Annotated in this window: 95 protein-coding genes and 1 tRNA gene (1 of these 96 only partly in view); 38 read left to right on the top strand and 58 right to left on the bottom strand. The window is 46.4% G+C overall.

Annotated elements, in window-relative coordinates; translation table 11 throughout:
- Positions 1-106: 106 nt before the first annotated feature.
- The 9 genes from QUA43_RS06215 to QUA43_RS06175 form a co-directional block, all read right to left on the bottom strand.
- Positions 107-901: a sulfite exporter TauE/SafE family protein gene (locus tag QUA43_RS06215; protein ID WP_333371962.1), complete on the bottom strand. Its 795-nt coding sequence runs from the start codon at positions 899-901 to the stop codon at positions 107-109.
- 304 nt (positions 902-1,205) lie between these two features.
- Positions 1,206-1,709 (bottom strand): hypothetical protein, encoded by a 504-nt coding sequence (locus QUA43_RS06210; RefSeq protein ID WP_333371960.1) that lies wholly within the window; start codon positions 1,707-1,709, stop codon positions 1,206-1,208.
- Positions 1,710-1,881: 172 nt separating this feature from the next.
- A complete protein-coding gene (locus QUA43_RS06205) occupies positions 1,882-2,118 on the bottom strand; it encodes a hypothetical protein (RefSeq protein ID WP_333371958.1) in 237 nt (78 codons plus the stop codon).
- Positions 2,119-2,137: 19 nt separating this feature from the next.
- Positions 2,138-2,584 carry a DUF202 domain-containing protein gene (locus QUA43_RS06200; RefSeq protein WP_333371956.1) on the bottom strand — a complete coding sequence of 149 codons (447 nt, stop codon included), beginning with the start codon at positions 2,582-2,584 and terminating at the stop codon, positions 2,138-2,140.
- 15 nt (positions 2,585-2,599) lie between these two features.
- Complete coding sequence (locus QUA43_RS06195; RefSeq protein ID WP_333371955.1) at positions 2,600-3,022, bottom strand: DUF202 domain-containing protein; 423 nt, start codon at positions 3,020-3,022, stop codon at positions 2,600-2,602.
- Between the two features lie 148 nt (positions 3,023-3,170).
- A complete protein-coding gene (locus tag QUA43_RS06190; RefSeq protein ID WP_333371953.1) occupies positions 3,171-3,836 on the bottom strand; it encodes a hypothetical protein in 666 nt (221 codons plus the stop codon).
- Between the two features lie 539 nt (positions 3,837-4,375).
- Positions 4,376-5,035 (bottom strand): cadmium resistance transporter, encoded by a 660-nt coding sequence (locus tag QUA43_RS06185; protein ID WP_333371951.1) that lies wholly within the window; start codon positions 5,033-5,035, stop codon positions 4,376-4,378.
- Positions 5,036-5,055: 20 nt separating this feature from the next.
- Complete coding sequence (locus tag QUA43_RS06180) at positions 5,056-5,760, bottom strand: cadmium resistance transporter (RefSeq protein ID WP_333371949.1); 705 nt, start codon at positions 5,758-5,760, stop codon at positions 5,056-5,058.
- Positions 5,761-5,972: 212 nt separating this feature from the next.
- Entirely contained in the window at positions 5,973-7,475 is a 1,503-nt protein-coding gene (locus QUA43_RS06175; RefSeq protein WP_333371947.1) for an APC family permease, read from the bottom strand.
- Between the two features lie 387 nt (positions 7,476-7,862).
- Here QUA43_RS06175 and QUA43_RS06170 point away from each other — a divergent pair, with 387 nt between their 5' ends.
- The gene (locus QUA43_RS06170; protein ID WP_333371945.1) at positions 7,863-8,795 is read left to right on the top strand and encodes a LysR family transcriptional regulator; all 933 of its coding nucleotides are present in this window, start codon (positions 7,863-7,865) and stop codon (positions 8,793-8,795) included.
- Positions 8,796-8,913: 118 nt separating this feature from the next.
- Here the strand turns inward: QUA43_RS06170 and QUA43_RS06165 are convergent, their stop codons facing one another.
- Together QUA43_RS06165 and QUA43_RS06160 are read right to left on the bottom strand one after the other, a co-directional pair.
- On the bottom strand, positions 8,914-9,759 hold the full coding sequence (locus QUA43_RS06165) for a prohibitin family protein (protein ID WP_333371943.1): 846 nt from the start codon (positions 9,757-9,759) through the stop codon (positions 8,914-8,916).
- Between the two features lie 53 nt (positions 9,760-9,812).
- A complete protein-coding gene (locus QUA43_RS06160; RefSeq protein WP_333371941.1) occupies positions 9,813-11,015 on the bottom strand; it encodes an EAL domain-containing response regulator in 1,203 nt (400 codons plus the stop codon).
- A 419-nt stretch (positions 11,016-11,434) separates the two neighbouring features.
- Between QUA43_RS06160 and QUA43_RS06155 the strand changes: the two genes are divergently transcribed.
- The gene (locus QUA43_RS06155; RefSeq protein WP_333371939.1) at positions 11,435-11,950 is read left to right on the top strand and encodes a heme-binding protein; all 516 of its coding nucleotides are present in this window, start codon (positions 11,435-11,437) and stop codon (positions 11,948-11,950) included.
- On the opposite strand, the gene QUA43_RS06150 is transcribed toward QUA43_RS06155, so the two are convergent.
- The 3 genes from QUA43_RS06150 to QUA43_RS06140 all read right to left on the bottom strand — a co-directional run bounded on the left by QUA43_RS06150 (position 11,937) and on the right by QUA43_RS06140 (position 14,714).
- Entirely contained in the window at positions 11,937-12,353 is a 417-nt protein-coding gene (locus QUA43_RS06150; RefSeq protein WP_333165987.1) for a secondary thiamine-phosphate synthase enzyme YjbQ, read from the bottom strand. The genes QUA43_RS06155 and QUA43_RS06150 overlap by 14 nt on opposite strands.
- A 96-nt stretch (positions 12,354-12,449) precedes the next feature.
- Positions 12,450-13,550, bottom strand: coding sequence for a glycosyl transferase (locus QUA43_RS06145; protein ID WP_333371937.1), 1,101 nt, complete (start codon positions 13,548-13,550; stop codon positions 12,450-12,452).
- A 150-nt stretch (positions 13,551-13,700) separates the two neighbouring features.
- Positions 13,701-14,714, bottom strand: coding sequence for a hypothetical protein (locus tag QUA43_RS06140; RefSeq protein WP_333371935.1), 1,014 nt, complete (start codon positions 14,712-14,714; stop codon positions 13,701-13,703).
- Positions 14,715-14,836: 122 nt separating this feature from the next.
- On the opposite strand from QUA43_RS06140, the gene QUA43_RS06135 reads away from it, so the two are divergent.
- Entirely contained in the window at positions 14,837-15,403 is a 567-nt protein-coding gene (locus QUA43_RS06135; protein WP_333371933.1) for a hypothetical protein, read from the top strand.
- Positions 15,404-16,177: 774 nt separating this feature from the next.
- Positions 16,178-18,646: an ATP-dependent Clp protease ATP-binding subunit gene (locus QUA43_RS06130; protein ID WP_333371931.1), complete on the top strand. Its 2,469-nt coding sequence runs from the start codon at positions 16,178-16,180 to the stop codon at positions 18,644-18,646.
- Positions 18,647-18,754: 108 nt separating this feature from the next.
- On the opposite strand, the gene QUA43_RS06125 is transcribed toward QUA43_RS06130, so the two are convergent.
- From QUA43_RS06125 to gshA, 7 genes are all read right to left on the bottom strand, one after another.
- Positions 18,755-22,804, bottom strand: coding sequence for a hypothetical protein (locus QUA43_RS06125; RefSeq protein ID WP_333371929.1), 4,050 nt, complete (start codon positions 22,802-22,804; stop codon positions 18,755-18,757).
- 214 nt (positions 22,805-23,018) lie between these two features.
- Positions 23,019-23,558: a redoxin domain-containing protein gene (locus tag QUA43_RS06120; RefSeq protein ID WP_333371927.1), complete on the bottom strand. Its 540-nt coding sequence runs from the start codon at positions 23,556-23,558 to the stop codon at positions 23,019-23,021.
- A 105-nt stretch (positions 23,559-23,663) separates the two neighbouring features.
- The gene (locus QUA43_RS06115; protein ID WP_333122030.1) at positions 23,664-24,263 is read right to left on the bottom strand and encodes a peroxiredoxin; all 600 of its coding nucleotides are present in this window, start codon (positions 24,261-24,263) and stop codon (positions 23,664-23,666) included.
- A 126-nt stretch (positions 24,264-24,389) separates the two neighbouring features.
- A tRNA-Met gene (locus tag QUA43_RS06110) sits at positions 24,390-24,462 on the bottom strand.
- A gap of 138 nt (positions 24,463-24,600) precedes the next feature.
- The gene (locus QUA43_RS06105) at positions 24,601-27,078 is read right to left on the bottom strand and encodes a peptidoglycan DD-metalloendopeptidase family protein (protein WP_333371925.1); all 2,478 of its coding nucleotides are present in this window, start codon (positions 27,076-27,078) and stop codon (positions 24,601-24,603) included.
- Between the two features lie 582 nt (positions 27,079-27,660).
- Positions 27,661-28,122: a tRNA (cytidine(34)-2'-O)-methyltransferase gene (locus QUA43_RS06100; protein WP_333371923.1), complete on the bottom strand. Its 462-nt coding sequence runs from the start codon at positions 28,120-28,122 to the stop codon at positions 27,661-27,663.
- A gap of 237 nt (positions 28,123-28,359) precedes the next feature.
- The gene (gene gshA / locus QUA43_RS06095; RefSeq protein WP_333371921.1) at positions 28,360-29,511 is read right to left on the bottom strand and encodes a glutamate--cysteine ligase; all 1,152 of its coding nucleotides are present in this window, start codon (positions 29,509-29,511) and stop codon (positions 28,360-28,362) included.
- 421 nt (positions 29,512-29,932) lie between these two features.
- Here gshA and QUA43_RS06090 point away from each other — a divergent pair, with 421 nt between their 5' ends.
- Entirely contained in the window at positions 29,933-30,976 is a 1,044-nt protein-coding gene (locus tag QUA43_RS06090; RefSeq protein ID WP_333371919.1) for an AI-2E family transporter, read from the top strand.
- Between the two features lie 154 nt (positions 30,977-31,130).
- On the opposite strand, the gene QUA43_RS06085 is transcribed toward QUA43_RS06090, so the two are convergent.
- The gene (locus QUA43_RS06085; RefSeq protein WP_333371916.1) at positions 31,131-31,946 is read right to left on the bottom strand and encodes a cobyrinic acid a,c-diamide synthase; all 816 of its coding nucleotides are present in this window, start codon (positions 31,944-31,946) and stop codon (positions 31,131-31,133) included.
- A 324-nt stretch (positions 31,947-32,270) separates the two neighbouring features.
- Between QUA43_RS06085 and QUA43_RS06080 the strand changes: the two genes are divergently transcribed.
- From QUA43_RS06080 to QUA43_RS06065, 4 genes are all read left to right on the top strand, one after another.
- Positions 32,271-32,585, top strand: a complete 315-nt coding sequence (locus tag QUA43_RS06080) for a Mo-dependent nitrogenase C-terminal domain-containing protein (RefSeq protein WP_333371914.1) — start codon at positions 32,271-32,273, stop codon at positions 32,583-32,585.
- Positions 32,586-32,821: 236 nt separating this feature from the next.
- Positions 32,822-33,685, top strand: a complete 864-nt coding sequence (locus tag QUA43_RS06075; protein WP_333371913.1) for an Npun_R2479 family HD domain-containing metalloprotein — start codon at positions 32,822-32,824, stop codon at positions 33,683-33,685.
- 11 nt (positions 33,686-33,696) lie between these two features.
- Positions 33,697-34,335, top strand: a complete 639-nt coding sequence (locus QUA43_RS06070) for an Rpn family recombination-promoting nuclease/putative transposase (protein ID WP_333371911.1) — start codon at positions 33,697-33,699, stop codon at positions 34,333-34,335.
- A 288-nt stretch (positions 34,336-34,623) separates the two neighbouring features.
- A complete protein-coding gene (locus QUA43_RS06065; protein ID WP_333371909.1) occupies positions 34,624-36,549 on the top strand; it encodes an alpha-amylase family glycosyl hydrolase in 1,926 nt (641 codons plus the stop codon).
- A gap of 287 nt (positions 36,550-36,836) precedes the next feature.
- Here the strand turns inward: QUA43_RS06065 and QUA43_RS06060 are convergent, their stop codons facing one another.
- Positions 36,837-36,992, bottom strand: a complete 156-nt coding sequence (locus QUA43_RS06060) for a hypothetical protein (RefSeq protein ID WP_333371907.1) — start codon at positions 36,990-36,992, stop codon at positions 36,837-36,839.
- 397 nt (positions 36,993-37,389) lie between these two features.
- On the opposite strand from QUA43_RS06060, the gene QUA43_RS06055 reads away from it, so the two are divergent.
- The 4 genes from QUA43_RS06055 (at position 37,390) to QUA43_RS06040 (ending at position 41,657) form a co-directional block, all read left to right on the top strand.
- Complete coding sequence (locus tag QUA43_RS06055; protein WP_333371905.1) at positions 37,390-38,274, top strand: inositol monophosphatase family protein; 885 nt, start codon at positions 37,390-37,392, stop codon at positions 38,272-38,274.
- A gap of 160 nt (positions 38,275-38,434) precedes the next feature.
- Complete coding sequence (locus QUA43_RS06050; protein ID WP_333371903.1) at positions 38,435-39,115, top strand: Crp/Fnr family transcriptional regulator; 681 nt, start codon at positions 38,435-38,437, stop codon at positions 39,113-39,115.
- A complete protein-coding gene (locus tag QUA43_RS06045; protein ID WP_333371901.1) occupies positions 39,112-41,016 on the top strand; it encodes a M61 family metallopeptidase in 1,905 nt (634 codons plus the stop codon). The genes QUA43_RS06050 and QUA43_RS06045 overlap by 4 nt, the downstream gene beginning before the upstream one ends.
- A 167-nt stretch (positions 41,017-41,183) precedes the next feature.
- Positions 41,184-41,657: a TerB family tellurite resistance protein gene (locus QUA43_RS06040; RefSeq protein ID WP_333371899.1), complete on the top strand. Its 474-nt coding sequence runs from the start codon at positions 41,184-41,186 to the stop codon at positions 41,655-41,657.
- 497 nt (positions 41,658-42,154) lie between these two features.
- Here QUA43_RS06040 and QUA43_RS06035 read toward each other — a convergent pair whose 3' ends face one another.
- Together QUA43_RS06035 and QUA43_RS06030 are read right to left on the bottom strand one after the other, a co-directional pair.
- Positions 42,155-42,685, bottom strand: coding sequence for a peptidoglycan-binding protein (locus QUA43_RS06035; protein WP_333371897.1), 531 nt, complete (start codon positions 42,683-42,685; stop codon positions 42,155-42,157).
- Between the two features lie 268 nt (positions 42,686-42,953).
- Positions 42,954-44,603, bottom strand: a complete 1,650-nt coding sequence (locus QUA43_RS06030) for an NAD(P)H-hydrate dehydratase (protein ID WP_333371895.1) — start codon at positions 44,601-44,603, stop codon at positions 42,954-42,956.
- Between the two features lie 115 nt (positions 44,604-44,718).
- Here QUA43_RS06030 and mnmA point away from each other — a divergent pair, with 115 nt between their 5' ends.
- A complete protein-coding gene (gene mnmA, locus QUA43_RS06025) occupies positions 44,719-45,810 on the top strand; it encodes a tRNA 2-thiouridine(34) synthase MnmA (protein WP_333371893.1) in 1,092 nt (363 codons plus the stop codon).
- A gap of 225 nt (positions 45,811-46,035) precedes the next feature.
- On the opposite strand, the gene QUA43_RS06020 is transcribed toward mnmA, so the two are convergent.
- Positions 46,036-46,620 carry a hypothetical protein gene (locus QUA43_RS06020; protein ID WP_333371891.1) on the bottom strand — a complete coding sequence of 195 codons (585 nt, stop codon included), beginning with the start codon at positions 46,618-46,620 and terminating at the stop codon, positions 46,036-46,038.
- Between the two features lie 535 nt (positions 46,621-47,155).
- Here QUA43_RS06020 and QUA43_RS06015 point away from each other — a divergent pair.
- From QUA43_RS06015 to QUA43_RS05985, 7 genes are all read left to right on the top strand, one after another.
- Complete coding sequence (locus tag QUA43_RS06015; protein ID WP_333371889.1) at positions 47,156-49,129, top strand: PP2C family protein-serine/threonine phosphatase; 1,974 nt, start codon at positions 47,156-47,158, stop codon at positions 49,127-49,129.
- Between the two features lie 178 nt (positions 49,130-49,307).
- Positions 49,308-49,886, top strand: coding sequence for a DUF6272 family protein (locus QUA43_RS06010; protein ID WP_333371887.1), 579 nt, complete (start codon positions 49,308-49,310; stop codon positions 49,884-49,886).
- A gap of 46 nt (positions 49,887-49,932) precedes the next feature.
- A complete protein-coding gene (locus QUA43_RS06005; RefSeq protein ID WP_333371885.1) occupies positions 49,933-50,277 on the top strand; it encodes a slr1659 superfamily regulator in 345 nt (114 codons plus the stop codon).
- Between the two features lie 70 nt (positions 50,278-50,347).
- On the top strand, positions 50,348-51,823 hold the full coding sequence (locus QUA43_RS06000) for an adenylate/guanylate cyclase domain-containing protein (RefSeq protein WP_333371883.1): 1,476 nt from the start codon (positions 50,348-50,350) through the stop codon (positions 51,821-51,823).
- A gap of 509 nt (positions 51,824-52,332) precedes the next feature.
- A complete protein-coding gene (locus QUA43_RS05995; protein ID WP_333371881.1) occupies positions 52,333-57,168 on the top strand; it encodes a PAS domain S-box protein in 4,836 nt (1,611 codons plus the stop codon).
- A 166-nt stretch (positions 57,169-57,334) separates the two neighbouring features.
- Entirely contained in the window at positions 57,335-58,984 is a 1,650-nt protein-coding gene (locus QUA43_RS05990) for an ABC transporter substrate-binding protein (RefSeq protein WP_333371879.1), read from the top strand.
- A 161-nt stretch (positions 58,985-59,145) separates the two neighbouring features.
- Complete coding sequence (locus tag QUA43_RS05985; protein WP_333371877.1) at positions 59,146-59,805, top strand: pentapeptide repeat-containing protein; 660 nt, start codon at positions 59,146-59,148, stop codon at positions 59,803-59,805.
- Between the two features lie 196 nt (positions 59,806-60,001).
- Here QUA43_RS05985 and QUA43_RS05980 read toward each other — a convergent pair whose 3' ends face one another.
- The 4 genes from QUA43_RS05980 to acnB all read right to left on the bottom strand — a co-directional run bounded on the left by QUA43_RS05980 (position 60,002) and on the right by acnB (position 64,019).
- Complete coding sequence (locus QUA43_RS05980; protein ID WP_445242800.1) at positions 60,002-60,382, bottom strand: cupin domain-containing protein; 381 nt, start codon at positions 60,380-60,382, stop codon at positions 60,002-60,004.
- An 85-nt stretch (positions 60,383-60,467) separates the two neighbouring features.
- On the bottom strand, positions 60,468-60,923 hold the full coding sequence (locus QUA43_RS05975) for a nucleic acid-binding protein (RefSeq protein ID WP_333371875.1): 456 nt from the start codon (positions 60,921-60,923) through the stop codon (positions 60,468-60,470).
- The gene (locus QUA43_RS05970; protein WP_333371873.1) at positions 60,920-61,333 is read right to left on the bottom strand and encodes a hypothetical protein; all 414 of its coding nucleotides are present in this window, start codon (positions 61,331-61,333) and stop codon (positions 60,920-60,922) included. Before QUA43_RS05970 ends, QUA43_RS05975 begins: the two co-directional genes overlap by 4 nt.
- 70 nt (positions 61,334-61,403) lie before the next feature.
- Positions 61,404-64,019: a bifunctional aconitate hydratase 2/2-methylisocitrate dehydratase gene (gene acnB, locus QUA43_RS05965; protein ID WP_333371871.1), complete on the bottom strand. Its 2,616-nt coding sequence runs from the start codon at positions 64,017-64,019 to the stop codon at positions 61,404-61,406.
- 573 nt (positions 64,020-64,592) lie between these two features.
- Between acnB and QUA43_RS05960 the strand changes: the two genes are divergently transcribed.
- Positions 64,593-68,723, top strand: a complete 4,131-nt coding sequence (locus tag QUA43_RS05960) for an EAL domain-containing protein (RefSeq protein ID WP_333371869.1) — start codon at positions 64,593-64,595, stop codon at positions 68,721-68,723.
- 431 nt (positions 68,724-69,154) lie between these two features.
- Here the strand turns inward: QUA43_RS05960 and QUA43_RS05955 are convergent, their stop codons facing one another.
- From QUA43_RS05955 to QUA43_RS05935, 5 genes are all read right to left on the bottom strand, one after another.
- Positions 69,155-73,714 carry a PAS domain S-box protein gene (locus tag QUA43_RS05955; protein WP_333371867.1) on the bottom strand — a complete coding sequence of 1,520 codons (4,560 nt, stop codon included), beginning with the start codon at positions 73,712-73,714 and terminating at the stop codon, positions 69,155-69,157.
- Positions 73,715-74,734: 1,020 nt separating this feature from the next.
- On the bottom strand, positions 74,735-75,688 hold the full coding sequence (gene mdh / locus QUA43_RS05950) for a malate dehydrogenase (protein ID WP_333371865.1): 954 nt from the start codon (positions 75,686-75,688) through the stop codon (positions 74,735-74,737).
- Between the two features lie 116 nt (positions 75,689-75,804).
- Positions 75,805-76,020, bottom strand: a complete 216-nt coding sequence (locus QUA43_RS05945) for an NAD(P)H-quinone oxidoreductase subunit O (protein WP_015178120.1) — start codon at positions 76,018-76,020, stop codon at positions 75,805-75,807.
- A gap of 188 nt (positions 76,021-76,208) precedes the next feature.
- On the bottom strand, positions 76,209-77,162 hold the full coding sequence (locus QUA43_RS05940) for a DNA-formamidopyrimidine glycosylase (protein WP_333371863.1): 954 nt from the start codon (positions 77,160-77,162) through the stop codon (positions 76,209-76,211).
- Positions 77,163-77,164: 2 nt separating this feature from the next.
- Positions 77,165-77,545, bottom strand: a complete 381-nt coding sequence (locus tag QUA43_RS05935) for a photosystem I reaction center subunit IV (protein ID WP_333242176.1) — start codon at positions 77,543-77,545, stop codon at positions 77,165-77,167.
- 287 nt (positions 77,546-77,832) lie between these two features.
- On the opposite strand from QUA43_RS05935, the gene QUA43_RS05930 reads away from it, so the two are divergent.
- Together QUA43_RS05930 and QUA43_RS05925 are read left to right on the top strand one after the other, a co-directional pair.
- Positions 77,833-78,561, top strand: coding sequence for a RibD family protein (locus tag QUA43_RS05930; protein ID WP_333371860.1), 729 nt, complete (start codon positions 77,833-77,835; stop codon positions 78,559-78,561).
- Between the two features lie 191 nt (positions 78,562-78,752).
- A complete protein-coding gene (locus QUA43_RS05925; RefSeq protein ID WP_333371858.1) occupies positions 78,753-79,949 on the top strand; it encodes a GNAT family N-acetyltransferase in 1,197 nt (398 codons plus the stop codon).
- A 425-nt stretch (positions 79,950-80,374) separates the two neighbouring features.
- Here QUA43_RS05925 and QUA43_RS05920 read toward each other — a convergent pair whose 3' ends face one another.
- Positions 80,375-80,941 carry a hypothetical protein gene (locus QUA43_RS05920; RefSeq protein WP_333371856.1) on the bottom strand — a complete coding sequence of 189 codons (567 nt, stop codon included), beginning with the start codon at positions 80,939-80,941 and terminating at the stop codon, positions 80,375-80,377.
- 182 nt (positions 80,942-81,123) lie between these two features.
- Positions 81,124-82,488, bottom strand: a complete 1,365-nt coding sequence (locus QUA43_RS05915) for an ATP-binding protein (protein ID WP_333371854.1) — start codon at positions 82,486-82,488, stop codon at positions 81,124-81,126.
- Positions 82,489-82,777: 289 nt separating this feature from the next.
- Here QUA43_RS05915 and QUA43_RS05910 point away from each other — a divergent pair, with 289 nt between their 5' ends.
- The 5 genes from QUA43_RS05910 (at position 82,778) to QUA43_RS05890 (ending at position 87,610) form a co-directional block, all read left to right on the top strand.
- Positions 82,778-83,623, top strand: coding sequence for a M48 family metalloprotease (locus QUA43_RS05910; RefSeq protein WP_333371853.1), 846 nt, complete (start codon positions 82,778-82,780; stop codon positions 83,621-83,623).
- Positions 83,624-83,702: 79 nt separating this feature from the next.
- Entirely contained in the window at positions 83,703-84,209 is a 507-nt protein-coding gene (locus QUA43_RS05905) for a TspO/MBR family protein (protein ID WP_333371851.1), read from the top strand.
- A 225-nt stretch (positions 84,210-84,434) separates the two neighbouring features.
- Positions 84,435-86,309 (top strand): ATP-dependent zinc metalloprotease FtsH4, encoded by a 1,875-nt coding sequence (gene ftsH4, locus QUA43_RS05900; protein WP_333371849.1) that lies wholly within the window; start codon positions 84,435-84,437, stop codon positions 86,307-86,309.
- Positions 86,310-86,611: 302 nt separating this feature from the next.
- Positions 86,612-87,055 (top strand): Tse2 family ADP-ribosyltransferase toxin, encoded by a 444-nt coding sequence (locus tag QUA43_RS05895; protein ID WP_333371847.1) that lies wholly within the window; start codon positions 86,612-86,614, stop codon positions 87,053-87,055.
- Positions 87,056-87,085: 30 nt separating this feature from the next.
- On the top strand, positions 87,086-87,610 hold the full coding sequence (locus QUA43_RS05890; RefSeq protein ID WP_333371845.1) for a hypothetical protein: 525 nt from the start codon (positions 87,086-87,088) through the stop codon (positions 87,608-87,610).
- Between the two features lie 93 nt (positions 87,611-87,703).
- Here the strand turns inward: QUA43_RS05890 and QUA43_RS05885 are convergent, their stop codons facing one another.
- From QUA43_RS05885 to QUA43_RS05875, 3 genes are all read right to left on the bottom strand, one after another.
- Positions 87,704-88,222: a DNA-binding protein gene (locus tag QUA43_RS05885; protein WP_333371844.1), complete on the bottom strand. Its 519-nt coding sequence runs from the start codon at positions 88,220-88,222 to the stop codon at positions 87,704-87,706.
- Positions 88,219-88,665: a DUF6932 family protein gene (locus tag QUA43_RS05880; protein ID WP_333371842.1), complete on the bottom strand. Its 447-nt coding sequence runs from the start codon at positions 88,663-88,665 to the stop codon at positions 88,219-88,221. The genes QUA43_RS05885 and QUA43_RS05880 overlap by 4 nt, the downstream gene beginning before the upstream one ends.
- 128 nt (positions 88,666-88,793) lie before the next feature.
- Complete coding sequence (locus QUA43_RS05875; RefSeq protein WP_333371840.1) at positions 88,794-89,690, bottom strand: M48 family metalloprotease; 897 nt, start codon at positions 89,688-89,690, stop codon at positions 88,794-88,796.
- 313 nt (positions 89,691-90,003) lie between these two features.
- On the opposite strand from QUA43_RS05875, the gene vapB reads away from it, so the two are divergent.
- Both vapB and QUA43_RS05865 read left to right on the top strand, forming a co-directional pair.
- Entirely contained in the window at positions 90,004-90,225 is a 222-nt protein-coding gene (gene vapB, locus QUA43_RS05870) for a type II toxin-antitoxin system VapB family antitoxin (protein WP_333371838.1), read from the top strand.
- Position 90,226: 1 nt separating this feature from the next.
- The gene (locus QUA43_RS05865) at positions 90,227-90,607 is read left to right on the top strand and encodes a type II toxin-antitoxin system VapC family toxin (protein WP_333371836.1); all 381 of its coding nucleotides are present in this window, start codon (positions 90,227-90,229) and stop codon (positions 90,605-90,607) included.
- A gap of 110 nt (positions 90,608-90,717) precedes the next feature.
- Here the strand turns inward: QUA43_RS05865 and QUA43_RS05860 are convergent, their stop codons facing one another.
- From QUA43_RS05860 to QUA43_RS05805, 12 genes are all read right to left on the bottom strand, one after another.
- On the bottom strand, positions 90,718-92,310 hold the full coding sequence (locus QUA43_RS05860) for a B12-binding domain-containing radical SAM protein (protein ID WP_333371834.1): 1,593 nt from the start codon (positions 92,308-92,310) through the stop codon (positions 90,718-90,720).
- 383 nt (positions 92,311-92,693) lie between these two features.
- Entirely contained in the window at positions 92,694-93,659 is a 966-nt protein-coding gene (locus QUA43_RS05855; RefSeq protein WP_333371832.1) for an NAD(P)-dependent oxidoreductase, read from the bottom strand.
- Between the two features lie 295 nt (positions 93,660-93,954).
- Positions 93,955-95,019, bottom strand: coding sequence for a uroporphyrinogen decarboxylase (hemE, locus tag QUA43_RS05850; RefSeq protein ID WP_015178097.1), 1,065 nt, complete (start codon positions 95,017-95,019; stop codon positions 93,955-93,957).
- A 336-nt stretch (positions 95,020-95,355) separates the two neighbouring features.
- Positions 95,356-95,625, bottom strand: a complete 270-nt coding sequence (locus tag QUA43_RS05845; protein ID WP_333371830.1) for a ParE family toxin-like protein — start codon at positions 95,623-95,625, stop codon at positions 95,356-95,358.
- Positions 95,622-95,819 (bottom strand): hypothetical protein, encoded by a 198-nt coding sequence (locus QUA43_RS05840; RefSeq protein ID WP_333371827.1) that lies wholly within the window; start codon positions 95,817-95,819, stop codon positions 95,622-95,624. The genes QUA43_RS05845 and QUA43_RS05840 overlap by 4 nt, the downstream gene beginning before the upstream one ends.
- A 320-nt stretch (positions 95,820-96,139) precedes the next feature.
- Entirely contained in the window at positions 96,140-96,922 is a 783-nt protein-coding gene (locus tag QUA43_RS05835; RefSeq protein ID WP_333371826.1) for a hypothetical protein, read from the bottom strand.
- Between the two features lie 165 nt (positions 96,923-97,087).
- Positions 97,088-98,017, bottom strand: a complete 930-nt coding sequence (locus QUA43_RS05830) for an LD-carboxypeptidase (RefSeq protein ID WP_333371824.1) — start codon at positions 98,015-98,017, stop codon at positions 97,088-97,090.
- Positions 98,018-98,238: 221 nt separating this feature from the next.
- Entirely contained in the window at positions 98,239-99,000 is a 762-nt protein-coding gene (gene map, locus QUA43_RS05825; protein WP_333371822.1) for a type I methionyl aminopeptidase, read from the bottom strand.
- A 43-nt stretch (positions 99,001-99,043) separates the two neighbouring features.
- Positions 99,044-100,120 carry a glycosyltransferase family 4 protein gene (locus QUA43_RS05820; protein WP_333371820.1) on the bottom strand — a complete coding sequence of 359 codons (1,077 nt, stop codon included), beginning with the start codon at positions 100,118-100,120 and terminating at the stop codon, positions 99,044-99,046.
- Between the two features lie 91 nt (positions 100,121-100,211).
- On the bottom strand, positions 100,212-101,183 hold the full coding sequence (locus tag QUA43_RS05815) for an IS110 family transposase (protein WP_333371818.1): 972 nt from the start codon (positions 101,181-101,183) through the stop codon (positions 100,212-100,214).
- 145 nt (positions 101,184-101,328) lie between these two features.
- On the bottom strand, positions 101,329-101,631 hold the full coding sequence (locus QUA43_RS05810) for a hypothetical protein (RefSeq protein WP_333371816.1): 303 nt from the start codon (positions 101,629-101,631) through the stop codon (positions 101,329-101,331).
- Positions 101,632-101,893: 262 nt separating this feature from the next.
- Positions 101,894-103,081 (bottom strand): HEAT repeat domain-containing protein, encoded by a 1,188-nt coding sequence (locus tag QUA43_RS05805; RefSeq protein WP_333371814.1) that lies wholly within the window; start codon positions 103,079-103,081, stop codon positions 101,894-101,896.
- Positions 103,082-103,993: 912 nt separating this feature from the next.
- On the opposite strand from QUA43_RS05805, the gene QUA43_RS05800 reads away from it, so the two are divergent.
- Complete coding sequence (locus QUA43_RS05800) at positions 103,994-105,736, top strand: CapA family protein (RefSeq protein ID WP_333371812.1); 1,743 nt, start codon at positions 103,994-103,996, stop codon at positions 105,734-105,736.
- A 202-nt stretch (positions 105,737-105,938) separates the two neighbouring features.
- Here the strand turns inward: QUA43_RS05800 and QUA43_RS05795 are convergent, their stop codons facing one another.
- Positions 105,939-107,030, bottom strand: a complete 1,092-nt coding sequence (locus QUA43_RS05795) for a PfkB family carbohydrate kinase (protein ID WP_333371810.1) — start codon at positions 107,028-107,030, stop codon at positions 105,939-105,941.
- A 286-nt stretch (positions 107,031-107,316) separates the two neighbouring features.
- Entirely contained in the window at positions 107,317-107,868 is a 552-nt protein-coding gene (locus QUA43_RS05790; protein WP_333225019.1) for a response regulator, read from the bottom strand.
- 198 nt (positions 107,869-108,066) lie between these two features.
- Here QUA43_RS05790 and QUA43_RS05785 point away from each other — a divergent pair, with 198 nt between their 5' ends.
- Positions 108,067-109,041, top strand: a complete 975-nt coding sequence (locus tag QUA43_RS05785; protein ID WP_333371808.1) for a lipoyl synthase — start codon at positions 108,067-108,069, stop codon at positions 109,039-109,041.
- A gap of 126 nt (positions 109,042-109,167) precedes the next feature.
- Positions 109,168-109,314 carry a photosystem I protein PsaX gene (locus QUA43_RS05780; protein WP_172190106.1) on the top strand — a complete coding sequence of 49 codons (147 nt, stop codon included), beginning with the start codon at positions 109,168-109,170 and terminating at the stop codon, positions 109,312-109,314.
- 225 nt (positions 109,315-109,539) lie between these two features.
- Here QUA43_RS05780 and QUA43_RS05775 read toward each other — a convergent pair whose 3' ends face one another.
- Positions 109,540-109,905, bottom strand: coding sequence for a hypothetical protein (locus tag QUA43_RS05775; RefSeq protein ID WP_333371806.1), 366 nt, complete (start codon positions 109,903-109,905; stop codon positions 109,540-109,542).
- A gap of 78 nt (positions 109,906-109,983) precedes the next feature.
- On the opposite strand from QUA43_RS05775, the gene QUA43_RS05770 reads away from it, so the two are divergent.
- Positions 109,984-110,184 carry a hypothetical protein gene (locus tag QUA43_RS05770; RefSeq protein WP_333371803.1) on the top strand — a complete coding sequence of 67 codons (201 nt, stop codon included), beginning with the start codon at positions 109,984-109,986 and terminating at the stop codon, positions 110,182-110,184.
- A gap of 42 nt (positions 110,185-110,226) precedes the next feature.
- On the opposite strand, the gene QUA43_RS05765 is transcribed toward QUA43_RS05770, so the two are convergent.
- Positions 110,227-111,117 (bottom strand): sugar ABC transporter permease, encoded by an 891-nt coding sequence (locus QUA43_RS05765; RefSeq protein WP_333371801.1) that lies wholly within the window; start codon positions 111,115-111,117, stop codon positions 110,227-110,229.
- A 59-nt stretch (positions 111,118-111,176) separates the two neighbouring features.
- Here QUA43_RS05765 and QUA43_RS05760 point away from each other — a divergent pair, with 59 nt between their 5' ends.
- The 3 genes from QUA43_RS05760 (at position 111,177) to QUA43_RS05750 (ending at position 113,795) form a co-directional block, all read left to right on the top strand.
- A complete protein-coding gene (locus QUA43_RS05760; RefSeq protein WP_333371799.1) occupies positions 111,177-111,752 on the top strand; it encodes a GNAT family protein in 576 nt (191 codons plus the stop codon).
- Between the two features lie 269 nt (positions 111,753-112,021).
- Positions 112,022-112,693 carry a phosphoribosylglycinamide formyltransferase gene (purN, locus tag QUA43_RS05755; protein ID WP_333371797.1) on the top strand — a complete coding sequence of 224 codons (672 nt, stop codon included), beginning with the start codon at positions 112,022-112,024 and terminating at the stop codon, positions 112,691-112,693.
- Positions 112,686-113,795 (top strand): class I SAM-dependent methyltransferase, encoded by a 1,110-nt coding sequence (locus tag QUA43_RS05750; RefSeq protein ID WP_333371796.1) that lies wholly within the window; start codon positions 112,686-112,688, stop codon positions 113,793-113,795. The genes purN and QUA43_RS05750 overlap by 8 nt, the downstream gene beginning before the upstream one ends.
- A gap of 325 nt (positions 113,796-114,120) precedes the next feature.
- Here the strand turns inward: QUA43_RS05750 and rlmN are convergent, their stop codons facing one another.
- Complete coding sequence (gene rlmN, locus QUA43_RS05745) at positions 114,121-115,236, bottom strand: 23S rRNA (adenine(2503)-C(2))-methyltransferase RlmN (RefSeq protein ID WP_333371794.1); 1,116 nt, start codon at positions 115,234-115,236, stop codon at positions 114,121-114,123.
- Between the two features lie 78 nt (positions 115,237-115,314).
- Positions 115,315-115,343: the 3' end of a hypothetical protein gene (locus QUA43_RS05740; protein WP_333371792.1), read on the bottom strand. Its footprint extends 178 nt past the window's final position; only the last 29 of its 207 coding nucleotides appear in the window; the start codon falls outside the window, past its right edge; it ends in the stop codon at positions 115,315-115,317.

The raw sequence follows: 115,343 nt of genomic DNA, 5'->3' as shown, positions 1-115,343 counted from the left end.
CCTTCTTAAGGGGGATTTAGGGGGATATAGCCTCGGCTAGAAACAAGATATACAAAGGTTTTTAGGGGATTGTTGACACCAAGGGGCGGCGTACTACCCCTATTTTTCAGACTTGATACAACTTCCAACTAGCCATCGCCAACATTCCGTAAATCACAAACTTTAGCGGGCGTTGAGGCATAATTTGACAGAATTTAGCCCCTACCAAAACTCCCGGCACCGAACCCAACCAAATTGGCAATACTAAACTCCAGTCTACTGTTCCGAGGCTGAGATGTCCCAGAGATGTAAACATCAATAAAATTGCCGCCTGCGAAATATCTGTACCTACCAATTTAGAAGTATCCAGGCGGAAAAAAGCAATCAGCAACAGTGCAAACATCGAACCGGAAGACACGCTAGTGATTCCCACTATGCAGCCTAAAATTGCTGCCGCACTCACAGTACAAATACGGCCATAATTAGTATTTAAGTCCCATTTAGGGGGCGCAGGCAATTTAAACTTAGGGAAAAATGTTTTGACCACTAATTGGGTCAGGGATAAAGCGACAATTAGGGCGAGCGCTACTCCGAGAAAGCGCAGCAATATGCTGTCTAAGTCTTGACTTCCGCTGGATTTGATGCAGTGTAAAATCCACACGCCAGTCAGCGAACCGGGCACGCTGCCCAAAGCCAGCCACTTAACTATTTGCAAGTCGAGGGTCTTTTGCTGCCAGTGTTTGAAGCCGCCAACAACTTTCATCAGTGTAGCTGCTACGACATCCGAACTAATAGCAACTGATGCTGGAATTTGGAAAACAAAAATTAACATTGGGGTGATGAGCGAGGCTCCGCCAACTCCGGTCAAACCAACGATAATGCCCACAAAAAAGCTGAGAAAGGATAGTAATAAGTAGTTCACGGTTATGCCCAAAAACTGTGTATTTAAGCGCTGCCAACCAACAAATAGATAACTTGGGTGGCTCCTGCAACACAGCTACACACGCTAAATCTCATTTGCATTTCAATATTTTTCACCAAAAAAATGTTTCTTCAACGCTTGAGAAGGGTCGCGTTTTCAGTCACAATATTATTGGTAAAAGTAAGTAAATGCAAATAAACAATCCTACAAAAATTGTAGTGTAAAAGCTCCCTGATTTTCTTAAATGTACCTGTGCAACTGCTCGAAAACCCTCGATTTATTCATGGGGTTTATATTCTGCATTCTACCTTGAAGTGACGAGCGTCACAGGTAAAACAGAGCTGAGGTTAACCGACTCCTTGCCGGCAAAGAAATCGGGAGTATCGAGAACATTAAAATGAATCAATGCCACAATGACAACAGTGAAGGCGGTTGAGGAAACTAAACCCGTCAATAACTCTTTTTTGAGGTTTTTTTCCTTGGGTTTGTCTGTAAAAACATCTAATGTTCCTAGCTGCATCAACAGAATTCCAGCAATATTGGAAAGCCAGTAGCCGACAATTGTGCAAGGAAACAGTAAATCTGGGGAAAGCCAACTAAAGATATACCCAAAGGCGTAGGCAATTGGCAGATTGAAAAATATGTCGTTCCACCAACACAGGGGTGATAGCAAATATCCAATTGCCAGAAGCAACCCGCCTCGGATTTTTTTAAACCAGACTTCCTTCCACCCCTTAGCTTCTGGCAACTGTTGGGTCAGTTGTCCTGCAAGCTGGTACTCTTCAATGACTTTTTTAGCGTTTTCCACGTTAATAGCTCATAACTCGATCGACTTACCGTAGTTTAGCAGCAAAACTGAGCTATGTCTAGTAAGTCAATCAAGTTACCGTATTTTATTGTTGATCCCCTAAATCTACTTTCTTTCCGAGACAAAAATATCTATCCGGGAGAGGTTGTTGAGAATGCTGGCTGGTGTATGTTTAGGCTGCGATCGAGAAATTGAAAGCTTCAGGCAAATGCTTGACAGTTTGCCAAAGATATGCAGTATCGATCCCCCAGTAAAATTGCAGGTAAACGAGCAAAATCCCGATCGCGACTGTCACGCCCAGCAATTTAGGGACTATTTTCGCGACAATCTCCAGCACTACGAATGCTGCCCAGATAGCAGCACCTAAGATGAGAATGGAAGCGATCGTGGCAACTGTATCGCTGTTCATGATTAACTCCTGTTGACAATCAATCGGGTATTACAAAACTACTTGGGCCCAGGGCGGCTGCCAAAATCGAATAAATTACTCCAATCCCCAATAAGCCCACAGCAAAACTGAAAAATAAGACCATGGCGTCTGGGGGATTGTAGGTATCGTGGTCAATTTGGTGGCGAACGGTGAAGTAGTGCTTAGTTGAGATTAAGACTGTCGCCCAACCTATTAGAGAGAAGATTAAACCCAACTTCCACCCCATCGCCTCGCGGTAATGTACGGGCATTTGCACGACGCGAAGTCGGATGATGATGACGCCAAAACCCATGAGTGCGATCGCGGCCCGCATCCATGCTAAGAAGGTGCGCTCATTTGCCGATCGATCGATCGCCCGCGACAGATTGTGCTGCTTTGGTTTCTCATCATCTACTTGCATCGGTTGGAACGATAATTGCACGCGATCGAACTCTTTAATATTCATATTAAACCGCCACCATTATTCAGGTGCCATCAAACCAAATGAGCTAGAAGGAACGGTAAACATATAATAAATTACCCCAGCCCCTAGGATGGCGATCGCGAGGCTAAAAAGAATTACCCAGCGATCGGTAGGTTCATAAGTATCGTAATCGATATCGTGACGGACGCCAAAGTAGTGCTTAGTTGAGAATAACACCGTCAGCAAACCCACCGCTGAAAAAAGCAAACCCAACTTCCAGCCATTGCCGGGAGTTGGGAGTAGAGGGGGATGAAAGGTGCGAAGGCGCACGATAACTACGCCAAAACCCATCAGCGATATTGCTGTCCGCATCCATGCTAAATAAGTGCGCTCGTTTGCCAAGTGATCCCGCACCCGTGACGGATTTGGTCGCCTAGTCTTTTCAGTATTTACTTTCGTGGATGTCCAATTTAATAGCATAGAGAAACCTTTTAATTTTAACGCCAAATTAAGAAGGGAAACCGATATATTTTCGCTGGGACGATTATCCGCCGGGATCGAACCCGGCGGGATTGTGTGTTGCACGATCTTTACACAGGCGATCGCATTACAACTTCATTCACCAAACCTAATCATTTTCCTCAGTAGGTGCGTTGGGAACTTGCGTATCTATATACGCTTGAGTCACATCAGGAACAAACCAATTAGCATCCCCAGGTTGGAAAACTTTAGCAGTAGGAACGTTGAATTCTACAGCCCCCGTATCGGGATTAGCTCTCGCTACAACTTGAGTTCCGTCAACTATCTTAACAGCTAGACCGCCAGTCAATTCTTCTGAAGGTTGATCGGTCGTTCTTAAATCGGTTGCTTTGACATCGCTGGGTAGATAAATTCCATCGCAATCCCATTTATGTTCAGTTGTTTGACCGTCAGCTAGAAAATAAAGGGCATTCTCGTAAGTAGAAGAAGCTGCTTTTTTGCCTTTCGGGCCGTAGACAGCCAGGGTTTTTCCTGTCTCGTTGCGGCACTGACCCCAAGGTTTTCCCGTTTCTAAAGTGTATTTTTGAAACTCCAATTGAGAGATTTTTTGCTGAAGTTGCTCAGGGGTATAATTCTGGGCGGTATCGGGTGCATCTTTCGCTGTCCTGAGAGTGTTCAGAGCTTGAGTCACCTCTATGTAGTCGGGATTGCTTGCATATTTCGGCGTTTTTGGAGCATCGGCCCAGGATGGGGGAACGAATACTAAATTGGCGATCATTACCAAGAGCACTAAAACAAATTTGAAGATTTTCACAATTTTTCTCCTTTTCTAGATTGTCAGGTTTGTTGGAACTTTCTGTTTGCTTGCTATTTTAGGACTTAGGCAAAAACGATATCTCTTTAACTGGTTGGCCTGAGAAACCAAATTTTGCAGAATCAAAAAATCTGGTTTTTTAGGATTAGAGCTATTGTCAAAGTCGATCGGCGTGGGGTAGTGGCGAAGCGATCTGGCGAGCTTTTAGGGATTCATCCTCAAGTTTTTAGCTCGGTTTGATTCACCACTACAGGATTTCTTGAGACCAGAGGTATGTTGTTGCCTAAGTCTGGCAATTGGCTAGCTCAAAAGATGGTTTCAATTTTCGTGAATACTTGAGGCTAAATTAGTTTGAAGCTGCTTTTAGCTTAATCAATCACTTGATTATTAACTTAGCATACTTGTTGATAAATTTCAAGCAATTTAGCGCAACTTTTAAGCAAACAATTGTTAAGGCAAAAGTGATGAGTTAGGACTTATGACTTATGGCAAATTATCTACCTATAGAGGGATGGAAGTAGCGGAACATTGGCTAATCATTAGTTAGATTGAAATGGCGGGAGCAGCCGATAACTACCACTTTCAATCAGGATGAATATTCCCAAACCAATCAAGACAAAAGGGACAACAGCCTTGGTATAGCGAGTCAAAACATGGGCGATCGCCCTTTGGCGAGTTAACCGGTAAGCGGCATAAGACCAAACACCTACCATCACCGAGAAAACCGCCAAAATCACCATCAAGCTCGGCAAATCGCTGCTAGCAAACAGCGGCAAATAAATGCCGATGTTGTCACCCCCGTTAGCCACTGTTACCGCAGCCACATTCAAAGTTTGGGGATTGAAAAGATTTGCTAGTTTTGACACAGGTGAATTAGATTTCCGGTTAAATTCGCCCGATACCCCTTGTACGTCATTTTCCTCATTTTCTCTCTTGACTAAGTGACTGATGCCGATCGCGATCGGAACCAAACCCAGGAAGCCAATCCAAGCTTTCGGCACAATTAAACCGCCAAAAAAACCGGGCAAACTAGCAGCGATGAGTGCTGCAAATCCGAGGTACTTACCGACAAAGATATGCCGGGGGCGGAAAGTATCATTTACCTGGGCAAAGAACAGCATCGAAATCACCATATCGTCGATATTGGTTGCGGCAAAAGATGTAATCCCGGCAATAATCGCTGCTGCAATCCAATTCATGTGCTGTCCCTGCAATTTTTCTAAACTTCAGTTTCGCTGGCGTTACTTCTGCTCATAGTTATCAAACAGAAACCGCAACCAACTAAAGATATTATACTTAAAGTTGGGCTTGCCAGAGTGCCGCTTTTTACCAGAATCGCCATTCCCAATCCGATCAAAACAAAAGGTACTAATTGATTGCCGTAGCGAGTCAAAGTATCCGCGATCGCCCGCATCTGAATTAACCGATAAGCAGCGTAGCACCAAACGCCCACCATCGCGAAGAATACAGCGAGAATCACCGCCAAACTTTCTAAAGTATTGCTAGCAAACAGCGGCACATATATCCCGATATTGTCTCCCCCATTTGCCACCGTCACCGCTGCTACGCTGTAAGTTTGAGGAGACAAAAAACTTCTAAAAAAAGATTTCTCAGATTGCTCTAATTCTGCCTCTACTTCCGAATCGTCAGTTTCTGGATTCAGCAAGCGACTAAGCCCGATCGCAATTGGCAGCAAACCCAGCATTCCGATCCAATCTGGTGGAAATATTAAGCTGCCAAAAAAGCCGGGAAGGCTAGCCAAAACCAGTGCAGTAAAGCCCAGAAACTGACCGAAGACGATATGCCTGTGCCGAAATACTGCATTCACCTGCGAGAAAAACAGCAGCAGAATCAGAATATCGTCAAGATTCGTAGCTGTAAAAGCCGCCATACCTGTAGAAATTGCTGTTAGTAATTCATTCATTTCTGTGTCTCCTCATGTTTTTTATTTGGTTGTACTCGCTGGGATCGTATCTTCGGAACGGGCAAGATGCCCGTTCCACAAAAATTAAATTTTCTTGTGGGCTGTTGATCTGATCCCGCCCTTGAAATGCCGATCGACAATGCTGCAATATCTCAGTAAAAACCCAGTTGCTTAAAAACTCTTTCTCCGAACAGCGAACTGGTAACTGCTAATCAAAAACGATCGCTGTCAAAGGGAACGGCTTTCAATCGAACACCGCCGTAAATTGTATTTTCTTCCTCGAACTTGGCATGAATTGCGTCAATACCCTGCTGCATCGATCCCGTCAGTTCAGGAGAACGCAGCCGCTGCCAGAAAAACCATCCGCAAGTAACCACCAAGTACATCAAGAACAAGTAAGGAAAGGCATCGTAAGGAGCTTCGGGAGGTGGGAACATAGTGCTGCCGGGAATGCCCACGCTGCCCGCAATCGGAATCATCATAAATGCGATCGCCACAGCCGAAAATGCTACATCCCGCACGCGCAATTTACCAATTTTGTGCAGGTAAACCGGAGCCGCGATCGAAATTAAGACGTACACGGTTAAAAATCCGTAGCTGCAAATTGCCCCCAAATAACCCATACAATCGAACAGTTTGATGTTAAACATAGACATCACAGCCGGCACCAGAAATGTCAGAAATGTACACATCGTTACTGCAACGTGGGGAGTTTTATTAGACGAATGCGCTACACCTAATGAAGAATGAAACAAACCGTGGCGCGCCATCATAAAAAACACTCTCGCCGCTGGATTGATGCTGCCGAGCACGCAAGCAAAAAAGCTAAATAAAGCGCCGAAAGCCACTAACTCTCCCAGCCAACCCATGCCCACTTGTTGCGCTAGAAAACTCAGAGGTTCTTCAGTATTAGTAATAGAAACTCCCGTACCGCTAAAACCCAAAACCTCAATATAGGTCATTAAAATGAAGAATAAGCCTGCCATGACAGCACTGCCCATGACAGCCCTGGGGATATTTTTTAAGGGTTTTTTCGCTTCGTCGCCCAGAGATGTCGCACTTTCAAAGCCAGAGAAACCAAACATTACTAAGACAAGTCCCGTCGCTATGTTCCCCGGAGTTACGCCTTCCAAAGTTAATTGCGACATATCCAGGGCAAAACCTTTGTGCGCCCAGATGATCATTCCCAAGATAAAAATCGCGGCCACTGATGCTCCCTCCAGCCACAGCATCGCCATAGCTGAGAGTTGGATATCTTTGTAACCTGCATACCAAGCAATGCCAGCCCCGATCGCTAACAGCGTAATCGGTGACGGATGGATGCCTAAATGACCGATGAAAGTACCCGTAAAGTTGGCAAAACCACACAAAACGGCCATCGCAGTAAATAGATAAGCAAGTACCAAACTCCAGCCGCAAATTACGCCTGCAGTCGGGCCAAGTCCTTTAACAATATAAGAATAAAGAGAACCGGCAGAAGCCGATCGACTCGCAAATTGGTTGATATTGATGCTGACAAATACTAGGCCGATCAAGCCGATCGCAAAACTCAGCCAAGCCCCGTTACCCGAAAGAGCGACAATTAAACCTATATTAGATGCGGGTATAGTTGTAGGTGCAATAACGGCAAAGGATTGAGCTAAAACCTCCCCGAAGGAGAGGCAGTCCGGCTTTAAGCCGTGGGGACTGTGATTTTTGTGCGTTTTCTTGGTCATTTATCTTCTCTCTTTTTGTCGATCGACTTTTGGCGATCGGCTTAAACTTGTCGGTGCTGCTTCAGCATCTGGCTCTGCGTTAGAAGCTTAAGTATCACCTTAAGGCTCTTGACGGGTAGAATCAAATGTTGTTTTTTATCGAATTAATAAATACAAGTGATGCAGTGCCGTGGCAAAATAACTGTTGGAAGACGACACCTATCTGTCGCCACAAGCTCAAACCATTGCCGTTAAAAGGAAACTTTAAATAGCGGCTAGCAACCGTGCTTTTTTGGCAATTCCAACCTGTACAATATAGTCGAAAAGTTCAGGTCAAAGTTAAGCCGCAAAAGATTTTTATTTCAAAAAATAACTGTATTTAGTAAAGGGACACTCAGAATGGCCGGAATGACGCTTGACCAACTGCGAGTTTTTATAGCTGTAGCGGAACACCTACACTTCAGCCGCGCAGCGGAGGAACTTTACATCACCCAACCCGCTGTCAGCGCGACAATCCAAAGCTTAGAGGTGCAATATGGAGTAAAACTATTTCACCGCATTGGCCGCCACATCGAAATCACTGAAGCCGGGAAGTTGCTGCAAGTTGAAACGCAGAAAATTCTCGATCAAGTTGCTTTGACAGAGAGAGGTTTGCGGGAGTTGAACGACTTGCAGCGAGGCGATTTAAAATTGGGTTGCAGTCTGACCATTGGCAATTATTGGTTGCCAGATAAACTTAGCAAGTTCAAACAGAAATATCCTGGTATTTGCGTGAATTGTACTCTTGCAAATGCCGAAGAAATTTGTGCGGGGACGGCGACGGGAACATTTGATTTGGGTTTAGTGACGGGAGACATCAAAGCTTCACTTAAGAACACCCTGGAGGAAGAAGTTGTAGGCAGCGAACGCTTGCTGATTGTAGTTGGCAAATCTCACCCTTGGTTTGAACGTGCAGATGTGAGTTTAACGGAAATTGCCAAAACCGATTGGGTGATGCGAGAAGCTGGTTCTGGAGTTCAGCAAATGTTGGAACAAGCTTTGCAAAGTTGGGGCATTAATCCCCATGAATTAAATGTAACTTTAGTTTTGAACAGCAGCGAAATGGTAAAAGCAGTGGTGGAAAGCGGCACAGGTGCAGCGGCTATTCCTGAATTGATGGTAAAAAAAGAATTGCAGCTATCTACACTGCGATCGATTAAAATTATAGATAGCCAAGCAAGTTCAAATGTATCTCTTGAAATAATTAAACCTGTTTTGAAAGTGAAGCACCGACAGCGTTTTCAAACTAGAATTACTAAAGCTTTTGAAGAGATATTAACTCAAGGTGCTGGTAATTGGTAATTGAGGACTTACGCACGAATACTCAAGAAACCGGGTTTTTTAAGGACATAAAAAGCTAAACGCCTTGTATTTTCGTAAAAAACCCGGTTTCTGCCCACCCGTGCGTCCAGGATTATAATTATCTCTCAACCAATTTCCTCAAGTCCAATAAATTTTTCCCCCCATCACCAACAATCAGCGGCAATTTCCCATCCCATTTTTCTATAGCCTGCCTTTCCAAAAGTTCGGGAGTCAAATTGTTCCGCAGCAACCTTTGCACTTCGGCTTCTCCCTTGGCTAAATTCACCTTAGCCTCTGCCTGTTTTACTGCCTTCAGCGCTAAAAACTCCCCTGTTTTTGCCTCCTGTTCGGCAATTTGTTTCGCCTCCACGGCCTCGCTAAACCGCTCAGAAAAGTGAACGTGTACTAAAGAAATATCGTCAACGGCAATGTGATATGTAACCAGCCTCAAGGTCAAAGAATCATCAACTGCGGCTTTAACTTCTCCCCGTTTAGTAATTATTTCTTCAGCCGTGTATTTTGCCATAACTGCTTTTAATACTTCTTCAACAGCCGGATCTATAATGCGATCAACGACTTCTTTTTCGTCACCTATTTGTTGAAAAATAGCATTTGCTTCTTCTGGGATAATGTGCCAGTTGAGCGCTACATCCGTGAACACATCTTGCAAATCTTTTGATGAAGCTTCAGCGGAACTTTCCTGTTTTTGGACCCTGACGGTCAACTTTTTTACAGTATAAACTGTGGGGAATATTACGTGAATTCCTTCTCCGAGTACCTGTTCTTGCACTTTGCCAAACTGCATCAGCACGCCCCGTTCTCCGGCGTTGACAATGACAAAGAATTTGGACAAAATAGCTAGAAACACTATCACTATAGCTAGTTGAACAGCTAGGTAAAACTCCTTGTTTTTTTTAGGGCTTGATTTGAGGGAGTCAACGTTACTGCTGGATTCTACAACCATATTCCACCCCGATCGCACTTAATGATCTGCTCAATATTGACTTAACCAATCTTCTATTTGCCTGCCATTAACAACTGTTCAAAATCCGCTGCAGCCAAAGGAGGGCTAAACAAATAGCCTTGCATTATATCGCACTTATAGCGCCAGAGAAAATCTTTTTCTGCTTCCGTCTCAACTCCTTCGGCAATTACCTCAAGACAGAGACTGTGCGCCATTTCAATAATAGCTTTCACAATCGCTGCATTTGTGCAACCATCGGTGATATTGCTGATAAAACAGCGGTCTATTTTTAAAGTATCGAAGGGGTATTGCGTCAGATAGCTTAAAGAAGAATACCCAGTTCCGAAATCGTCAAGAGATATACAAACTCCCAAATTTTTCAAGTGTTGCAAAGTCGCGATCGCACTTTCGGCATCTTCTACCATCAAACTTTCTGTCAGCTCTAATTCCAAACTGCTCGCTTCCAAACCAGTTTCTGCTAAAATTTGGGCAACTCTGCAGCTGAGATCCGGTTGGTGAAATTGGCGCGGCGACAGATTGACCGCTATTCGGAGCGGAAAACCAGCATTTTGCCAAACTTGCATTTGCCTGCAAGCTGTCTGCAAAACCCATTCGCCTAACTGTATAATGAAGCCTGTTTCTTCGGCATGGGGAATAAATTCTGCGGGCGAAATCAGCCCTTTTTCTGGATGCACCCAGCGCACTAAAGCTTCGGCGCTCATAATTTTACCTGTCTGGACATTGACTTGCGGCTGATAGTAAACTTGGAATTCTTCTCGTTCCAGTGCGTCGTACAAACAAGTTTTTATCTGCTCTAATTTGTCGGCTGTATTTTGGATAAATTCGCTGGCTTGCGATTGCAAAATACTGTACTGTTCGGCGACAGCTTCTTGTTTTTTCAAGCGGCTCGATATCGCGCCCACAAGTTCAGCTTTACTAAAAGGTTTAGTCAGGTAATCATCTGCTCCCAATTCCATACCTTGCCGCATTTCAGAGCGATCGGCTTTACCGGTGAGAAAAACAAAAGGTACTGTAGCAGTAACAGGATTCGATCGCAAGGCTACCAGCACCCCATATCCGTCAAGTTCTGGCATCATCACATCGCAAATAATCACGTCGGGAAGATTTGACACCGCCGCATATAAACCTTTTGCTCCATTTTCTGCACCCGTCACGTCGAAACCTTCAGCTTTGAGGAGTTTGAGAATATTCTCCCGAATTACTTGCTCGTCCTCAATTACTAGAATCTTTTTCATACGTCATTCCCTGAAAGCGGTATAATTGATAGGCGTTACTGAACGCGATCAGCGTGGCAATAACTGAGAACGCACAGCTAGATGGGCCCAACAGCCGAATATTTGCCGACGCAAATAGCAAACGCCTGAAAACACTAATTTTTCAAGCACAACTAGATTAATGTTTCTCTGCTTAGTCAGTGCCGTCCGTATTATTACGAGGTTAATTAATAATCTCTAAACTAATTCTAGGCGATCGATAGTTAACAGCGCCTTAAATAACTGCTAAACTAATTGTGCCACCTGAACGATTGTCTGCACACAATCTCAGCCTATTTATACCAGTTGCCAAAAATAATGCAACTGCAAGCAAGTTCCAAACCCTTGCGGAGTCAGTCTTCCCCATTCTTCAACGTAAAATCTAAACTTTTAAATCTCAAATGGTATTACCTACTGGATTCCCTGAACCCGCACAGATTGGGGTCATAGAAGTTAAGCAATATCCTCACTACCGCGCTGTCACATACACCCACGCGGGCGATTTGCGACAAGCAACTGGCATCGCCTTCAATCCCTTATTTCAACACATCAGCAACAACCAAATTGCGATGACAACGCCAGTAGAAGCGCGCTACACTGAAACTTCCGGGCAAATCGATGCGGTTCCCCAAGCAGAAGTTTCGTTCCTCTATCCCGCACCAAATATCGCCCCCAGCAGCGTTAACTCCGCTGTAGAAATCACGGATACTTCGCCGATGACGGTTGTCAGCATTGGCGTGGGCGGGGCCTACACTTGGGAAAGCTACGAAAATAACCTCCAGAAACTCAAAGATTGGCTTCAAGAACATCCTGAATACGAAATAGTCGGGCCGCCGCGCCGCTTTTTTTACAATTCCCCGATGACGCCGGAAGCAACTAAAATTAGCGAGGTACAAATTCCCATCAAGTGCCGCTGACGTGAACAACTAATTCGCGAATGTGACCCCGCTGGCGGTGTTCCCACAGGTAAATTCCCTGCCAAGTTCCTAACAGCAACCTGCCGCGATCGATCGGGATTTGTTCAGAAGTATGAGTCAGCGCAGTGCGAATATGCGCCGGCATATCGTCTGGGCCTTCGGCATCGTGAATGTAGCGATCGCCCTCCGGTACCAGTTTAGCCAAAAAGTTAGCCAAATCCTTAAGTACATCCGGGTCAGCATTTTCTTGAATCACCAAACTAGCAGAAGTGTGGCGCAAAAATAAGCTACAAAGTCCCGTTTTAATACCTGAATTCGCCACCGCATCTTCTATCTTAGGAGTGATTTTGCACAGAGATTTCCCTGTAGTTTGAATCTTGAGTATTTGTTGATAGTGATTCATTCGATTTGAGATTTGAGATTTTAGATGAGACTGATGCAAAACTCTTCTGTTGACGGAGGTAGACTTTGTTTGTGTAAGATCGATTTCTAATCGCACTTATGAAAAATAGTCTACAACAGCTTGGGCGATCGCCTCCGTACCATTTTTCTCCAATTTACTCGACAAACGCGACGGATGCAGCGGTTGTCGCAAAAACTCCCAATCCCCCTCAAAAAACTCCGTCGCCGTCACAATTTGATGTTCCGCATAATTTTGAATCCCTTCCAGCAACACCGCAGCTTCTGCAAAACCTTCTCTCATTATAGAAACAACAGGTATTTCCAAGCGCAAAGCTTCCGCAAAAGTGCTGTATCCCGGTTTAGAAACTAAGCGCCCGCAGACAGGCATAATATCAACCGGACGCGGTAAAATCGGGAAAGATTTTGCAAACTCCTGATTTTTGATATTAATCAAATTCGGCAAATCGGGAGATTCCGCATCAAAAGTAATAAATTGCCAGTCGCTAAATTGCTGTAAATTTTGATAAGGAATTTCCTCTAAACCCAGTCCGCCGAAAGTCAACAATACAGTTTTTTCCAGCGGTGTTTCGATGCCGAATACTTCCCGGACTTTCTCGTTACTGTAGCGAGGATTGCCACCCGTCAAGCCCACATCTTGAATATTGGGGAAAGCTGCCATCGATTCGTGTAAAGGAAGACGAAAAAGCCGATCGCACATTCCGAAACATTCACCAATCCAATCGGCCATTTCTACAAATTCCCCGCCCCAATCTCGATAGATAAAATCCCACCCAAAATTGCTCATCATCCAGCAGGGAACCCCAGCCGCTGCCGCCATTCGCGTTGCCAAAGGAGGAATATCTGCCAGCACCAAACCCACCCGATTTTGCTTGATAAAATTAACTTCGCTGGCAATTAGGGAATTTTGGTTTTTCCGAATTTCCCGCAATTTTTCCAGCGTCGCGTCTTTATCCATATTCAAACTGTCAGCTTGCACCACACCCACATCAAAAGCGCGGGGACGGTGGATAAAGTCGCCGCCAATATAAGATTCTAGCAGCCAGCGAGGTGCTGTTGTTGTGATAATTAGTAAGATATCTGGATTTAATTCTTGAATTTTTGCAGCTACGGACGAAACTCGGACAGCGTGGCCGAATCCGTGATTTGTGATGGCAATATATAATGTTGGTCGAGACATTGATAATAGGGAATAGGGGATGGGGAATTGGGCATCGGGAATTGCGAATTGGAGGTAGAGACTGGAAGGCAACAAGTCCAAGCTTCAAGGGACGCATAACCAACAATGACAAATTTAATAACTAATGACTATCGAATATGCAAGAACTCATCAATCAGACGCGCCCTCAGACCAAACAGGCAATTGATTAATTTTGTCCAGGGTTATATCTACATACTTTTTACCATCCGCCGCCAGATTTTCCCCAAAATATCCCTCATCGCCGTCGTGCTTGTGAGGGCCGCTCAAAGCTGCTGCATAGCGGCCTTGCAAACGAGCTTGGTTGAAAGGAGAAGTCGCGTACCAGTACCAGCGACTCGGAAAAACTATGCCGCCAATATCCTCAACTGAATCGCGAGTGCCGCGAAAGTGGAAAATGCGATCGGCCTCTGCAAAACCATTTTCTCCCGAAAACACGCCCCCAACCGAAACAACCGTAATTTCTGCCTTCAGCCATTCTTTAAGATAGCGAGTAGCACCCAAAGCAACTTGTGCGCCGCCGCTAGTGCCAATTAAAATAACTTTCACAGGTTGTTGAGAATTAACTGAAATGGGAGATTGAGCATTCATGCGATCGATAATTGCATTAGCCATTCCCTGATTGTATGCAAAGCCGTAGCGATAATCTAGAGAAATTGCAAACCTCCAGAGATTGCGAATTTTAATGAATATATTCCCCGCAATCGGCCCTTTTTTTGCCTGTTCTGCAAACCGCCAAAAAGGAGCTAGCCACCGCTCTCCTCCTAAACTTTTGTTAGAAGCTGAATAAGGAAAAACATCGCCCACTGCTACGCACTGCGGGTGACTTTTAACTAAATGCTTGAGAAAAAACTCTTCACCAGGGGTTAATTCGTCCCCCGAAAAATCGCCCACTCCCGGTAAAAAGATGATATAACAATTGAGCTGCGAAGACTTGCGGGCTTCTAAATTGCCCTTGTTTGAGGGCAATTTCTCCGGCGAATTTTTCTTGATGCCAAAAGTTTCGCCACTTTGATTCAGCCACCATATAACCGTTCCCACCGGCGAAAGAATGCCCCAAATTATCAGGATTACACCTGCGATGAGCAACAAATTTAAACTTCCCCCCCGCAGCCATGCAAGTATCCGTAAAATCAATCTTAGCATTTAATAAAATCTGGTAGAATGCCAATTAATTACCTAATTACCTAGAAATAGTCCGGTGATTCTGCTGTATTAGAGCTTATTTTGTAAAAGTTGTCAACTATCTTGAGGAGCAGGAGTTCAACGTGAAGGGAGAAGATTCAATTGCAGGTTTGGGCGCAACGCTTTGGAACGCACTTTCTTTGAACGGCAATTTTTACGAAAAAACTCCCTACACTGGCAGAACTAAGCGAATAGCTTTAACAATTGTAATTTTAGCTGCGCTGTCCCGCGTGTTGGGCAGTGCTGTCATCTTGTTAATCAACCGAACTGAGCCATCAGTATTATTTCTAGGACTTTTGATAGAGGGTTTGGCAGTCGCGGGGGGTTATTATTTCTGGACTTTCACTATCTTTAAAATCGGGGAGTGGCTGAAGCCGGGACACGTAACTTATGGGGAGTTGCTGGTTCCGATCGGCTTTGCCTACGCGCCCCAAGTGCTGAATTTCTTAACGCTAATTCCCTTGCTGGGAGAAGGAATAGAGCGCATATTAGCTGTGTGGAGTTTGCTAGCTGTAATTGTGGCGGTTCGCCAAGGTTTGGATATTCAAACTCGCTGGGCGGTGTTAATTTGTCTGGTGGGTTGGCCGTTGATCCAAATTGCGATCGGCTTTGTGAAAGTAATTGAACAGTTGCTTTCACGATGGCTTTAAAAGTAGGAAAGTGTAATATTTAAAAAGGCAAAACCACCAAAAAAGTACATTATCTTAAGTTTTCATGATTGCTCCGGCAAGTATGCGATCCACAGGTGCAGAGCGAGTTATGGTGCGTGAGTATTGAGGCATTCTGCACTTGCTCGCTCGTCGTCGAATCTATTTACAGTCACGCACCTACGTTTGCTATATTGAGTTATGGTGCGTGACGATGGAAACCTTATGCACCTGCTAGAATCTATTCGCAGTCACGCACCATAAATTTGCTTTAAAAGAGGATAAAATTGTCAGGCTTAAAAAAGCCAAAAGCACAAAAAACTGTCGGCTCAACTCCGGGTAATTTCTCCGGCAAGTATGTAAATAATAGCAACTGAAAAACGCTGCCAATTATGCCATTGCGAGCCGGAGAACCCACAATTCCCTTAACCTGTTAAAATAAAATTGCTTTGGGGCGAAATACTCTGCATCGCAGCGCGTCATTGCAAACAAAAGCATTCCTCGCTCGCGATCGAAGCAGTTTCGCTTGCTTTGTTTGAGAGAATGCTTGACAGGGTGGCCGTGGGAAAGTAGATTGAGGCACAGCAGATAGCATAATTATTGACGGCAACCACACCCCTACTATTCGGGTCTCCCCACTGTCCCTCCCCCTTTAGCAAGATACATTGTTAGAGAAGGAAATACACAAAAATTTACATCTATAATTTGTGTAGTGTTCCAAATCGCTCCTCACCAGCAGCGATACAGCCCTCGCCCAGACAGTAGGATAGAAAAAATATGTTTGAACGCTTTACAGAACAAGCCATTAAAGCAATCATGCTAGCCCAAGAGGAAGCGCGGCGCCTCGGCCACAATTTTGTAGGCACCGAGCAAATTCTTCTGGGACTCGTCGGCGAAGGCACTGGCATCGCTGCAAAAGTATTACTGGATATGGGCCTCAACTTGAAAGAGGCGCGCAATGAAATCGAAAATATCATCGGTAGAGGTTCCGGGTTCCTCCCGCCGGAAATTCCTTTTACGCCCCGCGTCAAGCGGATTTTTGAGACGGCGCTGAACGAAGCGCGGCAGTTAGGCCACAATTACATCGGCACCGAGCACATCCTGCTGGGGCTGATTCAAGACGATGAAGGGGTGGCGGCAAAGGTGCTTCAAAACTTGGGGATCGATCGCCAGAGAGTCCGCACGCAGGTAATTCGTGCCGTGGGAGAAGTCGCGGCGGTACCCGGAGGTAGGGGAGATAGCGGCGATCGCAAAATCCCGACTTTAGAAGAATTTGGCACAAACTTGACCAAGTTAGCCGCAGCCGGCAAACTCGATCCCGTAGTGGGCCGCGAAAATGAAATCGAGCGCGTGATCCAAGTGCTCGGCCGCCGCACCAAGAACAATCCAGTGTTAGTAGGCGAACCAGGAGTCGGCAAAACAGCCCTCGCCGAAGGCCTAGCCCAGCGGATTGTTAACAGAAACGTCCCGGAAATTTTAGAAGACAAACAAGTAATCAGCCTCGATATGGGTTCGCTGATTGCTGGTACAAAGTTCCGAGGCGAATTTGAAGAACGGCTGACGAAAATCATGGCCGAAATTCGCGCTGCCGGCAACATCATTCTGGTAATTGATGAAATTCACACCTTAGTCGGTGCAGGCGCAATTCAAGGCAGCATGGACGCCTCTAATATGCTCAAACCCGCCCTTGCTAGAGGCGAATTGCAGTGTGTCGGCGCTACTACTTTGGACGAATATCGCAAGCACATCGAGCGCGACGCTGCCTTAGAACGCCGCTTCCAACCGATCAAAGTCGGTGAACCGAGCGTGGCTGAAACAATAGAAATATTGTACGGGTTGCGATCGGCTTATGAACAGCATCACAGACTGACAATTTCCGACGCAGCTTTAGAAGCAGCGGCTACACTGTCAGACAGATACATTAACGATCGGTTTTTGCCAGACAAGGCGATCGACTTAATTGACGAAGCAGGTTCCCGCGTCCGCGTGATGAATTCACAAACCCCGCCCGAAGTTAAAGAACTCAAAAAGCAACTGCCTGCAGTAACAAAAGAAAAAGATGCAGCAGTGCGCGAGCAAGACTTCGACAAAGCTGGAAAATTGCGCGATCGCGAATTAGAAATTGAAGCCGAAATCGCCGAAGCTACGATCAATAAAAGCCAACTCAAAACTTCTCCCATCGTCACCGAAGAAGACATCGCCCACATCGTGGCTAATTGGACGGGAGTACCAGTCAGCAAGCTGACCGAATCCGAATCGGAATTGCTGCTGCACATGGAAGATACTTTGCACCAGCGCTTGATCGGTCAAGAAGAAGCTGTCAGCGCAGTTTCTCGGGCTATCCGTCGCGCGCGGGTAGGCTTGAAAAATCCGAATCGCCCGATCGCCAGTTTCATCTTTTCCGGCCCCACAGGCGTCGGCAAAACGGAACTTACAAAAGCCCTGGCAACATATTTCTTCGGTTCAGAAGAAGCCATGATTCGGTTAGATATGTCCGAATTCATGGAACGCCACACGGTTTCAAAACTCATCGGTTCGCCTCCGGGTTACGTTGGGTACGACGAAGGCGGCCAACTAACAGAAGCCGTCCGGCGCCGTCCTTACACAGTCATCTTGTTCGACGAAATCGAAAAAGCTCACCCAGATGTCTTCAACATGATGCTGCAAATCCTGGAAGACGGCCGCTTAACTGATGCAAAAGGTCGGACAGTAGACTTTAAGAATACACTACTGATCATGACCTCAAACATCGGTTCGCGAGTGATTGAAAAAGGTGGCGGCGGTCTCGGTTTCGAGTTTGCTGACAGTGCCGGAGACGTTCAGTACAACCGCGTTCGCAGCTTGGTAAACGAAGAACTGAAACAGTTTTTCCGTCCTGAATTTATCAACCGCTTGGATGAGATTATCGTCTTCCGCCAGTTGAACAGGGAAGAAGTGAAGCAGATTGCGGACATTATGTTGCAGCAAGTCTTCAGCCGCTTAACCGAACAGGGTATTACTTTGTCCGTGACAGAACGGTTCAAGGACTTGTTAGTTACAGAAGGCTACAATCCCAGCTACGGTGCTCGACCTTTGCGCCGCGCAATCATGCGGTTGTTGGAAGATGTACTGGCTGAGGAAATGCTGTCTGGGAAGCTGAAAGACGGTCAAAAGGCGATCGTTGATGTGGATGAAAACGGTCAGGTTAAGGTAGTACCCGATGGTTCATCTGAGCCGAAATTGCCCGAATTCGCATTGAGCCATTAATCGGCTCTAACAACGGATAAATACTGTTGATTAAAAACCCGGTTTCTCGGAGAAACCGGGTTTTTAATTTAAAAATAACCGTCAAAAAAAAGCAACTTATCGATGAATCTAATCCCACGATTGTAATTGCACAACCCAATGCTGCACAACAGCAGAAATGCGATCGCGCCGAGTTTCAAAAGTAGCAGCAATCCAGATAAACACAACCCCAAAAGCAAAACCAATCGCCCATTTAATCAGCCGATAATCGAATATCAGAACCACCAACTGATAGAAAACATTGATTAAAAAAATTCCCGTTCCCACAAACAAAAATGCCCGAACTCGCAGCGCCAAACCCGCTGCAATCGCCACTAAACTAAAAGCTCCTGCAACTAAACCGTGGCTTTGCTGAGTCAAAAGAGGCATCCCGCAAATCAGCGCAGTTGCGAGCATTCGCAGAGTGTGGCGCAGCGGTTTTTGTGCGGGTAATTTCAGAGTGCCATCGAACTGAGTAATGTAAAGTAAAGAAAGTCCTAAAGGAGTAACATAAAACTCTGGCTGAGTCAATCCTATTTGCCAGAACCACCGCAGCAATATCCAATCAATTATCGCCAAACTCACATAGGTAAAACGGACTTCCTCCCTTTCCCAAGCTAGGAAAACATAGAAAGCGGCAGCTATCAGCAAGCTAATCGGATAAAACTTAGCCGGACTTTCCAAAATAGTAACTATTGGAATCAGCGAAGCAATTACCTGCCAAGGTTTTTTTGACCAACCCCAGTTGTCCCAAGGCACAATGTAAATGAAATAAGCTAATAGAGAAGCGAGGGCAACTTTCCAAGGCCCCAACGGCCCGGAAATATACTTAACTAAAGGTGTATTGATCCAGTAAAGCCGGATGCCAAAGGCTTCTAGCCAGCCCAAGTAAATCCAAATTTCTGCCCATTGGCGATCGAGATTATTTCGCCCTTGCAAGAAAGCGTATTGAACTAATAAAGCACCAATGACTAATCCTAAACTTAGGCCGGACTTAATATCATCGGCCGAAGCCCAAATCAGCAGCAAACTGCTCAAAACCCAGTGCAGGTGAGCAAATATTTTTAACTCTGCATTAGTTAAATGTAAATAATTGCTGAGCCAAGGAGATAAAATGCGATAGATATATGTTAAAGTTGTGCCGAGAGTAGCCAGGACAATTAAGCCATCTCCAAAAGCTCCTCCTGGTGTTTGAAAAAGTTGATACAGTAGCGATTCGTAAGCAGCAGCGGACACGCCTATTAATCCTAAATAAACCAAAGGTTTGAATTCGGGTTCCCGCCTACCAATACCGATCGCAATTAAAGACGCCCCCAACACAGTTAAACCAGTCCAATTCGCAAAAGTGTGCGATCGGAAAGTTAAACCCAATACCCCGTAAACCAAAGGTATAAAATGAATGCTAGGTAAAATTGTTGGATCGGGGTGGCGGCGCCGCCACACATCACCCAATAATTGAGTAAACAATCCGAGAGCGATATTAGCAACTGCCAAATTAATCGTAGTGCGATCGACAAAACTTAAACCCACTGCTGTCAACAACTCCAAACTCCAAGCCAAAGCATAAATTGCCAGAGGGGAAAGTTGGCGTAAACTTCGGAAAATAATCGCAGCCATTATCACCAAAATAGCAGCCAAAACTTTAGGCGAGGGCGGGAAACTCAAGCTACTGCCTGCGTAGAGTTCATAGGAATAAAAAGTAATAGTTGTTAACAGTAAGCCTGCGAGTAAGATTGCCCACCCATCTAAAGCTCGATCGTAAATTTCAGCTAATTGAGAAGACTCAGGCAAACGGCTGGAAAAACGAACAATCATGCTGCGAACCAACCACAGACACAAAAGAGCGATCGCCCCGGCAATTCCCCAACCCCAAGCCGACACAAAACCTAATTGATCAATCACCGCAGCTACGAAACTCAAGCCAAACCCCACTCCAATCGCAGCCGCTGGTATCTCTACTAAATAGTAAGTATTGAGCAACATTAATCCGGCGGCAACCCCCAAACCAATTAACCGATATCCCGGAAAAATAAAAATTAGAACTTGTGCAAATATGAGGGCGATCGTACTAAAGGTACTGGCAACTTGTTTGTGAGGAACCTCAGTATATTTAGCAACAGCAGTCAAAGCCAAAGGAGTCGCCAGCCAGAGCAAACTCCACTGATGGCGATGAGTTGCAGTACCCGCAATAACATAATTTTGCAACAAGACAAAGCTGAATCCTGCTAATACTAAGCCCAGATACCAGGAACTTTGGAACCCTGCAGGATGCCAGCGAAAGAATGCAGAGCTTTCTCGGGAATTTGCCGCTTTCATCCAGACAAAAAACACCCATTCACTCGCCATGAATATTAATAATATTGCCGACCAAATATTGGGTGTTAGGTTGGGGAAAAATAAGTCAATTGCCGAAGCGATCGCGCCTAAACCCATAATGTGAGTTATGAGAACCAAAATTGCCGGATTTCCCTGTTGTTCAGCCGCAGAATCCGACCTCGCAACTCGCCTGTAATTGTCGGGAATTACGTATTTCCAAGCGATCCAACCTAAAGTTAAAGTAGAGACTAATAAATTGAGCGATCGCCAAAACGGATTGGCTAAGCTAATAACAGTTAAAACAATCCCCAAACCGAGAGCAAGGTTTTCGCCAAAACGGGCAAGTTGAAACTTTCGCTTGCGGTAGAGCAACTCGGCCGCAGTTACCATTAAAATTAAATAAGGCAACAGCAGAACACCCCAAAAAGCCCAAGGAGTTTCCTGAGAGTTTGTAAGCTGAGTTAAAAATGCCACAACTTGTGTTTTAATCCCTAAAGGAAGCACTCGCCAAAACAGCCAAATACTCTGAAGTCCCACCGCCTCAAGCATTAGCAAATCAAACTCTTTCCCAAACCGCACTAAACGGTTGTAAAAAAACCAAACAGCCAATCCGCTAACTGCGATCGCCTGTAGCGGAATGTCGCGAAAACAAACGAGCCATCCCAAACCCACCAAGCCCATTCCGGTTAATTGCCAGTAAAAAAAGTTGCTGGGATTTGGCTGGTCGGATATATTGTTTTTAATAGTTCCAGATTGCCGGGGTTGCTGCCAATCTAGCCATGCTAAAAGCACACCACAAATCGCCAAAGCTAAACCCATTTCAGCGATATTTACATCCTTGACAAATATCGCTCGACCCAGTAAAATTCCTAACGAATAAGCTACTAAAGCTGCTTTTTTGTAAGTCAGAAAATCTCTGCTCAAACTGAAAGCAGCGGGGAATGTTTCAGTATTTCCCCCACGTTGGAGAGATTGCAATCGTTGTTGCTGAACTTGATAAACTGTAGTAGCAGCAGTTCCCACTGTACCCACATAAACCGCAGCCAGGGAAAAGCCGGCGAATGCCCACCCCCAGTGCAAATAACTCAATCCCAAGTGATTTAGGGCGATCGAGCGAGCGATGTTTTTTCCAGAAAAGCTTTGATATTGATCTTTGATAATCCGGGCAGTTATCCAAGTCAAAATAAGTGCCGCTGCGATTGCTACCGCCCAATCCCAAGGATACCGCCACAATCCAAAAGTATCCATCGCCCAAAAATTGATCGGCACTAGCAACAGCGTCACTTCTTGCAAAGTTTGAGCAGTCAAGTGCAAATTCTGCTGTCTGTTTGCCCAACTGCTAATTGCCCAAAAGGTTAAAGTATAAGCTAACAAAACTCCATATTGTCCGGCGGCAGGAAATCTTTCCCACTGACTGGCAGCTAAGACTCCAGAGGAGACAACTACCATGAACACTCCTAAAAACAACAGCCACACCACGCTAATTTCTGCCATTAGTGAGTGCAAAATTTGAGCGATAAAATTAGGGTTTTGAGTAGTTTCTGTGGGTCTAGCAACGCTTTCTCTGCTGCTAGGTACTGCTTTTTGCGTTGATAAGGCAGGTACTTTTGGCTCGGCAATAGGATCTCGCGGGTTTTCAATTTCAGAAATGTCTACAGCGGGATTTCTGAGTGGGCAGACTAAATACTGTCGGCACAATTGCTCAACCTCAGCGGGCGAAAGTAAACCTAGCTGCAGCCACGCATCTAAACCTGTCAACAACTCAGGATGCGACGCTAAGACGCTCAATTCAATTTTGCTCGATCGATCTTTGGGAGACGACATTGGCTTAAACTTGTACTAAGTACCTTAAAGCTATAGCCTAGATTCATGTCGAGCGAACATGGCAACATTCCGCCATTGAAATTGGCACAATAAGTATTTATTACTAAAGACCTGTCGCAGCCAGTGTCAACCGATAAAAAAATCCCACTGATGGGCCTAAACCAGCGTACATCAGCGGTGAAAAACTCCAAATTAGGACACAGCAGCGGTGTCCTTACCGATCGACATATTGCAGCAAAGTTTCCACACTAGCATTGTGGTCTATGAAAGAAAACAAATGTTTGAAGAGGAGTTTTCCATCTGCACCCAAAACAAACTGAGCCGGCAAAGGAGCACCTAAAGCCTGACCAACTTGATAAGCCCGAAACACTTGACAGCCGGGATCAGAAAGCAGAGGCATTTTCAAGCCTAAATCTCTAACCACAATTTGGCTTTGACGATCGTCGGTACTGGCAACCATCAATAATTCTATATTGCGATCGGCAAATTTTTCCCAGTTTTCATTCAAAGCTTTAATGTGAGGAAAACAGAAAGGGCAATATTGCTTTTCAGTAAAAATCCGCGTAAAAGCCAGAATTACCGGTTTATCGCCCCGATAATTCGACAGCCGCACCAATTTGCCATTATTAATATCCGGCAATTCAAAATCTGGCGTCATCTGTCCCAGGTTCAGAACATTAGTCGCCGGAACAGGCAATAAATTTTGGAAAAACCGCTGATTTAACAAGCCGCTAAAATTAGTAGAAGTCAGCATATTTCCTAATTGGGTAATTGCTAATTGCTAATTAAAAATCCGGTTAAATGAATGCCCCTGCGGGTACGGACACGACACTGCCGTGCCCGTACAAATATAATCTGCTTAAACCGCAGCAAAGAATACCTTAGACTTGACAGGATCGGGAGTCATGGTCTTGTCACCGGGCTGCCAGCCGGCGGGACAAACTTCATCGGGATGAGACTGGACGTGTTGGATAGCTTGCAGAGTACGGAGAGTTTCGTCCACGTTGCGGCCGAAGGCAAGATTGTTGATAGTAGAGTGTTGGATGATGCCTTCTTTGTCGATTATGAACAGACCTCTGAGGGCAATGCCTGCTTCTGGGTCGAGGACGTTGTAGTCAGAACTAATTGTTTTTTTGAGGTCAGCAACTAAGGGATAGTTGAGGTCGCCAACACCGCCAGATTTGCGGTCTGTTTGTATCCAAGCGAGGTGAGAGAATTCACTGTCCACGGATACGCCGAGGATTTCGGTATCGATTTTCTTGAAGTCCTCGAAGCGATCGCTAAATGCTGTAATCTCAGTCGGGCACACAAAGGTGAAGTCCAAGGGGTAGAAGAACAGGACTACATACTTTTTGCCTTTATAGTCTGACAGTTTAACTGTCTTGAATTCCTGATCCACTACGGCTGTTGCTGCGAAATCGGGTGCAGCTTGACCAACCCGGAGGCATTCACTGGTCATAGATTTTGTTTCCTTTTTTACGAACTGTTACAAATATATCATACTCATAACGACTACAAGTATCTTCTCGATCAATCAAAAAAAAACGCTCTCAAATTTGAGAGCGCAGTTTTTTTGATTAAATAATGGCTCAGGCGGGATTTGAACCTGCGACCTTGGGCTTATGAGTCCCCTGCGCTAACCACTGCGCCACTGAGCCAAATCTACTTCACGATTTACTATCGTAGCACGGTATGGCTAGCTATGTCTTGTTTTCAAGCAACACTATTTCTAATGACTTCCAGTAAAAGTTATGAGTTTTGGTAATCATTCAAAACCCATAACTTTCGACCAGTCGTTACCGAGAAGCGCTGGACGCATCGTCGGGCAGAAAAGCCATTGGGTTGATAGCACCCTGTCCGGCGGGATGAATTTCAAAGTGCAAGTGCGGCCCGGTACTGAAGCCAGTGCTGCCCATTTCTGAAATCTGTTCCCCTTGAGCGACTCTCTGACCCTTTTGCACCAAAATTCGGCTGTTGTGGGCATAGACAGTCTCAGTGCCGTCAGGATGGGTAATTTCCACCAAATACCCGTAGCCGCCGTCGTTCCACTGAGCATAGGTGACCACCCCGTCTGATGCTGCCACAATTGGCGTGCCGATCGGCCCTGCAATATCAATTCCTTTGTGCATCCGTCCCCACCGCCAGCCGTAGCCAGAAGTAAGAACGCCCTTAGACGGCCAAATAAACCCCTTAGCCGACTGTTGTTTGCCGTTAGGCAGATAGGTATCAGGGCTCGAAAGCGGAGGCAGTTCTGGAGAAACCATGCGTCCCAAAGACGGGTTGCTTAGGGGATCGTAACCGTCGGCTCCCAAAGGAGCAGTTGCTACCACCGGTCGCTGCTGCTGAGCAGAGGTCGGCGTCAGGTTGATCGGTTGCAGTTCCGCTGCGCGAGCGGGGTCTAAACGCTCTTGCTGCTGCTTCTGAACCTGCTCAGACCAGGCTCTTGATGGCGGTCTGCTGATTTCATTCTGCACCGCCTCAGTATAGTCGGGGGTGTAGAGATATGGATTGACACTTGGCATCTCCTCAGACGGGTTGACCGAGGGCCCGTCATTTGGAGCCAGGGACACCGCATTGGCGCCGATCGAATTGCGCGAGGCACGATATTCCTCTCGCAGCCTGACAACTTCTGCCCTCAAACGTTCGGAATAAGGGTTGAGAGCTTCTGCGGTAGGGAGATCATCCGAATTCGACTCTGGTAAAGCGCTAGTTGGATCGGCATTTGAACCCTGGGCGCTAGTATTTGCCACGAAGCTGATCGGCTGCGGGTATTCTCCCGTAGCGATGGCCGTAGCAGTTGCACTGGCTGGTCCAGGCAGGGCACTGGTGTCAACTGCACCTGTAAATGTTGGTTCGCCTTGAAGATCCAGCTTCCGTGGATCGCTAATGGTTTGGGAAACTTGAGTCAGCGGAATGCTGTTAATTTGGGGAACCATCGGCGCTGAAATATTGTTCAGACCTTCCAGGTTCTCCAGGGGAGAAACCACAGGCACTGTGGGCGCGGGTGCGGCAACGCCAGCACCGGCTATTTCCGAGGTAGACGAGCTGGGGTTCAAAGATGCGGGAACCGAACTCGCTGCCCAGACAGATGTAGAGTTGGAGGCAGAATAAGAGGCTGCCGCCTGCATCCCTGGATTTTTAAACCCAACTTGGGGAATTTTGAGTCGTTGATTGACATTCAGCAAGTTGGGGTTGCCAAGCTTGTTGACGGAGATCAGATCTTTGGGCGATACGCCGTGACCTTTGGCGATCGCATCTAGCGTATCTCCCGGACGCACGCTGTAGAGAACCTCAGCCGGCGCGGCGGTACTTCCCGCAGGGGGGACTAGCACAGCCGAGGGCAAACTGGGTGTTGCCAAAGACTGTTCAATTGACTCGAATGCTCGATCGGGCGATGCTGCTTGACCTCCCCCGGAATTGGGAATTACAGGTGTGGCATCGAGGTCAGGAATAGTTGTCCCAGTTGCATATCCGGGGGAGGTCAGCGTCGGTGCTGACTCGGGCAAAAATGCCGCAGGTGTAGATAAATTTGCTCCCCCCTCCGACCCGAACATAGTTCGACCCGATTCTGTGGTGCGGTTTTCCTGTTTTTTCAAACTGTCGATCGCCCCGTCTGCATTCGGGATGTCGATCGAACTTTGTTCCGGTACCGTTGTGACCAGCGGGGTCGCTGCGGTTGATGGCAGCGCTGTCATGGCTGCACTATCCAATGGCTCGGAGCCAGTCAGATTAAACTCTTGTTCGGGATTGACCGTCGCTGCGCGATCTAGCGAAGCCGATGTGCTATAGCCGGCGTTCTGTTGTGGTGTGGCTTCCGTCGCAGTCGGAATTCTGAGCTGTTGGCCAACTTGGAGTATGGTATCGGGTTGGATGTCGTTGGCAGTTGCTAGTACCAACGGTTCAACTTCATAATCCCGAGAAAGCTCCCAAAGGCTTTGCCCCTCCTGCACCTTAACCGTCGCCGGCTCAGAAGGTGCTCCGGGCTGTTGGGCCCTGGAACCGTCCACTTGTGCGGACGTAGCAGGCCCGTTGGCCGATACAGGCTGTACTTCAGCGGTGGATTCTGATGTCGGTGCGAGTTCAGACGCGCGAGCGCTGTCTCCATTTCTCGGTAGCAGGATGCCAGAAGCACCTACCGATATTGCCAGCCCGATCGTGGCGAGAGAGCGAACTCTGCCTGTGCTGAGCGTTGTCTGTTTGGATGGTTCCGCAGAACCGTCTCTGTCGATTTCACTAGCCTGAACAGGCTTAATTTGGGGATATGTTCGTTTCAAAAAAACGACCTCCTACTGAGAAGCGCTAACTGTCCTTGGAAACACTCAAGGGGATCGCATGACGCTGAGTTTAAATCAACAAGCAAAAATATTCTGATTGTTGACAGCTATCATGCTTAGGCCAGATTACCTTGCTTTTTTAATTTAGACAAGCTCAAACCGTCATAAATTTTAAAATTCTCGGTTAAACCTGCTGCAATTCACCCCACAAGCCTTACACCGCAATAGCTGGAACGAATACATAAAATATTCGTTCCGGTAAGGCTCTGAACTCTCACCTATTATCAGACTTTAGGCTAATTTCCGGACAACCTACAACCGTATATTTACTAGATATAGTGTTCAGACCCAAGCTGGTACTCGCTCACGCCCTAAATCGCTAAAATCCTCTGTTTTTGTTGCTGAATCATCTTGGGAGTAATTTGGTGTTGCTGATAACAATCTGTTTTTGAATGAATAAAATATATTAATGTCGGCTATCTAGATTTTCACCCCTTTGATACAAATTTCTTATATTTAAATGCAGCTTTGGCAGCCTCCGGCAGCTATTAAATATCTATATATTTATGTGTTGATAATGATTTATCCCAGCTCCCCCAACTGTCGTTTAGCCTCAAATAAACCCACAGCAGCGCTGACGGAGAGGTTCAAACTCCTGACTCCCGGCTGGCTCATCGGAATAAAAACTGTGGCGTCGCAGGCATCCAAGACGTATTGGGGAATGCCTACAGTTTCCGAGCCAAACATCAGCCAGTCGCTGGGCTGAAATTGGAATTGCGCGTAATTGCATCGCCCGCCAGTGCTGAATCCGATCGATCGTCCCCCGCGCTGCTCCCGATAGGCCTGAAAAGCCGCTAAGTCTTCGTGGCACTGGAGATTGACGTAGGGCCAGTAATCTAAGCCTGCCCGTTTCAGGTAGCGATCGCTAATTTCAAACCCCAGCGGGCCGACTAAATGCAGTTCCGTGCCTGTGGCAGCGCAAGTGCGGGCGATATTGCCAGTATTCGGGGGGATTTGCGGGTGAATCAAGACAAGTTGGGGCATGAAGCTAATTAAAAGCGAAAAATACAGCTCTTGGGAAATTTATAAAACTACCCAAAGGTAGATATACCTTATAGCTTTTATTTATAACCTTTGTCGAGTTCCATTGATTAAATATTCTGATTTGTTTTTGGGAGTCGCTCTGCAACTTTTTCCCAGGAGGTTCGGGCTATTTGTATTTGCTGAGTACGCATAGCCAGGGGGCTACTGAAAGCCCCCGTTATAATAACGGCGGGTACTTCAGGCAACTAACTGGGCGCACAAGTTGTCTTCAAGCTCCCATTCTTGGTGAGCCATCCCCTGAATCCCTTGCAGAATAATACTGCGGGTGTCCAAACCGCCCTCGTGTAGCTTCAACCACTGCTGGGCCGTGTTGCCTTCCCGGAGAATCTTTTTGAGTGGCGAGAGAAAGCAGCTAAAGCCGCGTTTTTTGGCGAAAGGCCAGACTTCTCGGTAAATTTCCTCAATCCAATCTCGTGCCAGAATAGTTCTGCCGTCTTGCCAGTGGGTAAGTTCGGCATCCAAACTTTGCCGGGATGCAGCAATTTCGTTGGCGTCTGTGAGAGCAACTAAGTCTTGGTTGCGGGTGGCCGCAGGCAAGGTGCTGAGCTCTAAAGGGTCTAAGCTGGGGTCTTCCATCATCTGCCAAATGCGAGCTTCTAGTAAGGCAGTGATGGCTAACAAAGCCAGAGGATTGACTTCGAGGTCGCAAATTCTCAGTTCGAGGCGGTTGAGACAGTAGGGGCGACGATCGCCATTTGGCCGCACGGCAGACCACAAATGGCGGACGTTTTGCATGGTTCCGAGTTCTAGCTGTTCTTCAGTCCACTGAATGTAATGCTTGTGACTTTCAAACAGGGGGACGATGGCGGGAGTTTTGGGAAACAAACCCCACCGAGTGGAATGATAGCCCGTGACTTCGCCGTCGAGGAAGGGGGAAGAGGCGCTCAAGGCAAGGTACAGCGGTGCTTCGACGCGGGCGAGGCGGATGGCGCGCATCAGCATTTCTGGTTGGGAGATGCCGATGTTGATGTGAATGCTTGCGGTGACGACTTTGGTGCCGTAGGTTTGCTCGATGTAGGTGTGGTAGGGGTTGTTGGGATCGGATCGGTAAAATCGATCGCTCCCTCCGAGAGACAAGGTACTTCCCGGCAGCAAGGTATAGTCGCCCAATTGTTTTAAATACTCGCGCAGCCGAACTCGTGGCTTGACTAAGGCACACAACAGGCGATCGTAGCTACACAGCGGGGCGGTCGTGTACTCCACATTGCGGCTATCAGGCTCCCGGACAAATCCCTCTAGATCGGCAACTATGCGATCGGATAGACCGACAACCTCACCTTCGGGAGTGCCGGTATACATTTCTACTTCAAAGCCTTTTGATAGCAGCACGTTTGTTCCTCAGCTAAGTTGAGTGCTAGTTTCTAGTATCCCAAAAATTGACCTGTTCATACTATCTTCCACGGGGCAGAGTTAAACTTTTTCGCGACTGGCACTGAAACCGGGTTTTTCGGCGCCAGCAAGTTTGAGCGTTTGTTTCCTAGTTGGCGGCCTGCCACGACAAATACTCCCCTCGCAAAGAGTTTCCGAGGCGGTTTTAGAGTCAAAAAGGCTGTTTGTTCGATCGCGGGCGTGTTTTATGCGGCATTCGTGACTATCAAATCAAACTTATGGTGAATAGAACCCACTCCTGCCTCAGTTCCACATCTGTTTTCTGCCTTGAGGGGGATAGCCGCAGATATATCTTGGGTGCGATTCTAAAAGAGGGCTCTGCAATATTTTTGAGCTATAATATTAACCCCTAAAAATCCCTGTGAAAGAGCAAGACAGAACTCCTCCCAATTTTTGGAATATGCTAAGCAATTTAGCCCTAGTCCGGTTTTTGCTTTTATTTGCTTCTGGTTGGGCTGGACTGCAACTTTTAGCTTACTTTGAAACAGCAGTCGCGGTTTTCACCATTGCTGCACTCGTGGCTTTTTTGCTCAACTATCCAGTGCGAAATCTCCAGAGATTTTTACCGCGAAGTTTAGCTGTCGCCTTCGTTGTCTTGATCACCCTTTTAGTTTTTGGCGGTCTCACCGTCACCGTAGGGGTCACTCTTTTATCTCAAGGGCAGCAATTAATTGACAGCATGACTGAATTTGTGAATGCTCTGGCGCCTCTGTCCGAGCGCATCGAAGCATTCCTGCGGGCGAGAAACCTGCAAGTTAACCTGCGAGTTATTGAGGAACAACTACGAAACCAAGCTTTGGCGGGAGTTGTGTCGAGTATTGCTTTTTTACAAGTATTTTTAACCAATTTATTGAATTTAATATTAATTATGGTAGTGGCTTCTTTCATGTTACTTGATGGAGAGAGGCTGTGGCTGTTGGTTCTCAAATTTATACCTCGACACCTGCACAGGCGTTTAAGTGTAACCATAGAGAAAAACTTTTTAGGATTTTTTCAGGCACAAATCCTGTTAATGTTATTTTTGACAACATCAAGTTTTTTGATTTTTCTGCTGTTAGATGTGAAATTTCCTTTGATTTTAGCCTTTATTATCGGATTGTTTGATTTAGTTCCAGGGATAGGAGCGACGCTGGGGATTAGCTTAGTTTGTTTTATTGTATTGTCTCAAAATGTGTGGCTATCTTTAAAAGTATTGGCAGCTTGCATTGTTTTGCAGCAAATTCAAGACAACTTTATTCATCCGAGACTGATGCAAAACTCCCTTAACCTCAATCCTGTAGTGGTATTTTTTGCACTGTTAGTCGGAGCAAGATCAGCAGGACTTTTAGGTATATTTCTGGCGATTCCGCTAGCGGGAGTGATAGTTAGCTGGTTTGACATTGAAGAAATGCAAGCAGAAGGTTAATTGATATAGCCATCCTATTTTATAAAATCCGGCTGAAAAATTCAGTTTTAACCTGCCGACTAGAAGTCCCCTGATTCACAAATTCTCCTGTGACCAAAGCGCAACTAAAAGTAAAGAGAAAAAAGCAACGTCGGGTACAGCTTACTGCGTCAAGTCAATGAATAAATTGCAAGTCAGTAGGAAATCTTTCTTCTTCTGGTTCTGGATCATAAATGTAATCGCAGTCAAAACGCAGAGCTTGAGAGTGGCGGCTGATAGAAAATCCGCAATTACTAACCATTTCTGTAGTAAAAGTTGCCATGACTAACTCAATGAGCCTTCTGTAGGAAATGTTAGGTAGTTGAACGTAATAGGTGCGTCTGGCAAAAAATATTCTCTCATCTTTAGGTAGAATTATGCCATTAATTCTGTGTGCGTGTTGAATCGGCTTGATATAGGTTTCAATAAACTGCGACTGATTTTTTTGCAGTCTCGCTAATCTTTCGTGTTGCAACCAGCTCATTTGAAACACAATTTTAATAAATTCAAAGCCCAAAATGTAGTTAAAAACATTATTGCGTTCTTCTGTACTCAAGACGAAGCGGAGTGCAGATTCTAAATATTGGTCAGTTTCTCGGCGCGATTGTTGAGCTGAGTGGATATAAAATTGTTTGATGTAGCTTCTTAAATCTGATTCGTTTAATTGTTTTTTGACTCGGAATCTGATTAAATACTCTTTGACTCGGTGTAGAGTATCTACATCTTCAAACATTTTTGAGACTAAACCGTCGGCTGTATAATTATCTAAAAATTCTGCTTGCAAGTCAGGAGTAGAGGCGCACAATATGTAGCAGAGGGACAAGACATAGCGTCGCTGGTTCCAAGGCAAGCTTTGGGCCCAATCTTTAACTTCTACAGGGAGTTTTTGCAGCACGGTATCTGTGTGGGGGAGTTGAGCAAGGTCGGCATATTTATCTTTTTGTTTAATCATTGCCTGAAACCTTATATTAGTAAGTATACAGATTAGTAGATCGCAGATGATGGGAGAGGGGAGCTGCGAGGGAGGGCTACCAATTATTCTGTCTTATTTTTTTTCCATCTATCTAAATATACATTCTGGAGTGAACAGAGGGCGTGATCTGTCTCACAGTTGAGCGAGTTTCAAATCACAAATGCTAGCTAGTCGCATCACATTTTGCGACTGTGAGTGTCACTCATAAAACTTATTCACGTCACTGGAGCAACATTGGGTTTCGTTGAGGATTAAGTCGGGTGATTCATAAGTTTTTGTTAGTAATGATTACTGAGATCAATCATGAACTTGACTACAAGTATTTTCCCCGAAAATCAGTGCCAAGATTTAACTTTTTGCGATCGCCTCGTGCAACCAGTGCGACAGTGGCTTGATAACATTGCCGTGGGAGATCCGCAAGTAGCTCGGTTCTTGTGCCAACTTATACCCGCACGGTGTTCTTTTGATAGAGATATGCAGCTATGGGGACACCATCTTTTCCACATACCGCCTATGTGCAAGCTGAATCCTGTGTATGAGGAATTAGTGGGGTTGCGTTTTCGATCGCTCTCGTTTTTGGCTGACGTATGCGGGGAAGATGTAACGCCGTACTGCTGATTGAGGGGTGTCATACCTCGATCGCCCGTTGAGCTCTATTATTGATGGGGTGTGTCGCTCTGGTAGTTGCGAGAGCCATAATTTAAGCCATAATTGTTGATAATATCAATGGATGCGTCTCGATAGGAGTGGGTATCCATCGTGGCGCTTAAGCCAAAAATAACATTAAACGGTAGCACCAAAAACAATCACTATAAAAATAATTTAATGATCTACGTGGGTTCAGGGAAGTGAATATGTTTAATGCAACAGAACTGTTGATTAATGCTTTTGTAAATCGGCTGATTGAAGGCTACCGGTACACCTACGGCGGGTTCAAATCTGACTATGGTGAAATTATTGCTTGGGTAGCGAGTATGGCTTTGGAAAATATTGCTAATAGCGATGCTCTTTACCACAATGTTGAACACACTATTTTAGTGACCTTGGTGGGACAGGAGATTCTGCGCGGCAAGCACATCCGGGAGGGTGGTGTTTTATGTGAACATTGGCTGCATTTCCACATTGCTTTGCTGTGTCACGATATCGGGTATGTGAAGGGGGTTTGTCGGCAAGATCGAACTGATTTGAGACTGTATGCAACGGGGATAGAGGATTTGCAAGTGAAGCTACCTCCGGGGGCGACGGATGCGAGTTTGATGCCTTATCATATCGATCGCGGAAAAATGTTTATTGACGAGCGTTTTGGCGGTCACAAACTGATTGATGCTGAGCTGGTTAAGCGTAATATTGAGCTGACTCGTTTCCCAGTTCCTGCAGATGAAGATTATCAAGATACTGCGAATTATCCGGGTTTGGTTCGGGCTGCTGATTTAATTGGTCAGTTGAGTGATCCGCGATATTTGCAAAAGATTGCGGCGCTGTTTTACGAGTTTGAGGAAACTGGGCAAAATCTGGTTTTGGGCTATCAGAATCCCGGGGAGTTGCGGGATGGTTATCCGAAGTTTTATTGGAATGTGGTTTATCGGTATGTGAAGGATGCGATCGGCTATTTGGAACTGACGCAGCAGGGGAAACAAATTGTTGCTAATTTGAGCGCGAATGTTTTTCGGGTGGAGCATTCTCAGGTTCCAGAGTCTGCGGTGGCTGTAGTTACCTAGGGTTGGGGTGGATGTCGGGCGATCGTTCTTTTCAACTGATTCGCGGTCAAGGTTACTTTAAGTTAAAACCTGTAATTGATTTGACAATTATTGATTTTGAAATGTTTGACTATGACCAAGAAGGAACTTCTCATTTTGTGTTCAAGGAGAAAAAGCGTTTAATTGATTGTGTCGCTCCAGAGATTGAACTGATATTTATCGACTTGCCAAAATTCAACAAACAATTGGATGAGTTAGAAACTTTGACTGACAAGTGGATTTATTTTATGAAAAATGCTCTCAGCTTGGAAATAGTGCCGTCAACAATGGAAACTGTATCGGAAATACAGCAAGCCTTTGCGATTGCCAAGGAAACTAATTTGAATCCAGAGGAGTTGGCAGATTTAGAAGAACGCGAAATGTTTATTCTCGATCAGCAGGGTGTCTTGCTCAAGGGAATTGAAAAAGGCATTGCACAAGGCAGAGAACAAGGCATCGCAGAAGGTAGAGAAGAGGGCAAAGAAAAAGGCAGAGAAGAGGGACTCGCGCTAGGAATGAGAGAAAAAGCTCTAGACATTGCTAGGCAACTTCTCAATTTTCTTGATAATAAAACTATTAGTCAAACTACGGGTTTGAGCGTTGAAGATATCCAAAAATTGCGGGAGGAATAGAAAAGAAGGTAAAAAGTACGATCGCACAATTAGTACACCTTTTCTCGCTACTAGGATCAGCCTGGTAGCACAGGTTTTTTAGTCTCTGCCTCTTTGATTGAGAATGACGCCAAATATTAACTCTCATCAACATAAGACTCAAGGATGAGTCTGCCCTCTCTCTAAAGGAAGATTTCATTAAACCAGTAAATTCCGTATGATGCTGTAAAAGTCAGTCAGAGGGGAAAGCTATCTCCGACTCTAGCTCCGAATAACTGACCAATCTTACAATATAAAAAAATACATCTCATGACATCAGTCACTCCCAATCAAACTTCCTCTCAATACGAAGTTAGCGAACCCGAAGAAAAAATTGAGTCTCTGGTAGAAGAAGTTAAGCCAGAAAGCGAAATCGATTTAGAGTTCCTCTACACCAGAGACATTGAATTCCGACAAGAAACAATTTATTTCATTGTAGTCGATCGCTTTTACGACGGCGACCCCGCAAATAACGAAGGCCCAAACCCAGAACTTTACGATCCAGATGGCAAAGATTGGGGCAAATACTGGGGCGGCGACTTGCAGGGAGTTATCGACAAACTCGACTACTTAAAAGATATGGGAGTTAGCGCAGTTTGGCTGACTCCACTGTTCGAGCAAGTTGAAGCATTATTTGTCGAACAAGCTGCAATTCACGGCTACTGGACTAAAGATTTCAAGCGACTAAACCCACGCTATATTGCCAAAGGCGACAATCCTTCTATCAACCAAACACAAGAAACTAAAGATACCGTATTTGACAAATTAGTAGACGAGTTGCACCAGCGAAACATGAAACTCGTGCTCGATATTGTCTGCAATCACAGCAACCCTGATTTTAGTGGAAAAAAGGGGGAACTATACGACGACGGTGTAAAAATAGCTGACTTTAACGACGATGAAGATCACTGGTATCACCACTACGGCGAAGTCACCAACTGGGAAGATGAATGGCAAGTCCAAAATTGCGAACTGTCTGGTTTAGCAACTTTCAACGAAAATAATACTCAATACCGCCGTTACATTAAATCCGCCATTAAACAGTGGCTGGACAGAGGCGTTGATGCTTTGCGCGTTGATACAGTTAAGCATATGCCTATTTGGTTTTGGCAGGAATTTACTGCTGACATTTTAACACACAGACCTGATGTTTTCATTTTTGGCGAATGGATTTACAGCGATCCTAGAAACGATCGTTCTGTGGAATTTGCCAACGAGTCGGGGATGACTATTTTAGATTTTGGTCTGTGCGTGGCAATTCGAGAAGTATTGGGGAAGGTTGCGGGCGCGGGATTTAAGTTAGTCCAAGATGTCCTGAATTTGGATCACCGCTACTACGGGGCGACGGAGTTGATTACTTTTATTGACAACCACGATATGCCGAGATTTCAGTCGTTGAATCCCGATCCAGAAATGCTGCATTTGGCGATATGTTTAATTATGACGACTCGCGGTATTCCCTGCATTTATTACGGCACTGAACAGTATCTGCACGATGATACAGATGGGGGGGATGACCCTTACAACCGCCCGATGATGCAAAAGTGGGATACTGATGCGCCGATTTACCGAGATGTGCGGTTGCTGTCTGGATTGCGGCGGCTGAATCCAGCTATTTCGATGGGGAGTCATTGGCAAAAACATCTAACTGCTGATGTTTATTGTTACGTGCGCCGCTATCGCGATTCCGTGGTGTTTGTAGCAGTAAATCGTGGCAATTCTGTTACAATTAAAGAGGTGGATACTGAGCTGCCTGATGGAGAGCATACGGAGGTTTTATCGCGCCGCAAGTTTGAAGTTAAAGATGGAATGCTGTACAACTTAGAGTTGGGTTCGCGGGAAGTAATGATTTTTAGCCGGGTCGGAGAGCGAGTGAAGGCGAAAACTATTGTGCGGGCGCAGCTTAACAGCGTTAGAACTCAGCCTGGGGAAAGAATTGTGGTGATTGGAGATTGTCCTGAATTGGGGAATTGGGATATTAGTAAGGGCTACCCCTTGGAGTATATCAATACTAATACTTGGTTTGGGGAAATTCCTTTTAATGAAAGTGCGGGGAAGTTGATTTCTTATAAGTATGCGCTGGTACGGGAAGGAATGTCGCCGCTGCGAGAAAATCTGGTTTGTCGCCGCTGGGTTTTAGTTTCGGAAGGGACTGTGAAATGGCGGGATAAGTGGGCGAGTGGACGGGAGTCTTAATAGTTTTGATTTCGGATTTGTGAGTGAAACCGTTTTAGGCACAGAAACCGGGTTTGATGAACGAAAATACTTCCTTAAGGCTTTCGATTATCTTTTTCAAACCCGGTTTATTTACTAGGTACTTAATTCCCATGAGATTTAATTAGGAACTGCAACTCATAATTCATGATTTTTTAAAGATGACTTAGGTAATAAATAGTTGGGCTTTTTATCTATATCAGTAAGGTGTGCATTGTGCATCCTGCGGACGTGATTTATGGTGGGCCGAGGCGCACCCTACATTTTTATTAAAGCGATCGCAACTTCTGGGCTAAAACATCGACATAACGTTCGCTGCTGTGCTGGTTCACAACCATTTCGTAGCCGCGTTGTGCTTGAGATTCAGCTTCTTGAGGATTTTTTAGCAAAGGGACGGACGATCGCCTCCCGCAAACCTGCTGCATCTGGCACATTTACCACTTTAGCAATATCCCGGGCCGCTAAATAATCGACGATACCTTGAGTCCGAGTAATGACGACCGGCCGCTTGCAGGCTATTGCTTACAGTAAAGCCTGCATTCCAGCAGCATATTTATTGTCTACCAAACAAACTGCAATTACGTCTGCATCGCGGTAAAGCTGCACTAAATCTGGCCATTCGTAGAACTTGCGGGACATATTTTCTGGCATAGTATCGGGGAAAGCTTGCGATAAAGCCTTAGCATCTTTAGAAAAACCGCTAATTTTTACCGAAAACGGCGCTGATGGTTAGCAAACCGGGTTTCTAGGCACCGGCGCGCAAATCCTGTACGAATCAAAAACAGTGACACGCGCCGATCGATTCCAAGGACTTAAGCTTTTATGCTGAAGTTAGCTAAAGCATTTATGTTTAACCTCATGTATATTTCTCCAGAGCAAGACCAAAAAATTCGCTACACCCTGCGCGAGTGCGGTCAAGAAGCTTACAAGCTAGCAGCCGAACCTTTTGAAGTTTCCGAGAAAGGGCCCAACGACTACGTGACGAGTATCGATCAATACCTAGACCGACAACTATCGGCAGCATTTAGCGCTTTGTTTCCTGAAGACGGCAGGATCACCGAGGAAAACGCCGCCTCCAGAACAGCTTACTGCGCCAATTACCAGCGCCTCTGGTGCATCGATCCCCTCGACGGGACGGAAGAATTTATTCGGGGAAAACTGCACTACGCTTCGATGGTGGGGCTGCTGCTGGAAGGGGAACCGGTGGCCGGCTGGCTCTACGCCCCGGCTTTTGACCAAATGTATTTTGGTGGCAAAGATTGGGGATTGTTCCAAACTGTGGGAACCCAAGCGGCACAGCCGATCGCCCTATGCAAACCCCCGGCTCCGACAGCGGAAAATTGTAAAATTATTCTCGGAGACAAAGACCAGAAAAACTACGCCCAGGCGATCGCCCAAAGCATCCCCGGAGCAGAATTTTACTCGCTGGGCAGCTTTGGCTTAAAAGTGATGGAAGTTATCTTCGGTCGAGCTGGTTTGTACCTGTATCTCAACGGCAGAGTTAAAGTGTGGGATACCGCCGGCCCTCTGGCTCTAGCAAAAGCAGCCGGATTGGTTTGTTGCGACTTGCAAGGTCAACCGCTGAGGTGGAGTAAAGATGCGATCGAGCCGGAGACTCTGGCCCACACCCAGTCAATTGCGATCGGCTGGCCAGAATACATAGAACCTCTGTTAGGCAAAGTTCAACAGGCAGTGGCAGGCTTGTAAACCCGTTTAAGATTAAAGAATCTGCCAATTTTACGTGAACCGGGCCTCTGCACCCTTATTATCAATTAAAGGAGCAACGGATTGTTTGTGTTCCCAAACATCGATCGTTCCCTAGCTGTTGGGTGTCGCCTAATCATATTTCCCACCTCCGCGAGTTTGCATGAAGACAGAAGCTTTCAGTGAGCTGTTCCCTCTATTTAAGGGTGCTAACCCAGAAACCTTGGGAGGGCTGCTATCAAATGCCGTCAAGCACGAGTATCCCCCGGGCCGAGCTGTGGTGATGGAGGATTCTTGGGGCAACGCGATTTACTTTGTCGTGTCTGGCTGGGTCAAAGTCCGGCGCCTTTCAGACGATCGAGCTGTATCAATGGCTATTTTAGGACGGGGTGCCTTCTTCGGCGAAATGGCAATTCTGGACGAATCTCCGCGATCGAATGACGTACTTGCTCTCTCCTCGGTGCGGCTGCTCAGCGTCACAGCTCAGCGATTTATCCAAACCCTGTTTAAAGACCCGCAATTGCACCACCGGATGCTGCAACTGATGGTACGGCGGCTACGCCAAACCAATCTCCGCTATCAACTCCGAAACCGCCAGCCAGCGGTTAAACTAGCAAATACTTTAGTCGAGCTGGCAGAAAACTACGGTCAGAAAACTGCTGAGGGCAAAGATATCTTCAATATTCCTTATGAAGACTTAGCTGATGTGACAGATATCACCCTAGATGAAACCAGCAAAATTATGGAAAAACTCGATAGTAAAGGTTGGATCAAAATCGATCCAGACCGCCAAACTATCCATTTGATCAACCTCAAGCACTTGATTAATTTGGCAAGTCAATGACTGATGTTACTTCTTTGGATACCTCGTCCGCTGCCGGCAACAGTGAGGGGCAACTAACAGCACCGACAATTCAATATTCGGTGGCGATGCCCAATCCTGAATCCCATCTGTTTGAAGTGACTTTGCGCGTGCAAGGTTGGTCGGAGCCGGTTCTGGATTTAAAAATGCCTGTTTGGACTCCCGGTTCTTACTTGGTTCGAGAGTACGCCCGCCACCTGCAAGATTTTAGCTCCCAGGCGGGCGAGCTAGCTTTACCTTGGCGCAAGAAAAGCAAAAATCACTGGCAAATCGAGACAAATTCGGTGTCAGATGTCACGGTTCGCTACCGCATTTTTGCCAACGAACTGACAGTGCGAACCAATCATTTAGACTCGACTCACGGTTATTTCAATCCGGCGGCTTTGTGCTTTTTCTTGCCCGGTTTTGAGAGCAACTGCTACACCGTAACCGTTGTGCCACCGCAGCCCGAATGGCGCACCGTTACGACTTTGCCACCTGTTTCTGGCCAAAATCTTACTTTCGCTGCTGCGGATTTTGACACTCTCGTAGACAGTCCTTTTGAGATAGGCTATCACGAAGTGTACGAGTTTGAAGTGATGGGAAAACCCCACCAGCTAGTTGTTTGGGGAAAAGGCAATTTAGAACCCGATCGCACGATTCGAGACATCCAAAAAGTGATCGAAGTCGAGGCAAAAATGTTCGGCGGTTTGCCTTACGAACGCTATGTGTTTTTCCTGCATTTGTCCGGCTCTGGTTTTGGCGGTTTGGAACACAAGGAGAGTTGCACTCTCAACTATCCGCGTTTTGGTTTTCGGGCTAAGGAAAAGTATGAACGCTTTATTCAGTTGGTAGCTCACGAGTTTTTTCACCTCTGGAATGTCAAGCGCATTAGACCGAAAGCTCTGGAAGTATTTGACTACGAAAAAGAGAATTATACTCCTTCTTTATGGTTTTCTGAAGGGACTACCAGCTATTACGATTTGGTGATTCCTTTTCGAGCTGGACTCTACAACGTGAAAGGTTTTTTCCAAGGTATGGCTAAGGAAATTACTCGCTTGCAGACGACTGCGGGGCGGAAGGTGCAGCCTCTGGGCGAGTCGAGCTGGGATGCTTGGATTAAACTTTATCGCCGGGATGCTAACAGCGATAATTCGCAGATTTCCTATTATTTGAAAGGGGAAGTTGTGTCGTTTTTGCTCGATTTGTTGATTCGAGCCAGACACGGCAATGAGCGATCGCTCGACGATGTGATGCGTTTGATGTGGCAGCAGTTTGGCAATGCTAATTCGGCCCAAAACGGCGATTTTGACCTGAAGTCGGGAACAGACGGCAAATCGGCGCATTTAACCTCAAACGGACACTTAAATTCTCCTTCGCTGCCAGCAGAAATAGGCTTTACTCCCGAAGAGTTGCAAAGTGCGATCGAGTCCGTCGCCGGCATCGATTTGAGCGACTTTTTTGCGCGCTATATAGACGGCACAGAAGAGTTGCCTTACAACAAGTATCTAGAACCTTTTGGGCTAGAACTCACCGCCGCTGAAACTAGCGAAATACCTCGCATCGGTTGGACGTTGGGAACTGAAAACGGGCGGGAAATGATTAAATTTGTCGAAGTAGGATCTCCGGCACAATTGGCCGGAATTGATGCTGGAGACGAGTTGCTGGCGATCGAAGGTTTTCGGGTAGTAAATGTAGAACAAGCGGGCGAGAGACTAAAAGATTTCAAGCCTGGGGATATCGTCTCGGTGACAGTTTTTCACCAAGACGAACTGCGGACTTGTCCTGTTACTCTCGCCCCGCCGTGCCCGACGCGTTACTCGATCGTGCCCGTGGAACAGCCCACTGCTATTCAGAAACAAAACTTTACTGGATGGCTGGGAGTTCCTCTATCAAAATTGTGACATCATGGTTAGTAGTCAGTTGTTATTTGGCAGTTGGCAGTTGGCAGTTGGCAGTTGGCAGTTGCGCGTTGCCATTAGCTAATAACAACTAACAAATAACAACTAACTAATAACAACTAACAACTAACTAATAACAAATAACCAATTACCAATTACCAACTTTGATTATGCAAACCCCACCTCCTCCATCAATTACGCCCCGCCAGATGAATCTGCTGAGAATTGTTGCTTCTATGGCATGGGCTGATGGCGAACTCGCCACAGAAGAAGTTAATTTAATGCTCGATCGCTTTTGTCGTTTGTTTGCCCCAGATACCGACGGACAACAAATGCAACAAGAACTGCGGGATTACATCATGCAAAATATCCCCCTTGACGAGTTGATCGGCCAACTAGAAACTCAAGATGAAAGGGAATTAGTCCTGCAACTCGGCTATGAAGTGATTTCATCTAGTTCTCGCACTCCCGAGGAACCAAAAATTAACGCTGAAGAAGCCGCAGCTTATCAAAAATTAGTGCAGTTGCTGAATCTTTCAGAGGATGTGGTCAAGCGTATTGAAGCTGAATCATCGGCTGCAGATACTTCGGAGGGAATTGTCGAGAAGATGGCTCACAAATTAGAAAAGTTCATCAAAGGCTAGTTAGTGACTTGCGCGCGCTTGGCTTAAAAACCCGGTTGATTCCTAGATTTCTCGTTACTCAACCTGGAATTTTTCGTAGAAACCGGGAATAAGCCCCCATGCGTAATTCTTGTTAGGTAAGTATCGGAATAATGTTTTTATTAGCGCAACTATTTACAACTAAAGCTGAAGGGAAATAAACCGGATTGTAACTCCCAATTTCCTACGATATAGTAACAAAAAAGCACCGGAAAGTTAAGAATATTTTTCATCGCCGGGAACGGTAACAGAATTTGCGATCGCCCTTCCCGCGCGCAGCCTTCCCCTTAACGATAATTAGGGACTTAGGCAAAGCCTAAACCCCTAATTGAGCTACCGCTTTTTTGCCATCACTGAAAGTGATATCATTTCCGGTTGGATCAGAATAATAAAATCGAGTCAACAGTCAACAGTCAACAGTCAACAGTCAACAATCATTTCGCTCGTACAACCGAAATTGATATTAATTCAACCAGTCATTAGTGCGGTAACTTGCTGAGGGCGTGCCAAGTTCTGTAGCCGACAATTCCATCTTGCGGTAAAGCCATGCTAATTTGCAATTGTCGCACTGCTACATCTGTCATCGGCCCGAATAATCCGTCAATGGAGCCGAAATAGTATCCATTGATTTTCAAGACATTCTGAACAATTTTAACAGCATTACCAGAACTGCCCTTCATGACGATCGGCATATTCACAGGTGCACCAGAGTATAGTGCTTCCCAAGTGAGAGGGCCGACAATCCCATCTTCTTGTAAAAAGACGCGGTGTTGATAGCCTTTGACGGCGTTTTGAACTTGGACACCGAAGATACCGTCCATCGGGCCGAAATAATATGCCCAATGATATAGAAGCTGTTGTAGTTCCGTGACAGCTTGACCTGTTGAACCGATTTGTAAAGTGGGTTTGTTTACTCCAGTGGTTGCAGCAAATGCCAGAGTTGATTGAGCAGTAGTATCGGCGACAAGAGCCATAGTTTCATTGTTCAAGCTTCTTTCTTCGGTGTACATAATGTGGTTCCTCTCAATATTTAAGTTTTGGTCTGTGATATTTCAGGTATAACTGGTGGGATTTGTGAGTGCACAGTCACTTTTTGGAGTGTCACTCATTTGAGTGTCACTCGTTTGAGTTACCCGTTGGTTTGTCGTAAGGAATGCAAGTTGTAATGTTTTTATGAGGACTTCCGTTGTCAATACAAACCAAGCGGTAAGGTGCGCGGTACACACCTACCCAATACAAAGATGCGGGGTACGCACCCTACCAACTCATGTTGATTTTTTACTTAGCAAACTCTCGCAATGTTGGAATTAAATACTGTGTCAAAGTAAAGGCATCTACTCCTAATTCCGTCCGTTCTTTGGCAGCCATGATTCCGGCTTGAGCGTGCCACCAAGCTGCTGTTGCAGCAACTGATTTGGGGGGGGATTTGCGGGCGATCGCAGTTGCTAATAGTCCCCCTAACAAGCCGGTCAAAACGTCGCCACTGCCGCCTCTGGCGAGGGCTGGGGTGCTTTCGGGATTGAGGTAGGTGATGGTACGTGAAGCGTCGCTATCCCGTAGGGAATCGCCCTCATCCTTCCAACTTATGCACACTCTGGCTCCTTTGAGCAATATCGTTGCACCGCAAAGCTGAGCTGCAGCTTGAGTTGCCGCAATTCGATTATCGCCGATTTCGTCGGCTAATTCGGGAAATAAACGCTTGAATTCCCCCGGGTGAGGCGTGATAATTGTCAGTGCTGAGCGTTCGGACAAAATCGGGACTGTGCCGAGTTGAGCGAGGATATTTAAACCGTCAGCATCTAAAACCAGAGGCCGATCGCTCTCCAGTACAGATTCTACAGCTATTGCCGCTTCCAATGTCAGACCTGGCCCTGCGGCGATCGCATCATAGGTGCCCAAATCAATTGCTACTGGCAACTGGCTAATTGCACCGTTCTGGGTTTCGGGACATCCTATAACTAATGCCTCTGGCAACTGGCTGCTCAATATTGGTTTAATCGACTCAGGAACGGCAATTGACAGCATTCCGATGCCGCTGGCTCTTGCTCCCAATGCTGCCAAAATTGCGGCTCCGCTGTAGCGGCGGGAACCTGCAATAATTAGTAAGTGACCGTTGGTGTATTTGTGCGAAATTGGCGATCGGGGTAATGGCAAATGCTGAGTTGCCGAGGCTTTTGTAATGCGTTGTATTGCTGGCGTTTCACCCAATATTGCTGCAATATCTGCTGCGGGGATATCAAAATCAATTAATTCGGAACTCCCGATATATTCTAATGCTCTATCTTGCAGAAATGCCATTTTCCACAAACCCAAACATAATGTATGTTTTGCCCTAATTGCCGTCCCCAAAACTTCTCCGGTATCTGTATGAATTCCCGAGGGAATGTCTATACTTAAAATGGGTATATTTAAATTATTTATTTCGTCAATAGCTGCGGCAGTAGCGTTATTAATTTCTCGTTCTAATCCAAATCCAAATAAACCATCTACGAGCAAAGTGCACTTTTTTAGACTTTCAATTTTATCAACAAATGAAATATTTAAAGAACGGGCATAATCAGCGTGATTTTTTGTGAGTTCTTTTAGTTTAGAAAACGGGCAGTAAATAACTACTTGGAATCCTTGAAAGTGCAATTCGCGGGCAGCAACCAAAGCATCGCCGCCGTTGTGTCCGGGCCCAACCAATACGCCGATAACTGGCAATTGAGAATTAACAAGATTTTTCCCTTCTTCCCTTTTCCTTCTATCCGTTAAATCCCGTACACTGCTTGCCGAACTTCCTTCCGCTTTCAAAAGCTCCTGAATGCGTCTAGCAATCAGTCCCGCGACTTTTTCCATTAAAGCTGCGACTGGCATTCCAGCAGCAAAGATTCGGGTTTCTATTTGCCGCATTTGGTCGGCGGTGACAACAAATTTTTGAATAGTCATATTAGTGCTAAAATTTCAGCTAACAGCAGCAGTGGCAAGTTGTAGTATATTTGTGGTATAATAAATTAGCTCGATCGAACTAACTCACAGTAAAATAGCAATTTCTCTCAGAATCATGAACAAGATTGTTGTAGGCCTCTCCGGCGGGGTCGATAGTTCCGCAGCAGCCGCAATTTTACACCATCAGGGATATGAAGTGGTGGGTTTAACGCTGTGGTTGATGAAGGGCAAAGGTCAGTGCTGCTCTGAGGGAATGGTCGATGCAGCTAAAATTTGCGAAGATTTGGGCGTTCCCCACCACATTGTTGACAGCCGCGAGGTCTTTCAGGCAAGTATTATTGATTATTTGGTGGAGGGTTACAGTGCAGGAGTTACACCTCTGCCTTGTTCGCAGTGCAATAAAACTGTGAAGTTCGGGCCGATGCTTAAGTTTGCTCGCGAAGAACTAGGAATTGAAAAAATCGCTACAGGCCACTACGCTCGGATTAGTTACGATGCTGAGACGGGTCGCTATCAGTTGCTGCGGGCGATCGACCCTGCGAAAGATCAGTCTTATTTCTTGTACGATCTAACACAGGATTTGTTGGCGGGTACAGAATTTCCTTTGGGGGAAATTACCAAGACAGAAACTCGCAGAATCGCGGCAGAATTTGGCTTGACAACTGCTGATAAGCCGGAAAGTCAGGATTTGTGCTTGGTGGAAAGTAACGGTTCGATGCGGGCTTTTCTGGACAAGTACATTGCGCCGCAAAAGGGTGACATTGTGGACAAGTCAGGGCGGGTGCTCGGACAGCATGACGGTGTGCACCACTACACCATCGGCCAGCGGAAGGGACTCGGAATTGCTGCACCGGAACCGCTGTACGTGATTGAACTTGATGCTGCTGGCAATCGGGTAATTGTGGGCGATCGACAGTTGGCAGTAGAATCTGAATGTACGGTCCAGAAAGTGAATTGGGTTTCTGTGGCTGCACCGACGGCTCCGATTCGGGCTCAGGTACAGATTAGATATCGATCGCAACCCGTCCCGGCTACAATTATTCCTGTGGAATCCTCCCAAGCAGAGGAAAAAGTCGGCGGTACAAGAGTTAAGTTGATTTTTGACGAACCGCAGTTGAGCATTACCCCCGGACAAGCGGCTGTTTGGTATGACGGAGACGTGCTCTTGGGCGGTGGCATTCTCGAAAGAAACCAACTCCCAAATTAAAGCAAGGGGCGGGCTAGAAGCCCAACCCCTACTCCCCACGAGAAACTATTTGTGGAACAGGCATCTTGCCTGTTTGTGATCCCCACCCCCACAAAAACTCACTATTTCTGGAACAGGCATCTTGCCTGTTTGTGATCCCCCCCCCACAAAAAAACTCACTATTTGTGGAACAGGCATCTTGCCTGTTCCAAAAGGAAGTTTATTTTTGATTTCACAGCCTCAAATTTACCGAGCTAACTTTTTTTCCAAACGCAAGATATTTCCCCTAGCATTAGTACGGTAAACCCAAGTTTGCCTACCATCAGAAACCACAACCCGCCAACCTTCGACAATCATTTGACCGCAAATTTCATCCGCTTTCGAGAGTCCTAAACAAGTATTCGGCCAACTTTGTCCGCTCGATTCCGTTACTTTCAACTTGTCAGCAGCAATGCCAGTGGAGTCCGACAACTCTCGGCGAACTGCTTCTGCTACGGTTGCGGGCAATTGTTTCGGGGGATTTTGGCGTGTAGCCTCGGCCAAATTGCCCGGTTCGGAAATTAGAGTATTAAGTGCAAATACCGAATAGCTGATTTTTGGGGACACCGTGGCTGAGGAAAATTGCTGCGCGGTTTGCTGCTGTTGCCTTTCCAACTGGGAAAGGGAAGATTTGAGAGCGCCCGCGTTAGCCGCAGCGGTGTGTCTTAGCGCCGGATACATTTCCCATACCAGAATTCCTGTCAGCACCAAAGCCAAGATTACAGGATTGGGCTGCTTTTGGTCTCGGTTTTTATTCTTTTGAAATTTATTTGTGGAGATTTTTTTCATCATACGCCCTCTGCCTCACTTTACACAATGCGCGATCGCTCCTGAACACTCAACTGCAGATACTTATTTAGACACTATTGCTGGTGCTATTGGTTCCTTTGTGCAGAACCGACTTGACTGCTGGTTGCTGGTGTGGCGCAAGTATTTCCTACTCGCTGCCGGCAGTTGTGTTTCGGGAAACTTGCACTACCCAGTTATTACTTAATTTTTACTTTTTGTCTGAGGGTATTAAGAAAAATTTATGCTTAAGTAAATATTCTTAAAAGCCTCTAATCCTGCCCCCGAATCTCAGTACAAATTACTATTCTGCGTTCCAAAACTGCTAAACGTGTTTTAGACTGTGGGAGGCAAGCTGAGCCAAGGATATCACAGGGATGCCGCAAAATTTGTTGCAACAGGACGAAAACGCATTAGAAATTAAATCAGCTATCGCTGATTAATTTTATTAGTATTGTGGTTTTCTAGAGCGAGCGTCCCCGCAACTACTTTAGTAGCAAAGGCTACTTTTTGAGTATAATTTTGTTGACATCTATTTATTATGAACAGGAAATCCCTGGCAATCCATTTAATGAATCGGCTGAGTTATCCTCAAAAATTTCTCCTGATCGGTTTTCTATTTGCAATACCGTTAACCTTGGTCATGTACCTGTTGATTTCCGAAATTAACCGCAGGGTCGATTTTACTCAAAAAGACATCTACGGTAATGAATACCTGCGACCCCTGCGCCAGTTGAGGGAATACATACCGAAACTTCAACTGTTAAATTATCAGAGTTTAAATCCTAATTTAAGCAATTCAGAATGCAGAAACGATTTAGAAGCCAAGATAGACAAGAACTTTCAAGCCCTAGCAAATACAGATGGCAAGCTCGGAAACATATTAATGTCCAGTGAAAATTTTTATAAAATTTATCAAGATTGGCAAAATTTCAAACTTCGCCGCAGCCAGTGGAGTTTAGAAACTTACGATTTTGTCTATCAACGTTTAGCTACCGACATTGATAGACTGAGCGCTCGCGTCGGCGATACTTCCAATCTGATTTCAGACCCAGATTTGGATACCTATTATTTAATAAATGCTACTTTGCGTCAACTTCCAGAAATGGAAAAAATTTTGTCACAGATTAGGCTTATTTCTCAAAAAATTAGCCTGCGTTCCGATGCCACACCAGAGGAAAGAGCGCAACTGATTACTCTTTCCAGCCGATTGAGAGAAATAAATGATGATTTGGCCATTAATATGGAGGTAGCATTTAGCAATAATCATCAGGGGAATCTGCACTCGGCATTAACACAGGATTTAATCAAATTTAACTCTATGCTTAAGGAGCTAACTAAGCAACTCGATCAAACAATATATCAAACTGTATCACTAAAATATTACGCCTATATCACTGGAAGCAATTTGGCTTTAAATGCAAGTTTTCAACTCGGGGATAAAAGTGTAACTGAGTTAGATTCTCTTCTTCAGCACCGGATTGATGCTTTTGTTAATAGGAAAAAATTAATTTTGCTTTTAGTGTTAATAATATTAACTCTCGTTATTTATATATTTGTGTCTTTTTACAGGGCAGTTATGCAAACTGTATTTGTTCTTGACGAAACGTCAAAAAAGATGGCAAGTGGCAATTTCGACCAGAAAATTATGTTGGATAACAGAGATGAACTGGGGCAAGTTATGGGTGCGTTTAACAAGATTGCCGATGCCTTAGTTGGTGCAAATCAAAAAATTACTGTTCTCAACGATCGCCTAAAAGCTGAAAATATGCGAATGAGCGCCGAACTAGACGTTACTCGCAAGATTCAGCAGATGCTGCTGCCGAAAGAGCGAGAACTCAAGGAAGTTATCGGCTTAGATATTGCGGGATTTATGGAAGCTGCTGAAGAAGTGGGGGGCGACTATTACGACTTACTCCAGCACAAAGGTAGAGTAAAAATCGGCATTGGGGATGTGACGGGACACGGATTGGAGAGCGGCGTTTTAATGATTATGGTTCAAACGGCTGTCCGAACTTTGCTCGCCTATAATGAACCCGATCCGGTGAGATTTTTAAGTGCTATTAATAGTGTAATTTACGATAACGTGCAGCGGATGAAATGCGACAAAAATGCTAGCCTTGCCTTGCTAGACTATGAGGAGGGGATGCTGAAGTTGAGCGGTCAGCACGAAGAAATGATTGTTGTGCGGTGTAACGGTTGTGTAGAGAGGTTTGATACGATCGATTTGGGTTTCCCGATCGGGCTGGATGTAGATATTGCTGAATTTGTTGCTGAGAAAATTGTGCATTTGCATTCAGGAGATGTGGTTGTGCTGTACACTGACGGGATTACGGAAGCTGAAAATATGAATAAACTGCTTTATGGTTTAGATAGGTTAATTGAGGTAATAGAGATTAATTGGCAGCGTTCGGCTACCGAAATCAGGCACGCTGTAATTAAGGACGTGCGATCGCACATCGGCGAACAAAAAGTTTTTGACGACATCACGTTGCTGGTACTCAAACAAAAATAACTACTTGCATATAGCAATCCTTGCAGGAGTCGTAAACTTTTTACCCCACCCCAACCCTCCCCTTGGTAAGAGGAGGTAGTAAGAAATTCACAAATGATTTAGGATTGCTATATCCCTTCTAAAGTTTAAAATATATTCAGTGATGCCCCTCATCTCAAACTTTAGCTCTCACATCGGTATGACTCAGATTTTCGGCGATTTCATCGAGCAGCCCGCTAGCCAAGAATACTTAATAATTGGATTTTCTCCGAGTTCGATCCCTCTCAAGCAGCGGTGGCGGAACAATGGTTTGTCTGCGGATTTTTTGGCTGACTACCTGACGACTTTTTTTCCGGGCAACCAAAATGAACCCTCGACAATTGAAAGACAAGCTGAAATAAAAAGCGCTGTTAGCTACATTGCCAACGAGTTATTGGAAAATGCCATGAAGTTTAATGATGAAACCTCGGAGTACCCGATCGATATTAAACTGCAATTAAAGAGCGACGGAGTGATTTTCTCAGTTGCTAACAGCATCTCTCCGCAAGCTGTGGACAAGTTTCAGGCTTACATTCAACAGTTGCTGGCTTCCGAGCCCAGCGAACTTTACATTCAGCGGTTGGAAAAAAATGCTGCTGAGGAAAGCTGTACCAATTCTGGATTGGGTTTTTTGACCATGCTTACCGATTATAATGCCAAACTTGGCTGGAAATTCCAGACCATGCAAAAACACCCGGAAGTAATTGCGGTGACAACTATGGTGCAATTAACAGTATAAGCAACGCTGGCGATCGATAATATCGAAGGGACTTTTTTTTGTGGCTATGGAAATTAATACAGAAGATTACCAGATCTGTTACGATCCAGCAACGGCAACCGTGAGTTTTATTGGATCTCTAAGGCTAAGCGGGCCTGCAGAGTACGCGCCGATAGCGCAGTTGCTGACCCAGGTTGCCGACGTGGAACCGACGAAAATTACCCTCAATTTGGAGCAGTTAGAATTTTTGAACAGTTCTGGCATCAATATGCTATCGAAGTTTATTATCCATGTACGCAAAACAGCCAGGGTGCAAATAGCGGTACAAGGCTCTCAAAGCATAGGTTGGCACGGTAAATCTTTGAGGAATTTCCAGCGCCTGATGCCTGGTTTGCAGTTGGAATTTCTATAGAAAAACGATTACTTTTAGGGTGGGATCTGTTGAGCAATTTTTTGTTAGTCGAGGCGCAAATTCTCGAGTTATGCTGGAAGAACAACCATCAAGAGAACAGCTACTTTTAGAGATAGAAAGATTGCGCCAGCAAGTGGAAGACTTGAAGGAGGAAAAAGCGGATCTGGAAATCTTGCTGGAAACTACTGCTGAACATTCCGATACGGTTGAAACTGAGTTGCGATCTCGCGCATTCGAGGCGGTGCGCGAAGGCGAAATCAAGCTGGCTCAATTTCTCGAAGCGATTCCCATAGGTGTGCTCGTGCTGGATTCTCAAAGCCAACCTTACTACGTAAATCACGCCGGACAGCAGTTACTCGGTCAAGGAGTTTTGCCCTTAAATTCAGTTGAGGATTTGTCAGAAAGTTATCAAATTTATATTGCGGGAACTGAGACTATTTACCCTTTCGAGAATTTGCCTATCGTCCGAGCTTTGAGGGGCGAAAACGCGACGGCTGATAATCTGGAAATTCATCGACCCGACAAGGAAGTTCCCCTAGAGATTTGGGGAAGGCCAATTTTTGACGAGGGTGGCAAAGTTGCTTTTGCGATCGCAGTTTTTCAAGATGTCACGGAACGCAAAGAAGCTGAAGCCGATCGCCAAAAATTTATTAAGAAACTATTTGAACTTAATCAAAATTTGGAAAAATCCCTGGATGCCGAATCAGAATTAACTGATGCCTACGGACGATTTGTACCTCATCAATTTTTAAACTTGTTGGGATATGAAAGTATTATAGATGTCAACTTAGGCGACCAAGTGCAGGAAGAAATGTCGGTGCTGTTTGCCGATATCCGCGACTTCACGGCGCTTTCAGAAACTATGACGCCACAGCAAAATTTTAATTTTATCAATGCTTACCTTTCTCGTATGGAGCCTGCCATTACTAGCAATAACGGGTTTATTGACAAATACATCGGCGATGCAATTATGGCTTTGTTTAGCGACTATGCAGATGATGCAGTGAAAGCGGGTATTGCGATGCTAAATATCCTGAATCAATACAACGAACACCGTCAAACAGTCGGCTACATCCCGATTCAAATTGGCATTGGCATCAATTCTGGTTCTTTGATGTTGGGGACAGTCGGGGGTAAAAGCCGAATGGACAGCACTGTGATTAGCGATGCTGTTAATTTGGCATCTCGCATTGAAGGATTGACCAAAGATTACTGCGTACCTCTGTTAATTTCTCAGCAGACTTTAGAACGGTTGCGAAATCCGGCTGATTATGCTATTAGGATTGTGGATAAAGTACAGGTAAAAGGAAAATCTCAATATGTCGTAGTCTATGAGGTATTTGATGCAGATCCGCCGGAAATTCTGTCGGCCAAGCTAGCAAATTTGCCTCTATATAGTGAAGCTATGTTACTGTGCGATCGCAAGGAATTCCGAGAAGCAGGAAAATTATTTGAAGAGTGTTTGCGAACAAATCCCAGCGATCAGGTAGCTCGCATTTACCTGAAACGCTGTCGGGATTGGCGATCGCTCCTCAAAGGAATTTAAAGAAACTTAGTCTATTTTAGATTTAAGATTAACTTTATATAATAGCAATCCTCACATCACTTGTGAATTTCTTACTTTCTCCCTGCGGGTTCGGGGAGGGTTGGGGTGGGATAAAAAATTTACGACTCCTGTAAGGATTGCTATAGATATTGAGAGAGATGACTGACCTCTGGAATCTGTCAAAGGTGTAAAATATAAACAGCTTTATACCTGTTACTTCTGAGGCTTCTCAAAATAGAGCGGCTTAGGGCTCAAAAACCAGCGATCGGTAATTTGTGGCGAAAACTGGGGCAAGCGCTGAAGCTGTCTCAGAAAAAGTTGGCGGATGAATGAGGAATGACCATTCCCACGATTAATTGTTGAGAAAAGGGACACGCTACCCCTTCTCGCTTGCCACTCAAGCAAATTTAGATATTGCTGGATGAGTTGGGTAATTCGCCAGATGCAACGCTTCGCGACAGCAGTAAGGCGTGGCGAGCAAGATATTTTTCGGATAAGGAGTAAAAAGGGTGAGTTTAGAGGGAATCAACAGCATTTTCAGAGATATTCGACTACTTCCCTATGGTGTGGCGACCCTCTCCGTGGCACTGGCACTGGGGCTAACGCGATTACTTTTACCGTGGCTTTACCCAACCACGACGCCCCTGTTTTTCATCGCGGTGATGGTGAGTGCGTGGTATGGCAGTTTTGGGGCTGGGTTGCTGGCAACAATTTTATCCACGCTGGCAATCAACTATTTTTTTATTGAGCCGTTCTATTCCTTACAGATATTTAATGTAGAGACAATTGTTCGGCTGGGTATGTTTTCGATCGCCGCAGGATTGAGCGCTTCACTCAATCGATCGTGGCGCACTGCTATAAAAAACGCAAAAGCAGCCTTGCAAACTTTACAGGAGGCAAGGTCGCTAGAACAAAAGGCCGTGGTTCGGGGCGAAGTAGCACAAACTGCGGCGACGGAGGCAAAAGAACAGCTAGAAACGGTACTTTCTACCATCAACGATGGGTTTTACATCCTCGATCGCGATTGGCGCTACACCTATGCCAACGATCGCTACTGTGAAATTGTTGGAATGCCGCGGTCAGCGATTCTGGGTGAGAACGTTTGGGAACTATTTCCGGCAGCCGTTGACACCGATGCTTATGTGAAATTTCATCGGGCAATGCGCGAACAAAAGCCGCTCCAGTTTGATTATCTCTACTCACCTTGGAAGGGTTGGCATGACCATCGAATTTACCCTTCGCCCAGTGGACTGACCGTTTTGCTTGCTGACATTACCGATCGCAAACAGGCTGAACTCCTCCTAATCGAGCAGAAACGACTGCTGGAGTCGATCGCATTCGGACAGCCACTCGACGACTGTCTGGCAGCCGTGTGTGACTCAGTATCCAAGCTGAATCCAGGTACCCGCGCGGGCTTCCTGCTAGCCGATGCTCAGCGGCTGACGTTTAACAGATCCATTACTCCAGACTTTCCATCATCTTTTGCTGAAGGACTCCATGGTGCTCCGATTAACGATTTGTGCATTGGAACCTGTGGCGAAGCAGTGTATAGCGGTCAGCCCGTGACCTGTGCCGACATGGCCAATGACGATCGCTGGTCGCAAGCATGGCGAAATTTATGCGTGGCTCATGACATTCTAGCGTGTCATTCTCAGCCTGTGCTCAGGCATGACAATCTAGCTCTGGGGTCGCTAATGCTGTGCTTTAGCGAGGCGCGGATGCCGACTGATTGGGAACATAAACTCGCGGAGTTCGGCACCCACGTTGCCAGCATCGCCTTAGAGCGCGATCGATCGTTCCAGGCGTTGCGTGAGAGCGAAGAACAACTCCGACTGGCTTCCGAAGGCGGCAATTTGGGTTTGTGGTATTGGGATATGGAAACTGACACGCTGAGTTTGACGGACATAGCCAAAGCGATGTTTGGTTTACCCGTCAATACCGCAATGTCGATGCAGGTGTTTTTAGAAGCGGTGCATCACGACGATCGCCAGTTCGTTCACAGCGTCCTCACTCAGCTACAAGCGAATCAAGCTGAAATTGAGTATCGGACGCTGTGGACAGATGGCACCCTTCGTTGGATTTTGGCAAAGGGCGATTGCGCCTACAACGCTGATGGCATCATAATTTCGACGCGCGGCGTATTCATCGACATCAGCGATCGTAAACAAGCAGAAGAAGCGTTGCGTCAAAGCGAAGAGCAGAGTCGCAACATTCTGGAGAGCATTGATGATGGATTCTTTTCCCTTGATGAGAATTGGCGTTTCACTTACGTGAATCGGTCAGCGGAAATTCTGCTAGACCGCACTGCAGGCGATCTGATTGGCAAGAATGTGTGGGAAGAATTCCCCGGACTCGATGGCAGCGAGTTTGAGCGGGTTTATCGGCGCGTGGCAAACGAGCGCGTGGCTTTGTCAGTCACGGCTTTTTATCCGGATCACGATCGGTGGTATGACGTTCGCACCTACCCTGCCGCGAACGGGATTACCATTTATTTCCGAAATGTCACCGATCAAAAACTGGCCGAGGAGGTATTGCAACAACGAGAAGCAGAACTTCGTTTAGTCACCAATGCCGTGCCTGCCTTGATTTCCTTTGTAGACTCAGATCAGTGCTATCGCTTCAACAATCGAGCATATGAAGAATGGTTTGGATCTTTGGCAAAGGAAATCTACGGCAAGCATCTCCGAGAGGTTTTAGGCGAAACTGGCTATGAAGGTATTCGTCCTTATGTTGAGCAAGTCTTGGCAGGACAGGAAGTGACCTTTGAAAGCCAAATTCCCTACAAAGATGGTGGAACTCGTTATATCAACGCGACCTATGTTCCCCGCTTCAATAGCCAGGGAAAAGTTGAAGGGTTTGTAGCACTGGTCAACGATATCACCGATCGCAAACAAGCCGAAGCCACACTACGGGAGAGTGAGGCACGGTTCCGGCTGATGGCAGATGCCGCCCCTGTGCTGATTTGGATGTCGGGCACCGATAAACTCTGTTATTACTTCAACCTCCCGTGGCTAAACTTTACGGGACGGACGATCGAGCAAGAAAAGGGCAATGGTTGGGCAGAAGGAGTCCACCCCGACGACCTCGATCGCTGTTTAGACACCTATGTGACTGCCTTTGATGCCCGTCAACCGTTCAAGATGGAATATCGCTTGAAACGCTGTGATGGCATATACCGTTGGGTTATGGATGAAGCTGTTCCTCGTTACGGATTGGAAGGTGAGTTCTTGGGCTACATTGGCTCCTGTGTTGATATTGAAGACCACAAACAAGCTGAGGAAGCCCTGCGCGAGAGTGAATCCCGCCTCCGTCTGATCTTTGAAAGCGCCAAAGATTATGCCATCTTCACCATCGACCTTAACGGCATCATTGCCAGTTGGAACTCAGGGGCAGAAAGGTTGTTGGGCTATACCGAGACAGAAGCAATTGGTTGCTCGAGTCGGATGATCTTCACGCCCGAAGATAACGAACAAGGACAAGCCGAGTACGAAATGCAAACGGCTCTAACGCAAGGACGGGCCGAAGACGAACGCTGGCACGTCCGCAAAGATGGGAATCGCTTTTGGGCCAGTGGATTGATGATGCCCCTGCTTAATGAAGCGGATTGTCCGCAGGGACTTGTCAAAATCATGCAGGACAAGACCGCACAACGGCAAGCAAGTGAGCGACTGCAATTGCTGTATGAAACTACCCGCGATCTCTTGAAGACAGAACAGCCTCTGGCTTTGATGGACACGCTATTCCGCAAACTTTCAGTGCAACTCGATCTGCATTGTTACTACAACTTCATGGTGGAAGAAAAAGACAACCACCCGATGCTGCGTTTGAGACACTACGATGGCATCTCTCAAGAAACAGCGCAGCCGATCGCCTGGATCGAATTAGGGGAATATCTCTGTGGATTGGTTGCCCAAACGCAGCAGCAAGTTGTGTTGAGTCAAGCCCAACTTTCAACTCATCCGAATGCTAAAGCCGTCTGTGAAATGGGCATCACGGCTTACGCGGGTCAACCGTTAATCTCTCAAGGGCGGTTATTAGGAACGCTCTCATTTGCCAGTCTGACTCGGACGCACTTTACGCCTGCTGAAATCGAGCTGCTGCGATCGACCTGTGACCAAATCGCGATCGCTCTGGAACGGGCAAACCTGAACGCTTCACTCCAGCAGCAAGCGGAACAGCTAAGACAGGCAAATCGCATCAAGGATGAGTTTTTAGCGGTACTATCCCATGAATTGCGATCGCCCCTCAATCCTATTTTGGGGTGGTCAAAGCTGCTGCAAACTGGCAAGCTGGATGCGGCCAAAACTGCACAGGCGTTAGCGACGATCGAACGCAATGCCAAGCTGCAAACTGAATTGATTGAAGATTTGCTTGATGTCTCGAAAATTCTCCAAGGCAAGCTCAGTCTTAATATTCGTCCAGTCGATTTAGCTTTAACTGTGGAATCGGCGATCGAAACTGTTAATTTGGCTGCTGTTGCCAAATCCATTGACATTCGGACTGTGTTAGATGCTCAGGTGGGACAAATTTTGGGGGATTCGGGCCGTTTGCAGCAGATTGTCTGGAATCTTGTTTCCAATGCGGTCAAATTCACGTCAACCGGGGGGCGCGTTGAGGTGCGCTTAACTTGTGTGGGCGATCGGGCTCAAATTACGGTGGCGGATACAGGCATTGGCATCGCACGGGAGTTTTTACCCTACGTGTTTGACTACTTCCGACAAAAAGATGGCGCTACAACCCGCAATTTTGGTGGCTTGGGATTGGGGCTGGCGATCGTGCGGCATCTAGTCGAACTGCACGGCGGTACCGTTGCGGCAGATAGCCCCGGTGAAGGGCAAGGGGCAACCTTTACCGTAAGTCTGCCCCTATCACCGAAGGTAAAGGGACAAGAAAACTCTCTTGCAGGATTTTCGGAACGATCGACTGCGGATGAACAGTTATCCGGGATGCGGATACTGGTGGTAGATGATGAGCCGGATATGCGAGAGTTGATTTCCTTTTTGCTAGAAGATGCAGGTGCAGAGGTAGTGACTGTTGCTGTCGCTCGAGAAGCCCTCACAGCGCTGGCGAGGTTCCAGCCAGATCTCCTGTTGAGCGACATTGGAATGCCGGGGATGGATGGCTATATGCTGTTGCAGCAAGTGCGAACTCTGCCGCCCGAACGGGGTGGGCTGATTCCGGCGATCGCCCTGACTGCCTATGCCGGCGAGTTCGATCGACAGCAAGCTTTGCAAGCTGGATTTCAGCGACATCTGGCAAAGCCGATCGAACCGGATGAATTAATTAAGACGATCGTCGCACTTCTTAGCAAGAACACTGATGGCCCAGCAAGCTCTAAGGATTGATGCGAAGGAGTTACAAGCCGATCGAACATCACCAAGCTTTTAAGTTGCTCTGGTTAGGCAGCGATATTTGTATTACAGGAGAATCTATCAATAAATCCGGTTTCTAGTCTAATAGTGCGTAAGTCCTGATAATATAATCAATAATTTGGAGTGTCAAAAAAAGACGATGGGAATTAACAAGCAGCAGCCTAGAATACATATAAAACCTTCAGTGATTAAAGCGATAGCTCTGTTCTTTCTGTGCTGCTTGTTAACTGCAAGTTGTGGACAGGGATCACGTCGATCGGTGACTGCGAGCGGCGAAAATGCCAATAACCGCGTTACTATTGGCACAACTTTGAAATTGCGGACGATCGACCCTGCAGACGCTTACGAAATTATATCAGGGCAACTGCTGCAAAATTTGGGCGACACTCTCTATACTTACAAGTCGGGGACTACTGAGTTAATCCCCCATTTAGCGACAGCAATGCCAAAAGTTAGCCAAGATGGATTGACATATACAATCCCCTTGCGTCAAGGTGTGATTTTTCACGACGACACACCGTTTAACGCCGCAGCAATGGAGTTCTCCTTGCAGCGTTTTATCAAAAATGGCGGTCGTCCGGCTTTCTTGTTGGGCGATGCCGTAGAATCTGTGAAAGCGACGGGCGAATACGAATTAACTTTTCAACTGAAAAAGCCTTTTGCTGCTTTTCCTTCCATGTTGACATTTGCTGGTAGTTGTGCAGTTTCTCCAAAAGCCTACGAGATTGGGGAGGGTAAATTTAAACCAGATACGTTTGTGGGAACGGGACGCTACAAGTTGGCGACGTATGGCAGCGATTCTCTCAAGTTTGACGTGTTTGACAAGTATTGGGGCGAAAAACCAGTTAATCAAGGAATTGACCTTTTGCTGCTTTCTAGTTCCTCAAATTTGTTCAATAGTTTTCGGACTGGTGCAGTTGATGTCGCTTATTTGTCTCTGGATGCAGACCAAGTTCAAAGCTTGGGCGAGGGAGCAAAACAAGGGAAATGGCAGGAAATCGCGGGGGAAAGCAGTACAGTTAGTTACATGACGCTGAATACCAAGTCTAAACCGCTGGATAAGTTAGAAGTGAGACAGGCGATCGCAGCAGCGATGGATCGCCCCCTGATTAATGAGCGCGTACTGCGGGGACAAGCACAACCGCTTTACAGCCTGATTCCCACAACCTTCGACGTTCAAAAACCGGTTTTTAAAGAACTGTACGGCGATGCCAACAGTGCAAAGGCTAAGGAACTTTTAACGAAAGCGGGATACTCGGCGGCCAATCCTTTTGTTCTGCAACTTTGGTATCCTTCAGCTTCCACAAAACGAGCTTTAGTGGCGAGTACGATCGAGGCGCAAGCTAAACTCAAAATGGACGGGATAATGCAGGTAGAAATTAACAGCGTTGAATCTCCGACTTTGTTTCAAAACATAGAGAAGGGAATTTACCCTGCGGTTTTAGTGGATTGGTACGCCGACTTTTTCGATGCCGACAATTACATTCAGCCGTTTTTGGATTGTGCCACGGGTTCGGCGGCTGGGGGCTGTGAAAAAGGTGCTAGTCAAGGTCAGGGTTCGTTTTATTATAGCGATCGGGTAAATGAACTGATCGACAAGCAACGAAAAGAACCAAATCCTGAAACCCGCAAAGCCCTGTTTGCCGAAATTCAAGACATACTGGGTCAAGATGTACCTTTCATCCCTCTTTGGCAGGATAAAGACTATACTTTTGCTCAGAACAGCATCACTGGCGTCCGTCTCGAACCGACGCAATCTTTTCCTTTTTGGTTCCTGAAAAAGCAATAATTCTTTACAAGAATTTCTAGGAGTTGAAACGTCAATAATTATTGCATAGTTTGTGCACAATAGGGTGATGATTGTCACAGTTTATCAAAGAGACTGATCACCCTAACCTCTTTAATGATGTGGGATATTATTAAAAGAGAGATATTGCTGAGGGTGGGTATATGAAACTTGGAATTTTAACAACAACAGGGCTGCTAATTGCGATGGGTTTGGCATCGGGAGTAAAGGCCGAAAACGTATCACAAGTCAAACAATTATTAGAAACTAAAAAATGTAGCCAATGTGACTTGACAGGAGCGCAGCTTGCTGGTATTGATCTGAGCGGGGCAGATTTGAGCGGTGCGAATCTCAGAGGTGCAAATTTGAATGGTGCAAATTTGGACGAAGCCAAACTGAACGAAGCAAATCTGAAACAAGCTAAATTGCAAGGTGCGAGTTTAATTGGGGCTAAAATGCACGGGGCCAATTTGGAGGGTGCTGATTTGAGTCGCGCTAATCTAAGTCTGGCGGGTTTAGTGATTGCCACTTTGAAAAATACCAACCTCACCAGCGCTAATTTAATCGGCGCTAATTTAGAAAGCGCCAATTTGGCGGGTGCAAACCTGAAAAATGCTCGCCAGTCTGTAGCGAATTTAGCGAATGTCAGCCTCAGAGGTGGCAGTTTGTCGGGAATAGACGTACAGGGAGTCAACTTGCGGGATGCAAATTTGACCAATGCAAATTTGAACGGTGCAAATTTGAACGGTTCGGACTTGACAGGTGCTAATTTAAAGAATGCCAATATGGCAAATGTAGATTTGAAAAACGCTTCTTTGCCGTAGGACGATCGCCACTTGCTATATCAAATTCTGGTGCTTAACAAAGTTAATATAATAAGGTAGGGGCAATTCTGAAATTGCCCCTACAGTTTTAATTGTAGGACTTCTCTTGTTTCCGGTCGCTGCGTAGCATAGGTCATTGTTCGGTGTGCGAAGCTTTTCCCTGGCGTCTGCGATTGGTTCATATTTGGATCTAGGATCAATCTGCCTCGTGAGCATCTTGGGCGAAGCGGATAATGTCATCATCGCCGAGGTATTCACCATTTTGGATTTCAATCATCACTAGGGGAATAACGCCTGGATTTTCTACGCGGTGAGCAGTATTCATGGGAACGTAGGTTGACTGTTTCTGCATGAGAATCGTCTCTTTGTCGTCGCAGATAACTTTAGCGGTACCGGAGACGACAACCCAGTGCTCGCTGCGGTGATAGTGCATTTGGGTGCTGATGTGATGCCCCGGCTTGACTTCAATGCGATTGATCTTATAACGATCGCCCGCGTCTATGACTGTAACTTGACCCCAGTAGCGGGTTTGTGTGCGATCGTCAATTTTTTCGCTTGTCTCCACTGTTTCCACCATCCTGTTTATCTCGCCAACGGTGTCTGTAAAAATATCTGTAGTTCAAAGTATAGCAGGGATTGGCTAAGTGCGATGGATTTAAACATTACTCAATTAGTCGCCACTCGCGAGAATCAACAAATTGCGACAAATGCCCCACATTTGTTGTAGCAATTACCACCTCATGGCCTTCACTTGCCTCCAATATTGCTTGCGCCGCCAAAATCACATCCCCGTCAAGTGCATTGGCTTCTGCGGTTGGTCTTCCTCTCATTCTCGCTTGCGCCCACAACTGAGCGGCCAAAAGCATTACTTCTGTAGTCAAAGGACGGTATGTAAGTTGTAATTTCAATTCATCAAGCCGTTGAATACCTGCTAATTTACCTGCGCGGATCAACTCCCGTCGCACTTCGTAGTCAGCAATTTCAGGCAGAATTATTATTTCGCCCCTCCGCATTAAAGAGTTTAGCCAAACTTTGCACTCTTGAATTTCAGCAGAGGATGCTTTAGGGTTTGTTACCATTCCTAATGGGCCAGAGTCGAGAATTATTACTCTACTCATGGGAATAATGGCCGATTAGAAAGGCGGTCTTCATCTAAAGCTTTACGGAGATATTCAGCGGTTTCTGTTTGTTCTTGTTCATCTCCCTCCTCAATCCATGAATTGATTAATTCAATTGCACCTTGATTTCTTTGTATCCGTTCCTCCAGCGACAGTTTAGTAATGTCTATTTTCTCAGATGTCTGGGGAGGCTCGGACCATACGGGCTTTACTGTCACCGTTTCCAGAAATAAGCGCATCATCTGAAGTAAATTCGGCCAATATTCTCTGGGAGTTTGCTGAATAACGCGGAGAAATTCTGCTATGGGCTGGCTTAAGGGGCGATCGCTCTCTTTGTCTTCAACCGTAGGAGTTTCGGGCGCGGATTTTACTGTTCCTTGACTTTCGCTGCTTAAAACTTGTTCTGACATAATTACTTTTTTCCTTTCTCTCGTTTACTCATATTATAAATAAAAGGCGGGCAATTGCCCGCCACACTTTTTACTTGCTCAACACACCATCAGGAATCCCCAAAATGTCCTCAATGCGAGGCATATCTTCCAAAGCAATAACTCTGCCTTCATCCTCAAAACCTGCAATTTGATCGAAATTCAAATACCGATACAAATCACCCGCAAAAGGATCGATTCTCTTCGACACAATGTCATTGTATTCTTGGACTGTAGGAATGCGACCTAACAGCGAACAAACGGCCGCCAATTCCGCCGAACCGAGATAAACTTGTGCATCTTTGCCCATGCGGTTGTTAAAGTTGCGAGTAGAAGTTGAAAACACCGTTGTCGCATCTTTAACCCGCGCTTGATTGCCCATACAAAGACTGCAACCGGGCATTTCTGTACGCGCTCCAGCGGCTCCAAAAATGCTGTAATAACCTTCTTCTTTGAGTTGCTGTTCGTCCATCCGAGTTGGCGGACAAATCCACAGGCGAGTTTTCACTTCCCCTGCACCTTCCAACACCTTCGCTGTGGCGCGGTAGTGACCGATATTTGTCATGCAGGAACCGACAAATACTTCGTCAACCCGATCGCCCGCAACCTCACTCAACAACTTAACATTATCCGGGTCATTGGGAGCAGCCACAATTGGTTCTGTAATCTCGTTCAGATCGATTTCGATGATTTCAACGTATTCCGCATCAGCATCCGCCTCCATCAGCACCGGATTTGCCAGCCATTCCTCCATCTTCGCCACCCGGCGCATCATAGTCCGCGCATCTTGATACCCCCGCGCCACCATGTTTTTCAGCAGCGCGACATTGGAGCGAATGTACTCAGAAACAGTCTCCACGCTCAATTTAATCGTGCATCCAGCGCAAGAACGCTCGGCCGACGCATCGGTCAATTCAAAAGCCTGCTCGACCTTCAAATCGGGCAAACCTTCAATCTCCATAATCCGCCCAGAAAAGATGTTTTTCTTGTTCTGTTTCGAGACTGTCAGCAAACCTTTTTGAATTGCTACATAGGGAATTGCATTCACAACATCCCGCAGCGTTACTCCGGGCTGCAATTCACCTTTAAACCGCACTAAAACTGATTCCGGCATATCCAAAGGCATGACACCCAAGGCCGCAGCAAATGCCACCAATCCCGAACCCGCAGGAAAGGAAATTCCCAAAGGAAAACGAGTGTGAGAATCGCCGCCAGTTCCCACTGTATCTGGCAATAACATTCGGTTCAGCCAAGAGTGAATAATGCCGTCTCCGGGGCGCAAAGCTATGCCGGCGCGCTCTGCCATGAAATCGGGCAATTCATGGTGAGTTTTGACATCAACTGGCTTGGGATAAGCCGCGGTGTGGCAGAAACTTTGAATAACCAAATCGGCGCTAAATCCCAAACAAGCAAGTTCTTTTAATTCGTCCCGAGTCATCGGCCCGGTGGTATCTTGCGAGCCGACTGTTGTCATTACTGGTTCGCAAGATGTACCGGGACGAACGCCGGACAAACCGCAAGCTTTGCCTACCATTTTTTGTGCTAAAGTGAAGCCTTTGCCCGTATCTACTGGGATTGTAGGACGGGTAAAAATAGTGCTAGGTTCTAGTCCTAAAGCTGCGCGAGTTTTGTCGGTTAAAGTTCGTCCAATTAATAGCGGAATTCGGCCGCCGGCGCGAACTTCGTCTAGAATTGTGTCGGGTTTGAGGGTGAATGTGGAGATAATTTCTCCGGCTTCGTTGGTGATTTCGCCTTTGTAGGGATGGATGGTAATTACCATTCCTGTTTCCATTGTGGAGACATCACATTCGATCGGCAATGCGCCGGAATCTTCAGCGGTATTGAAGAATATCGGGGCGATCGCACTTCCTAAAATATAACCGCCACTGCGCTTGTTCGGCACAAACGGAATATCATTGCCAATATGCCAGAGCACGGAATTAATCGCCGATTTCCGCGACGAACCGGTACCCACAACATCACCAACATAGGCTACGGGATGACCTTTTTGCTTCAAGTCTGCAATGGTTTGCAAAGCTCCTGGCATCTTACTTTCCAGCATCGCCAAAGCGTGTAGGGGAATGTCCGGCCGCGTGGTAGCATGAGGTGCAGGGGACAAGTCGTCAGTATTAGTTTCTCCAGGAACTTTGAAGACTGTAACGGTAATCGCTTCTGGCAATACAGGACGGCCTGTAAACCACTCGGCATCCGCCCAAGAATCGACTACCTGCTTGGCGTAGGGATTGGTATCGGATAAAGTCAGAATATCGTGGAAAGCGTCGAATACTAACAACGTTTTGCTCAGTGCCCGGGCGGCGGTGGCGGGAATGGCGCTTTCGGCAGTGGGGTTGAGCAAATCGATTAAAGATTGGACGTTGTAACCGCCCATCATTGTCCCCAGCAGGTAAACTGCCCATTTGGGAGCAATTAGGGGGCTGTGGATTTCGCCTTTAGCAATGCCCGTTAGAAAACCAGCTTTGACGTAGGCGGCGCTGTCTACTCCGGGCGGGACGCGATCGCGCAATAATTCTATTAAGGTTTCTTCTTCTCCAGCCGGCGGATTTTTCAGCAGTTCACACAGTTCCGACGTTTGCTGGGCGTCTAGCGGCAGCGGTGGAATTCCCTCATGGGCCCGTTCGGCAATGGTACGGCGGTATGATTCAAGCATTTCTCCTCTCTCCTCGGATAGTATTCGGTGGTTGGCAAGTAGGTGACTTTACTTTTTAGATTAGGAGCTTCCGCTGCACATTGGGTAAAGTACCTCGCCATACATCAAAACTTAACGCAACTTTAAAAACAGTAGATTGTCATACCAAAGACAGATGTGGTCTTTAACGGAAGAGCAGGGTATCAAACTTCAGCCGAGCAGTTTAGGGGCGTTCAGTTGCATAGTTCTGGTTAAGATTAATGTGTTGTGGGCTACTGTCGATCGTCCTCTGCATCCATCCCTGACAACTAAAGCTAGGGAAGCATTTGTCAATCAGCAATTATGCTCAAAATTTACTCGGATTGTGGTTACAAAACTCAGATGGGCGCGATCGAGGAATCATGCCAAGCGCCATATTTATGCCCACCCACTCCCAAATCGCGAATTTTCTACTCCTAGAAAAGCAGTTTTTTTGAGTAATCTTACTGATTGACAAATGAAATTAAGTCTTCAGTTGTTACCAATGCTTTGCGTCTGAAATCGTCATTTACCACAAGTTTAAAAAAGTTGTCCTGCTAATGGATCGATTAAACAATGGAAAGTTTTATCCCTGAAAAGTCTGAAGACTGTCACGGCTGGGCCTCCAAGCCAGACTTGTACAAAGAGCTGCAAGGAGCCAAAGAATTACTGCTGACGATCGCCAACTCGATGCCAATACCCCTGATCGTGAGCAGTCTGGCGGACAGCACAATTCTTTATAGTAACGATTTATGTCGTCAGGCTTTCGGGTTCACAGGATTTAAGTCGATCGACCGCCAAAAAGCTGAAATGCTCTACCACAACCCCGCAGAGCGCCAGGAACTGATGGTGCGGCTCGCCCGCAACGGACACGTCCGCGAGACAGAAGTCCGGCTTAAAAAAGCTGACGGCACGCTGTTTTGGGCAAGTGTATCGATGCGGTATCTGACATTGGTGTCAGGGAAAGCTGTTCTGTCGGTGTTCAGCGACATTACGGATCGGAAGCGAGCGGCCGCCAAGGAGCAGGAATTGCTCACGTCAATCCACTCGCGGGCCCGCCAGCAAGCGGCCGTCGCTTACTTGGGGCAGCAGGCCCTAGCCGAAACAGATTTGTCCGCACTGATGGACAAAGCTGCGGTTTTAATTGCTCAAACCCTGGACGTTGATTATTGCCAGGTGTTAGAACTGTTGCCCTTTGGTCATGCTTTTATGCTGCGAGCGGGGGTTGGCTGGCAGCCGGGCCTCGTCGGCAGCGCTACTGTTACTGCTTCTGCCCGATCGCAAGCAGGTTACACATTGCGAGTGGGCGAACCGACAATCGTCGAAGATTTGCGGGTGGAAACGCGCTTTAGCGAGTTGCCGCTGCTGCACAACCACCGGGCTGTCAGCGGCGTCACTGTGATCATTCCCGGCAATCGAGGACTGGGGAGGAACTGGGGACAAGCAGAGCCAACAAACAGTTCCTCCTCGCCGGCCTGGGGCATTTTGGGGGTTCATACCAGCCAAAGGCGGGTTTTCAGTCAAGATGACGTTTATTTTGTAGAAGCGATCGCCAACGTTTTAGCTGCGGCGATCGAGCGCATTCTATCGCAAGAGCGCTTACAAATGATGGAACGGGCGATCGAAAGTTGCAGCAACGGCATTGCCATCACCGACGCAACCGTTGCAGATAATCCGATTATTTATGTAAATCCCAGTTTTGAGCGGATTACTGGTTATAGCAGAGACGAGTTAATGGGGAAAAATTGCCGATTTTTGCAGGGGACAGACACTGACACCCCCGCTGCCAAACAATTGCGAATTGCGATTGAAGAAGGCAGAGAATCTCAAGTTATATTACGCAACTTTCGGAAAGACGGCACGCCTTTTTGGCACGAACTGTCGATCGCTCCGGTTTACAACTCGCGGCGACACTTAACCCACTTTATTGGAGTGCAAACAGACATTACCGATCGCCAGCGCTCGGAAGAAGAATTATTTTTAAATTCTCAAGCTTTAGCAGCTTTTAGCGCTAATCTCAAACACTTGCACCGGATTACCACTTATCATTATCAAAACTTTGAAGAACTGGTTGACGATTATCTAACAGCAGGCTGTTTGATGTTTGGACTTTCTATGGGCATCATGGCTGAAGTAGACAGCGAGACTTTTATTGTCCGAGCAGCTAAAACAGATTTACAATACTTCGTGCGAGGCTTAGAATTGAACCTCAGCGATACTTACTGCGCGGCAGTCATTAAACTTAATAAAACAGTTGCGTATTCTCATATAGGAGGAGATATTGAGATGCGCGAACATCCTGCTTATCAGAACTGTCAGTCGGAATCTTACATCGGAACTCCGATATTTGTTAACAATAAAACTTACGGTACATTAAGTTTTAGTTCGCGAGAAATAAAAAAAAGAAAATTCAAGTACGAGGAAATAGAAATCATAGAATTGATGGCTCAAAGTATTGGTAAAATCCTGGCGGTTCACCAAATGGAAGTCGAACGCCAGCAAGCAGAAAAAGAGCGATGCGAGTTGATAGTATCTCTCAAAGAAAGTGAAGAACGCTATCGCCGTTTAGTAGAACTATCTCCCGAAGCGATCGCCGTTCACAGTCAAGGGAAAATCGCCTACATCAATGCTGCGGGCGCGAAACTCTTGGGTGCGAGTTCTCCCGAGGCGCTAATCGGCTTTCCGGTATTGCATTTCGTTCATCCAAACTATGTGGAAACAGCCAGAGAGCGCATTCGGCTAGTCGAGACAGAAAATCAGCCGATCGACCTGGCCGAACAAAAACTGATGCGGCTCGACGGACAAATAATAGACGTTGAAGTTGCCGGCATCCCCGCTACTTATCAAGGCTCGACTGCTGCCCAGATTATTATCCGAGATGTCACCGAGCGCAAGCGAGTAGAACGGCAACTGCTGCACGGCGCTTTTCACGATGCGCTGACGGGTTTGCCCAACCGCGTTTTGTTCATCGACAGGCTAGGACAAGCCATCCGCCGATCCAATCAGTCCCCCGATTACAAATTTGGTTTACTTTTCCTAGATTTAGACCGCTTCAAAGTAGTTAATGATTCTTTAGGACACGTTTTAGGAGACAAACTGCTAATTGCCCTTGCGGAGCGGCTGCAAACCTGTGTCCGGGCTTCTGATACCGTCGCCCGGCTGGGGGGAGACGAATTCACCATCCTGCTAGACCACATTCCCAGCCTCAGCGATGCCACCCTCGCAGCTAAAAAGATCCAAACAGAACTGACGAAGCCGTTTCATCTGGAAGGACACGAAGTATTTACCACTGCTAGCATTGGCATTGTTTTCAGTCGAGGCGAAGCCACCGACAGTGGCGAATCGAATTCGTACACTCACCCGGAAGAATTCCTACGCGATGCTGACATCGCTATGTACCGCGCTAAAGCTTTGGGCAAGGCCCGCCACGAGGTGTTTAATTTGGCGATGCACGACCAAACTATGTCGCTGTTGCAGTTAGAAACTGACCTGCGGTTGGCTATTTTGGGCAAAGAGGAATTAGGGGAGACAAAAGATCAATGTTCGCACTTTATCGTGCACTACCAACCGATTGTTTCGATCGCCAGCGGTGCGATCGAAGGTTTTGAGGCCTTGGTGCGCTGGCACCACCCTGTTCGGGGTCTAGTTCCGCCGTCTACTTTTATCCCTGTAGCTGAAGAAACAGGTTTGATCGTGCCTCTGGGGGCCTGGGTGCTGCGGCAAGCTTGTCAGCAATTGCGTATTTGGCAAGAAATGTTAACCGAGGAACAGGGAAGAAGTCCAATGGAAGTCGGAACAAGGCCCTTCGACTCCCTTCTGCTTCACTCTGGGCAAGTCGCTCAGCGTAACCAGAAGGAAACAGGCGCTTCGACTTCGCTCCGGGTAAAAAGAGGGAAGAGGGTAACGGGCAAAGTAGGGGATGTAACTGATGTAACGGATACAGGGAATGAGGAACACGGAACTTTTACTGACCGTAGCCCCAGTATTGGTCACAGGGAAGAAATAATCGGTAAAAAATTACCAATTCCCAGTTACCAATTCCCGATTAGCGATTTTCACTCCTCTATTACCAATTCCCAATTACCAATTACCAATACTTCGGCTACGTTCAGTACAAGTTCCCAGGTACCAATTCCGAATTTGAAATTACCAATTATTGCTCCTTCGCAATTAACAATGAGCGTCAATCTCTCTCCTAAACAGTTAGGTATGCCGAATTTAATCGAGGAAATAGATGACATTTTAGCAGAAGCTGGCTGCGATCCAAGTTGTTTAAAGTTGGAGATTACTGAAAGCGCGATCGTGGAAAATGTGAAGAAAGCCAATATTGTGCTAGCCCAATTAAAAAGTAGAAATATTCGATTGTCGATCGATGATTTCGGTACTGGCTATTCGTCTTTGAGTTACTTGCACCGTTTTCCGCTGGATACACTGAAGATCGATCGATCTTTTGTGAGCCGCTTGGGGGCTGTCGAAAATGGTGACGACGGGGGTCAGCCTTTGCAGATTGTGCGGGCGATCGTAACTTTGGCTCACAATTTGGGATTAAATGCGATCGCCGAAGGTGTAGAGACAGGCGAACAGTTAGCACAGCTTCGAGAACTAAACTGCGAATTAGCTCAGGGATATTGGTTTTCTAAACCTTTGGACAGTTTCGCAGTGACAGAAATACTGATCAATCTCGGTAATAGAGCAATTATAGACTGAGTGAGGGACTGATTGGAAAATGATGCGTCACCCTGTGAAGACATTTTTGCTACAAACTCACAATTTCAAAACTGATGCACCAGGGAATAAATGGCGCATCAAAATTAGATTGTAGGTGATGATATCAAATCTGTTAGCATCGGAATTCTTCCTATCTCTATTCTCGACCTCTGCGTGAATCCGCGTTAATCAATTGTCATCTGCGGTTAAGGAATTATCTTTTTAAAACAGCAGATCAGGGCAGACAAACACAGATTTACGCATATGAATGATATCAATTCCGGTTGTACCGTCCGTGATTACTGATTGTTGACTAAATTTTACGCCCGACGAGGCTAGCGGATTTTAGATGGTTGAAAATAATTACCAAACTGACGCAAAGTAACGCTTTCGCAATTGCCAATTGCCAATTACAACTTACCAATTCCTCATTAACAATTAGCTTTGAGGGGAATCTCGATCGCCAATTCTGTACCCTGTCCCGGCGAAGAAGTGCATTTGAGCGACCCGTTGTGTCTGTCTGTAACAATTTGATAGCTAATTGACAAGCCCATCCCAGTGCCTTTACCCACAGGTTTAGTGGTAAAAAACGGGTCAAAAAGCCGAGTGCCGACAGTCTCCGGTATTCCCGGCCCGTTGTCAGCAATCCGAATGATTACTTTGCCCGCTGGCGATATTTCAGTGCGGATGCGGATGTTGCTGGGCTTTTGCCGCATTTCCTCAGCAGAACGGCGCAGATCCCGTTCTTCCAAAGCATCCACAGCATTGCTCAAGATGTTCATAAATACTTGATTTAACTGTCCGGCATAACATTCTACTAAGGGCAGTTGAGCGTATTCTTTAATTACCTCAATTTCTGGATGGTTGTGTTTAGCTTTGAGCCGGTGCTGCAAAATCATCAGAGTGCTATCTATGCCGTCGTGGATGTTGACTGCTTTCATTTCCGCTTCGTCCATGCGGGAAAATGTGCGGAGAGAAGCAACAATTTGTTGAATTCTGTCTGCACCAACTTTCATTGAAGAAAGCAACTTTGGCAAGTCTTTCATCAGAAAGTCGAGTTCAATATTGTCTACTTCCTCTTGAATTTCTGGGACTGGATCGGGATAGTGATTTTGGTAAAGTTCGATCAGGTGTAGCAAGTCTTGGGTATAGTCGTTGGCGTGGCTGAGATTGCCGTAAATAAAGTTAACTGGGTTGTTGATTTCGTGGGCAACTCCTGCCACAAGTTGACCGAGACTTGACATTTTTTCATTTTGAATTAACTGCGATTGAGTGCTGGTTAATTTCTGCAATGTTTGTTCTAATTCGAGAGCTTTATTGCGAGTTTGGGCGTAAAGATCGGCTTGGTTGAGAGCGATCGCCAATTGAACTGTAACCGCTTGCAATAATTCTACTTCGCCCTCACTCCAGGGTCGCACAGCAGCGGAGTGGGCGCAGGTAACAACGCTCACTACTCCCGAAAGTGCCTGCATCGGAATTGCCAACACAGATTGGTAGCCCATAGAGTTAAGAGACCGTCTCCAAACAGGGTCTGCGATCGCTCCGACATCATCGATTTGTAGCGTTTCTAGACGCAACATCTGTTCTCCTATAGTGCCGAAGTCAGAAGCTTTATAGCAACCTATTAAATTGGGAAGTTCTCTTCTGCGAGATTCTTGAATAATTTCCCAAAAAGCCTCTTCTTGTTCGCTGCGGTACCAGGAAAAATAGCACCGATCGATCTGCATGAAAGCCCGAATTTCTTGGACGGCGACAGCAATAATGCTGTCGAAATCGAGGGAATTGCGGATTTGAGTCGTGAGGTTGTTGAGCAATTTTTCTCGATCGGCCTGCTGTCTGAGTCGGGCTTCCGATCGCCTCAAGGCAATTTCTCCACGCTTGCGATCGGTAATGTCTTCGGTGACAGCTAATAGATATTGCGGTTTGCCATCAGCATCGAGTATTGCTGTTTTCTTGGTATGAAATATCCGCGTTTCTCCTTGGCTCGTTTCAATCTCTTCCTCGGCGATGTCTACAATTTGCCCGCTGTTGAGCACTTCCCGGTCTTTGGCGGTGAAAAAATCAGCTTGTTCTGTTGGGAAAAAGTCGTAATCATTTTTACCCATAACTTCTGCTGCACTGAAACCGAGCAACTCTTCGGCGGCCGGGTTCCACAGCACAAACCGCAGTTCTTGAGCATCCTTAGCAACTACTCCTACGGGTATGGTTTTGAGTACGGACTCCATAAACTGTTGGGCGTGTTGGAGTTCTGCTTCTGCCTGTTTGCGATCGCTAATATCTCGGATGTTGGCAATGATGCTGAGATTACCGTTGAGATGAATTCTGGACAGGGCAATTTCTGCATCAAAAGTTGAACCGTCGTTGGGACGCCTCGCTTTCCATTCCACGCGGGGTGTTTCGCCGGCTAATACTCTTTCCCAAAGTTCTTCCATTTTTTCAATGGGATTGTCGCCACTTGAATAGTGGTTTTTAATTGATAATTTTGTTGCTTGCTCACTGGTAACTCCGTACATTTCTAACATTCGATTATTGACATCGAGAATATTTCCTTCTAAATCGTGAATCAAGATAGCATCGTAGACATTGTTAAATATGGTTCGCAGGTTTTGCTCGGAAACTTGCAGCGCTGCTTCTGCCTGTTTGCGATCGCCAATTTCTTGTTCTAATTGCGTGACTGCTTGGGAAAGTTCGGCCGTGCGATCGCTCACTCTGTCTTCTAACTCGACTGCTGCTTGCCTTAGTGCTGCTTCGGCGGCTTTGCGATCGGTAATATCGAGCACCGTACCGAACAGTTTTAGCACCTTGCCGTTAACATCGGTTTCGGCTCTGCCCACGGCGTTCACGTGTCGCAAGATGCCGTCGGGACGGTAAAGGCGAAAGTCAAAATCAAAAGGGATGCCTGTTGCGAGTCCCCGCTGCACTTGAGTTTGCCACAATTCCAAATCTTCTGGATGAATCAGAGCTACCTGTTCGGCTATGTTGGGCGCGATGGGGGCCGGTTCGAGCCCGAAGATGCGGAAAAGTTCTTCCGACCAAGTGAGGGTTTCGGTGGCTGCGTCGAGTTCCCAATTGCCGACGTGGGCGAGTCTCTGGGCTTCTTGTAGCTGCCGCTGGCTGTGGCGGATGGCGGTTTCGGCAACTTTGCGATCGGTGATGTCGAGCAGGACACCGCAAAATACGATTTCGCCGTTCTCGCTGCGGGTAGGCATGGAGTCGCCCTGCCACCAGCGAATCTCACCGTCGGGCTTGACTAACCGCCCTTCGTAGTGCCAGGGGGATAGGTTTTCTATGGTCTCGTTCACCGAAGCGATGTAGCCTTCCAAGTCTTCGGGGTGGACGCGGGAAATTAAGCAGGTAATGTCTCGCATCATTTCTGCTGCTGTGACGCCGGTAATATCGAAGATGCGATCGCTCATGTAGTCAATGCGCCAAACTCCCTGGCTGCTGCAAAATTGGAACAGAGCTCCGGGGATGGTGGCCGCGATCGTCCGGAACCTGGCTTCGCTGGCACTGAGGGCGGCAAAAGTCTGTCGCAGTTCGGCCGTGCGTGCTTCTACTCTACGCTCTAGTTCTGCGTTGGCGTGTTGTAAGGCTGCTTCTGCTCGCTTGCGATCGGTAATGTCGGCGGCTGTACCAGTGGTGCCTAGGAAGTTTCCGGTTTCGTCGTACAGGGTGATGGCGTTAAACATCAAATGTTTCATGCTGCCGTCTTTGGCAATTTGGGTGGTTTCGTACTGGAAAAGTGATTCTCCGGCCAACAGGCGGGCGAACACTTCTAAATCTTTCTGGTTTTGTTCTGGTGTCACAAAGTCGGAGAACGGGCGACCGATCATTTCTTCTGGTTCGTAACCGTAGATGTACTTAACTGCTGGGTTGACGAAGGTGTAGCGCCCGATCGCATCGACCGACCAAATCATGTCTTGCGAGGTTTCTACCAGGCTGCGGTATTTGCTTTCGCTGGCTTTGACGGCTTCTTCTGCGGCTTTGCGTTCCGTCATGTCGCGGGAGACGCCGACAGTCATGACGATTTCGCCGTCTGCGTTGCGGATCGGGGTTTTGACGGTGCTGAACAGCCGCACTTCTGAGTCGTAGCGCGTCACCGGTTCTTCCGAAATTTGCAGAGTCTGTCCGGTGTCAAATACGAAGGCGTCATCTCTGACGTACTGGAGAGTATTGTCGGGATCGGCGAAAGGTGCGTCTACGATGTCTTGAAGTTCCTCTTGAGTCATGCCGTAATAATCGCGGAATGCTTGATTTGCCCAAACAATTTTGGATTTGGGGCCTTTGACTAATACCATATCGCCGATCGAATCGAGAATTTGGTGATATTTTTGCTCGCTGTCGCGGAGTTTCTGCTGCGTGGATTCGATTTCTGCTATTTGCCTCTGGGTTTGCAAGTGTAGTTCGGCTTGGTAGATGGCAACTGCTAAATGGTCGCCTACTTGTCTGGCAAATTCGATTTCGTCTTCTTGCCACTGGCGGGGTTGACCGCAGGAGTGAATGCACAGCAATCCCCACAAATGTTGCCCTTGCAGCAGCGGTACGACTAAGTTGGCTCGGATTTGAAACCGCTTGAGGATTTTGAGGTGACAAGGGCTCAAGCGCGCTTTGTAGATGTCCGTGACTGCTTGAACGTATCCTTTGGTGTATTTGGCTGCAAATTGTTCGCCGAAGCAGTAGTCGCGGATTTTGGTTCCCAAAGATGGGCTGTATTGGGGCAGTACGTCTTCGGAGACTACTTCGCCCTCGTTCAATTCGGATTCGGGAAAGAAGCGATAGACGGCGACTCGATCGGCATTTAGGAGTTGCCGAACTTCGGTGGCTGTGATTTTGAATATTGTTTCTAAGTCTAGGGATTCACGAATTTTGCTAATAACTCCCATCAGCGCTTGCAGCTTTTTGAACCAGGTTTGAGACTGCGTTTCTCTTTCTAGATGAGCTAGTTTCTCGCGCAGGTTGCAGACTTCGTGATACAGGTATTCATGAAACATAATGCTTTTTATTTAGTTATTTTGCGTTTTGGTATCGAGGTTGATGGCATCTCAATAGCGCTCTGCAAGTTGAGTCTGGTAACTCAAAAAGGCAAAGAACCTATTCTCCTCCTTCTGCTAGCACTTAGCAGCTACTCACACTGCATTTCCGTATTTTTTCGAGATTTGGAGGTCAATCGACCATCTTAGCTGCCGTATATTTACTGAAAAAGTGGCATAATTTGCTACTTCATTAAATGTCAATTATTGAGAATAATGCTAACAAAACTTAAACATCAACCCGGTTTCTTAACGTAATTAATTCAGGGAAACTCCGAAAGTGGAACGAAGAAACCCGGTTCCATTGCGCGATCGGGAGGAGCGTCTAGGGAGCATCTCAATGAAAGCAGGCAAGCTAGAAATTGGAGTTTTGAGACTCTCTTGCTGCGAGGCTCTCTTGCTGCGGGGAAAGAGTCAGAAGGAAGAAGCCAGAAGAAGTGTTTTTACAAATATGAGATGCTCCCAGCGTCTCTGACTAATTTTGACATTTTTTTGGCTCGCCTGCAGTTGAAATTGTCACCTTTTTATTATTAACGCCAAAAGGATAAATTTGGTATAAAGTCCCATTTCGCTTTCTACCTTTAAAGTGCAACCGTGTGGTTCTGCAATACTATCGCGTGTGAGAGATAACCCAAAACCAACTGCTTGGTGGTTTAGTCAAGAAAACATGGAAGATTATTGCTTAAATTTTGAGAGAAATTTCGATGCCATTGTCGCGAATAAAAATTTAACTGCTTTTGCCAATTTTTGCTCTATTACCACATTTGCGAGACTACAATGTTGTGTTTATATATCGGTTCTTTGCTACCCATTTTATGCTTGTGAAATACAGCCTAACAAGCATGATTAATAATATTTATCAAAGCGAGGTTTAAATCCTAGAATCCAACTTAGGAAAGAGCGATCGCACTGTCATACTCAATATAAATTATTATATTGAAGTGGCGAGCAGGCGGCTGTGCTAAACGAATTGCTACAAGCTTAAGAAGCAGTTTTCAGTATTGCCTTCGCTTCCTCAATATTTTGGGCAACCAATTTGCCCGACTCGATAAAGGCTGCTCTTTCAGTATCGCTGAGTTCGAGTTCCACTAATTGTTCGACTCCCTGAGTTCCCAAGCGGCAGGGCACTCCTAAAAAGATATCTTGCACGCCGTATTCGCCGTGCAAATAAACGCAGCAAGGCAAGAGTCGGGACTGATTAAATAAAATAGATTCTACCATCAAACACACAGCAGATGCGGGTGCAAAATAAGCACTACCAGTCTTCATCAATTTTACAATTTCTGCGCCACCGTGGCGAGTCCGCTGTACGAGTCGATCGATCGCCCCAGCATCCATAAGTTGATTGATGGGAATACCGTTGACAGTAGAATAGCGGGGCAAAGGAACCATCAAATCGCCGTGAGAACCGATGACAGTTGCATTGATTTCAGCAATTGAAACGCCCAATTCCATGGCAATAAAAGTTTGAAAGCGGGCGGAGTCGAGAACTCCCCCCATACCCATGACTCGGTGTTTTGGCAAATCCGCAGCTTCCCAAGCTAAATAAGTCATGATATCTAGGGGATTTGTGACTGTGATTAAGATTGCTTCGGGAGAATGCTCGATCGCCTGTTTTGTGGCTTCGGTGACAATTCGAGCATTGATTTTAATTAAATCTTCCCGATTGATACCGGGTTTGCGCGGCACTCCGGCGGCAATTACTATGATATTTGAGTTTGCCGTATCTGTATAATCATTTGTACCGACAATTTGGCGATCGTGGCGTTCCACTCCCCTGGCTTCCATCAAATCCAAAGCAACGCCTTGCGGCCAACCCTCCACAATATCTAGCAATACTACATCTGCCAGATTTTTCTCAGCAATTCGCTGGGCTAACGTACTGCCGACTTTGCCTGCACCAATAATTGATACGCGGTTTGATGGAGAATTCATTGGGTTTTAGATTTTAGATTTTAGATTTTAGATTTTAGCAATCAGCTTAATTGGGGAAAGGTGCGCGGTGTGCACCCTTCGCTACATTAAGAACAGTGAGGTTTAGTTGTGGTGAGTTACTTAAAATCTTCGAGTTGGTCTACCCGCAGCCAAATATTGGGGGTGGGAACTTTGCCAAATTTGACGAAGGCATAGTCGCCGCGAACATCCATCACTTCGCCCTTTGTTTCAAATATATACGAGGAAAAGCGCTGGTCGCTGGCTTTGGCTTCTAGACTGTTTTCCAATTTTTCGCGTACAGCGCGAACTATACTGCCTTTCTTGATTGCCATAACTTGCTTTGTTTAGTTTAAAAAACTATACAAATTTTAATCTAGATTTGGCTGGAAAGTCACTCGGCGATTGAAATCGCTACTAAACAAACGAAGTCCAATCCAAGCGGACTAAGGAATAAAGGGGTGCGATTCGTGGGGTACATCTAAAATCTAAAATCTAAAGCCTAAAATCCATTAACTGCTTGCTATGTCTGACAAATGGGGCAAAAATGAGTCGATCGCCCTGCTAATTTTATACGTTCGATGGTTGTGGAGCAAGTGCGGCAGGGTTGACCGGCGCGATTGTACACCCAAGCGACGCCGCCGTAGTTGCCGTTGACACCTTGGACGTTGAGAAAATTGCTAAAAGTGGTGCCCCCGGATGCGATCGCCTTCTGTAAAACTTGAATAATAGCTGTATGGATGCGCCCAATTTGCTCTGCGGTCAAATCCGCGCACAGAGTTGTGGGCATCACTCCCGACAAAAACAAAGTTTCGTCTGCGTAAATATTGCCCAAACCAGCTATCAGTGCCTGGTCTAGCAAAGCTGTTTTTATGGGTCGCGCCCGCCGGTGCAGCTTGCGGGTCAAATATTCTGTTGTAAATTCCTCTGAAAACGGTTCGGGGCCTAAGAGTTTCAGACCGATGACGGTGCTGGAAACCTCGGTTTCTGGTGGCACGTACCACATTTGCCCGAAGGTGCGCTGGTCTACAAAGCGCAGTTCTTGGTTTCCTTCAAAAAACAGCCGCACTCGCGCGTGTTTTTGCAGGGGTTCGGATCGGTTCACCCACAGCAGTTGCCCGGTCATCCGCAGGTGAACGCCCAGCCAGCCGGCTTTTGAAGGAACGAGGAAGGAAGAAGGAAGAGGAAAGAAGGAAGAAGGAAGAGTGGAAGAACTTGGAGTTTGATCCCTAAATTCTCCCCCTTTCCCTTTTTCCCTTTCTCCTTCTGGGTATTGAGATAGTTCTGCCAGGAGGTATTTGCCGCGTCTGTACCAGCGGGCGATCGACTTTCCTTTGAGTTTCGTCAAAAAATCGGTCGCAGAGATTGAGCGGGCGATCGTGCTGTTTAACAACACATCCCCGCCCAAAATTTCTCGTTCGAGGGTTGCTTGATTCAAACCCCGGCAAATAGTTTCAACTTCTGGCAGTTCTGGCACAATTAGCGTTGTTCTGTTCCTTGATTTGGCGAACCTTCGACGCTGCCGGTCACTTCGGCACCGGGTTTGCTGTCGGTTGAAGTTTTCGGCTGCTGGGGGGCGCCACCGCTGCCGGTTTTCCGCGTTTTCTCGTCCAGCGTGGTTTGTTTGCCGCCGGAAGCTACTGGAGTCCCTGTTTTCGCTTTTGCTTTGGGTGCTGCTACTTCCACTAATTCGCTTTGGGCGAAGTTGTTGGTGTTGACGCCTGCATAATTTACGCTGTTAAAGCGAACGATAACTGGGTATTTAATGCCGCTTTGGTCTACCGTAGCAACGGTGCCCACTTCTTGATACCAGAAGGATTCTTTGCGGAGAATCCGAACTGTAGAACCGCGTTGAACCATGAGCTTTGTTTCCTTTGCGATGAATAAACGGATAAAGCCATTTTTTTTACTCTAGTCGATCGCGCGACGCATTTGAAGTCTGCAAAGAAATTTTTACCTGTCGCGCCGTTTTTTGATCGGCTGTTTGTAAAGAAAAGTAAATACTTTGCTAGGGCGATCGCTGGGGTTGCAAAATAAATAAACCCACATTATCCGTCAAATAAAACCAGTACGAGCGAGTTGAAAACAAACTTTACAAATAGTTGTGAATTGCTACAGTTAAATGTTCTGGGAAATTCTGATAAGTCATGACTGAACCTCACGCCACAGTAATACTCGCGATTAGTGCGGACGGTAAAATTGCAGATGCAGTCCGATCGCCCGCGAGATTCGGTTCTGCCAAGGACAAAGCCCACCTCGAACAGCAAGTAGCAGCAAGTGACGCGGTTTTGTTCGGCAACGGCACTTTACAGGCTTATGGAACGACGATGAGAGTAATTTCGCCGGAATTGCTCAAACAGAGAGAACTGCAAGGGAAGCCCCCACAACCGGTGCAAATTGTATGTTCGCGATCGTCCCAATTTGACCCAAACTTGCGATTTTTCCAGCAACCGGTGCCTCGCTGGCTGCTGACAGGGCAAGACAGTACGGAAACGGCATTGCCGTCTCCTCTTCCTTCTTCCCTCTTCCCTCTTCCTTCTTCCTTCTTCCTTCTTCCTTCGATGTTCGATCGAATTATCTATGCAAAAACCGCAGGTGGAGAAATTGATTGGATTGATGCGTTTCAACAGCTAGCAAGCTTAGGTATCAAACGTTTGGCGATTCTGGGCGGGGGGAAACTGGTAGCGTCTGTGCTGGCTGCGGGCTTGGTAGACGAACTTTGGCTGACGGTTTGCCCGTTAATTTTGGGTGGCGCGGATGCACCGACACCAGTGGAGGGAAAGGGTTTTTTGGCGGATTTAGCTCCAAAATTGGAGCTTTTGGCGGTTAAACAGGTGGGACAAGAGGTATTTTTGCATTATCGGGTCGATCGATAGTCGCGCATTTCACTGGTTCCCCGGCTCTGCCTGGGAACCCATGTAAGCGAGGCTCTGCCTCGCCAGCCCAAGGAAAATCGAGGCAGAGCTTCTGGATCTGCGTTACCAGGCTCTGCTTGGTAACAAGTGTCGAAGAGGGGAAATTATATTAACTTAAATGAAGTTCGATCGCTCTACGCACAAATCTCCCTATGCTGAAACAGCCAAAACCTGAATATTCTGTAGCCTGGATTAGCAAAATAGGCGAAATCCCGCAAGCGTCGTGGGATGCCCTGGCGATGCCACTAAAAACTCCATTTCTGGAATGGGATTGGCTGAACAATCTCGAAGTCTCGGGCAGTGCGACAGGTAAAACCGGTTGGCTACCGCATCACTTAACAGTCTGGCGAGACAAACAGTTGATTGCTTGCGCGCCACTTTATGTCAAAAGTCACAGTTACGGCGAATTTGTATTCGATAATCAGTGGGCGGATTTAGCCCAACGTTTGGGTGTTCAGTATTATCCCAAACTAATGGGAATGACGCCGTTTACTCCGGCTGAAGGCTATCGGTTTTTGATTGCCGAGGGGGAAGATGAAGACGAGTTAACTGGAGTAATGGTAAGCGCGATCGACCATTTTTGCGATCGCCACAATATCTCCGGCTGCAATTTCCTTTATGTCGATCCCGAATGGCGGCAGCGCATGGAACGCCACGGTTTCAGCGCTTGGCTGCACCACAGCTATATTTGGCAAAATCAAGGCTATCAAAATTTTGACAATTATTTAGGCGCATTTAATGCCAACCAGCGCCGCAATATCAAGCGCGAACGCAAAGCCGTTGACCAAGCTGGTTTGTTGATAAAAACGCTGACGGGCGATGAAATTCCTCAAGCTATGTTTGCTCAAATGTATGCTTTTTATGAGAATACTTGCGACAAATTTGGTTGGTGGGGAAGCAAGTATCTGACTAAGCGATTTTTTGAACAGTTGCACCACAATTATCGCGATCGAGTTTTATTTGTCGCCGCCTACGACAAGGAAGATGAGAGACACCCGGTGGGTATGTCTTTTTGTTTGTATAAGGGCGATCGACTGTACGGGCGTTATTGGGGAAGTTTGCAGGAAATCGACTGCTTGCACTTCGATGCTTGTTACTATACGCCGATCGAATGGGCGATCGATCGGGGCATCCAAAGCTTCGATCCCGGTGCCGGCGGACGGCACAAAAAACGGCGCGGCTTTCCAGCTACGCCAAATTATAGTTTGCACCGATTTTATAACAACCGTCTGGCTCAAATTCTCAAGTCTTATATCGGTCAAATCAACGAAAGAGAACAGGAAGAAATTGATGCAGTCAACGAGGATTTACCTTTTACTAAGTTACCTCCTTTGTTACTCGGCGAGTGAAATCGCTTCTTGTCAAACAAAGTCTCAGTTATATCCGATCGCACTCGCGATCCGATAATTCCATCATCTAATCCGGTTGATTTTACCTGTTACCCGAAATCAGGAGACGGCGCCGTGCCGTTTCCCTAAAATTAGGGCGATGGTTACATCCAAGCGAGGGCGAAGGCGGGCGATTCCTCGCCCGTGCTACGACGTTTTCGGTATCGAGATTTTCGCGTAGGGAAACGGCACAGTGCGGTGTCCTCAATAGCCCTGTTGTCGATGGTTAATTCGGGTCTTGAAATCGCGTCTACAAAAACAAAGTCCGCCCCGGCGGACTAAGACATAAGTCAGATTAGGTATTAGTTATTGGTTATTGATAGCAGCTAACTAATAACTAATAACTAATAACTAATAACTAATAACTAATGACTAATGACTAATGACTAATTCAAAATTACCTTGCCATCTTCCTGAATTTCCAGGGATTTTGTATCAGCGGCCAAGTCAGTTGTCGCGCCGAAACTGACTTGCAACATTCCCGGCATCGCGGTTGCTTGGGGGCGAACCAGTACCAATCCGCCGTCTGGGCGCTGATAAGTGAGGGTGATGGGCACTTTGAGGGCTTGAAGCAAAATTTCAGATTGTTCGCCCAGAGTGCGCGGCTGGGTGACGCCTACGATTTGATAATTGATGACAGCATTGGTGGTATTCACCAGTTTAATTACTATCATGCCTTCGGCAGGCGTAACTCGCGCACTGGGCATGGGGAAGCGGGCAGGCGCGTCTGTTGGTGTAGAGGGCATCCCGCTGAGGCCCGGACTCGCAGCCGGAGTTGGTTCGCTGACGGGCTCTTCAGTGGCTGCGGGAGTTTCTGCGGGTTGGGACACGGGTTTTCCTTGTTGGGGCGGGGGGCCGCCGGCCTGGGAAAGTGTTGCGAGACTAACGAGTAAACCTCCGCAGGTGGCTGCTAGCAAGCTGATTTTTTTAAACGGTAGATTGTGGCGAAACATAAATAACTCCTCACAAGTTCGATCGAGGTTGTCCAACAACGTTTATGTTAATCTATGGCGGAAATGAATTTTAATAGCTGGGTTTGGGCGCGAGGTAGGAAGAATAAGGGTTTGAGGGGTAGATTTTTTTTAAACCGCAGAGGGCGCAGAGGGCGCAGAGGAAGAGAGGAAGAGGGGAAGTTTTAAAGGCGGAATTGTTCTGATTTGTGGGCGGGGAGGGTGACGGTAACGGCGGTACCTCGATCGACTTGGCTGTCAATGCGGATTTGGCCGCGGTGATTTTCGACAATTGCTTTGGCGATGGCTAATCCTAAACCGGAACCGGCGGCGCTGCGGTGGGTGCGGGCGGGATCTGCGCGGTAGAATCGATCGAATAAATGCGGCAGGGCTTCTGCGGAAATCCCGATGCCGGTGTCTGTTACTTTTATTTGCAGTGCTGGATTTAACATCGCCGAATTTCTTTTGTTTTTAGCTGCAAGCTGCAATTCTACTTGAATTTGACCGCCAGAGGGCGTGTACTGGACGGCGTTGCTGACGAGATTGGTAAAAAGTCGGGCTAGTTGATCCCAGTCGCCTAACAGTGTAAAGTTTTCCTCAGCGTTGGGCAGATCGACAATTTCCAAAGAAAGAGAGAGATTTTGGGTAGTGGCGATCGCCTGTTGTTCTTCAATTACCTCCATCAACAAAGCATCGAGAGGAACATCAATCCACTGCTGCTGCACGATACCGCTGTCTTGTCTGGCTAAAAACAGCAAATCATCAACCAAGCGCCCCAAACGGCGCGTGAGACGTTCAATAACTTGTAGCTGTTGATGCTGCTGCGGTTCGATATCCGGTTCCGCCAAAGCTACTTGGACGTTAGTTTGAATAGTGGCGATCGGATTTCTGAGTTCGTGAGAAGCGTCAGCCGTAAACTGTTTGAGACGCCCGTAAGACTCCCGTATCGGTGCCATCGCCAATCCCGACAGCAGCCAGCCAATAGCCGCCACGCCAATTAGAGTTAAACCCGCGCCCAAAATCAAATCAAGAATTAATTGGCGGATGGGTTTTGTCACTTCAAACCAAGGATGGCTAACTCGCAAATATCCCAGAACTTGGCGGCCAGTTTCTACTCGCTGCGTTACTTGTCTGAGGGAATAGTTTTGATCGGACTGTAACTTATTATTAATGATCCAAACTGTTTCGCCTGTACGGTTAGCGTGAATGGGAATATTCAGCGGTTCCGATAAAGTAGACCACAGCAATTCACCCGTAGGACTGAACCATTCTAAATCAATGTGGTCGTCTTCTACTGCATCGGTGCTGTCTCGAAAACTGGCTTGAATATTAACTTGCAATTTATTTTTATCTGTGGTAATAGGGAAATTGAGCGGTTCGATAACGAGAGTTCGCTCTATTACTTCGACAACGTGATGGAGGGTGTCATCTATGCGATCGATCAAAGTATTGCGGACGTAAAAATAGAAACCTGTGGCGAATACAAGTAACAATACAGCAGTAACGGCAGTGTACCAAATAGCGAGGCGGCGGCGGGTAGCTTGAAACATTGGGAATTTGGGAATTGGTAATTGGTTGCTTGTTATTTGTTACTTGTTATTTGTTATATCATGTGCGGGTAATCGCCGAGTGTTATTGTTGTTGTGTAGTGCGAGCTTCTAGCTCGCGAGCTATCGGAACGCGAGCTAGAAGCTCGCACTGTTGTCGCAATCAATTACCAATTCCCAATTACCAATTCCCAATTACCAATTCCCAATTACCATTATTAATACTTCAGACAGATGTCGAGGTAGCTGCCAAGCTGGTAATCTACTCGCTAAACTTTTTAGGTGAAAGCCTGTGAATAAATTTTTATTTCGAGCCGCGATCGGGCTATTAATGGCATTTTTTGGGGCAATTACCTATTTTACAAACGACGTACAAAATCCGGTAACAGGAGAGAGACAGCGGGTGCAGCTTTCTCCCCGCCAAGAGATAGTTTTGGGATTGCAAGCGCGAGATAAAATGGCTGCCCAGCACGGGGGGCTTTATCCCAGCCAGAGTATTCAGCAGTATGTCGATCGAGTCGGCGAACGAGTTGTCAACGGTTCGGCGGCGAAACAAGCAGGTTATCCGTTTGAATTCCACCTGCTGCGAGATGCCCAAACTGTCAATGCTTTTGCTTTACCGGGGGGACAAGTTTTCATTACTGCGGGGCTGCTGCGCCGGCTAAATTCCGAGGCTCAGTTGGCCGCTATACTAGGGCACGAAAGCGGTCACGTTGTGGCGCGCCACAGTGCAGAACACTTGGCAAAACAGCAGTTCGGCAGGTCTTTGGTAACGGCGGTTGGGGTGGCTACTAGCGACGATCGCGGTGGGGGTCAGCAAGCAGCATTAATTGCTCAAGCTGTCAATCAAGTTGTCGGTTTGCGGTACGGTAGATCGGATGAACTTGAGAGCGATCGGCTCGGTTTTCGGTTTATGACCGAAGCTGGTTACGATCCTAGAGGTATTGTTGAGGTGATGCAAATCCTCGGTGCTGCTAGGAAGGGCGAAGCGCCACCGGAGTTTTTGAGTTCTCACCCCAACCCTGAAAACCGAGTTCAAAAGTTGCAAGCTTTAATCGCACAAAATTACCCTAACGGCGTTCCAGCTAATTTGGTGTCTGGACGCGATGAGTTTGCTAAAAATGTGTCGGGCGGTTAGCAATAATTGCATCGGGCTTTACAAAAGTTATTACTAAAGGCGGATCAAAGTTCGGCTTGGATTTGAGACGATCGACTTAATGAGCGATCGAGCAATTGGAAAGTTGAAAACCATGATTGAATCTTGGATGATTATCGGCGGCGTTACTTTCTCAGTCGCCATGGGCACTCTGTTTTTTAAACTGCGCGATATTAACTGGGCCGTCAAACTTCAAAGGCCGGATTGGATGTTTTTTGAGCCTGCTATTCCGTTAATTTGGACAGTGATTTTTGCTTGTGGGGCCGGGAGCGCTACTTTCGTGTGGGAACAGGAACCCGGTAGTCTCAAAACTTGGCTGCTGATGGCTTTCTACTTGCTTTTAGAAATTGTAACAGTTGCTTATATTCCTGCTACTCTCAGAGCCAAAAGTCTGAAAGTAGGGACGATTTTGGGAGGGGCTGGCGAGATTTTGGGAGTTGTGTTGACGTTGGCTGTTTTGCCGATTTCTCAAACCGCCGCTTTGTTACTTTTGCCTTACGCGATTTGGGGTGCGATCGGCACTTATACCACTTGGGAAATGATTCAATTAAACCCAGAAGCTGCATAAATATTCGGTGTTCTTCGGCGCACCCTACATACCATAACGCTCTTCTCTTCCTTCGTGTCCTTCGCGTCTTCGCGGTTCGTTAAAAAAATATTGTGAATAATAGCAAATCCGTGCTAGCGGGTTAACCCACCCGATCAAGTGAGGAAATCCGCTTAACAGTGTGTGGGTATTTGATGAGAAAATAGATGAATAAAACTGCTTTAAATCAAAGGATGACAGTTATCAATGGCCATTAAAGACCAGCCCCAACCACCTCGTTTTCGACAAATTAGCAATATCTTGTTATTGCTCTCAAGTTTATTTTTGCTGGCAAACATCTTTTTACCCAATTTGTTTGGCCCCCAAATTCCGCAAGTGCCTTACAGCTTGTTCGTTCATCAGGTTCAAGAACAAGATGTAGCGCGAGCTTCGGTAGGCCAAAGTGAAATTCGCTACCAACTAAAAGGCGAAGGCGACAAACCCGGTCAAGTGCTCTCCACTACGCCGATTTTTGACCTGGAACTTCCTAAACTTTTGCAAGAAAAAGGCGTTGAATTTGCGGCAACTCCCCCTTCCAAAAATGGCTGGATCGGCAGTGTTTTAAGCTGGGTGGTTCCGCCGCTGATTTTTGTGGCGATTTTTCAATTTTTTATGAACAGACAGGGCGGTGGGCCACAGGGTGCGCTGTCGATCGGCAAAAGCAAAGCTAAGGTCTATGTAGAAGGGGAATCGGCGAAAATTACTTTTGCTGATGTGGCTGGAGTAGAAGAGGCTAAAACTGAATTAGTCGAAGTTGTTGAGTTCCTGAAAACTCCCGATCGCTTTACGGCAATTGGCGCGAGAATTCCGAAAGGCGTGCTGTTAGTCGGGCCTCCTGGAACTGGCAAAACGCTGTTAGCTAAAGCAGTGGCTGGTGAAGCTGGCGTGCCGTTTTTTAGCATCTCCGGTTCGGAGTTTGTGGAACTGTTTGTAGGTGTTGGTTCTGCCCGAGTTAGAGATTTATTCGAGCAGGCTAAGAAACAAGCTCCTTGTATTATTTTCATTGATGAATTGGACGCGATCGGCAAATCTCGTAGCAGTAACGCTAGCTTCGGTGGGAATGATGAACGCGAACAAACTCTCAATCAACTATTAACTGAAATGGACGGTTTTGCGGCGGGCAATACTACGGTAATTGTGCTGGCTGCAACTAACCGCCCGGAAAGTTTGGATGCCGCTTTGTTGCGCCCCGGTCGTTTCGATCGCCAAGTTTTAGTCGATCGCCCCGATTTATCTGGCCGCGAAGAAATTTTGAACATTCACTCTCAAAAAGTGAAGTTGGGCCCGGATATTGACTTGAAGGCCGTCGCCGCTCGCACCCCCGGTTTTTCGGGCGCAGATTTGGCAAATTTGGTCAATGAAGCTGCTTTGTTGGCGGCCCGCAACAAGCGACTAACTGTAGCGCAGGAAGACTTTTATGAGGCGTTTGAGCGCGTTGTCGCTGGCTTAGAAAAGAAAAGCCGGGTGCTCAACGAAAAAGAGAAAAAGATTGTGGCTTACCACGAAGTCGGGCACGCGATGGTGGGTGCTGCGATGACTGGCGGCGGCGAAGTGTCAAAAATCTCGATCGTCCCGCGCGGTATGGCTGCATTGGGTTACACGTTGCAGGTACCGACTGAAGACCGTTTCTTGTTGGATGAATCGGAATTGCGCGGTCAGATTGCTACACTGCTTGGAGGGCGATCGGCTGAGGAAGTCGTGTTTGGTAGCATTACTACTGGCGCTTCAAATGACTTGCAAAGGGCGACTGATTTAGCTGAACGGATGGTGACAACTTACGGGATGAGTAAGGTTTTGGGGCCTCTTGCTTACGATCGAGGCCAGCAAGCAATGTTCCTCAGTGATGGTATGGGAAATGCCCGCCGTGCGGTGAGTGCTCAAACTGCGGAGGCGATCGACCAAGAAGTGAAGGAAATTGTCGAAACTGCACACCAGCAAGCTTTGGATATTCTGAAAGCAAATCGGGAATTGTTGGAAACAATTACGCAGAAGCTGTTGGAAACTGAGGTGGTGGAAGGTGATGCACTTAGCAAATTCCTCGGTCAAGTGCGGCCTTTAGATAAGGTTGCGGCTTCAGTTTAATAGGGTTTAATAAACCGCCGATGAACGCAGATGATTCCAAATCATCTGCGTTTTGCGATCGCACCCCACGATGAGCCGACTGAAACAGACAACGGCAAACGGACAAACCCGCGTTTGTGCGATCGCAAGTAATTGTATTAAGCGAGAGCAATCACAGGGCGCTCTCCCTGATACTAAAATCAAAATAAATGAGCAGTGACATCTCACGAATTAGCTGCAACAACAAAGAGCGATCGCATCCAACCAATGCAGGAATTACATTATGATTGGTCTGGCGATCGAGTTGGGCTGATAAAAGGCTAATGGCAAGACTCTATTATCGAGGCATGGCAGAAGAAAACGGTAAACCCAAAATGGGACGCAACGCGAGGCTACTGGGAGTCAGACCCAGTATTGACATTGATGTTGAGCAAGTGCCCAAAGAGTGGTTGGATGAACAAGGTTATTTACTACCAGAAATAGAGCGCAAGTCTTCAGAGGAGTCTGTCACTGTAGCCATTAGAAACACAAAAGGAATGTCTGTATCCCTCTCTATCGAAGGCTTACCACCATTCCGCAAACCCCCAAAATTTGGCGGAACAGGAAAAGATCCTCTTTGGCAGATTGACGACAGCAAGATCCTCGGAGATATTGAAGCTGTGCAAGATAGTCCAACTCATGTCAGTATTTTGCCAAGCGCTACAATGCTTTTAGAGAAATATGAAGCAGCCCTGGCCCAGACACAAAACGAATGGGAGAAAGTTTGATAGTTTAATTTAGTCAACGGGAGAACAGCAATGGCATGGGTGTTTAGCTTATCGGCTGAATGTGGCACCAAGCAATCTGAAGCACAGCAATTTGCTCAATATTTCAATGAAATTTCCTGGGTGATCTCAAACGGTAGACATTCCCAATGTCGGGCAGAAATTTTTCAGGACATAGAAGAAAATTGGTGGTGTCGAGTTTGTCCAAGTGGCATCAGTGAGATTGGAATTGACACTCCAGAAAGTGCTTATTTAATGACGGAAATAGGTATATTTCTGTATCAGAGTTTGCGGTTCGCTCCACCGTTTCGGTATGCTTTAGTTGGTATGGAAGTAGATGAATTTAGAACCTACAGCGAATTGATTGAAGAGCCTGCCTTGCTTTTTCCTGGATTGGTTTTAGCTGAAGCTGTTTGGCAAGCAACGGGAGCATCTTCGGTTTTTAGATCGTTCAGTCTCGGATATGTTTGGAAGCCCTATGAAGGTGAAGTTTATAGACCACTACTAGCATCGCCTGACCTAAAAAACAAGCTTGATGAATTGCTGAGGGTGGGGTAAATCCTTTTAGTGGAGACATCGCCCCCGCCTATCTAATTTACACCCAACAAACCCAATCAACTCAGTAGTTTTCCCGATCGCACCCTCAAATCTTTAGGCGGTTTTACTTGCCTTCTTCTTTTTTCGTTCGCGCCTTTCTACTGCTATTTGTTTCATAACCTCTATTTCCTCAAAATCGACCTGCATCACAGCCGTCTTAAACTCCAGACCCAAAACACAGCTAATTTCAAGGAGTTCCATATAACTAGCACCTTGATAATCTTTCTTCTCGTGTTCCTTAAGGCGTTCAGGGTCCATATCCAACCTTTCTGCTAGTTCTTCCACGCTGATTTTTGCTGCCATTCGAGCTTTAATTAAAGCATCTGATAGTTTATTGAAATTCTCAACTACAAGTTCGATCGGCTTACTCTTGTCCCACGCCATCAATCGTTCATATTCTGCTATTTCTTCGTGCAACTGATCCAAATGGCGCTGAATCGAACCTCTACCTGCATCCCATTTGAGAAAGTCCTTTCTTTTTGCTTCTTCATCCCGCTCCATTGCTGCTAGAGTTTTGTTGAATTTTTGAACCCAATCTTTGCTGACTCCGTACTCAAATTCATCTTTAATCACGGTTCCCACCTCATTAAATCGATCGCTATAATTCCTTTCGTGTTTTTGCCTCTGTCACTTTGAAAAAATTCAAAGGAATTTTCTCCGTAATTGCCTACAGGTTCGTCTGAGGGAAAAATTTCCCCTCGATACTTAGCTTTTTGGGCATTTCGATCCTGATGATTGAACAATCTAGGAGCATTGATTCTCAGATACTCCCTGTCTACAGTTTCTCTATCGTAACAAGCATCAAAATCATTAGGCTTATCTTTGCTGGTAACAAAACTACCATCAATATAGATAGTTCTAGCACCTGCTGCTTTTAATTGGGTCATTGCCAGTTTCAAGCCCAATATCAAGCTATCTCTTTTAAAATTAGTGCCAAATCTTTCCTCAAACTCCTCCCATTCGCAAAAATGAACTCCTGGCGGTAGATTGCCGTTTTCATCGAATTCTGGAATCACTTACTCACACCCGCGCCGCAAATTAGTTGTTCGAGTCGATCGTACCACAGCTATCATTATAAACATACAAAAACCCGGCTGCTTCAAAACACCGGGTTTCTCCATATTGTTGCTGCATTTTCAATCGATCAAACTCCGTTGATGTAAGCGATAACAGGAGAACCTTGCTGCTGCTGCGCGATTTCCAAAAGCCGCTGAATGCGCTCCTCTGTCGGCGGGTGAGTGCGGAAAAGTGACTGCAAACCTTTAGTCGAAAAAGGATTCACAATCAGCAGCGGCGACATCGCAGGATTGCCGTGCATCGGAATTTCATGACCCAGTTTCTCCAATTTTTGCAGGGCGTTTGCTAAGCCGATCGGGTTATTGGTAATTTCCACCGCACCGCTGTCGGCTGCAAATTCCCTAGTACGAGAAATCGCCAATTGAATTACGGTTGCTGATAGCGGTGCTAAAATGATTAAAAACAGCAAACCAAACGGATTCGGGCCTTGTCTGCTATCCCGCGTCACCGGGCCGTAAAGCGCTCCAAAAGTCAGAATTCGCCCGACAAATGTAATTGCACCGGCAATTGTTCCTGCAACTGCTTGAGTGAGGGTATCGCGGTTGCGGATGTGCGTGAGTTCGTGCGCTAAAACGCCTTCCAATTCTTCGCGGGAAAGTAGCTTGATGATGCCTTCAGTAACTGCTATTGTCGCGTGTTCCGGGTCTCTTCCTGTGGCGAATGCGTTGGGAGATTGAGTCGGAACTACAAATATTTTCGGCACCGGAATTTGGGCTTTTTCGCTCAGCGATGCTACCATATCGTAGAGTTCCGGTGCTTCGCTGCGGGCGATCGGCTGAGCGCGGTAAGCCATTAACGCGGCCGTGTCGGAATAGTACCAAGAGCTAAAACTTGAGAAGGCGGCTAGCGCTAAACCGATGTAAAGTCCTTGCTCGTTGCCGATTAAATAATAACTTCCTAAAACGAGAAGGCCGCTTAGGAGTCCTAAGAGAGCGGCTGTTCTGAGTTGATTTGTTCCTAACATAACGGGTTGAGGGCGATCGCTATTTTGAGATTTTTTATCTTGTAATTAGATTTTCATATTTGCGGGCGATCGCGCCTCTATCTGCCGAAATAACTGGTGTCGCCAATAGTAGTATTTCACCTTTTGAGTCAGAAACTGGGAATCCCTCGGGAGGCTCTCTCGCCTGCTCTCAAGAGGCGATAGAGCCACAGGATATGACATTTCCAGGCTCTGGTTGGAAACGAGATTAAACGAGATAACCATTCTAAATACCCTTGGACTGCAATTACGGTATAATTGGTGAATATGACATAGTAAAAATTCCACATAAATCATGACTATCGATATAGAGATTTTTCAAACTGTCGTCAAGATGCCAGAATCTCTCAAACAAGAGATATTGCATTATGCAAAATATTTACTTGAAAAATACGCAAAAACTGAATCATCTCCCGAACAAATTGAACAACCTCATGGTTATGGTAGTTGGGCCGGTCAGATCGTTATGTCTGATGATTTCGATGAACCGCTGGAAGATTTAAAGGAATATATGTAACATGGAATCCCTTTTAGATACTCATGCCTTTCTGTGGTATTTGCTTGGCGATTCCAATCTAGGTAGTAAAGCAAAAGAAGCGATCGATACTAAAACAGGTTTGTACTTTAGTATTGCCAGCCTTTGGGAAATCTCTATTAAAATCAATGTCGGTAAGCTTCAACTGAATCGACCATTTGAAGACCTGCCGAAGGAATTGCAATACATTAACGCTCAAATTCTACCAATTACATTTGAAGACAGTGAGATTTACGCAGGTCTTCCTCTGCATCATCGAGATCCTTTCGATCGCATTCTGGTAGCACAGACGATGAATCATTCGCTGGTTTTGATTAGTCGCGATGAGGCTTTTGATGCTTATCCAATTCAGCGGGTGTGGTGATGAAGAAGGCAAAAATTTTATCAGTAAGCCCAGCTAACAAAAGAGAATAGCCAGATACCCGACTTGTTTAAGAAGTCGGGTATCTGGCTATTAGGTATAATTCTCCAACCCTAAACCGCTTGCACTTGCTTTTCCTCAACAGCAACCGGTTCTTGATATACAGTTTGAGACTCATTAGCCAAAAACTCAGCCAATTGAGCTTCAATTTCATCCCGCACAATCTGGCGGTATTCCAGAAAATGCTCGTTGTGAGCACACACTGTTAAATAGTGATCCCAAACCGCCGGATTGCGCTTGAAAATGCTGAACAAATGATGCCAGAACTTCCACCGAGTGCTACGCTTGACTCCCTGCCGCCACACCACAGTTAGCAGTGCTCGCAAATCGATCCAACTGGGAACTCTTGCAGGTATATTTGCTGTAGGTGCACCTAACATTAAGAAATGGCGATAAGTCCGGTCTAAATATTTCTCAGCATCGTACACTTCGCAGAATGCCTCGACATATTCGCGGGCAATATCTTCGAGAGGCCGCGTCGGGATAAAGTTCATCAAGGTAGTCTGGTTGAGGTTGCCAGATTTGTCGCGCAACCGCCCTTCTTTTGCGAGTCTGTGGGACAATGCAGTGTGCGGCAAAGCTTGCAGCATTCCAAAGGTTGTGCTCGGAATGGCTGCTGCTTCGGCAAACTTGACAATCCGCTGACCGGCACCGGGTTTTTCGCCGTCAAATCCAATGATAAATCCGGCCATTACTCGCAAACCGGATTTGGCAATTAACTCTACGGATTCTATCAGAGAATTGCGGGTATTTTGGAATTTTTTGGTCATTTGCAGGCTTTCTTCATCAGGGGTTTCAATCCCTAGAAATACTGCATTAAAATTGCAAGCTACCATCATATCCATCAATTCTTGGTCTTGGGCTAAATCGATGGATGCTTCGGTGTTGAAAGTAAACGGAAATTTGTGTTCTTCTTGCCAGACTTTTAAGTCTTTTAGCAACAGTTTGACGCTGCGTTTGTTGCCGATAAAGTTGTCGTCTACCATGAACACGCCGCGCCGCCAGCCCAAGTTGTAGAGATAGTCTAATTCTGCTATCAATTGTTGGGGGTTTTTTGTGCGGGGTTTGCGCCCGTAGAGGACGATGATGTCGCAGAATTCGCACTGGAAAGGACAGCCGCGCGAAAATTGAATCGACATGGAATCGTAGGCGTCTAATTCCAGCAAGTCGAAGCGGGGCACCGGGGTTGTGGTAACATCGGGTTTTACGCCGTCCGATCGATAAATTCCGCTTTTTTCGCCGCGCCCTATTGCTTCGACGAACATCGGCAAGGTGATTTCGCCTTCGTCGAGAATCAGGTAATCTATGCCCGCTGCTTGAGGTTCTTCGGGTACGGAAGTCGGGTAAGGGCCGCCGCAAGCTACGGATTTACCGCGCCGTTTTGCTTCGCGAATGATGTCTAGCAAATCTTCTTTTTGGACAATCATTGCGGACAGAATAACGAGCTCTGCCCATTCCCATTCTGCTTCGGTGATTTGTCTGATATTGCGATCGACTAACTTAAATTCCCATTCTTGGGGTAAAATAGCTGCTACTGTTACCAAACCCAGCGGTGGCAGCAGAACTTTACGATCAACTAATTCTAGGATTTTCTCGTAAGACCAAAATGTTTTCGGAAACAGCGGGTAAACTAGAAGAACTCGCATTATATGTTAAACCTCACATCAGTAAACAACTTGCGATCGGGCGGGCGTGTTTGAGAGTTCGATCGACTCTCAAGACTTCATGTTAAGGCTAAAATTACGATCTTGCACTCGATCGAATATCTGGCGAGGGGTGACACCCCCTAATACCAACAAATTGAGCGCAATTTTTAGCTTGCAGTTCCCTGTTAAAGTTTGCAAATGCTGATATCTTATCGTATTTGACCCTTAATTGACGATAATCGCATTTAAAAAGCATGGGACGAAGGCAAAAAAGAATTTGAAAAACTTACATTATTCGTAAAATACGCCTCGGCGCACCCTACATCTATTTCGTAAGGTGCACATTCCCTCTTCCCTCTTCCTTCTTCCCTCTTCCTTCTTCCCTACTTTGAATCTTTGCCGGGAATCCCGCTAGTTCTTAACATATCGGCAACTGTGCCGCAGTAACTCGGCATTCCTATGGTTTCGGGATTCACAAGATTTTGATAGGTAAAATGGCGATAGCTGATGCAAAATCTATCCCAAGCAGCCACTTGAATTCGGAACAGCCAAATAAAGAAATCGGCCAGCCAAGGTGACAGAGTAATCCGAAAAAATATCTTTTTATTCAAATACTCGCAAGCTTGTTCTACCACTTCGTTAGCTGTAATCGCCGGATTTCCTAGCACAAAATGTCTCGGTTCCTCGGAAGCCGGCGGATGTTGAACCAAATAATTAACTACTTTAGCAATATCTGCGCCGTGGATGAAGTGAAAACTGCCATCTGCCTTAAACCAGCGAATCAAACCAATCCATTTAGCCACAAGTGGCAGGCCAGATGACAAGTGAGAGACGGGTTTTTCGGCGTCTCCTCCCAATACTAATGTCGGGTAAAGTGCCGTAATTGGAGGCACATTTGTCAAAGATGACAAATGCACCATGCAGTTGTATTTTGAGCTAATATAATCTGTCCCCAGTTCCCCGGCTTCTTTGAGCAAATTGTTGTCTCTACCGAGAATACTGGCAGTTGAAAAATAAATTACTTGTTGGCAAGTCTGTGGCGAAAGTAGTTGAATTAGCTGCAGAGTTTTGGTTACGTTAACGTCAAACACTTCTTGAGTTCCTCCCCAAGCAGTGGCAGCTAAAATTGCGACATTAATTGTTTGCAAAAGTTCGGCGTGTTGCTCGATATCTCGCATATCGCCTTGTAATATATGGATGCCGGGGCGGGCTTTCCAGTCAAATTTTAATTTTTCTGGGTTGCGAACTAATAAGTAAAGTTCGTGGTTTGTTTCTTGAATCAAAGTTTCGGCCATGTAGTGACCGATACAGCCACTTGCACCCGTCACAAAAATTTTTTTTGAGTTCATTTTGCCGCAGGGGAAGAGGGTTTTTTGACTTGATGCTGAGGCTAAGATCCCCCCTCGCCCCCCTTCTTAAGGGGGGGACAAGATTATTGTCAAAGTCCCCCTGCTTAAGGGGGATTTAGGGGGATCTCTACTCGGTTATAAGCGAGATTTGTCAGGGGTTGTTACTCGTTACCAGGCTCTGACCTGGTAAGGCAGATCAGGAGGCTCTGCCTCCATTTTACGCGAGGCAGAGCCTCTGGATATGGGTTCACCAGGCAGAGCCTGGGAACCAGTTAAAACCAGTTCGCAATCAATTTCAAGCAGCAACTGCAAGCAATTTGTCGGCTTGTTTTGCGGTTTCAAAGAAGAAACGCACGTTATCTTCGGGAGTTCCCGGTAATACGCCGTGTCCCAAGTTGAGGATGTGTCCGCGATGACCGGCTTTGCGAATTGTATCAAGAATTCGATCGCGAATAAACGGTTGAGAACCAAACAACACGCCCGGATCGAGATTTCCCTGAACGTTCATATTCGGGCCCAAACGCTTGCGCGCGTCGGCCATATCCACAGTCCAATCGACGCTGATGATATCGGCGCCGGATGTTGTCATGCGTTCGAGGAGGCCGGCGCTACCGGTGACTAACAGAATTAGCGGGGTGTCGGGATGGGTTTTTTTGACTTGCTCGAATACTTGTTTCTGGTAAGGTAAAGCGAAGGTGTCGTAGTCTTGGGGGGACAGTTGGCCGGCCCAGGAGTCGAACATTTGCACGACTTGCGCGCCGCAGTCGATTTGATAGCGCACGTAAACGGCGATCGCATCTGCGAATTTCGACAGCAACTGATGCAGTAAAGTTGGATCGGAAAATGCCATGTTTTTGATGATGGCATAATCCTTAGAACCTTTACCCTCAACGGCATAGGCCGCCAGCGTCCACGGCGCGCCCACAAAACCGAGCACGGTGGATTTGTTGCCGACTTCTTCGCGCAGGGATTTCAGGATTGTTTTGATAAACGGCAAGCTTTCTTCCGGGTTCAGCGGTTGCAGGTTGTCGATTTGCTGCTGAGTGCGGATGGGTGCGTGGATAATCGGGCCTTTGCCTTCGGCGATGTCCATGTCGATGCCCAAACCGGGCATCGGTGTGACAATATCGGAAAACAGAATTACGCCGTCGGGTTGAAACGCGCGCCACGGCTGAAGGGAAACTTCGATCGCAACTTCGGGAATTTCGGAACGTTCGCGAAAGGAGGGATACTTTTCTCGCAAATCTCGATAGGCTTTCATGTAGCGACCGGCTTGGCGCATCATCCACACGGGCGGGCGGTCTAGGGTTTCGCCGCGGGCTGCCCGCAACAACAAGGGAACTTCATTTAATGCCGACATTTTAACTTTTCTCTACCTTAGATATTTCAATGCCTTTGGTAGCTTACCACTGTGCGATCGTCCTTTTTGACAAAAAATTCATGTATCGGCTGTGAGGGAGATGAGAGGAGTGGCTGAGTTCGATTATGGGCGATCGGGATTTGGTTGGTTGCGAGGCTGGCAAATGACATCTAAAATCCTTCCACTGTAGGGGGTTTATAATGGAATTCTCCTCACTCGCAGGGCAAACTAATTGAATGGAAACGCTACGTGCAAACCGCACGTTTTATTTACTTTACCTCTCCCACTCGCTGAAGAGACTAATTAAACGTCTATTATCACACTCGATCGGTGGCTTTATTTCTGAGCTAATATTGCATCGTAATCCCCATGAGTCCCTATCCAAAACCAGACAATACCTTCCGGTTTCTCAACTCCCAGAGCTCGGTAACTATCCCCTACTCGCACCGATTGCAAATGCTTTCGCCTGCCAACTTTTTTAAAATGCAGCGAAGGGTGATACGGATCGACTTTGAGTAATTCGTAATTTTTATCGGCTAGTCCTTGTATTTCTTTAGGTAGCTGGTGATAGCACTGCCAAAAACGTGGTAAAGTCAGATGATTCATAAAACTTTAGTCAATCCCGCTTCATACTCTGCATCAACTTCATCAAGTAGTGCATCTAACCGCCCCTCCTCCAAATCGTCTTCAATTTGCCTATCCCAAACCTGTTGGCGATACTCTATCAGCCAAGCAGTGAGTTCTGATAGTTCCTTAACCGACAAGTTCATAATTGCTGTTTCAAGTTCTTTAACGCTCATATATTTTGCCACATCATTAATATTATTAATATACCAATAATTCTGAAGGCACGGGTAGTCAAAAACCAGGTTTTTTCTGAAAGACTCGTTGCAGCCTACAGATGAGCGTAAAAAACCCGGTTTCGAGGAGTCGGAGTGCGTCGATAAGCTGTCGCACATTTAAATTGTATATTCAGGGCGGGCGGGACGCCCAATCCCTACTCCCCACAAGACTTTGATTTTTTTTGACAGACATTTTAAATGCCACAACAGCTTACGCAAAGAAACCAGGTTTCTACGAAGAAACCTGATTTCTGATTCCGCGCTACAGTTTGACCTACTTACCTAGTCACGCAAACTCCGCCCACCACTACCCGACATTGATCTGAGCCCGCATCGAATCTACTATCATTCCGCCTCGCCGAGTCTAAATTTCTAGTCCGCGAATTGTAGTAATAATCTCCCGCCGGAAACCTTCTATTCGGGACAGCGCAGTAAGTTGAATCTTGATTACCATCGTCAAACCTGACTCTCACCATAGAACGTCTCTCGCGACAATCAACAGACCGCAAGCCAAAATCATCTTCCAGAAGCTGTGCTCTGTCATATTGACCGTCATATCGATCGTTATCTCGCCTCGTGTACCAATCGTCCCGCGAATTGCCCGATCGTCTGCCGCCCCCATCAATTCCCGCAACTTCCAGCGTGTAGTTACCGCCCCTGGCAGCATCTTTTGCTAACACTAACAGTTTATAATCGCCAGTACGGGGAATTTGATAATTAAAAGAACGGTCTTGCGTAAAAGCGACTTGTTTGTTGTTCCCGTAAAACAGCACCATGACGGGAGCAAAACCGCTCCTTGTATCTGTGTCTAAAAACACTTCAATGTTATCGCCTTCCCTCGCGCTGAATGTGTATTCTTGACCGCGCAATTCTTCCGTCGGAGAGCCCGGAACCCACATATTCCGAAAACGGTAGATGGGGGAAGTGCGGCGAATTACTCCGTCAATGCGATCGTTATTCCGTATCTGTTCGCCAATAGCACTAGAGGAAATCCCCGTAAGTGCCAATCCCGTAACTAGGACAGCGGCAGCAATACTGTTTAACAAGTTGTGTGCTTTCATATCAACCTCTCGAAAATTTTAAAATCTTTTTGCTTTTTTGATGCCGACATTTGCATACACAATCCATTTTAAATGTAATTTCTGCCAACCGTGTCAACCTCACCCAACCAGACTCTTTAGCGGGTGCAAAATCTCAAGCTAAAGTCACAGACGTTTATCCCCAATCTAAAGTTGCGATTTATTGCCGCAAATCAGCAATCCCGAATCAGCGTCAAGACTCGCCATAATTCCCATCGGTAAAGCAGCGTTAACTCCCTCGTGCCCGAAAGGCAAATCCGAGACAATCGGAATATTCAAATCCCCCAGCCGATCGCGCAAAACCTCTTCAATGCTAAAACTGGGAATACTCGGCTCAATCTCGCAGCGGCTGAAACGCCCCAAAGCAATGCCCCGCACCCCCGCGAAAGCCCCCGCCATCCGCCACAAAGTCAGCATTCGATCGACCCTGTAGGGAGCCTCAGAAACATCCTCAAATGCGAGAATAACCCCGGTCAAATCCGGTTGATACGGGGTTCCGAGCAAGTGAGAAGCCACCGTCAGATTCGCCGGAAACAGCCGCCCGGTGGCTTTTCCGCAGCCCCATCCTTTCCCTTGCAAAGATTGTAAGGGACGACCTTCGATGCAGTCAAAAAGTCGATCGACAGACCAATCCGGTTCATCCGCCAAAGTTGTCAGCATCGGCCCGTGAACGCCCCAAACTCCCAATTTAGCCTGATTCCACAGCAAAGCAGTTATATCGGAAAAGCCAATCAACCATTTCGGCGAATGGGAATCGGGAGTTGGAAATTGGGAATTTTCCGCCTTTCCCACTTTTCCTTTTTCCAAAAGTCGAGTGCTACCGAAACCGCCACGAACACAGAGAATACCGCGACAATCCGGGTCATTGAGGGCATCTGCGAGCTGTCGGACGCGGTTTTCGTCGGAACCGGCCAAATAGCCCCAGCGATCGTCAAAACCCGGTGTTAATTCAATTCGATAGCCGCGGGATTTCCAAATTTCTACACCCTTTTCAAAGTTGGTTGATTCTCGCAAAGTGCCACTAGGGGCAATTACTTTGAGCAAATCTCCTGGTTGTAGAAATTTTATGTTAGTCATTAGTAGGTGGATTGTTGACTGTTGACTGTTGGCTGTTGACTGTTGACTGTTGACTGTTAACCTTTGGCTTTTTTTAGTGAGTTAAGATAGGCATTAAGTTTTGGTGAAAGTTCATTTAATAAAGGATGCACTCGATCGATTTGTTCTTGAGTCAAAAGATTGCGAGCGATAGTTGATGGCAAACCGTCAACAGTCAACCGTCAACAGTCAACCGTCAACAATTAAGGCAAAGTCAGAATTTCCACCCCAGAATCAGTAACAGCCAGAGTGTGTTCAAATTGAGCCGAAAGCTTTCCATCCTGCGTGATCGCAGTCCAACCGTCGCCCAAAATTTCCACTTCCCAAGTACCCTCATTAATCATAGGCTCGATCGTAAAAACCATGCCTTGTCTGAGCTTCTTCCCCGTGCCCCGCTTACCGTAGTGCAAAATTTCCGGTTCAGTGTGAAAAACGCGGTGAACGCCGTGTCCCGCAAAATTTCGCACTACCGAAAAACCCTGCGCTTCAGCATATTCTTGAATCGCTGCACCGATGTCACCGGTACGAGCACCCGGTTTGACTTCCGCAATTCCTCTTCTTAAACATTCCTCGGTTACTTCAACTAACTTTTTCGCTACCGGTGAAGGTTTGCCCACAAAAAAAGTCTTGGAAGTATCGCCGTGATAGCCGTCAACTAAAGGCGTTACATCAATATTAATAATGTCACCTTCTTTAAGAATTTGTTTAGCATTCGGGATGCCGTGACAGACTACTTCATTGACGCTTGCACACAGAGATTTTGGAAATCCTTTATAGCCTAGCGGAGCGCTTTTTGCTCCATGTGCCAAAGTCCAGCGTTCGGCTTCATCGTTAATTTCCAGAGTGCTTACTCCCGGTTTTACCATCGGTTCGAGATGTAGCAGAAGTTCGGCCGCTAAACGACCTGCTTGACGCATTTTTGCGATTTCTCTACTAGATAAAAGCACTAAACGTTCGGTTGCCATAGTTTTTTTCTGTTTTCTTTTTTGTTGTCGATTAAGAGTTTATTTAACTCAATTTGAGAATAGATTTGAACCAGTGTTCACAACGATCGCCCAAAGCTTCCAAAGAGTATTCTACCTCTACTTGTCGCCGGCAAGCGCTGCGGTCAATTTGGTCTAAGCGGGCGATCGCACCTACCAAGCCATTTACACTATCAGGCTCCACTAAAAAGCCCGTCAGTCCGTCTCTCACAATTTCCGCCGGCCCCCCGCGCTCGTAAGCAATCACAGGTACACCGCACGCTAAAGCCTCGATCGCGACATTTCCGAAAGCTTCCACCCAACGTGGCGTCATCAACAATGCTTGGCACTGACGGACTTGCTCTTGCATTTGGGTTGTTGTCAAAAACCCTAAATATTCTACCGGAGCATCCGGGTAATCTGCACAAATTTTTTGCCAATAATCCTCATCTTGCATTTTGCCCATAATTTTCAGGGGAATGCCTGTAATTTTCGCTGCTGCTACTGCATCTTCTAAACCTTTTTCCGGGGCGATGCGGCCTAGCCAAGCTAATTTAGACTCCGGTTGGTTGGAAAATTCGTACAGGGATAAATCTATGCCATTTCCCAACAACTGACATTCATCGGCAAAGGCGAATGTTTTGGCTTGAGAAGCGGTGTGAACTCCGATCGTACCAGGAAACTGGACGGCGGTTTGTCCGGCAATGCGATCGAGGGCGGCGGAAAGGGAGCCCATGCTGATCAAATGTGCGATCGGAGTCCTAAAAAATGGTGTCAAATAAAACGGCAGCCAATCGTAGGCAAAATTAACAATGACATCCCATTCATCCTGAACTTGGCGAGCATATTCCCACATATTTGCCAGCACAGAATCAGCGGGCATTACAATAGGATCATTGTAATCTTGTGTTTGGGCGGTTACTTGCAAATCACCCGTTATTTCGACTACACAAATTGATTCTAAGACTGAACCTATCGGCGCTACAACTGCTATTTTATGACCGCGACTCTGCAATTTTTTAGCAATGTTAAGGACTGTAAGTTCGACTCCGCCGCCCAACCCCGAACCGAGTGGACCGACCGAAGTTGACAGGAACAATAGTTTTAAAGTGTTATTAGTCATTAGTCATTAGTTATTAGTTATTAGTTATTAGTCATTAGTCATATCATGTCCGGTCGATTACCCTGATTCCTGTAGATACTGTCTTGAACTGTCAAGGGGTAGCAGTCAAATAATTGGGGTCGAAAGGCTTTTGGGATTTTAAAATCCCAAAAGCCAAATGCACCAACTTCCTCATCAAGGCACCAATCACCTGCATTTTGACCTTTCCGCGACCCAATAATCGCTCACTCATGGCTTTCAGCAAAGGGTTGTAGCGCATTGCCACTACCGCAGGCAAATACAACGCCTTTCGTAGTCGGACATTTCCGGTACAGGACAAACGAGTTTTGCCTTTAACCGAAGTCCCAGAACTGCGCTCACAGGGTGTTAAACCCGCATAAGCCGCTAATTGACGGGCATTATTGTAATCGGAAACATCACGAATTTCAGCTAACAATACTGAGGCCGTTTGTTCACCAATTCCGGGAATTGAGGTCAAGAGAGCGCGCTGTTGCTTTAAATGTGGATGTTGGTCAAAGTGGTCACTAATCAGTTTTTTGATTAGTTGTTGTTGCTGTTTGAGATAGTCCAAATGTTCCTGGGTAAGGGCAGCAACTGTGGGCGTAGCTGTTTCCAAACGGTTGTGTTCTTGAGTTGCCATTTCTGTGACTGATTCGAGCCGTCGCAAAAGGGCTTGTAATTCTTTGACTTCTGGCTCGGTTGGTGTCCACAAAGATGGTTTCATTGCCGCACAAAAACGGGCAATCAATGCTGCATCTACGGAGTCTGTTTTAGTTCTCAGAAGTTCGCTTTTGGCAAACCCTTTAATACGAGCGGGATTGACTATACTGACAAAAAAGCCTGCCCCATAGAGGAATTCGGCTAAGGCTTCTCCATAGATGCTAGTAGCTTCCATGCAAGCATGGAGTTCTACTACATTTTGTTGTTGAAGCCAGTTATGTAAACTCTCAAACCCTTGAATATTGTTCGTAAACTTTTTGGGTTTAGTCGCACGACCTTCTTTCAGTAATGAGACATGAAAGTCTCTTTTACTGATGTCTATACCTAAGACTGTTGATGCCATTATTTGCTCCCGATGTACTCCGATTTATGAAAGAACGTGACAGGCAATAATTAACTAACCTTGTGAATGCAGGCTTTCCCGACAATGCCGAGAGCCTAAGATACTGTCCAGCTTGGTGCGCCTGTCATCAGTAATGGGAGCTTATCTACACAACAGACTTGTTTAGTCTAAGGGGCGGGCCAACTTCACCGATTTCTGATGTCCTATAGCCAGCACTTTCGCCTGTTACAGAACCTTTTCTACAAAACTTTCCTTGTTTCTTTAGATTCACTTCGTCGCTCAGTTCGATCGCCTGAGTGTCGGTTCGATCGCCTGAGTGTCGGTTCGATCGTCCGATTGTCGGTTCGATCGTCCGATTGTCAGCTCGATCGTCCGATTGTCGGTTCGATCGTCCGATTGTCAGCTCGATCGTCCGATTGTCAGCTTGATCGCCCACTTGTCGGCTCAATCGCCTGATTGTCGGTATGATCTAATCAATGACGTGGCAATCGCCTGACTCACTCTTTTAAGATACAAGGGGCGGGTTCACCAATAATATTTGCCAAAAACGGACAATCTCAGAAACCCGCCCCGACCTATGTATTGTGGGCGATCGATCGGACATGATATCAGTAGTCATTAGTCAGCCGTCACTAATTTTAACATAATCTAAATTATCAATTTCCTATTTCCAATCTCAAGTTCAAATTATTTGAAAATTGCTACGTTTATTAATCCATCCCAGAACGCGGACGGAGGCGGTTCAACTGATTGATTGCCCAGCGAGCAGTTTCCTGAACTTCTGGATCTGGATCGTCCGTCGCACGGTGCAACAAGTAACTGATTTGATTCACCAATTCGTAAATCCGCGTCAAGTCGCGAATTGCATTTTTACGCACTTCGGGATTTTCATTTTGCAGCGAAATTGACCACGCATTATTCATGGGTTTGAGCGTGCGAATGCCAATTTCCGAGAGACTTGCCAAAACTAAACTGTACTGCTTGGAGTCGGAATTTGCTAGCAAATCGAGCAACGGCTCAACTGCTCTGGAATCTCCCCGCTGGCCTAGTTCCCAAATTGCTTTGCCCCTCTTTGCCGGATTTAGCTGCTGCAAATCTTCAATCAGTGCTTCAATAATATCAACTTGAGGTCTACCATCCGTTTCGGGAAGGGCAATACCTTTTTTCTTCGCTAGGGAATCGCCTTGATTAGTTGTTTCGGGAATGTTGAAACCTGTGTTGCTGTATCCGTTGCTGTGAGTTTCCAAGGGCGAGGTGTCGGAATTAATTCGATCGCCCTCGACTGCTGCATCCTCGGATTCTGGTTCCCCGGATTCCCTGATAAAAGGTCGATCGCTGCTCTCGATACTGTGGCCTTTTGGCAAATCAAAAGGGTAGGGCAAGGCTGACAGCGATTGTCCCCCAGAAGAAGTCTCTTGCGGTCTACTTTGGTGCGAGTTTGTAGGAGAATCGGGATTAGTAAATTGAGAGTTTCTTGGGTTGTGGCGCTCAAATCTTCCCCGTCTTCGCTTAGAATAATTTGACTCGTCACTGCTAACTAATTTGATCATGATAAATACTGCCGCTGCCGTGACGACAACTGCTGCCAAACCCAACATTAAGAACCCCCGCTGACGAGACAAAATGACGATCAAATTGGATACCGATTTCGGGATCTTAGAATTAGATTTGGACGTTTTGGACGGCTGAGATTTTTTTTTGTCGGGCGCTGGAGACGGTTTTGGAGGCTTGGAATCCTGGCGATTGTCCGGGGGAGAGTTCGCCTGAGCAATTTCTTGGGAAACAGCCCGGTAGGAGGCATTGAGTACCTGTTGCCCTCCGTCGGCACTTGGACTGAACGCAGCGCCCAGACAGGCAATGCAGATGAACAAACATACAGAGGAGCGGTAATGCGCCATAAGACTCAATCCGGGTTTTGAGAGGCAACGCCGCATGACGAGCTTTAGTTTAACCTTGAGTTAGCTCGATCCTAGCTACTATGGGCTTAACTAACTCACAAATAGCACCAGACTAGCGAAAAACCCTGGTTGGAGAGGGCACCGAGCCAGCTATCATAAGCACAATTGTGTCATTGACGTGCAACTCCTTTAAATAATTAGTTTAATTAGTTTAAAACGAACAACTACATCGGCGGCCGCGACTTTCGTGGCATCCAGAAAGTTGATTGCAGCTAATCTCAGCTACGTGCAGTGTACACTACAGGCCCTGCTGTGCTGCGCTGCCGGGGCGCTAGCAGACGATTGTGGCTCGCCGTCAATTTCTCACCCATAGCGTGGCATGACCAAGAGTTTAACAAGCTTCCGAGCCTGCCGGTCGATCGTTTTTGTGTGAATTTGGGCCCAAGTGGGACAGGGGGATTGGCACTGGTAACGAGAAACTCGGTTTTTTCGTTAATTCTTCGCTGCTAAACTGCATATTTTCCGTACATTTCAGGACGCACTCTCGACGCTCACAAACCAGTTTTATTTACCAAAAATGCTGTAAGAAAGAGAGCGCAGATTTGACCGATGTTAAGTTGAAGGGGGCAATTATCCCGGATAGAAGTGTTTGGGCGATCGCCTAAGATAACCGTTAGGAAATATTGTAGTCAGCTAGCAAGCGCCAAAAATCATACTATCTTGTAAAAGTAGGGTCGGATTTAGTTAGGAGCTATAGTGAGAGCGAGTAGACCCTTTCACGCAGGCGTCCTCTGCCAACGTTTTGTTTATTTTTACCCACTTACTTAAGTTAAATCAATCGGTATTTCATCCTGTGCCGCCAAATTTGATATAAGATCGAGCTAAATTTTTAGTGTGAGAGTAGAGGCGTTTGTGAGCCAACAAGATATTTTAAATTTAGCAAAAGAAGGCGATGCCAGGGCGATCGCATTTCTGATCGGCCAAGCACTCCAAAGCTTCGGCGTCACGGCTAAAGCCAGCCGGGAAAACGACACCCTGCACCTGCTGCTGGAAGCAGAACATTTACCCGCAGAAGAAGCCTGTCTCCGAGTCGCAGTCAAAGGGTTGCAGCGGCTGCAACCAAATAACCTTTACTCAGTGACAGTTTACGGGCGGCGCGACGGCGAGCAATTGCCCGCTTGGACTCAGACAGTAGAATTAAAAAAACGCTTGACTTCCGCACCCGTGAGTCCGTTAGTTGCCGTGAATGCCGCAGTAGCTGCGAGTGCAGCAGTAGCCGCTAGTGTAGCCGCTTCTCCCATTCCTGTGACTTTGCCCAAGCTAGAAAAAACTCAAAATGTCACAACGGCGCCCCCTCAAACACCAGAAAAATCTCCGCCCCAACCCCCTAAAATCCCAACTCCAAAACCCCCAAACCAAAGGCAGCAAAAGCCATCGCCGCAGCCAGAACTAGCAGGCACTAAAACTAAAAAATCAGGGCTGTCAGTCGGTGTTCTGAGTCTAATTCTCGTACCGATATCCGGCCTTGTACTGGCTTCTCAACTTTACAAATCCTCACCCACCGCTACTAATAACCCTCCAACGTCAAAGCCTGCCGTACAAGAAGTGAGATCGACACCCGCAGCCAATCCCATTCCAGCTCCAAAACCGCCCTCCCCTGCTGCCAAAAAACCTGCCATTGTGCCCGCCACTGTCAGCATCAAAGCAGTTGGTGACATGATCCCCGGCACAAATTATCCCTACAACAAACTGCCGGCAAAAAAAGAGATGTTATTAGAGTCGGTAAAACCGTACCTGAAAGGAGCTGATATTCTGTTTGGCAATTTTGAAAGCACGATGACCGATTATCCTTACAGTTCCAAGGCAGGTGGCGGACGAATGCTGTTTGCCTTTCGGACGCCTCCGAGTTATGCCAAAATCTTCAAAGATGTTGGTTTTGATATTTTGAATGTTGCCAATAATCACTCTTACGATTTTAACGAGCAAGGATTTAAGGACACGATTAAAAACATCGACAGCAACGGCATGAAGGCTGTTGGCAAAAGAGATCAAATTGTTTATCAAAATGTCAAGGGCGTGAATTTTGCCTTTATCGGTTTCAGCAACTACGGCGAAGTTCACAATTCCTTGCTGGAACTGAAAGCGGGAGCAGAAGTTGTCAAAAAAGCCAAGCAAAACGCTGATATTGTAGTGATATCAGTTCATGCTGGAGCTGAAGGAACGGGAGCTCTGAATGTGAGAAATAAAACTGAGTTCTTTTACGGAGAAAACCGGGGAAATATGGTTTTATTTTCGCGGACGATGATTGATGCGGGAGCAGATTTGATTTTGGGACATGGCCCGCACGTTCCCCGAGCGATGGAACTTTATAAAGGGAAATTGATTGCTTATTCCCTGGGCAATTTTTTGGGTTATCGCACTTTGTCCACAGCAGGAACACTCGGTCAATCTCTAATTTTGGATGTGAAAATGAGTCCGCAAGGGGATTTTGTTTCTGGTAAGATTATCCCCGTCCAACTTGACGGGCGAGGTGTTCCGGCTGTTGATAACAAATTTAGGACTGTGGGGTTGATTAATCGTTTGACAAAGAGCGATTTTCCCAATAGCGGTTTGACAATTGATGACAAGGGGCAAATTTTGAAAAAGAGTAAGTAGTCGTTAGTCATTAGTCATTAGTCATTAGTCATTAGTAATATCATGTCCGGTCAATTTAACTGGTTCCCAGGCAGAGCCTGGGAACCGATATCCAGAGGCTTTGCCTCGAAAAGCGATGGGAAAATTGGAGGCTGAGCCTCCGGATCTGCGTTACCAGGCAGAGCCTGGGAACAAGTAATAATCAATCACCCATTACAACTGATTAGTCATCGATCATCGTTTTCAAAGCTTCTTTCATCTCCTCTACCGTTGTTGTTGCCGTACCGAATTGACGCACGACAATACTAGCGGCCAAATTTCCCAAAACTGCCGCTTCCCAACCAGATGCACCGACGCACAAAGCTAAAGTCATTGCTGCTACAACTGTATCTCCAGCACCGGTTACGTCGAATACATCAGTCTTGTTAAAAGGGGGAATGTCCCAACTTTGAATGGCAAATTCCCCCTTTTCACAAATGGATGTTGGAGGGGGTGAATTTTTGATTTCTTCGCCGTTCGCCCTTTCAAACAAAGTCATCCCTTCTTCGCCGCGAGTAATCAGGATTTTTTGAGCTTGAGTTAAGTTCAATAAATCGCGTCCTGCTTGCATTAAAGTTTGAGGGTTTTTGATAGCATATCCGACGGCTTGCTCGGCTTCGGGCAAGTTCGGAGTAAATAACATTGCTCCCGAATATCGCTGCAAATTTGTTTGAGCGTCTACAATTGTTTTGCCGGGAACCACTGCCGATTCGATCGCCAAATTCGTCAAAACTCCGTCGCCGTAGTCGGAACAAACCACTGCATCTACTGTCGGTATTTGCTGCCGGATGTAGTCTGCCAATTGCAACTGCAAATCTAAATCCGGCAACTCGTCCGATTTGCGATCGACTCGGACAATTTGCTGAGTCACCGACTGCCGCGCGTGCCCGGAAATTCGAGTTTTGGTGACAGTTGGACGCTGCGAATCGATTAAAATCCCACCCGTATCAATTCCCGCCGCCTCAAAAATACCGCACAAAGCCTTTCCCTGGTCGTCTTTTCCCACCAAACCAGCAACTTTTACTTTGCCTCCCAGTTTGGCTAAATTATAGACAGCATTTGCGCCACCTCCGGGTACTTGCTGAGTATTTTCGTAGCGCAAAATCAACACAGGTGCTTCGCGGGAAATTCGCTCTACTTGTCCGGTAAGAAACTCGTCCAAGGTCAAATCTCCGATCGCTAATACCTGCGCTTGATCGAAGCAGTCTAATCTTTTCAATAATTGCTCTGTTGAGGCACGCAGTTGAGGCAAAAAATCGGAATAGTCGTTAGTCATTAACCAAAAAAATGAGACTGAGGAGTTGATAATTGAGTGTGGGACGAGCGGGAATTAAAAATCCTAATATTAATTAATAATTAATTTCCTCCCTTGTTTTATTTTTAACTTTTAATTGATTTTCTCACTGGGATTTTGATAAACCAGTTGCAGGCTATTGGCGATCGCACTCGCTCAAACAATTGGGCAAAAAAATGCGGATAAAATCGCAGCCTTTGAGACTCAACTGAAAGTTTCACGGTGTGGAAGTTTCCTTCTACATAAGTGCCTTCAAAAAACAGCAGAATTATTTCAATTTCTGCTTGATGATCGTAATCACCTGAGTCATTTGTTTTTTGAGTGCATCAATTTCCGCTTGCATTTTCGCCATTTTCACAGTCATCGCCTGAATTTCGGCGGCGCCCGCTCCAGAAGTGGGTGCAGCGGCGGCGGCTGGGGCTTCCGGCACTGGTTTCTTTTTGGCCAGTACCATCGCCGATTTGATTGCCTCGGTTAGCTGCTTCTTCTCAAACGGTTTGGCGATGAATGCAAAAAAATGCTTCTCAAAGGGTTTCGGAATTTTTTCCATCACCTCTTCTTCGCGGCCCGACATGATCACCAAAGGTATCTTAGAAAGCTCAGGATGGGCTTGCACTTTTTGATACACTTCCCAACCGCTGACTTTGGGCAGTAGGAAATCTAACATAATTAGATTTGGCCGGGCTTGACGGATCAGTTTGAGTCCCTCTTCGCCGTCTTTTGCTTCTAGAACTTCAAAGTTACCCTGCGGCAACATCTCTCGGACTCGGACGCGGATGACTTTACTGTCATCGATTACCAAGATTTTTTGACCAGCCACGACTGACTCCTTCAGTAATGAATGAGTGATGATTTGCAACCTTCAGTATATCCCTAACAGAATTCTACCCATAATTCTGGGCGAGTTTAGTTTTGTTGCACGTCGGCGCGATTCTGATTTCGGGTGGTACTTCTACAAGTTCAGGGGCTTTGATTTCGGATACGATCGAAGGAATTAACTCAATCGCCACTGAATTTTATGTCGCCTCAAACTCCTAAAACTCCTACTGTCAAAGCAGTTGCCGCCCAAATGCGGGGTGAAATCGAGGCGATGCCGGAGTGGTTGCGTAGGCCCGTTGGCAAAGCTAGCGAACTTTCCCAAGTGCAAAAAATTATCAAACAGCGGCAAATTCACACGATTTGTGAGGAGGGCAGATGTCCCAACCGGGGCGAGTGCTACGCGCAAAAAACGGCGACTTTTTTGTTGATGGGGCCGACTTGCACCCGCGCTTGTGCTTTTTGTCAAGTAGATAAAGGTCATTCTCCGATGCCGCTAGACCCGGAGGAACCGCAAAAGGTGGCCGAGGCTGTGCAGTTGTTGGGTTTGCGCTATGCGGTGCTGACTTCGGTGGCGAGGGATGATTTGCCGGATGGGGGTGCGGGTTGGTTTGCCAGGACGATCGCCCAAATCCGCCTTCTTAACCCGGATACTGAAGTTGAGGTACTGACGCCGGATTTTTGGGGGGGAACAGGTAGGGGCGGTGCCCCCGTGCCCGCCCCCGACGGGGAGAATTCCGGACTCGATGAGTTGCAGCGAGATCGGATTCGCACGGTGGTGGAGGCTAAACCGGCTTGTTACAACCACAATATTGAGACGGTGCGGCGGTTGCAAGGGCCGGTGCGGAGGGGGGCGAAGTACGATCGCTCGATCGACGTTCTGCGTATTGTTAAGCAATATGACCCAACTATTCCCACCAAATCCGGTTTGATGTTGGGGCACGGGGAAACCGCAGCCGAGATAGTCGAAGCGATGACCGATTTGCGGGACGCCAAGTGCGATCGGCTCACCCTCGGTCAATACATGAGACCATCTCTAGATCACCTCCCAGTGCGTAAATACTGGACGCCTGCCGAATTTGACCGTTTCGGGTCGATCGCGCGGGAGATGGGGTTTGAGCGCGTGCGATCGGGACCTCTCGTCCGCAGTTCCTACCACGCCGGAGAAAACGATTGAAATTAATCTGAATTCAACTCGGTACAAACTCCTTGTTACAAAAAATAACTCTAGAGGATTGTGCATAAGTGCGACGCTCTCTGCTATTTGTAAATAGAGTGACATTATGAATTAGGAGCTTTACCTATGGCAGAGATAGCGAAGAACCAATTAAAATCCGAGTCCGTGATGAAAACGGGCAAATTCCCTTACACCTTTCGCGCAGCCTGGTTTCTGTTGCTGTTAGCTATCAATTTTTTGGTTGCAGCCTATTATTTCCATATCATTGAATAGTTCTGCAACTTAATTTTTAGCAGACCCTGCTGTTCTCGACCTCAACGTCGGAGAATGGGAGAGGGGGAGAGGGGGAGAGTTTGGAGTTTTGAGTTGGGGAGGATATGACTTTATTTTTCTAACTAATGACTCCTGACTTCTTCCCTCTTCCCTCTTCCTTCTGACTAATGACCAATGACTAATGACCAATGACTAATGACCAATGACCAATGACTAATGACTTCTCTAGCGATTTCTAGACGATTCTAGCTTTGACAACCGCTCTTGAATTTTAATAACATCTTGTTTAGTCTCTATTGCCAAAGTTGCTAAATTGTCAAACATCGGGTCTCCCGACAGCGGTCTAGGATTTGTGCGACCCGAACCGGAAGGGGGAGGAGACTGAGGCCGGTTAACTCTAGAACCTTGGTTCTGCAAACTGTAGATTTGTCCCCTGAGTTCAGAAATTTGCCTTTCTAATTGAGTAATGCGAAACTCTAATTGAGTTGTGGATTGAGCGGGCGTGACAATTGGCGCAACAGCAATTGCTAAGGCGCAAGCCAGACATAAAATACAGATTGTTAGGGCGCGATGGCGAATATTTTTCGGCATAGCTTTAATAATTTAAATTATACCTGTTCTACGATAACAAATCGCCTAGATTTTTTGCCTCTATCAGAAGTATGTCTTATGGCAACTAGGAAGGTAGCTATTTTAATGTTCGATGATGTCGAGGTACTGGACTTTGCAGGCTTTTTTGAAGTGTTTTCGGTGACATCCGAATTAAATAAGGGCGATTCCCTACCCTTGGGGATGGTTAATTGTATAATTTGTGCGATCGTAGGGGGGGAGTTTTACCAATCATCATCCCTAAAACAAACAATCTCGTAAACCCGCCCCGCCCATACACGAAGGATGCTACCCGATGTGATATCAAGCATCTTCGCCCCAAACTTTTAGTTGTAAATAAACTAATAGCAAAGCTACAGCCATCAGGAAAGTTGCCGCTGCGGCTGCATAGCCAAAATCAAATTGCGAAAAAGCTTGCTCGTAAATATAATAAACTAGCAAATTAGTAGAGTTCAAAGGGCCGCCGCCGGTGATGACGTAAACTTGCTCGAAACTCCGCAGGGTAAAAATAGCAGTAGTGACAGTAGCAAATACTAAAGTCGGCCGCAAACCGGGTAAAGTGATGTACAAAAATTGCTGCCAAGCATTAGCTCCATCCAATTCTGCCGCTTCGTAACGATTTACCGGAATTGCTTGCAATCCTGCTAAAAATACTACCATATTAAAGCCTAATTGTTTCCAAACACTGAGCAGAATTATCACTGGCATTGCCCAAACTGTGCTGCTAAGCCAAGGAATTGGATTTAAGCCGATCGCACTTAGGGCATTATTCACCGGGCCTTCGGTTTGAAACAACCACCGCCAACCCAAGCCAACTGCAACTAGAGAGGTAATCGAAGGAATAAAATAAGCGGTGCGGAGAGATCCTCGCCAAGCAAACGAGCGATTTAGCAAAACTGCCAAACCCAAAGGAATTACTAAACTGGGAATGACTGTAGCAGTAGTAAAATAGATGGTGTTTTGGAGAATTTGCCAGAAATCCGGGTTTGTGACTAAACGCCAGTAGTTGTTGAAGCCAATCCAACGCACTCCCAATTGGGTAAAGCTGCCACTGGTAAAGCTGAGGTAAAATAAATAGGCGATCGGCCAAATCAAAAAAGTACCCAGAAACAGCAAAGCTGGGGCCAGAAAAGTCCAAGCTGCGATCGAATCATTATCCAACCAGTTAAAACGCCCAAATTTAATCCGAAGCATTGGCTTGTAAATTTTAGCTTTTAGTTTTAAATGGTATCACAATATAGGTCAATCTCAAAATGAATCTTCTCGATATATTAGCTCATTTACCTACTATAGAAACTGAAAGGCTGCTGCTCAGAAAAATCACTTTAAACGATGCGAGCGATATGTTTGAGTATGCTTGCAACCCGGAAGTATCAGAATACACCATGTGGTCAACTCACACATCGATCGAAGATACTAAATACTTTCTAAAATCAATTACTAAAATGTACAAAAGACGAGAGCTGGTAGATTGGGGAATCGTCCACAAAGCCGAGAAAAAATTTATCGGCACTTGCGGATTTGTGGAATGGAGCATGACGCACAGCCGGGCGGAAATTGGCTACGCACTTTCTAGAAGATATTGGGGCGAAGGATACATGAGCGAGGCTGTCAATGCAGTGATTGAATTCGGTTTTCGGGAGATGTTGCTGAATCGAATTATGGCTCGATGTGAAGTTAACAATATTGCTTCAGCTAGGGTGATGGAAAAAGTGGGGATGCAATTGGAAGGGATATTGCGACAGCAGCTATTTGTGAAAGGCAGATATTGGGATCTCAAAATTTATTCGCTTCTCAGGGAAGAGTTTTTTGGTAATATTGTAGAATAGGGTTGAATCAGTAAGTCACAGAACAAAATATACTTAGGACTTAGCCAATATCTCGATGTAGAGTGCGACCAAGCACACCTTACCCTTTACCTGTATTGTAGAAGACGAGTGAATAGTTTTTATCTTTATGACAAGCGAATTTCTTGATGGTACCCGCCACGTGATTTATCCGTGGAATCCATCCAAAATCTAAAATCTAAAATCCTCACGCCCCCGAATTTATCTCGCGCAAGTCAATCCAAAATCTACAATCTAAAATCTAAAATCGAATGACCGCTAATCCAGTATCTGTTAATTCCAATGCCTGCCTGATTTCTCCTGAGATTGGCAAAAGTGCGCTCGCTCCGGCTCATCCTCCATTAAAATTAGGCGTTTTAGCATCAGGAAGTGGCAGCAACTTCGAGGTAATTGCCCAAGCCATCCAAAACAAAGAGCTCAACGCTCAAATCCCAGTATTAATTTACAACAACCCCGAAGCCAAAGCCGCAGCCAGAGCCGAAAAATACGGAATTCCCTCGATTCTGCTCAATCACCGCGACTGCAAAAGCCGCGAAGAATTAGATACAAAAATTGTCAAAACTTTTCAAGAGTATGATATAGAATGGGTAGTGATGGCGGGTTGGATGCGAATTGTTACCAAAGTTTTGTTTGATGCTTTTCCCGATCGCGTTATTAACATTCACCCCAGCTTACTGCCGAGTTTCCCAGGAATTCGCGCCGTCGAGCAAGCACTAGCCGCTAAGGTTAAAATCACCGGATGTACGGTGCATATCGCCCGTTTAGAAGTAGACAGCGGGCCGATTTTAATGCAGGCTGCGGTGCCAGTATTGCCTGAAGATACCGCAGAAACGCTGCACGCTCGAATTCAGGTGCAAGAACACAAGATTATGCTGGGTGCGATCGCACTTATTGCCGAATCTAATCAAAAAGATTGTGACTAAAAACCTCACCAGTGCCGCATCTATTGCCCAATTGCCCGTCAGCGAATCACCCGAAACAGGCCCGCCGCTGACTGACTCCAATCGCCTGAAATTAATTCTCAAAGAAAGGCTCAAAAAGAACATCGGCATCAAGGGAGAATTCTATCTGCCTTGCTTGCCATCGATGCTAGACGACTATCTTAAATTACTCTCAGACTTCTTAAACATTCTCGGACAAAATATCGACGCTGCCCAAGCCGAAAACTTGCGAACATTAATCGCCAACGCCTTAGCAGAAGGATTCAAAAATTCCCCCCACGCTAATTTAATAGTCTCATACTTTCCCGCCAATACCCAAACCGGTTTAGCCGGCGGCATTACTCTGAATACCAAGATTCAAATCGAATCAATGGCCCAGAAATATCATAGCTGGCCGGATATTCGCCCCGAACCTTTATTCGGCAGCCATCCCGATGCCAAAGTCATCGCCATTGCCGCCGAATTAGGCGAACCGGGAAAAGCACCTATTTTAGATGTCGGTGCGGGCCCAGGGCGCAATAGTTTGCCTTTAGCAAGGTTAGGCCATTCCGTGGATGCGATCGAACTAACACCGATATTTGCCGAAAAACTATCATCCGCAGCAACCGCCGAAAACTTGCCGATAAGTGTCACCCAAGGCGACGTTTTAGACCCCTTATTAAGAATGAAAACTTATCGGTACAAATTAGCCATTGCTACCGAAGTTCTCTCTCATTTCCGCTACCCCGAACAAATTCGTCTTTTCCTCGGCAAAATGTCCGATGCTGTTTTAAGCGGCGGGTTTATCTTATTCAGTGCTTTCTTAGCTGTCGATGGTTACGAACCCGACGAGATGGCAAAACAAATGTCTGAATTGTGTTGGTCTTATCTGATTACCAGACAAGAATTGCAAGCAGCAATAGAGGGTTTGCCGTTAGAAATTATTTCTGATGAATCTGTGATGGAATACGAACAAAAACATTTGCCTGACTCGGCGTGGCCGCCAACACCTTGGTTTGTCAGTTGGGCCAGCGGGCGCGATTTATTTCCCGTGCAACAAACACCGCCGTTAGAGTTGCGGTGGATACTTGTTAAACGCTTGTAAAGAGTTAGTATGGTGCGTCAATCGATTTTATATTTTAGATTTTAGATTAAAGAATTGAAGCATTGACCCCACGGATAAATTCGGGGGCTTGTATCCTGGATGCTTTCGGTCACAATTTAGTTTATCGATGATTGATAAAATAACGCGGTTTAACTCACATCTTGCACCATTCTCAAGAACAGGCAAGATGCCTGTTCCACAAAGATGGAGTTTTCTTGTGGGGAGTAGGGTTTGGGCAGGAGAACCCGCCTGCAAAAGGCTAGTTGAGAATGGTGCAACATCTCATATCTAACGCACCCTACAACAAATTTTAGCGGTTAAAAATTCAATTCTCAACCTCGGAGGCCCGCAATTGTCCGCAGGCGGCATCTGCTTCTAAGCCGCGAGAATATCGCACGCTAACTGCAATTTTCTTTTCCTTCAAAACCGACACAAAACTGTTAATTCGATTGGGAGTCGGTCGCTTATATTCAGCTTCCTGAATCGGATTGTAAGGAATTAAATTGACGTGACACTGAAAACCGCGCAAGTGAGTTGCTAACTCGGCTGCGTGTTCCGGTAAGTCATTCACACCTGCTAAAAGTACGTATTCAAAACTCAATCTGCGTCCAGTCGATCGCACATATTCCCGACATTCTGCTACTAACTCACCCAAAGGATAAGGGCGGGCGCTAGGAATTAACTCTTCGCGCAATCTTTGATTGGAAGCGTGGAGGCTGACGGCGAGGGTAACTTGCAGTTGATGTTCGGCTAGTTGGCTGATGCGATTGCGAATTCCTACTGTGGAAATGGTGATGTTTCGCTGTCCAATTCCTACGTCTTGATTCAAACACTTGACAGCAGCTACCACATTATCGAAATTCAGCAGGGGTTCGCCCATTCCCATAAATACGATGTGGCTGACTCGGCGGCCGAAATCTTGCTGTACTGTCAAGACTTGATCGACGATTTCGTTTACTTCTAAATTGCGCTTGAAACCGCCTTTTCCGGTAGCGCAAAAGTCGCAGCCCATCGCGCAGCCAACTTGGGCTGAGACGCACACAGTCAGCCGTTTATCGGTGGGAATGCCGACTGTTTCAATGATTTGACCGTCTGCCAATTTTAAGAGATACTTTACCGTGGCGTCTGGTGCGACCGATCGATAGTGAATGGTCGATCGCCCGATCGGAATTTTAGCAACAGTCTCGCGCCACTGTTTTGAGAATACAGAAATGTCAGAGATCGATCGCGCACCTCTCTCGTAAATCCACTGGTACAACTGCTTTCCGCGATAAGCAGGCTGCCCGTTTTGCTGCACCCACTCCGTTAACTCAGCCAAACTCGCCCCCAGCAAGGGCGGAATTTTATGCGACTCAACAGCCAAAGCAGCAGTCTTGCGAGACTGATTCGCACCCTTGGAATTACCAGAAGAGTACACTTGAGAAACGGAAGTAGGAGACATAGGTCATCAGAAAATTTAAAGCCACCCTCTATATTAAAACTTCTAGACCAAACCTGCCGTTAATCCTCCTCAAGCCACTTATGCAGAAGCCACAAGGTATAGCAAGC

This window comes from Microcoleus sp. N9_B4, assembly GCF_036701635.1.
Lineage (GTDB): Bacteria > Cyanobacteriota > Cyanobacteriia > Cyanobacteriales > Microcoleaceae > Microcoleus.
Note: the sequence above shows the minus strand (reverse complement) of the source record. Positions and strands in the feature narration are given on the sequence as shown.

Bases quoted from the DNA above. Each gene is read 5' to 3' on its own strand.
- QUA43_RS06205 (WP_333371958.1), bottom strand. From the start codon at position 2,118: ATGAACAGCGATACAGTTGCCACGATCGCTTCCATTCTCATCTTAGGT.
- QUA43_RS06200 (WP_333371956.1), bottom strand. From the start codon at position 2,584: ATGAATATTAAAGAGTTCGATCGCGTGCAATTATCGTTCCAACCGATG.
- QUA43_RS06195 (WP_333371955.1), bottom strand. From the start codon at position 3,022: ATGCTATTAAATTGGACATCCACGAAAGTAAATACTGAAAAGACTAGG.
- QUA43_RS06185 (WP_333371951.1), bottom strand. From the start codon at position 5,035: ATGAATTGGATTGCAGCAGCGATTATTGCCGGGATTACATCTTTTGCC.
- QUA43_RS06180 (WP_333371949.1), bottom strand. From the start codon at position 5,760: ATGAATGAATTACTAACAGCAATTTCTACAGGTATGGCGGCTTTTACA.
- QUA43_RS06175 (WP_333371947.1), bottom strand. From the start codon at position 7,475: ATGACCAAGAAAACGCACAAAAATCACAGTCCCCACGGCTTAAAGCCG.
- QUA43_RS06170 (WP_333371945.1), top strand. From the start codon at position 7,863: ATGACGCTTGACCAACTGCGAGTTTTTATAGCTGTAGCGGAACACCTA.
- QUA43_RS06165 (WP_333371943.1), bottom strand. From the start codon at position 9,759: ATGGTTGTAGAATCCAGCAGTAACGTTGACTCCCTCAAATCAAGCCCT.
- QUA43_RS06160 (WP_333371941.1), bottom strand. From the start codon at position 11,015: ATGAAAAAGATTCTAGTAATTGAGGACGAGCAAGTAATTCGGGAGAAT.
- QUA43_RS06155 (WP_333371939.1), top strand. From the start codon at position 11,435: ATGGTATTACCTACTGGATTCCCTGAACCCGCACAGATTGGGGTCATA.
- QUA43_RS06150 (WP_333165987.1), bottom strand. From the start codon at position 12,353: ATGAATCACTATCAACAAATACTCAAGATTCAAACTACAGGGAAATCT.
- QUA43_RS06145 (WP_333371937.1), bottom strand. From the start codon at position 13,550: ATGTCTCGACCAACATTATATATTGCCATCACAAATCACGGATTCGGC.
- QUA43_RS06140 (WP_333371935.1), bottom strand. From the start codon at position 14,714: ATGCTAAGATTGATTTTACGGATACTTGCATGGCTGCGGGGGGGAAGT.
- QUA43_RS06130 (WP_333371931.1), top strand. From the start codon at position 16,178: ATGTTTGAACGCTTTACAGAACAAGCCATTAAAGCAATCATGCTAGCC.
- QUA43_RS06125 (WP_333371929.1), bottom strand. From the start codon at position 22,804: ATGTCGTCTCCCAAAGATCGATCGAGCAAAATTGAATTGAGCGTCTTA.
- QUA43_RS06120 (WP_333371927.1), bottom strand. From the start codon at position 23,558: ATGCTGACTTCTACTAATTTTAGCGGCTTGTTAAATCAGCGGTTTTTC.
- QUA43_RS06115 (WP_333122030.1), bottom strand. From the start codon at position 24,263: ATGACCAGTGAATGCCTCCGGGTTGGTCAAGCTGCACCCGATTTCGCA.
- QUA43_RS06100 (WP_333371923.1), bottom strand. From the start codon at position 28,122: ATGCCCCAACTTGTCTTGATTCACCCGCAAATCCCCCCGAATACTGGC.
- QUA43_RS06085 (WP_333371916.1), bottom strand. From the start codon at position 31,946: ATGATTAAACAAAAAGATAAATATGCCGACCTTGCTCAACTCCCCCAC.
- QUA43_RS06080 (WP_333371914.1), top strand. From the start codon at position 32,271: ATGAACTTGACTACAAGTATTTTCCCCGAAAATCAGTGCCAAGATTTA.
- QUA43_RS06075 (WP_333371913.1), top strand. From the start codon at position 32,822: ATGTTTAATGCAACAGAACTGTTGATTAATGCTTTTGTAAATCGGCTG.
- QUA43_RS06070 (WP_333371911.1), top strand. From the start codon at position 33,697: ATGTCGGGCGATCGTTCTTTTCAACTGATTCGCGGTCAAGGTTACTTT.
- QUA43_RS06065 (WP_333371909.1), top strand. From the start codon at position 34,624: ATGACATCAGTCACTCCCAATCAAACTTCCTCTCAATACGAAGTTAGC.
- QUA43_RS06060 (WP_333371907.1), bottom strand. From the start codon at position 36,992: ATGCAGCAGGTTTGCGGGAGGCGATCGTCCGTCCCTTTGCTAAAAAAT.
- QUA43_RS06055 (WP_333371905.1), top strand. From the start codon at position 37,390: ATGCTGAAGTTAGCTAAAGCATTTATGTTTAACCTCATGTATATTTCT.
- QUA43_RS06050 (WP_333371903.1), top strand. From the start codon at position 38,435: ATGAAGACAGAAGCTTTCAGTGAGCTGTTCCCTCTATTTAAGGGTGCT.
- QUA43_RS06045 (WP_333371901.1), top strand. From the start codon at position 39,112: ATGACTGATGTTACTTCTTTGGATACCTCGTCCGCTGCCGGCAACAGT.
- QUA43_RS06040 (WP_333371899.1), top strand. From the start codon at position 41,184: ATGCAAACCCCACCTCCTCCATCAATTACGCCCCGCCAGATGAATCTG.
- QUA43_RS06035 (WP_333371897.1), bottom strand. From the start codon at position 42,685: ATGTACACCGAAGAAAGAAGCTTGAACAATGAAACTATGGCTCTTGTC.
- QUA43_RS06030 (WP_333371895.1), bottom strand. From the start codon at position 44,603: ATGACTATTCAAAAATTTGTTGTCACCGCCGACCAAATGCGGCAAATA.
- mnmA (WP_333371893.1), top strand. From the start codon at position 44,719: ATGAACAAGATTGTTGTAGGCCTCTCCGGCGGGGTCGATAGTTCCGCA.
- QUA43_RS06020 (WP_333371891.1), bottom strand. From the start codon at position 46,620: ATGATGAAAAAAATCTCCACAAATAAATTTCAAAAGAATAAAAACCGA.
- QUA43_RS06015 (WP_333371889.1), top strand. From the start codon at position 47,156: ATGAACAGGAAATCCCTGGCAATCCATTTAATGAATCGGCTGAGTTAT.
- QUA43_RS06010 (WP_333371887.1), top strand. From the start codon at position 49,308: ATGACTCAGATTTTCGGCGATTTCATCGAGCAGCCCGCTAGCCAAGAA.
- QUA43_RS06005 (WP_333371885.1), top strand. From the start codon at position 49,933: ATGGAAATTAATACAGAAGATTACCAGATCTGTTACGATCCAGCAACG.
- QUA43_RS06000 (WP_333371883.1), top strand. From the start codon at position 50,348: ATGCTGGAAGAACAACCATCAAGAGAACAGCTACTTTTAGAGATAGAA.
- QUA43_RS05990 (WP_333371879.1), top strand. From the start codon at position 57,335: ATGGGAATTAACAAGCAGCAGCCTAGAATACATATAAAACCTTCAGTG.
- QUA43_RS05985 (WP_333371877.1), top strand. From the start codon at position 59,146: ATGAAACTTGGAATTTTAACAACAACAGGGCTGCTAATTGCGATGGGT.
- QUA43_RS05980 (WP_445242800.1), bottom strand. From the start codon at position 60,382: ATGGTGGAAACAGTGGAGACAAGCGAAAAAATTGACGATCGCACACAA.
- QUA43_RS05975 (WP_333371875.1), bottom strand. From the start codon at position 60,923: ATGAGTAGAGTAATAATTCTCGACTCTGGCCCATTAGGAATGGTAACA.
- QUA43_RS05970 (WP_333371873.1), bottom strand. From the start codon at position 61,333: ATGTCAGAACAAGTTTTAAGCAGCGAAAGTCAAGGAACAGTAAAATCC.
- acnB (WP_333371871.1), bottom strand. From the start codon at position 64,019: ATGCTTGAATCATACCGCCGTACCATTGCCGAACGGGCCCATGAGGGA.
- QUA43_RS05960 (WP_333371869.1), top strand. From the start codon at position 64,593: ATGGAAAGTTTTATCCCTGAAAAGTCTGAAGACTGTCACGGCTGGGCC.
- QUA43_RS05955 (WP_333371867.1), bottom strand. From the start codon at position 73,714: ATGTTTCATGAATACCTGTATCACGAAGTCTGCAACCTGCGCGAGAAA.
- mdh (WP_333371865.1), bottom strand. From the start codon at position 75,688: ATGAATTCTCCATCAAACCGCGTATCAATTATTGGTGCAGGCAAAGTC.
- QUA43_RS05945 (WP_015178120.1), bottom strand. From the start codon at position 76,020: ATGGCAATCAAGAAAGGCAGTATAGTTCGCGCTGTACGCGAAAAATTG.
- QUA43_RS05935 (WP_333242176.1), bottom strand. From the start codon at position 77,545: ATGGTTCAACGCGGTTCTACAGTTCGGATTCTCCGCAAAGAATCCTTC.
- QUA43_RS05930 (WP_333371860.1), top strand. From the start codon at position 77,833: ATGACTGAACCTCACGCCACAGTAATACTCGCGATTAGTGCGGACGGT.
- QUA43_RS05925 (WP_333371858.1), top strand. From the start codon at position 78,753: ATGCTGAAACAGCCAAAACCTGAATATTCTGTAGCCTGGATTAGCAAA.
- QUA43_RS05920 (WP_333371856.1), bottom strand. From the start codon at position 80,941: ATGTTTCGCCACAATCTACCGTTTAAAAAAATCAGCTTGCTAGCAGCC.
- QUA43_RS05915 (WP_333371854.1), bottom strand. From the start codon at position 82,488: ATGTTTCAAGCTACCCGCCGCCGCCTCGCTATTTGGTACACTGCCGTT.
- QUA43_RS05905 (WP_333371851.1), top strand. From the start codon at position 83,703: ATGAGCGATCGAGCAATTGGAAAGTTGAAAACCATGATTGAATCTTGG.
- ftsH4 (WP_333371849.1), top strand. From the start codon at position 84,435: ATGGCCATTAAAGACCAGCCCCAACCACCTCGTTTTCGACAAATTAGC.
- QUA43_RS05895 (WP_333371847.1), top strand. From the start codon at position 86,612: ATGGCAAGACTCTATTATCGAGGCATGGCAGAAGAAAACGGTAAACCC.
- QUA43_RS05890 (WP_333371845.1), top strand. From the start codon at position 87,086: ATGGCATGGGTGTTTAGCTTATCGGCTGAATGTGGCACCAAGCAATCT.
- QUA43_RS05875 (WP_333371840.1), bottom strand. From the start codon at position 89,690: ATGTTAGGAACAAATCAACTCAGAACAGCCGCTCTCTTAGGACTCCTA.
- vapB (WP_333371838.1), top strand. From the start codon at position 90,004: ATGACTATCGATATAGAGATTTTTCAAACTGTCGTCAAGATGCCAGAA.
- QUA43_RS05865 (WP_333371836.1), top strand. From the start codon at position 90,227: ATGGAATCCCTTTTAGATACTCATGCCTTTCTGTGGTATTTGCTTGGC.
- QUA43_RS05860 (WP_333371834.1), bottom strand. From the start codon at position 92,310: ATGCGAGTTCTTCTAGTTTACCCGCTGTTTCCGAAAACATTTTGGTCT.
- QUA43_RS05855 (WP_333371832.1), bottom strand. From the start codon at position 93,659: ATGAACTCAAAAAAAATTTTTGTGACGGGTGCAAGTGGCTGTATCGGT.
- hemE (WP_015178097.1), bottom strand. From the start codon at position 95,019: ATGTCGGCATTAAATGAAGTTCCCTTGTTGTTGCGGGCAGCCCGCGGC.
- QUA43_RS05845 (WP_333371830.1), bottom strand. From the start codon at position 95,625: ATGAATCATCTGACTTTACCACGTTTTTGGCAGTGCTATCACCAGCTA.
- QUA43_RS05840 (WP_333371827.1), bottom strand. From the start codon at position 95,819: ATGAGCGTTAAAGAACTTGAAACAGCAATTATGAACTTGTCGGTTAAG.
- QUA43_RS05835 (WP_333371826.1), bottom strand. From the start codon at position 96,922: ATGAAAGCACACAACTTGTTAAACAGTATTGCTGCCGCTGTCCTAGTT.
- QUA43_RS05830 (WP_333371824.1), bottom strand. From the start codon at position 98,017: ATGACTAACATAAAATTTCTACAACCAGGAGATTTGCTCAAAGTAATT.
- map (WP_333371822.1), bottom strand. From the start codon at position 99,000: ATGGCAACCGAACGTTTAGTGCTTTTATCTAGTAGAGAAATCGCAAAA.
- QUA43_RS05820 (WP_333371820.1), bottom strand. From the start codon at position 100,120: ATGACTAATAACACTTTAAAACTATTGTTCCTGTCAACTTCGGTCGGT.
- QUA43_RS05815 (WP_333371818.1), bottom strand. From the start codon at position 101,183: ATGGCATCAACAGTCTTAGGTATAGACATCAGTAAAAGAGACTTTCAT.
- QUA43_RS05805 (WP_333371814.1), bottom strand. From the start codon at position 103,081: ATGGCGCATTACCGCTCCTCTGTATGTTTGTTCATCTGCATTGCCTGT.
- QUA43_RS05795 (WP_333371810.1), bottom strand. From the start codon at position 107,030: ATGACTAACGACTATTCCGATTTTTTGCCTCAACTGCGTGCCTCAACA.
- QUA43_RS05785 (WP_333371808.1), top strand. From the start codon at position 108,067: ATGTCGCCTCAAACTCCTAAAACTCCTACTGTCAAAGCAGTTGCCGCC.
- QUA43_RS05780 (WP_172190106.1), top strand. From the start codon at position 109,168: ATGGCAGAGATAGCGAAGAACCAATTAAAATCCGAGTCCGTGATGAAA.
- QUA43_RS05775 (WP_333371806.1), bottom strand. From the start codon at position 109,905: ATGCCGAAAAATATTCGCCATCGCGCCCTAACAATCTGTATTTTATGT.
- QUA43_RS05770 (WP_333371803.1), top strand. From the start codon at position 109,984: ATGGCAACTAGGAAGGTAGCTATTTTAATGTTCGATGATGTCGAGGTA.
- QUA43_RS05765 (WP_333371801.1), bottom strand. From the start codon at position 111,117: ATGCTTCGGATTAAATTTGGGCGTTTTAACTGGTTGGATAATGATTCG.
- QUA43_RS05760 (WP_333371799.1), top strand. From the start codon at position 111,177: ATGAATCTTCTCGATATATTAGCTCATTTACCTACTATAGAAACTGAA.
- purN (WP_333371797.1), top strand. From the start codon at position 112,022: ATGACCGCTAATCCAGTATCTGTTAATTCCAATGCCTGCCTGATTTCT.
- rlmN (WP_333371794.1), bottom strand. From the start codon at position 115,236: ATGTCTCCTACTTCCGTTTCTCAAGTGTACTCTTCTGGTAATTCCAAG.